93 protein-coding genes (2 of these 93 cut by a window edge) are annotated in these 115,343 nt (G+C 40.0%); 67 read left to right on the top strand and 26 right to left on the bottom strand.

The window, feature by feature from the left end; translation table 11 throughout:
• The 3 genes from BLR60_RS03845 to BLR60_RS03830 all read left to right on the top strand — a co-directional run.
• On the top strand, nt 1–3,042 hold the 3' portion of the coding sequence (locus tag BLR60_RS03845) for a TonB-dependent receptor (RefSeq protein ID WP_167354677.1). Its footprint begins 363 nt before the window's first position; only the last 3,042 of its 3,405 coding nucleotides appear in the window; its start codon lies off the left edge, out of view; the stop codon is at nt 3,040–3,042.
• 10 nt (nt 3,043–3,052) lie between these two features.
• Nucleotides 3,053–4,777, top strand: coding sequence for a RagB/SusD family nutrient uptake outer membrane protein (locus tag BLR60_RS03840; RefSeq protein WP_167354676.1), 1,725 nt, complete (start codon nt 3,053–3,055; stop codon nt 4,775–4,777).
• 232 nt (nt 4,778–5,009) lie between these two features.
• Complete coding sequence (locus tag BLR60_RS03830) at nt 5,010–6,155, top strand: SGNH/GDSL hydrolase family protein (protein ID WP_090496986.1); 1,146 nt, start codon at nt 5,010–5,012, stop codon at nt 6,153–6,155.
• A 27-nt stretch (nt 6,156–6,182) separates the two neighbouring features.
• Here the strand turns inward: BLR60_RS03830 and BLR60_RS03825 are convergent, their stop codons facing one another.
• Nucleotides 6,183–7,016: an SGNH/GDSL hydrolase family protein gene (locus BLR60_RS03825; protein WP_090496983.1), complete on the bottom strand. Its 834-nt coding sequence runs from the start codon at nt 7,014–7,016 to the stop codon at nt 6,183–6,185.
• 115 nt (nt 7,017–7,131) lie between these two features.
• Entirely contained in the window at nt 7,132–9,804 is a 2,673-nt protein-coding gene (locus tag BLR60_RS03820; RefSeq protein ID WP_090496981.1) for an alpha-L-rhamnosidase, read from the bottom strand.
• Nucleotides 9,805–10,147: 343 nt separating this feature from the next.
• Here BLR60_RS03820 and rhaT point away from each other — a divergent pair, with 343 nt between their 5' ends.
• The 13 genes from rhaT to BLR60_RS03755 all read left to right on the top strand — a co-directional run bounded on the left by rhaT (nt 10,148) and on the right by BLR60_RS03755 (nt 35,459).
• Nucleotides 10,148–11,215 carry an L-rhamnose/proton symporter RhaT gene (gene rhaT / locus BLR60_RS03815; protein ID WP_090497386.1) on the top strand — a complete coding sequence of 356 codons (1,068 nt, stop codon included), beginning with the start codon at nt 10,148–10,150 and terminating at the stop codon, nt 11,213–11,215.
• A gap of 16 nt (nt 11,216–11,231) precedes the next feature.
• Nucleotides 11,232–13,352, top strand: coding sequence for a bifunctional aldolase/short-chain dehydrogenase (locus BLR60_RS03810; RefSeq protein WP_090496979.1), 2,121 nt, complete (start codon nt 11,232–11,234; stop codon nt 13,350–13,352).
• A 136-nt stretch (nt 13,353–13,488) separates the two neighbouring features.
• Entirely contained in the window at nt 13,489–14,772 is a 1,284-nt protein-coding gene (locus tag BLR60_RS03805; protein ID WP_090496976.1) for a sugar isomerase, read from the top strand.
• Nucleotides 14,773–14,776: 4 nt separating this feature from the next.
• On the top strand, nt 14,777–16,159 hold the full coding sequence (locus BLR60_RS03800) for an FGGY-family carbohydrate kinase (RefSeq protein ID WP_090496974.1): 1,383 nt from the start codon (nt 14,777–14,779) through the stop codon (nt 16,157–16,159).
• Nucleotides 16,160–16,307: 148 nt separating this feature from the next.
• Nucleotides 16,308–16,667 carry a winged helix-turn-helix transcriptional regulator gene (locus BLR60_RS03795; RefSeq protein ID WP_090496970.1) on the top strand — a complete coding sequence of 120 codons (360 nt, stop codon included), beginning with the start codon at nt 16,308–16,310 and terminating at the stop codon, nt 16,665–16,667.
• A 258-nt stretch (nt 16,668–16,925) separates the two neighbouring features.
• The gene (locus tag BLR60_RS03790; protein ID WP_090496968.1) at nt 16,926–17,750 is read left to right on the top strand and encodes a transporter; all 825 of its coding nucleotides are present in this window, start codon (nt 16,926–16,928) and stop codon (nt 17,748–17,750) included.
• 479 nt (nt 17,751–18,229) lie between these two features.
• The gene (locus BLR60_RS03785) at nt 18,230–19,042 is read left to right on the top strand and encodes a helix-turn-helix domain-containing protein (RefSeq protein ID WP_167354675.1); all 813 of its coding nucleotides are present in this window, start codon (nt 18,230–18,232) and stop codon (nt 19,040–19,042) included.
• Nucleotides 19,043–19,047: 5 nt separating this feature from the next.
• Nucleotides 19,048–20,163, top strand: coding sequence for an AraC family transcriptional regulator (locus BLR60_RS03780; protein WP_090496964.1), 1,116 nt, complete (start codon nt 19,048–19,050; stop codon nt 20,161–20,163).
• A 119-nt stretch (nt 20,164–20,282) separates the two neighbouring features.
• Nucleotides 20,283–29,843, top strand: a complete 9,561-nt coding sequence (locus BLR60_RS03775; RefSeq protein WP_090496962.1) for a CshA/CshB family fibrillar adhesin-related protein — start codon at nt 20,283–20,285, stop codon at nt 29,841–29,843.
• Nucleotides 29,844–29,879: 36 nt separating this feature from the next.
• Complete coding sequence (locus BLR60_RS03770) at nt 29,880–30,893, top strand: PorP/SprF family type IX secretion system membrane protein (protein WP_090497384.1); 1,014 nt, start codon at nt 29,880–29,882, stop codon at nt 30,891–30,893.
• Nucleotides 30,894–31,033: 140 nt separating this feature from the next.
• The gene (locus tag BLR60_RS03765; RefSeq protein WP_090496960.1) at nt 31,034–32,992 is read left to right on the top strand and encodes an OmpA family protein; all 1,959 of its coding nucleotides are present in this window, start codon (nt 31,034–31,036) and stop codon (nt 32,990–32,992) included.
• A 48-nt stretch (nt 32,993–33,040) separates the two neighbouring features.
• The gene (locus BLR60_RS03760; RefSeq protein WP_090496957.1) at nt 33,041–33,262 is read left to right on the top strand and encodes a hypothetical protein; all 222 of its coding nucleotides are present in this window, start codon (nt 33,041–33,043) and stop codon (nt 33,260–33,262) included.
• A 217-nt stretch (nt 33,263–33,479) separates the two neighbouring features.
• Nucleotides 33,480–35,459: a PAS domain-containing sensor histidine kinase gene (locus BLR60_RS03755; protein ID WP_090496955.1), complete on the top strand. Its 1,980-nt coding sequence runs from the start codon at nt 33,480–33,482 to the stop codon at nt 35,457–35,459.
• A gap of 138 nt (nt 35,460–35,597) precedes the next feature.
• Here the strand turns inward: BLR60_RS03755 and BLR60_RS03750 are convergent, their stop codons facing one another.
• The gene (locus tag BLR60_RS03750; RefSeq protein ID WP_167354674.1) at nt 35,598–37,073 is read right to left on the bottom strand and encodes an ArnT family glycosyltransferase; all 1,476 of its coding nucleotides are present in this window, start codon (nt 37,071–37,073) and stop codon (nt 35,598–35,600) included.
• A gap of 370 nt (nt 37,074–37,443) precedes the next feature.
• On the opposite strand from BLR60_RS03750, the gene BLR60_RS03745 reads away from it, so the two are divergent.
• Nucleotides 37,444–38,055 carry a class I SAM-dependent methyltransferase gene (locus BLR60_RS03745; RefSeq protein WP_090496949.1) on the top strand — a complete coding sequence of 204 codons (612 nt, stop codon included), beginning with the start codon at nt 37,444–37,446 and terminating at the stop codon, nt 38,053–38,055.
• 149 nt (nt 38,056–38,204) lie between these two features.
• On the opposite strand, the gene BLR60_RS03740 is transcribed toward BLR60_RS03745, so the two are convergent.
• Nucleotides 38,205–39,101, bottom strand: a complete 897-nt coding sequence (locus BLR60_RS03740) for an SDR family oxidoreductase (protein WP_090496947.1) — start codon at nt 39,099–39,101, stop codon at nt 38,205–38,207.
• 420 nt (nt 39,102–39,521) lie between these two features.
• On the opposite strand from BLR60_RS03740, the gene BLR60_RS03735 reads away from it, so the two are divergent.
• Together BLR60_RS03735 and BLR60_RS03730 are read left to right on the top strand one after the other, a co-directional pair.
• Nucleotides 39,522–39,935 (top strand): PadR family transcriptional regulator, encoded by a 414-nt coding sequence (locus BLR60_RS03735; RefSeq protein WP_143009024.1) that lies wholly within the window; start codon nt 39,522–39,524, stop codon nt 39,933–39,935.
• A complete protein-coding gene (locus BLR60_RS03730; protein WP_090496942.1) occupies nt 39,887–40,951 on the top strand; it encodes a hypothetical protein in 1,065 nt (354 codons plus the stop codon). The genes BLR60_RS03735 and BLR60_RS03730 overlap by 49 nt, the downstream gene beginning before the upstream one ends.
• 218 nt (nt 40,952–41,169) lie before the next feature.
• Here the strand turns inward: BLR60_RS03730 and BLR60_RS03725 are convergent, their stop codons facing one another.
• From BLR60_RS03725 to BLR60_RS03710, 4 genes are all read right to left on the bottom strand, one after another.
• Nucleotides 41,170–42,933 (bottom strand): UvrD-helicase domain-containing protein, encoded by a 1,764-nt coding sequence (locus tag BLR60_RS03725; RefSeq protein ID WP_090496939.1) that lies wholly within the window; start codon nt 42,931–42,933, stop codon nt 41,170–41,172.
• Nucleotides 42,934–43,104: 171 nt separating this feature from the next.
• Complete coding sequence (locus BLR60_RS03720; RefSeq protein ID WP_208600564.1) at nt 43,105–43,797, bottom strand: DUF421 domain-containing protein; 693 nt, start codon at nt 43,795–43,797, stop codon at nt 43,105–43,107.
• A 184-nt stretch (nt 43,798–43,981) separates the two neighbouring features.
• Nucleotides 43,982–44,248, bottom strand: a complete 267-nt coding sequence (locus BLR60_RS03715; RefSeq protein ID WP_090496937.1) for a hypothetical protein — start codon at nt 44,246–44,248, stop codon at nt 43,982–43,984.
• A 298-nt stretch (nt 44,249–44,546) separates the two neighbouring features.
• Nucleotides 44,547–44,963 carry a hypothetical protein gene (locus BLR60_RS03710; protein ID WP_090496935.1) on the bottom strand — a complete coding sequence of 139 codons (417 nt, stop codon included), beginning with the start codon at nt 44,961–44,963 and terminating at the stop codon, nt 44,547–44,549.
• A 470-nt stretch (nt 44,964–45,433) separates the two neighbouring features.
• Here BLR60_RS03710 and BLR60_RS03705 point away from each other — a divergent pair, with 470 nt between their 5' ends.
• The 5 genes from BLR60_RS03705 to BLR60_RS03685 all read left to right on the top strand — a co-directional run bounded on the left by BLR60_RS03705 (nt 45,434) and on the right by BLR60_RS03685 (nt 50,712).
• Complete coding sequence (locus tag BLR60_RS03705) at nt 45,434–46,021, top strand: TetR/AcrR family transcriptional regulator (RefSeq protein WP_090496933.1); 588 nt, start codon at nt 45,434–45,436, stop codon at nt 46,019–46,021.
• Between the two features lie 39 nt (nt 46,022–46,060).
• A complete protein-coding gene (locus BLR60_RS03700; RefSeq protein WP_090496930.1) occupies nt 46,061–46,525 on the top strand; it encodes a hypothetical protein in 465 nt (154 codons plus the stop codon).
• A gap of 10 nt (nt 46,526–46,535) precedes the next feature.
• Entirely contained in the window at nt 46,536–46,883 is a 348-nt protein-coding gene (locus tag BLR60_RS03695; RefSeq protein ID WP_090496928.1) for a DUF3817 domain-containing protein, read from the top strand.
• Nucleotides 46,873–47,850, top strand: coding sequence for a hypothetical protein (locus tag BLR60_RS03690; RefSeq protein WP_090496926.1), 978 nt, complete (start codon nt 46,873–46,875; stop codon nt 47,848–47,850). The genes BLR60_RS03695 and BLR60_RS03690 overlap by 11 nt, the downstream gene beginning before the upstream one ends.
• Before the next feature lie 297 nt (nt 47,851–48,147).
• Nucleotides 48,148–50,712 carry an MASE3 domain-containing protein gene (locus BLR60_RS03685; protein WP_143009023.1) on the top strand — a complete coding sequence of 855 codons (2,565 nt, stop codon included), beginning with the start codon at nt 48,148–48,150 and terminating at the stop codon, nt 50,710–50,712.
• A gap of 76 nt (nt 50,713–50,788) precedes the next feature.
• Here BLR60_RS03685 and BLR60_RS03680 read toward each other — a convergent pair whose 3' ends face one another.
• The 10 genes from BLR60_RS03680 to BLR60_RS03640 all read right to left on the bottom strand — a co-directional run bounded on the left by BLR60_RS03680 (nt 50,789) and on the right by BLR60_RS03640 (nt 61,665).
• A complete protein-coding gene (locus tag BLR60_RS03680; protein ID WP_090496922.1) occupies nt 50,789–51,202 on the bottom strand; it encodes a hypothetical protein in 414 nt (137 codons plus the stop codon).
• A complete protein-coding gene (locus BLR60_RS03675; protein ID WP_090496920.1) occupies nt 51,192–51,617 on the bottom strand; it encodes a glycerophosphodiester phosphodiesterase family protein in 426 nt (141 codons plus the stop codon). The genes BLR60_RS03680 and BLR60_RS03675 overlap by 11 nt, the downstream gene beginning before the upstream one ends.
• 2 nt (nt 51,618–51,619) lie before the next feature.
• Nucleotides 51,620–52,909 carry a purple acid phosphatase family protein gene (locus tag BLR60_RS03670; protein ID WP_090496918.1) on the bottom strand — a complete coding sequence of 430 codons (1,290 nt, stop codon included), beginning with the start codon at nt 52,907–52,909 and terminating at the stop codon, nt 51,620–51,622.
• A 30-nt stretch (nt 52,910–52,939) separates the two neighbouring features.
• A complete protein-coding gene (locus tag BLR60_RS03665; protein ID WP_090496915.1) occupies nt 52,940–54,412 on the bottom strand; it encodes a SusD/RagB family nutrient-binding outer membrane lipoprotein in 1,473 nt (490 codons plus the stop codon).
• Between the two features lie 11 nt (nt 54,413–54,423).
• Nucleotides 54,424–57,876 (bottom strand): SusC/RagA family TonB-linked outer membrane protein, encoded by a 3,453-nt coding sequence (locus BLR60_RS03660; RefSeq protein ID WP_090496914.1) that lies wholly within the window; start codon nt 57,874–57,876, stop codon nt 54,424–54,426.
• 97 nt (nt 57,877–57,973) lie between these two features.
• Nucleotides 57,974–58,999 carry a FecR family protein gene (locus BLR60_RS03655; protein ID WP_090496912.1) on the bottom strand — a complete coding sequence of 342 codons (1,026 nt, stop codon included), beginning with the start codon at nt 58,997–58,999 and terminating at the stop codon, nt 57,974–57,976.
• A 94-nt stretch (nt 59,000–59,093) separates the two neighbouring features.
• On the bottom strand, nt 59,094–59,651 hold the full coding sequence (locus tag BLR60_RS03650) for an RNA polymerase sigma-70 factor (RefSeq protein ID WP_090496911.1): 558 nt from the start codon (nt 59,649–59,651) through the stop codon (nt 59,094–59,096).
• Nucleotides 59,652–59,882: 231 nt separating this feature from the next.
• Nucleotides 59,883–60,170 carry a LytR/AlgR family response regulator transcription factor gene (locus tag BLR60_RS25050; protein WP_208600563.1) on the bottom strand — a complete coding sequence of 96 codons (288 nt, stop codon included), beginning with the start codon at nt 60,168–60,170 and terminating at the stop codon, nt 59,883–59,885.
• Nucleotides 60,171–60,250: 80 nt separating this feature from the next.
• Nucleotides 60,251–60,583 (bottom strand): LytR/AlgR family response regulator transcription factor, encoded by a 333-nt coding sequence (locus tag BLR60_RS25045; protein WP_208600562.1) that lies wholly within the window; start codon nt 60,581–60,583, stop codon nt 60,251–60,253.
• Nucleotides 60,580–61,665, bottom strand: coding sequence for a sensor histidine kinase (locus BLR60_RS03640; protein ID WP_090497381.1), 1,086 nt, complete (start codon nt 61,663–61,665; stop codon nt 60,580–60,582). Before BLR60_RS03640 ends, BLR60_RS25045 begins: the two co-directional genes overlap by 4 nt.
• 118 nt (nt 61,666–61,783) lie before the next feature.
• Between BLR60_RS03640 and BLR60_RS03635 the strand changes: the two genes are divergently transcribed.
• From BLR60_RS03635 to BLR60_RS03595, 9 genes are all read left to right on the top strand, one after another.
• Nucleotides 61,784–62,926: an acyltransferase family protein gene (locus tag BLR60_RS03635; protein WP_244155583.1), complete on the top strand. Its 1,143-nt coding sequence runs from the start codon at nt 61,784–61,786 to the stop codon at nt 62,924–62,926.
• A 20-nt stretch (nt 62,927–62,946) separates the two neighbouring features.
• Nucleotides 62,947–63,447, top strand: coding sequence for a Cif family virulence factor (locus BLR60_RS03630; protein WP_143009022.1), 501 nt, complete (start codon nt 62,947–62,949; stop codon nt 63,445–63,447).
• Nucleotides 63,448–63,476: 29 nt separating this feature from the next.
• Nucleotides 63,477–64,382, top strand: a complete 906-nt coding sequence (gene bla / locus BLR60_RS03625) for a class A beta-lactamase, subclass A2 (protein WP_090496907.1) — start codon at nt 63,477–63,479, stop codon at nt 64,380–64,382.
• A gap of 182 nt (nt 64,383–64,564) precedes the next feature.
• Complete coding sequence (locus BLR60_RS03620) at nt 64,565–65,158, top strand: Crp/Fnr family transcriptional regulator (RefSeq protein ID WP_143009021.1); 594 nt, start codon at nt 64,565–64,567, stop codon at nt 65,156–65,158.
• A gap of 94 nt (nt 65,159–65,252) precedes the next feature.
• Entirely contained in the window at nt 65,253–66,047 is a 795-nt protein-coding gene (locus BLR60_RS03615; protein WP_090496903.1) for a sterol desaturase family protein, read from the top strand.
• A gap of 269 nt (nt 66,048–66,316) precedes the next feature.
• Complete coding sequence (locus BLR60_RS03610) at nt 66,317–67,261, top strand: XAC2610-related protein (RefSeq protein WP_090496902.1); 945 nt, start codon at nt 66,317–66,319, stop codon at nt 67,259–67,261.
• 65 nt (nt 67,262–67,326) lie between these two features.
• Nucleotides 67,327–67,866 (top strand): hypothetical protein, encoded by a 540-nt coding sequence (locus tag BLR60_RS03605; RefSeq protein WP_090496900.1) that lies wholly within the window; start codon nt 67,327–67,329, stop codon nt 67,864–67,866.
• 2 nt (nt 67,867–67,868) lie between these two features.
• Nucleotides 67,869–68,639 carry a hypothetical protein gene (locus BLR60_RS03600; protein WP_090496898.1) on the top strand — a complete coding sequence of 257 codons (771 nt, stop codon included), beginning with the start codon at nt 67,869–67,871 and terminating at the stop codon, nt 68,637–68,639.
• 216 nt (nt 68,640–68,855) lie between these two features.
• Nucleotides 68,856–71,204: a S9 family peptidase gene (locus BLR60_RS03595; RefSeq protein ID WP_090496896.1), complete on the top strand. Its 2,349-nt coding sequence runs from the start codon at nt 68,856–68,858 to the stop codon at nt 71,202–71,204.
• 198 nt (nt 71,205–71,402) lie between these two features.
• Here the strand turns inward: BLR60_RS03595 and BLR60_RS03590 are convergent, their stop codons facing one another.
• Nucleotides 71,403–72,482 carry an AI-2E family transporter gene (locus BLR60_RS03590; protein ID WP_090496894.1) on the bottom strand — a complete coding sequence of 360 codons (1,080 nt, stop codon included), beginning with the start codon at nt 72,480–72,482 and terminating at the stop codon, nt 71,403–71,405.
• A gap of 299 nt (nt 72,483–72,781) precedes the next feature.
• On the opposite strand from BLR60_RS03590, the gene BLR60_RS03585 reads away from it, so the two are divergent.
• Together BLR60_RS03585 and BLR60_RS03580 are read left to right on the top strand one after the other, a co-directional pair.
• Nucleotides 72,782–74,815, top strand: a complete 2,034-nt coding sequence (locus BLR60_RS03585; protein WP_090496891.1) for an NPCBM/NEW2 domain-containing protein — start codon at nt 72,782–72,784, stop codon at nt 74,813–74,815.
• Nucleotides 74,816–74,940: 125 nt separating this feature from the next.
• Nucleotides 74,941–75,372 carry a hypothetical protein gene (locus tag BLR60_RS03580; RefSeq protein WP_143009020.1) on the top strand — a complete coding sequence of 144 codons (432 nt, stop codon included), beginning with the start codon at nt 74,941–74,943 and terminating at the stop codon, nt 75,370–75,372.
• Between the two features lie 113 nt (nt 75,373–75,485).
• Here the strand turns inward: BLR60_RS03580 and BLR60_RS03575 are convergent, their stop codons facing one another.
• Nucleotides 75,486–75,917 (bottom strand): RidA family protein, encoded by a 432-nt coding sequence (locus tag BLR60_RS03575; RefSeq protein WP_090497375.1) that lies wholly within the window; start codon nt 75,915–75,917, stop codon nt 75,486–75,488.
• Nucleotides 75,918–76,351: 434 nt separating this feature from the next.
• Between BLR60_RS03575 and BLR60_RS03570 the strand changes: the two genes are divergently transcribed.
• The 25 genes from BLR60_RS03570 (at nt 76,352) to BLR60_RS03450 (ending at nt 105,104) form a co-directional block, all read left to right on the top strand.
• A complete protein-coding gene (locus tag BLR60_RS03570) occupies nt 76,352–77,986 on the top strand; it encodes an alpha-L-fucosidase (RefSeq protein ID WP_090496886.1) in 1,635 nt (544 codons plus the stop codon).
• A gap of 251 nt (nt 77,987–78,237) precedes the next feature.
• Entirely contained in the window at nt 78,238–78,663 is a 426-nt protein-coding gene (locus tag BLR60_RS03565) for a glycoside hydrolase family protein (RefSeq protein ID WP_090496884.1), read from the top strand.
• A 119-nt stretch (nt 78,664–78,782) separates the two neighbouring features.
• Complete coding sequence (locus tag BLR60_RS03560) at nt 78,783–79,847, top strand: hypothetical protein (RefSeq protein ID WP_143009019.1); 1,065 nt, start codon at nt 78,783–78,785, stop codon at nt 79,845–79,847.
• A gap of 360 nt (nt 79,848–80,207) precedes the next feature.
• Complete coding sequence (locus BLR60_RS03555; protein WP_090496879.1) at nt 80,208–81,419, top strand: Pycsar system effector family protein; 1,212 nt, start codon at nt 80,208–80,210, stop codon at nt 81,417–81,419.
• Entirely contained in the window at nt 81,419–83,458 is a 2,040-nt protein-coding gene (gene ppk1, locus BLR60_RS03550) for a polyphosphate kinase 1 (protein ID WP_090496876.1), read from the top strand. Before BLR60_RS03555 ends, ppk1 begins: the two co-directional genes overlap by 1 nt.
• Before the next feature lie 141 nt (nt 83,459–83,599).
• Nucleotides 83,600–84,514 carry an SdiA-regulated domain-containing protein gene (locus BLR60_RS03545; RefSeq protein WP_090496874.1) on the top strand — a complete coding sequence of 305 codons (915 nt, stop codon included), beginning with the start codon at nt 83,600–83,602 and terminating at the stop codon, nt 84,512–84,514.
• Between the two features lie 175 nt (nt 84,515–84,689).
• Entirely contained in the window at nt 84,690–88,304 is a 3,615-nt protein-coding gene (locus BLR60_RS03540; protein WP_090496872.1) for a BamA/TamA family outer membrane protein, read from the top strand.
• 141 nt (nt 88,305–88,445) lie between these two features.
• Entirely contained in the window at nt 88,446–90,872 is a 2,427-nt protein-coding gene (locus BLR60_RS03535) for a GAF domain-containing protein (RefSeq protein ID WP_143009018.1), read from the top strand.
• Nucleotides 90,873–91,219: 347 nt separating this feature from the next.
• On the top strand, nt 91,220–91,615 hold the full coding sequence (gene tssD / locus BLR60_RS03530; RefSeq protein WP_090496868.1) for a type VI secretion system tube protein TssD: 396 nt from the start codon (nt 91,220–91,222) through the stop codon (nt 91,613–91,615).
• A 143-nt stretch (nt 91,616–91,758) separates the two neighbouring features.
• Nucleotides 91,759–92,154 (top strand): type VI secretion system tube protein TssD, encoded by a 396-nt coding sequence (gene tssD / locus BLR60_RS03525; RefSeq protein ID WP_090496864.1) that lies wholly within the window; start codon nt 91,759–91,761, stop codon nt 92,152–92,154.
• A gap of 86 nt (nt 92,155–92,240) precedes the next feature.
• Nucleotides 92,241–92,960: a hypothetical protein gene (locus tag BLR60_RS03520; RefSeq protein ID WP_090496862.1), complete on the top strand. Its 720-nt coding sequence runs from the start codon at nt 92,241–92,243 to the stop codon at nt 92,958–92,960.
• Nucleotide 92,961: 1 nt separating this feature from the next.
• Entirely contained in the window at nt 92,962–93,807 is an 846-nt protein-coding gene (locus BLR60_RS03515; RefSeq protein WP_090496860.1) for a hypothetical protein, read from the top strand.
• A gap of 22 nt (nt 93,808–93,829) precedes the next feature.
• Nucleotides 93,830–95,608 (top strand): type VI secretion system Vgr family protein, encoded by a 1,779-nt coding sequence (locus BLR60_RS03510; RefSeq protein WP_090496858.1) that lies wholly within the window; start codon nt 93,830–93,832, stop codon nt 95,606–95,608.
• Nucleotides 95,609–95,715: 107 nt separating this feature from the next.
• On the top strand, nt 95,716–96,576 hold the full coding sequence (locus BLR60_RS03505) for a hypothetical protein (protein ID WP_143009017.1): 861 nt from the start codon (nt 95,716–95,718) through the stop codon (nt 96,574–96,576).
• 6 nt (nt 96,577–96,582) lie between these two features.
• Entirely contained in the window at nt 96,583–98,028 is a 1,446-nt protein-coding gene (locus tag BLR60_RS03500; protein ID WP_090496854.1) for a Tox-REase-5 domain-containing protein, read from the top strand.
• 14 nt (nt 98,029–98,042) lie between these two features.
• Entirely contained in the window at nt 98,043–98,780 is a 738-nt protein-coding gene (locus tag BLR60_RS03495; RefSeq protein WP_090496852.1) for a hypothetical protein, read from the top strand.
• 137 nt (nt 98,781–98,917) lie between these two features.
• Nucleotides 98,918–99,265: a hypothetical protein gene (locus BLR60_RS24775; protein ID WP_090496850.1), complete on the top strand. Its 348-nt coding sequence runs from the start codon at nt 98,918–98,920 to the stop codon at nt 99,263–99,265.
• Nucleotides 99,193–100,989, top strand: coding sequence for an RHS repeat domain-containing protein (locus tag BLR60_RS03485; RefSeq protein WP_090496848.1), 1,797 nt, complete (start codon nt 99,193–99,195; stop codon nt 100,987–100,989). The genes BLR60_RS24775 and BLR60_RS03485 overlap by 73 nt, the downstream gene beginning before the upstream one ends.
• A complete protein-coding gene (locus BLR60_RS03480) occupies nt 100,990–101,508 on the top strand; it encodes a hypothetical protein (RefSeq protein WP_090496846.1) in 519 nt (172 codons plus the stop codon).
• A gap of 221 nt (nt 101,509–101,729) precedes the next feature.
• Entirely contained in the window at nt 101,730–102,008 is a 279-nt protein-coding gene (locus BLR60_RS03475) for a hypothetical protein (RefSeq protein WP_090496844.1), read from the top strand.
• A gap of 218 nt (nt 102,009–102,226) precedes the next feature.
• Nucleotides 102,227–102,553: a hypothetical protein gene (locus BLR60_RS03470; protein ID WP_244155582.1), complete on the top strand. Its 327-nt coding sequence runs from the start codon at nt 102,227–102,229 to the stop codon at nt 102,551–102,553.
• Nucleotides 102,554–102,655: 102 nt separating this feature from the next.
• Complete coding sequence (locus BLR60_RS03465; RefSeq protein ID WP_090496842.1) at nt 102,656–102,886, top strand: hypothetical protein; 231 nt, start codon at nt 102,656–102,658, stop codon at nt 102,884–102,886.
• 256 nt (nt 102,887–103,142) lie between these two features.
• The gene (locus BLR60_RS03460) at nt 103,143–103,352 is read left to right on the top strand and encodes a hypothetical protein (protein ID WP_090496840.1); all 210 of its coding nucleotides are present in this window, start codon (nt 103,143–103,145) and stop codon (nt 103,350–103,352) included.
• 109 nt (nt 103,353–103,461) lie between these two features.
• Nucleotides 103,462–104,004 (top strand): hypothetical protein, encoded by a 543-nt coding sequence (locus tag BLR60_RS03455; protein WP_090496839.1) that lies wholly within the window; start codon nt 103,462–103,464, stop codon nt 104,002–104,004.
• Nucleotides 104,005–104,159: 155 nt separating this feature from the next.
• Entirely contained in the window at nt 104,160–105,104 is a 945-nt protein-coding gene (locus BLR60_RS03450) for a hypothetical protein (RefSeq protein WP_208600561.1), read from the top strand.
• A 124-nt stretch (nt 105,105–105,228) separates the two neighbouring features.
• On the opposite strand, the gene BLR60_RS03445 is transcribed toward BLR60_RS03450, so the two are convergent.
• The gene (locus BLR60_RS03445; RefSeq protein ID WP_090496835.1) at nt 105,229–105,831 is read right to left on the bottom strand and encodes a GIN domain-containing protein; all 603 of its coding nucleotides are present in this window, start codon (nt 105,829–105,831) and stop codon (nt 105,229–105,231) included.
• A gap of 255 nt (nt 105,832–106,086) precedes the next feature.
• Here BLR60_RS03445 and BLR60_RS03440 point away from each other — a divergent pair, with 255 nt between their 5' ends.
• Nucleotides 106,087–106,443: a response regulator gene (locus tag BLR60_RS03440; protein WP_090496834.1), complete on the top strand. Its 357-nt coding sequence runs from the start codon at nt 106,087–106,089 to the stop codon at nt 106,441–106,443.
• 102 nt (nt 106,444–106,545) lie between these two features.
• Here the strand turns inward: BLR60_RS03440 and BLR60_RS03435 are convergent, their stop codons facing one another.
• A complete protein-coding gene (locus BLR60_RS03435) occupies nt 106,546–107,037 on the bottom strand; it encodes a hypothetical protein (RefSeq protein ID WP_090496832.1) in 492 nt (163 codons plus the stop codon).
• Nucleotides 107,038–107,275: 238 nt separating this feature from the next.
• Between BLR60_RS03435 and BLR60_RS03430 the strand changes: the two genes are divergently transcribed.
• Nucleotides 107,276–107,824, top strand: a complete 549-nt coding sequence (locus tag BLR60_RS03430; RefSeq protein ID WP_090496830.1) for a hypothetical protein — start codon at nt 107,276–107,278, stop codon at nt 107,822–107,824.
• A 49-nt stretch (nt 107,825–107,873) separates the two neighbouring features.
• On the opposite strand, the gene BLR60_RS03425 is transcribed toward BLR60_RS03430, so the two are convergent.
• Nucleotides 107,874–109,178, bottom strand: a complete 1,305-nt coding sequence (locus BLR60_RS03425; RefSeq protein WP_090496828.1) for an ABC1 kinase family protein — start codon at nt 109,176–109,178, stop codon at nt 107,874–107,876.
• A gap of 7 nt (nt 109,179–109,185) precedes the next feature.
• Nucleotides 109,186–109,839 (bottom strand): TetR family transcriptional regulator C-terminal domain-containing protein, encoded by a 654-nt coding sequence (locus BLR60_RS03420; RefSeq protein WP_090496826.1) that lies wholly within the window; start codon nt 109,837–109,839, stop codon nt 109,186–109,188.
• A gap of 231 nt (nt 109,840–110,070) precedes the next feature.
• Here BLR60_RS03420 and BLR60_RS03415 point away from each other — a divergent pair, with 231 nt between their 5' ends.
• From BLR60_RS03415 to BLR60_RS03405, 3 genes are all read left to right on the top strand, one after another.
• Nucleotides 110,071–110,916 (top strand): HD domain-containing protein, encoded by an 846-nt coding sequence (locus tag BLR60_RS03415; protein WP_244155581.1) that lies wholly within the window; start codon nt 110,071–110,073, stop codon nt 110,914–110,916.
• 139 nt (nt 110,917–111,055) lie between these two features.
• Nucleotides 111,056–111,196 carry a Sec-independent protein translocase subunit TatA/TatB gene (locus BLR60_RS03410; protein WP_090496822.1) on the top strand — a complete coding sequence of 47 codons (141 nt, stop codon included), beginning with the start codon at nt 111,056–111,058 and terminating at the stop codon, nt 111,194–111,196.
• Between the two features lie 55 nt (nt 111,197–111,251).
• Nucleotides 111,252–111,458 (top strand): hypothetical protein, encoded by a 207-nt coding sequence (locus tag BLR60_RS03405; RefSeq protein WP_090496820.1) that lies wholly within the window; start codon nt 111,252–111,254, stop codon nt 111,456–111,458.
• A gap of 627 nt (nt 111,459–112,085) precedes the next feature.
• On the opposite strand, the gene rpoN is transcribed toward BLR60_RS03405, so the two are convergent.
• Nucleotides 112,086–113,558 (bottom strand): RNA polymerase factor sigma-54, encoded by a 1,473-nt coding sequence (gene rpoN, locus BLR60_RS03400; RefSeq protein ID WP_090496818.1) that lies wholly within the window; start codon nt 113,556–113,558, stop codon nt 112,086–112,088.
• Nucleotides 113,559–113,723: 165 nt separating this feature from the next.
• On the opposite strand from rpoN, the gene mscL reads away from it, so the two are divergent.
• Nucleotides 113,724–114,173: a large conductance mechanosensitive channel protein MscL gene (gene mscL / locus BLR60_RS03395; protein WP_090496815.1), complete on the top strand. Its 450-nt coding sequence runs from the start codon at nt 113,724–113,726 to the stop codon at nt 114,171–114,173.
• Nucleotides 114,174–114,218: 45 nt separating this feature from the next.
• On the opposite strand, the gene BLR60_RS03390 is transcribed toward mscL, so the two are convergent.
• Entirely contained in the window at nt 114,219–115,091 is an 873-nt protein-coding gene (locus tag BLR60_RS03390) for a ChaN family lipoprotein (RefSeq protein ID WP_090496813.1), read from the bottom strand.
• Between the two features lie 132 nt (nt 115,092–115,223).
• On the opposite strand from BLR60_RS03390, the gene BLR60_RS03385 reads away from it, so the two are divergent.
• A protein-coding gene (locus BLR60_RS03385) for a LiaF transmembrane domain-containing protein (RefSeq protein ID WP_090496811.1) crosses the window boundary here: on the top strand, nt 115,224–115,343 show its beginning. Its footprint extends 639 nt past the window's final position; only the first 120 of its 759 coding nucleotides appear in the window; the start codon lies at nt 115,224–115,226; its stop codon lies beyond the right edge, outside the window.

The following is a 115,343-nucleotide window of genomic DNA, read 5'->3' as shown; positions in this document are numbered from 1 at the left end:
GATGGTGGACCCATTGTTGGCGCAAGCGTGCTGTTAGAGGGTACAAAAACCGGTGCCACAACAGATGTAAATGGAAATTTTTCGTTAGACGTACCGGGAAACACCGCCGTTCTGGTGATCTCTTTTATAGGTTACGAAACTCAGAAAATCAACTATAACGGGCAAGCCACTGTTAACGTCAAATTAAAAAAGGCAGATACTAAACTACAGGACGTTGTAGTTGTTGGTTATGGAACAAGAACTAAAGGCGCTGTAACGGGAGCCATTTCGACAGTAAAATCAGAAGTTTTCGAAAACCGGGCACTTAATAATAGTCTTGACGCTTTACAGGGGACTATCCCCGGCTTTACCATCACTAAAGGATCAGGCCAGCCGGGTGCCGGCGAATATGGCTTTAATGTAAGAGGGTCGTCTTCCATTAATGGAAATTCTCCACTGGTGTTAGTTGATGGTGTGCCAACAAGTTTTGTAACTTTTAATGCATTGAATCCGGCGGATATAGCTGAAGTAACTGTTTTGAAAGATGCCTCTGCTGCCATCTATGGGGCGCGTGCCGGAGATGGGGTGATTATTGTAACCACCAAAAAAGGCAAAAGTGGCCCGCCTGAAGTCAGTTATAGCGCTACCGTCGGTATTAAAGAACCGAGCTATTTAAGAAAAATGCAAAATACCCTTGAGTTTGCAGAATTTATGGATGAAGGTTTGCGCAACGTAGGTATTGCGGGATTTCCACAATCTGTTTTCGATAAAATCCGTGCAAATGCACCTATGGAAGCGGTGGGCTGGAACTATAATATCACCAATTATCCTGGATTCTTCGGTTATACAGACTGGAATAAGGAAATATATAAAAGTGCCATACAGCAACTTCACAACATTTCAATATCGGGTGGTGGAGAGAACAATAATTATCTTTTTTCAGCAGGATACAATAAAGACGAGGGCATTGTGCGCTATGGGATAAATAATTCACAACGCTATAACCTGCGTCTAAATTACGATTTTCGCCTGACGCCAAAATTGAATCTGGAAACCCGAACCAGTTATACCAATTTAGGCAATACCAATCCAACTAATTTGGGTAATGCCCTCACAAATGTAACTAGGCAATTCCCATACCAGCCGGTATTTAACCCTTTTGGTCAATTTTATGGCTATCAGGGATATGAAAATCCCGCCCAAAGCTTAACTGAGGCCGGTATATCCATAGATAATACCTCAAATTTTGCCACAAATTTCAAGGCAGATTACAGTATCATACCTGGATTAAAGCTGACTGCGCAGGCCGCTCTGAGACTGAATTACAATAACAATAATTATACGCTGCCAACCTTTACCCGTTACAATTACGCAGGAGGTGTACAGGATATTCGCCAAACACCTAACTCTGCTCAGTATAGTAATAGCCGAAGCATAAATGAGCTTTATCAGCTTTATGCAGATTATAATACGCAATTTGGGGAAAGCCACAAAATTAACATAACTGCTGGCGCTTCGATAGAGAAAACCAAAAATGACGGGCAGAATACCTGGGGCTATAACTTTGTCAGCAACGATATCTTTACATTAAACTTAGCTGACCGGACAAACATAGCCTTCGCTAATTTTGGAGGATTTTTAAACAGGCAGTCGCTTGGTTCTTATTTTGGAAGGGTAAGTTATTCCTTTAAAGATAAACTGATTCTGGATGTAACTGCCCGCGCGGATGGAAGTTCAAAGTTTGCGGAAGATAAAAGGTGGAGTGCGGTATTTCCCTCAGCCTCGTTGGCTTATAATCTTTCAGAAGAGCGTTTCATCAAGTCAATAAAAGCCATCAACCAGTTAAAACTTCGTGCGTCATGGGGTAAAATGGGTAACCAGGAAATAGGTGCACTGGGTCTTTATGATTATATCCCATTGGTTACACGGGTTATTCCGCCTGGAGAGCCGGGTGTTTACCCAATCGGTTCTCCTAATGCAGGATTACCTGGTGTAAGATCAAACCCGGCATCTGCAGACCGGACATGGGAAACGATTGAAAACAGAAACATTGGAGTGGACTTAGCGACACTTAATTCGAGGTTGAGTTTTTCATTCGATTATTTTAATAAAATCAACAATGACATGCTCGTAGCCATTGCAGTTCCTGCAACCTTTGGTGGCTCTGCCCCCTCATCAAATCAGGGTAAACTAAAGACGAAAGGTTTCGACGCTGTTGCAACCTGGAAGGATCATGTAGGCGCTTTCAGGTATAGCGTTTCCATTCAGTTAAGTGATGCACAGAATAAACTACTGGAACTGAAAAACACCGATAATCCACAAGTTGGCCTCAACCAATATAGACAAGGTTATGCAATGAATTCCTACTTCGGATATGTATTTGATGGCATCATTCAAAATCAGGCGCAACTGGACAACTATAAAAAACTCCAGGGAATTCCGGCAAGAATTGGTATTGGAGATGCTATGTTCAAGGATTTAGACGGAGATGGGGTATTAACGCCATTTGGAGATAAAAGCAAAGGTTTAGCTGGTGATATGCAATACCTGGGTGATCTGACCCCAAGATATACTTTTTCTTCAAACATCAATCTCGGCTGGAAACAATTTGACTTGCAGATATTTGTACAGGGTGTAGGAAAGCGTAATGTGCAGTATGGTGGAAATATTGCGACACCAAACACTTTTTTCTGGCCTTCGCTGGCCTATTACAACGGCCGTACCTGGAGCCCGAACAGACCTGAAGCTCAGTATCCCCGATTCATTCCAGGTAATGTGGGGTTTGATGACCTGCGCTCGAATAACTACCGTTCTTCAACGCTCATTACTCAAAATGTGGCCTACCTGCGCTTTAAAGTAATTACAGTAGGGTATAACCTCCCGGAGCATATTGCTAAAGCTGTTAAACTTAAATCTGCAAGACTGTTCTTAAGTGGGACGGATTTATTCACGATTTCAAAGGGCACACTTGGAGGGAATTTTGATCCCGAGGACGCTTTCCGAAATGAGGGTACTTATCCTTTCAGCAAAATTTATTCAATTGGTTTGAATGTTAAATTTTAAAATGATTCTTATGAAAATCCATAATATTAATCAACATGGCTTGTTCACTGACGCTGTCAGCCGGCGTTCTGCAGGCAAAGTATTTTCGGGGATATGCATGTTGCTCTTCTTAACAGTTTTAGGAGGATGTAAAAAAGATTTAAATCTTGTGCCGGAAGATAATATATCCGATGCAACCTTTTATAAAACAACAGCTGATTATAAACTTGCTGCAAACTTACTTTATCAGGGACTGGAACAATGGGGTACTGAAGATACCGAATCCGATATTGCCTTCAACAACCCCAATTCGGTTAGCAATGGACAGCTCCTGCCTACCGAAACCACTTCCTGGTCTGGATTATACACCAATATCCGCTATGCGAACAACATTATTGATAAAGGTGCTACCAGCACCGATGCGGGCATAAAGCGATATGTTGCCGAAGCCAGATTTTTCCGGGCCTATTATTATTATAAACTCTTCAGACTTTATGGAGGCGTTCCCCTGATCTCAAAGGTACTTCAAACCGGCGACGAGGCCCTGTTCGCACCAAGGTCAAGCATGACCCAGGCCGCTGATTTTATTTTAGCAGATCTACAAGCCGCCAAAGCTGACTTGCCTCTTAACCTTAGTGGAGGAGACGTTGGCAGGATTAATAAGGGCATTGCTTCGGGCCTTGCTTCAAGGGTTGCATTATTTGAGGGCACCTGGCTTAAATTCAGGGGAGAGGCCAATGCCAACATTTACCTTGATGCTGCAATTGCGGCCGCACAGGAAGTGATAAACAGTGGTGTATATTCATTATATGTGGGCAGCGGTGCACAGAGTTACCGTTACCTTTTTCTGGAAGCTGGGGATGATTCGAAGGAAACCATGCTTGACAGAAGGTATCAAAGAAATATTTTTGGCCATGATGTACCCTACGCCTATGATCAGGATGGCTATAACCCGACCCGAAAAATGGCAGACCTTTACCTGGACAAGAATGGTCTCCCGATTACCTCACCTGGAACCGTTTTCCAGGGCTATCAAACTTTCATATCTGAGTTTCAGGATCGGGATCCGAGAATGACCATGACCATGATTATTCCTGGAACGTTAACCAACCGCGTGTTTAATCCTGTAACCAAGGTAGCCAACTGGCCAGACAATCCGCAGCGAAATTTTAATACTGGTTACATTCTTTATAAATATATGTCTGAAGATGCTGTCGCCAATAACTCTGGCCGACAAGGCGCAGCGAGTTTGTTTGACTTTGATAAGCACATTATGCGCTATGCTGAAATACTTTTAAACTATGCCGAAGCTGTATATGAAAAAAATGGTTCTATTTCGGATGCTGATCTGGATCTAAGCATCAATAAAATCAGGGATCGGGTAGGCATGCCTAAACTTACAAATGTTTTCGTCACGGCGAACGGACTGAATATGAGAAACGAGCTAAGAAGGGAGCGTACAGTAGAGCTTTGCCTGGAAGGTTTTCGTTACGATGACCTTAGAAGATGGAAGACTGCAGAAACGGAACTTCCGCAGGACATTAAGGGCATAAAAATAACGGGCACCCAATGGGCAACGCGTGCACCTTATAGCAACGCAGCTTACCTAACCCGCGTCGATGCAAATGGCTTTTTGATTGCGGAAACCGGACGTAAGTTTAATCCGAACAGGGATTATCTACAGCCCCTGCCGCTTCGGGAAATTGCCTTTTATGCAAACAGCGGAAAAAAATTGGGCCAAAATCCAGGATGGTAAAGGTTAGTTAGATTGGAATCGGTCGGCATTGCCGGCCGGTTTTCTTTTAGGATAACGGCAGATCAACAGAAACCCCTACTAGAATTCCCCAGGGCCGTGTTTATTCCCGCGCATGCGGGAGCCGCGATGTGCTCAGCGAAGCTAATCTTAAACGCTTACGGCAATTTTATACTTATGATATATCCAACACTTGTATTATTTAAGGCTTTCGATACTTTATTTCTTGACTAAAATGGGCAATAGAATTTTGTTTTGGCTGTTTCTGGCCACCTTACTTTATCCTTCACTTGAAGTTTTTGGGCAGACTAAGTCTTTATATGAGGCTAAATATACACCGTATATCGATCTTGATGAGTATATGAATCCTTTTTGGAAAACACCTATTCTTATAGATGAATCAGTAATGGTTATTCAATCAGGGAAAGAATTTAGTGCCAGCCTTCTATTTCCGGCAAAAAAAATATTATCCGTTACCTCGGCAGATCATTCTATCAGCTATAAACAGGAAGTAGACTGGACTTTAAAAGATGGCAAGCTAAAAATTTTAACAGATTTAGCTATTCCAACACTTAAAATCACTGATTTACAGTTTAATACGCTCAAGACCGGTCTATCAATGGCCGCAAAAAAAGAAGGAGAATACATCTTATTTAAGGAAGGTTTGTTTTTCCAATCCAGGCAGATTTTGGTCACCTACAAGAAAACCAGACCATCCAACTGGGTGGGGCCCAGGCCGTTTATTAACAAAATGAAGCTCGCCAGAAGTAAAAAACGGTTAAAGGATCGGCAGTCAGTAAAACTTTGTTTTTACGGAAATAGCATTGAAACCGGTTACAATGCAAGCGGCTTTATTGGTGGCCCTCCTTATATGCCAGGCTGGCCAGAGCTCGTTAGCTGGAAACTCCAGCAACATTTTAAAAGCCAGATCACATATTATAATCCATCGGTGGCCGGTAAAATGGCGAGATGGGGGGCAGAACAGGCTTCAGCGCTGGTTTCGCCAGGAAAACCAGATGTGGTGATTATTGGATTCGGAATGAATGATGGTGCTTCGCATGTTAGTGCTGAAGATTTCAAGAATCAAATTTCATCTATAATTAAAACAGTAAAGTCTGATCATCCTTTAGCAGAATTTATACTGATTGCACCTATGTTGGCTAATCCCCTGGCAGTTCAGGATGGTTTACAAGGACAATATCTACAGGTTTTAAATCAACTTGCTTCAACGGACGTGGAAGTTGTAGATATGACTGGTGTACACAGGGAATTACTCAGGCATAAAGCCTACCAGGATATGACCGGAAACAATGTCAACCATCCCAATGACTATCTTTCCAGGTGGTATGCACAAATGATTTGCGGACTTTTTATCAAATGATCGTTTCAATAAAATAAATGGTAAGTATTAGTGCTCCAATGAACTTAGTACTTTAATTAGTTTATTTGCGATTACCTGATTGCCGCTGTCAGATGGATGCAAACCGTCGTATGTCATTTGAATGGCTTCTGGAGGATATGGATAATCATCCTTCTGCGGATTAAAGGGTATATTAAATGAAGATTTCAATGAATAATTTTTATAATTCCCTGTTCCCGGAATTTTCAGTCGTTTAAATTTTACAAGCTTCTTCAGACCAAGGGATTTATCATGATACAGGTCGATTACCTTTAAATCACTTTCGGCCCCGATTTTGAGAATAGCATCAGCAAAATCTTCCAGGGTTTGCCCTGCTTTTTCTTTGTATGAACCATAGGCATTATTATTTTTATCTGCTATATATACAAAGTCGGCCCGCTGCATTGGGGTGATGAGTATGATCCTGGCCTTTGGACTTAACTTCTTAATGGCATTAACGATAACGGCTATTGAACCATAGAAGGTGCTGTAACCCTTGTTTGATTTATAATCTTCTATCTGTCCCACTGGTCTTCCTGCCCACCAATCGTTAGTTCCTAAAAAAACCGTATAAACATCAGCCTTTGGGACTTCTAAGCTTTCAATCCTTTCTGCAACTGCAGCAGCGGTCCAGCCATTATAACCTTTGTTAATGTAATTCAAAAACTTTAACTCATCTGACACCCTGGTGAGGTATCCCTTGCTCACACGGTTACCGGTTTCTGCAAGGTGATCATTGAGATAGGTGATGGAATCTCCAATGGCCACCCAGGTTATCTTGTTGGTTTCCAGGCGAAAAGACATCAAAGTAAGCGTTAGCAAAAACAGCAGGTTTTTCATCATATTATAGGTTTTTAATGTATCATTTCAGGATTGGATTAATTGCCAATTGCCAACCTGATTTGTTTGGCTAAACATCACCAAAATGGTATAAGGAGATGATAAGGGAAATGATCTGTTATCTCATCTCGAAAGAATAGCTTCCGGCAGATAATTCTTGTTTATTAGCAACCACTTTTCCATTTAAATATATCTTTTTACCTGAAATAACCTGAATTTCTAAACTGGCAGTGGAGTTTGCAGGGATTTTAACATCATACTTTATACCGTTTTTATTCTTCTTCCATGAAGATAAAATGGTACCGTACGGACTTTCATGGCTTGCTGTAAAGTGTTCCAATCCATCCACAAAATGCGGATGCAACAAAATATTTTTAAATCCGGGCTGCTTTTCGTCTATTTTAATGCCACCTATCCCTTTAAAAAACCAGCCACCAATTTCGCCAAACATCATGTGGTTATCGGAAATATCCCTGGTGGCCTGCATATCCCAATTTTCGTGCAGGGTTGTTGCACCATTCACAATCCACCAGCCCCAGCCCGGATAGGTATGCTGTGCAGCAAGTTTGTAAGCTGTTTCTGCCTGGCCATTATCACTTAAAGCATTTAAAACCGCCTTGGCTCCCAGTACGCCAACATCAATATGCATACCATCTGCGGCAACACGTTTAGCCAAATTCGCCGCTAATTTTGCGCGGTACTGATCTTCAACAATATTCCACTGGAGCGCCATACTTAATTCAGTTTGCACACCAGAGCCGTAGGTAACATTCGTTGCATCAAAGTATTTATCGTTAATCGCTTTTTTTATTTTCTTAGCCAATGCGCTATAAACCAAATAATCATTTTGATAATTGAATAATTTTGCGGTTTTAGCCAAAATATCGGCATCAACATAAAAATAAACAGAAGAGGTATATTCTAAGTTCGAAGTAGATTTAACAGGGACCCAATCGCCTCTGCCAAAAGTGGTTAAGCCATCTTTACTGATGTTGTTCACGTAATTAACATATTGTTTAATGTTTTTGTAATTATCGGCCAGGGCTTTTGTATCACCATAAAACATGTAAATATTCCAGGGAATAATGGCAATTGTACTGGTCCAGTCGGTACCGTTTGCCGTTCCGTAACCCCAACCACTGGTCGGTATAATATCTGGCAAAACGCCGTTCGGTTGCTGCTCATCACGATGATCACCCAACCATTTCTCGTAAATGGTTAATGCATCAAAATTGTACAATCCGGTTTCTATGGCGAAGTGTCCATCGCCTGTCCATCCGTTTTTTTCTCTTTGCGGACAATCTGTTGGGAAACCGAACAAGTTTGATAAATAAGAATTATTGGTGGCCCACCAGATTTTATCAATCAAAGGGTTTGAAGAAGCTATTTTACCGGTTGAAGGAACATCGCTGTGCATAAAATAAGCGACTAAATTTTTCTCTTCCAGTTTAACAGGTTCGCTTGATGAAACTTCAACATACTGAAAACCTTTGTAGTTGAATAGGGGCATAAATTCTTCCTCACCTTCACCGTTTAAGATAAAAATATCGGTTTGGAATGGGTCGGTATGATCTGTCGGGCGATAATAAACATCAATATTGGATAAATCAGCACGGCCATTAGCATCCAGTCGCTCTGCGTGTTTTAATTTGACTATTGTTCCTTTTTTGCCTGAGACTTTTATTTTGCTCACACCAGCTATATTTCTGCCTAAGTTGTATAAGTAAGTGGTATCATTAAATTTGCGGAGGCTTTTCGCTTTTATTTCCTCCACATTGCGGATAGGGTACATGGTTTGAGAAACAATATTTTTTGAAGGGCTTGCCCTTAAACTTATTCCGTGCCATTTAGTATCATCAAAATCGGCTTTGTTCCATCCTTTTTGTTCCAATCTTGCATCATAATGTTCGGCGGTGTAAATATTGTTCGATATAATTGGCCCAAAACTTGTTTTCCAGTCGCTTCCGGAAGTTATGGCCTCGGTTGTGCCATCAGTGTAAGTAATCCTCAAATCCAAACAAAATGCTGGTCTTGCCCTCCATGGGGCTTTATCGAAGTTCCAAACCGCCATAGCCTGGTGATTGTACCAGCCGTTTCCTAAAATAACGCCAACAGCATTTTTACCTTGTTTAAGGTTAGCGGTTACATCATAAGTAACGTATAAATTCCTTCTATCGAAGCGCGTATACATTGGATCGAGGCGATGATTGCCAACCTTTGTCCCGTTCAAATAAAGTTCGTATAATCCTGAAGCTACAATATAAGCTCTGGCAGATTTTATTTGTTTTACAGGTTCAAAAACTTTTCTAAAGTATGGTGCCTGACGGGTATTGATATCTTTTCCATCACTGATCCAGGTTCCCTTCCAGTTTTCAGCACCCATCATTCCGGTTTCAAAACTCGAAATCCGCGACGAAACTAATTTGCTGTCTTTATCCAAAACTTCTACCCGCCAAAAATATTTAGTAAACGGCAGTAAAGCCCTGCCTTTGTAGGTAATCAAACTATTCCCGGAATGAACCTGATCCGTATCCCATTGCACATTCATTTTGTTTTTGAGTTGCAAAGAATCTGTACTAACAATAATTCGGTAAGCACGCTGTAGGGCGCCTTTCCTTTCATCATCCATCATCCACGATAAGCGTGGATTTGGATTGTCAATTCCTATCGGATTTACCAGATGTTCGCATTTCAACTTTACAATCTCCGTTGCATTTACTGATGGTATGCTGATAAAAATCAGGCTGAAGACGAATAGGTATTTTAAGGAATTTACTTTTAATATTTTCATTATGCTTTATGTTGTGAAAGGGATATGAATGCCAAAAAATTAAGGACTGGTAATTTAAAATTATTGCAGTAATAATTTGGGCTGAAAATAACGAAAAATAAAAATGCAACTATCCCCAACTGTTTGCTAAAATTTAGTCCTTAAAATGATTAAATGTCCTATCAGGTGAGGGGCCGGAATGCATAACCCTTTTATTCGAGCATCAGCGATAACTGGTTTTAGTCAAAATTACGGTATATAACATTAATGGATTATATCTAATCGTCGGTACAAGACAGGACAGTTAATAACGGTTGGCTTAATCAGGATGTTTAATTTTATGGAAACCAAATATTCAATAGTTATGCAAGCATTATTCGGGGTGATTTTCCATTTTATAGGCGGCTTTGCCTCAGGGAGCTTTTACATACCTTACAAAAAAGTTAAGGGATGGGCCTGGGAAAGTTACTGGATTGTAGGTGGTGTGTTCTCCTGGCTAATCGTGCCTCCACTTGCTGCCTGGCTTACCATTCCAGATTTTGTTGAGATTATTCATAAAACTGATGGTGGTATCTTATTACTCACCTTTTTTTTCGGTTTGCTTTGGGGGATAGGTGGATTGACCTATGGATTAGGGGTTAGATACCTGGGCGTATCTTTAGGGAGTTCTATTATTTTGGGGCTTTGTTCTGTATTCGGTGCACTCGTTCCCTCAATATATTACGATTTCTTTCCCTCACCAGGAAAAGATACATTCACTTTGCTTCGCAGTTCATCATGGGGGATAATGGTCTTAGCTGGGCTTCTGGTCTGTATTTTTGGAATTATTGTTTGTGGGCGAGCAGGAATGCTTAAAGATAAGGAACTTAAAAATATGGAGCATAAACCTGAATTTAGGATTGGTCTGGGCCTTATCGTATCAATAGTTTCAGGTCTGCTCAGTGCCTGTTTTGCTTTTGGTATCGATGCAGGTAAAGACATGGCTCATCAGGCTAACCTGATTTGGAAAACTGCAAATCCAAGCCAGGGAGCGTTTCTCTTCCAGAACAATGTAACCTACGTGGTTATTCTTTGGGGCGGACTCGCCACCAATCTTTTTTGGTGTGTACTGCTTAATATTAGGAATAAAACAATTGGTGATTACACTAACCGTAAAACGCCATTAATCAGAAACTATATCTTTTCTGCACTTGCTGGTACCACATGGTTCCTTCAGTTCTTTTTTTACGGGATGGGCGAGAGTAGATTGGGTAATGGACCTAGCTCCTGGATATTGCACATGGCTTTTATCATTTTAATTGCCAACGTTTGGGGAGTTGTTTTGAAAGAGTGGAAAGGGGTAAGCAGAAAAACCTATGCAACAATTTACGGTGGTATTTTCCTGATTATTTTATCCATACTCATCGTAGGTTATGGAAACTATTTAAGATAAATTATAAAAAAATCATATGTCGGTTAACGAAACTAATTACAATTATGTAAGTTATTTGTGGGATGAACAAGAGGCGGCTAAAATGGCCGGAGACGAGGTTGCGCTTCTGATTTATCGTTCAAATTTATTGGGCGCAGATTTACGTCTGACAAATTATGGTGGCGGAAATACCTCCTGCAAGCTGATTCAGGTAGATCCCTTAACAAAAAACGGAATTGAAGTGATGTGGGTAAAGGGCTCTGGTGGAGATTTGGGTACTCTTAAAAAAAGTGGTCTTGCAGCCCTATATGTGGATAGACTGCGTAGTTTACAGAATATATACCGAGGCGTTGAGTTTGAAGATGAGATGGTGGGCTTATTTAACCACTGTATCTATGATCTTGACTCGAAGGCACCTTCCATTGATACTCCTTTGCATGGCTTTCTACCTTTTAAGCATATCGACCACCTGCACCCAGATGCGGCCATCGCGATAGCCGCGGCAAAAGATGGCAAGAAGATTACTGAAGAACTATTTGGGGGTACCATAGGTTGGGTAGATTGGAAAAAACCAGGTTTTGAACTGGGGCTGCAACTAAAACAGTGCCTGGATGAAAACCCCGGCATTCGCGGTATTATGCTGGGTTCGCATGGTTTATTCACCTGGGGCGACACGGCATATGAAAGTTATGTAAATACTTTAGCTGTTATCGAAAAATGCTCGTCTTACCTCCATGATCGTTATGGCAGGAAGGGGCCTGTTTTTGGTGGTCAAAAGATGAATAGTCTTCCTGCCGAAAAGCGGAGTTCACAAGCTGCAGCCATTGCATCCGTGCTTAGAGGTTTATGTTCTTCAAAACAATCGATGGTTGGCCATTTCACTGACGATACGAGGGTATTGGAATTCATCAACTCAAATGATTTGTCTCGTTTGGCACCCATGGGAACGAGTTGTCCGGATCATTTTTTGAGAACAAAAATCAGTCCCTTGGTTTTGAACCTTGATTCGGAAGCTGATCTTTCTGATGCTCAGGCCATCAAAGAAAAATTGGTGCCAGCTTTTGAGGATTATAGAAAGATGTATGGTGATTATTATCAGAAATGCAAACATCCCAATAGTCCTGCTATTCGTGATGCGAATCCGGTTGTAATTCTCTTCCCCGGCATCGGGATGTTTACGTTTGCCAAGGATAAACAGACCGCACGTGTTGCTGCAGAATTTTATATTAACGCCATTAATGTAATGAAGGGTGCAGAAGCAATTTCTGAATACACTTCGCTACCACACCAGGAAGCATTTAATATCGAATATTGGTTGTTGGAAGAAGCGAAGCTTCAACGCATGCCAAAACCCAAACCCTTGACCGGTAAAATTGCATTGGTAACTGGCAGTGCAGGCGGTATTGGTAAGGCAATCGCAAAAAAGTTTGCTGCTGAAGGAGCTGTCATTGTACTCAATGATGTGAATATTGAACGTTTGAACGTTGCGGAAGCTGAGTTTGTTTCGCAATTCGGTAGGGACACTGTTACTACTGCCTTATTGGATGTAACCAGTAAGGAGCAGATTAACCAGGCCTTTGAAAAAGCGACATTAGCGTTTGGTGGCGTAGATATCGTGGTGAATAATGCCGGACTTTCCATATCAAAATCAATAGCGGATCACACCGAAAAAGACTGGGATCTTTTATATGATGTTTTGGTAAAAGGACAGTTTTTGGTAACTCAGGTGGCTACCTCAATCTTTAAAAAACAGGCTACAGGTGGAGATATTATCAATATCGTAAGCAAGAATGCATTAGTGAGCGGGCCTAATAATGCTGGTTACGGTAGTGCAAAGGCCGCACAGTTGCATTTGAGTAGGTTGAATGCTGCGGAACTAGGTTCAGATGGAATCAGGGTGAATGTTGTTAATCCAGATGCGGTAATTAGCGACAGTAATATCTGGGCCGGAGGCTGGGCAGAAGGCCGGGCAAAAGCTTATGGTATAAGTGTAGAAGAACTGCCTGCATATTATGCCAGGCGTACGCTCCTTAACCAGATTATTTTACCTGAAGATATTGCCAATGCCTGCTTTGCCTTTGTAGGAGGACTGCTTAGCAAATCAACAGGTAACGTATTAAATGTAGATGGCGGAGTAGCCATCGCATTCGTAAGATAATTTGTAAATTAACCAGCCATACCAGCATTGTTAAGAAGGAGTAATGCCTTACATGAGGTTCACTACTCTGGTATGGCCTTAATTATGGTTTTTCTGCCAGGGAGGTAATCCCAGGCACTAGATAAATAAATACCACATGAACGTCGATAATATTCAAATACAGTCGCACAACGACAAACTATCTTCTTCTCATCATAGAAAATTCAGTGCACTTAAAGAAGACTGGTCGTCAACATTGATTGACCAAACACTTCAAAAACTGATTGATTTTCAAATTGCCATCCCGAGTTGGGCACTTGGTACTGGTGGAACCCGTTTTGGCAGGTTCGCCATTACCGGGGGAGAACCACGAACATTAGCCGAAAAAATCGCAGATGTAGGATTGCTCCATCGACTCAATGCGGCATCAGACGCCATTTCGCTGCATATTCCATGGGATGTTCCTGAAGATATAAATGAAATCAAAAAGTCTGCGGAAGGTTATGGACTCGCCTTTGATGCCGTAAATTCCAATACTTTTCAAGATCAGCCAGATGCCTTACTGAGCTACAAGTTTGGTTCTTTGCAGCACGTAGATAAGGCGGTTAGGAACCAGGCCATTGCACATAATATTGAAGTGATTAAACAGGGGCAGGCATTGGGTTCCAAAGCTTTGACGGTTTGGTTGGCAGACGGGTCATGTTTTCCTGGACAGCTGAATTTTAGGAATGCATTTCAAAATACGCTGGATAGTTTACAACAGATTTATGCAGCATTACCGTCAGACTGGAAGCTCTATGTAGAATATAAAGCATTTGAGCCTAACTTTTACTCCACAACCATCGGCGATTGGGGACAATCACTATTGTTGGCGAATAAGCTAGGTGATCAAGCGAAAACCCTGGTTGATCTGGGCCACCATTTGCCAAACGCTAATATCGAACAGATCGTTTCCCTATTGCTGATGGAGGGTAAACTTGCTGGTTTCCACTTTAACGACTCTAAATATGGCGACGATGACTTGACTGCTGGTAGTATTAAACCCTATCAACTTTTTTTGATTTTCAACGAGCTGGTAGAGGGTATGGATGCCGCTGGGATGAACCATGCGAAAAACCTGGGTTGGATGATAGATGCATCTCATAATGTGAAAGATCCGTTGGAAGATTTGTTGCAATCTGTAGAAGGTATTATGATTGCCTATGCGCAAGCCCTGATGATAGATCGGGCTGCTTTAACTCAAGCGCAGCAAAATAACGACGTGGCACTGGCTCAGGAAGTTCTGCAACATACCTTTAGAACGGATTTCAGGCCTTTGGTAGCCGAGGCCAGGCAACGTGCGGGTGCTGCACTTTCTCCAATACACTTATACCGGGAATTGAAATGCCGCGAACAGCTGATCATGGAAAGAGGTAAAACGACTACGGCAACAGGATTATAGTAAAATGAGAAATGAGAAGATACCTGTAGTCGCCGTTTTTGATGTGGGTAAGACCAATAAGAAACTTTTTCTTTTTGATATGGATTACCGCGTCGTATTTGAACGTTCGGCCAGGTTTACGGAAACAATTGATGAAGATGGCGATCCCTGCGAAAACATCGATAGCTTGAGACTTTCTGTTTTTGATTCGCTTAGTGAAGTTTTTAACAATCCAAAGTTTGAACTGAGGGCGATTAATTTTGCTTCGTATGGCGCAAGTTTGGTGTACATTGATGAAAATGGCAAGCCACTTACCCCACTATACAATTATCTTAAAGTATATCCTGAGCACTTAAAGCGGGAATTCTATATGAAGTATGGGGGAGAAGAGGCGTTTGCAGTAAAAACAGCGTCACCGGTGTTGGGTAGTTTAAATTCGGGTATGCAGCTCTACAGGCTTAAAAAGGAACGCCCTTCGCTATTCGAAGATGTGCATAGCATACTTCATCTGCCACAATACCTGAGTTTTTTGCTTACCGGCAAAGCTTATACCGAGAAAACCAGTTTGGGATGCCATACGAACCTTTGGGATTTTCAAAAGCAAGATTACCATGATTGGGTGTCTGTAGAAGGTATCTCCGAAAAGCTGGCCCCGGTTGTACCCGCTAACCATGTATCTCCTGCAATATTTCCGGGAAAACAATATGAGGTGGGTGTAGGTCTTCACGATAGCTCATCAGCATTGATTCCTTACCTGATCAGCTTCAGGGAACCTTTTGTACTGTTGTCTACCGGAACCTGGTGTATATCATTAAATCCGTTCAATCAGGCTGCCCTAACCGTTAATGAATTAACGAACGATGTGCTTTGTTACATGCAGTATGAGGGTAAACAGGTCAAAGCATCAAGGCTATTTTCAGGTTATGCTTATGAACAGCAAACAAAACGGCTTGCCAAACATTTCGGAGTTGATATACTCATGTTTAGGGAGGTGGTTTATTCACCTCATGTTATAGCCAAACTAACCCAAAAAGGGGAGGAGTTTTCGATTGATGCCCCTGCAGCACTAAAATTTGAAGATAAACCACTGCAACAGTATAACGATGTGAATGAGGCGTACCACGACCTGATGCTGGATTTAGTGAGACAGCAATTTATTGCTACCGGATTAGTGCTCAAAGGTTCAAACGTTAACAGGATTTTTGTTGATGGAGGTTTTAGTAAGAATTCGGTGTTTATGCACTTACTTGCTGAAGCATTTCCGGATCAGGAGGTTTATGCTGCTCACATGCCACAGGCAACCGCCATTGGTGCTGCTTTGGCAATTCATAATTCATGGAATGAAAAACCAATGCCCAATGATATCATTTCCCTAAAACTTTACACGCCAGCAAAAACAAAATTTTGATGAAGAATCTGGAATTTAACCAACCCTTATCGCTTAAATTCTTATTTTTCATATGAGGATTCTTTAAATACACATACAAAAGTAGCGCGTCAACATTCGATTTTGTATATTAGCAGCTAATTGTAGGGTACTATAAAAAAGGTAAGTAATGGGAAAAATAAAGGAAACATCAACAAATTTCGAAAATAAAAAAGTTTTAGCTGATGAGTGTGCTGAAGTATATGCCGCAAACATTATCGGCGGACAATGGTCGCTTGTTATCTGTTCCTGGTTAACAAATGGTAAAATGCGGTTTGGGGAATTAAAGAAATCAATTCCCAATATTACGGAACGGATGCTGACCTTACAGCTGCGTAAACTTGAGGAAAATCATATTATCACAAGAACGGTTTATGCGGAAGTTCCTCCTAAAGTTACATATGAATTAACAGAAATTGGCTATGAACTTAAACCCATCATCCTTCAAATGGAACAATGGGGAACGCGGCATAAAAAATTAAATTTATGATACGGGTATCATAAATTTTAAAGCATGATAAGGAAATAAATTTACCAAAGTATTTGCTTAAAATCAGGTCGCAACATCTTGTCCTGAGCCTTCAGGGGCGTTCAGCATTTCCAGTGTAACTATCATAAGATTTTCGCATAATGTTTTAAAGAACAGTGCCTCAGCACAGGGGGTTAAACTCCTCCGGAAGATAGAATTTCAGCTTGTCGGTTAAACAATGCAGCAACAAATAATGTTCTGCTTTTAAACAACAGCTATATGAAGAAATTTTTATTACTATCTGCAATTTTTCTGGTTTCGGTTTCCACTTTACAGGCACAGAATAAAGAGGTTTACAATCTTTTCCATCCGGTGCCCAAAGAAAACCTTCGGGAAATGGAGACTGACCGGCCTGATATAACCGAATCTCCGATCACGACCGATGCAGGTCATCTTCAAGTAGAGACTGATCTTTTTCGTTTGGAAAAAACGCATGAAGAGGGCTCGCTTAAAACAACAAGGCTTTTTAATCAAGCCAACCTCAAGCTGGGAATAAGTGGGTCTACTGCCATACAAATGGTGGTGCAAAACTATATTTCGCAAAAAGAATCCAAGGATGGACTATCAGAGCGAAGTAATGGAATTGGTGATTTGACCCTGCGTATCAAGCAAAACCTTTTAGGGAACGATAAGGGTGATTTTGCCGTTGCGCTATTGCCCTACCTAAAATTTCCCACCGCATCTGCCCTCCGGGATGACAGGTATGAAGGTGGTGTAATTGTTCCAATGTCTTTGAAATTGGGAGGAGAATGGAAGCTGGGCATGCAGGTAGAACTAGACAGGTTACAGAATGAGGATGGGGAAGGGCATCATACCCAGCTGCTTGAATCATTGACGGCCAGCCATCCGTTGCTTAAAAAACTCGATGCGGTAGCTGAAACTTATTATACCTATGATATCCAGGCACATCAGTGGAACAATTTTTTAAATGCCGCCCTTCAGCTGGAAGTGGCTAAAGATATTAAAATAGATGGAGGGCTGAATTATGGCATTCAGCATGAAGCGATGAGAAGTTATTTTCTGGGACTTTCTTTTAGATTATAGTTATGAAAACAATTTAATGTTTTAAAGGTTAGAAAAGCAGGGACACGTTCAAGCACATCGCTTTTCAATGTCCCGCTCTGCTGGCGTATCAAATACGCCAGCATTTTTTGTGTTGTTACGCGGAATCTGCAGCCATTTTAGTTGGCGAAAATCAAGTCTTTCCCCGTACAATCGTTCAAATGCGCAGACTGGGCGCATTAACAAAACTGAACAATCAAAATCACTAAAAATATTTAGAAAAAGGTAACTTTGCCGATCGTTCGAATATCCTTGATGATTAATAAATAATGCTCTTGAAGCTAACCAGTATCTTCAACAAGTTAATTTTGCTCTCAGCCTGCCTGGGGATTTATGTGGTCTTTTACAAATTTCAATGGACCATAAATGAAATAAGCCTTACTGAGCGTCTGTGGAATCCCGCTTGGATGTTATTTGGCCCACTGCTCCATCTTGCTTTACGGTCTCTGCCCGGAGCCCGAATGACGGGTAAAGATGGTTTACATTTAATACCGGCAGCAATTACCTCAGTTATCTATGCATATGTATGGTTTGGCGAAATCTTTCATTATACATGGGCCGGTAGTGCATTTGCATTTTACCAAAGTTCCTATTTGGTGATCTCCATATCATTAATAACATACAGCTGCCTGACACTCAATAGACTGTATTCGGCACAGCATACACCAGCTAACGATCTGCTGGTGATGTGGGCTGCTATATACATCATCATTGCCACACTAATGATCCTGATGTATTTATGCTGGAACGTATTTAAAATTGACATGGGGATTGACTACCGTTTCTTTAGTTATTTTCTTCTGTTGAGCAAGTGTTTCCTGGGTTTTCGATACCTGGTAAATGCACCAACAGCGCTTCCAGCGAAGCTAGAAGATGCCGTAACACCTATGTATGCTAATTCGCAACTGAGTACTGAAATGGCAGAGCGCTACAGCAAAATGATTACCGACTGCTTTGACAACACAAATATTTATCTCAAATCCGACTTGTCATTAGAACTCCTTTCTAAAACATTGGACATCCCCAAACACCTCCTGTCTCAAATATTTACGGTGCATATGAAACTCACATTTTATAAGTTCGTAGCTCAGTACAGGATCAATTATGCTATTGAACAAATGAAATCCAGCAACGGCATGCTCACCATTGAATCTTTAGCTTACGAATGCGGTTTCAACTCAAAAACGTCTTTCAATAAATATTTCAAGCAAATTACCAATTTAACACCACAAGAATATCAACGAACTCACTTAGATCCTCAGCGTACCCCTTAACACCTATGAATGAACCTACAATATTCCCTCTGATTCCCTATCTTCTGTTATTGACCGGAACCATTAGTGCGATAAACATCTATATCGGATTTGATTACAACAGAAAAGAGCTTTTTGGTAAAGTGCTCCATGCTTTTTCCATATTTGTATGCTTTCATGCCTTCTATGTCTTTTTCCTGGAGAACTTCTATAGCAATCTGCGCTGGCTGGATAGGATGATGCCATTCGTATTTATGTATGGTCCATTTCTGTATTTTACCCTCCGGGCGATGAAGGGGAAGACTATTTCTACTAAAAGGGTATTGATACATATTATCCCGTTCATCATTTTCTTTGGGGTCTTTATCCATGCTGCAGTCTATGGCTGGCATAAGGATCCGCTGATTTTCAAACCAATCATGCGGATAAACGGACTACTTTCGGTATGCTCTCTTTTAGGCTATACCCTTACCGGCATCTTTAGTCGCGGAAGCAGTGCCATTCTTCACATTAAGCGTAAGCGAATCTTTGTATTGATAGGGGGGATTATGTTGATGTTTATCAGTATATTCTTTTTCGCCGTAAATATTTCTATAGCTAAGGAGGGTGTAGCTGCGCAGAAAAGCTACGTATTCAGGGTAACCGTCTACACTTTCATGCTAATCATAGCCCTCCTGATTCTTGGTTATTTAAGAAACAGCTTTCTTAAAGTGCCTCTTGCTGATGGTGAGCCTCTTATTGATAAAGATGCTGAAGCTACGCCTTTATATGCTAAATCGAAATTATCAGATTTTCAGCTGCAGGAGTATACTTCCAAACTTAATGATCTGATGGATGCACAAAAACCTTATCTTGATCCGGCTCTTTCTCTCGAAAATCTTGCACTCCAACTTAAAATTCCAGCCCACCACCTTACGCAAACACTCAATTTGCAGCTGCAAACCAATTTTACCAGTTTCGTTAACAAGCATCGTATAGCATATGCTTGCCATATGCTGGATAATAAACCTGAGCGCAAGCTAACCATAGAGCAACTTGCGCTCGCAAGTGGCTTTAATTCAAAGATTTCGTTTAATAGGAACTTCAAATCGCTGGTTGGCATCACGCCATCAGAATACCTGCAACAGGTCACCTCAACATAGATCATCCATGTGGGAAGTACGCCTGCCCATATGGATGATCCATTACTAATACCTGCATAAGTCATCTTTGCGCCCACAAAACGCTCCCCTACGTTTATGGGGAAAGATAAACTTATCGCATGGAAAAATTTTTACTGTATTTAAAACGAAACTTACGATTTCGGTACGCAATTGGATTGCTCATTGCTCTAACTTTTTTCGTAAACCACGCCAGGGCGCAATATGCCGTTGGTGGAACAGCTGGCGATCTTGCCAAATCTGTTTACTGGCTTACCTGGGATGATGCTACCCTGACTGAAAAGCCAGCAACCTTTACCAGTACTAATGTGGTAAACGGTACATACCGCTGGATGTTCTCCCCAACCGTCCGCATCACAGCCATCATTTCTAACCGCACTACTAATGTTGGCGGAAATATGGTAGCCTATACGCCTGGTCAATATACTGGCGATGGTCTTGACTTGATCTATTCTGGAAATGGACTTGCTAAGCCAAATTCCAGGGGTGTGGTAAATTCAGGTCTTGCCACCACAGCGGGCGCAACAATCAAGTTTGATATTGATGTAAAAGTTGATATTCTGATAAATGGGGTTTGGACAAACATTACTTACCCGGGTATGGTGATTGCCGATGCTGAATCTATTGATGCCAGTGGTGAATATATCCAGGGAACATCACCTTCTTCTATTGCTTGGCAGTTGTTAAACAAGCGTACCAATGGTAACGCTAATGATGACCACTATAGAATGTTGCTTTCTAATGCAGGTAAGAAATTTAAACTTTCTGCAAACCTTCAACCCGGCAATTTTGGTATCCAGGCGGTTATGTTTGCCCATAATGCAAGCAACCTGCTGGATGTAGAGATGAAAGGTTCTGGTATTACCGCCATGGCCATCGGTTTTGTATTGCCTTTTGATCTTGGCGATGCCCCGATCTCTTATGGTGATAAAGTTGGCCATTATATTGATAAATTTTTAATTACTGATTATTTTCCTGGTGATGGCGATTATGCTACTGTTAACTATCCTACTACACCATTAACGCCTGAGGCTACGGTGTATATCGGTTCGCTTAATGTAGACGCAGATGGTCTGGGTGCTCATGGACCCCTGGCTAATGCGGATAACAATACACAGAATAATGATGAAAACACAATTGATGCTTCGGCATTAGCCGACGTTAAGGTGAATCAGGCTGGAGATTATGTCATTAACTTTCCGGTTACTAATACTAAAAACGTGCCTGCTGTGGTACGTGGATGGATCGACTTTAATGGGGATGGTATTTTTTCTCCTAATGAAATGATCAGTGTTACTGTTCCGGCCAATGCTTCCAATTATACAGTAACGCTTACTTATCCTAATGCGTCTTTTATTAATGACATTAAAACCGGGCCGCTCTATGCCCGGATCAGAATAACAACAAGTAATCTAGTTGATGACCCTGCTACGCCGGTAGATGAACGAAGTACATCGTTCGCTGCCGATGGTGAAACAGAAGATTACAAGTTGAAGGATATTACTGGCCCGTCAATTTCTGGAAATGTGATTAACGACGGAAACGGACTGAGTGACAATCAAATTTCCGGAACCGGAATCAACACGCTCGGCGGATCTCCGCTATACGCTTACTTATTAGATAACACGAATAAAATTATTGCTAAAACACCTGTTTCCGCTAATGGCAGCTATCAATTTGCCAACCTGAATAAGGGGGCGTATAGTGTGGCTATTTCTACTGTTAACGTGCCGGTAAACGGAACTAATACACTGGCTAATATCCCGCCAACGATTCCCGCTGGCTGGAGTGCGGTAGGTGATGCGTTTGGCGTTAACAATAGTCAGACGGGATTTGAAACTGGTGTGCCTGATATGCGGGTAACGGTAGTAATACCTGGTCAAAGTATGGATGTAACAGCGGTAAACTTTGCCGTTGATCAAGTTCCGGTTGCTGTAAACGATGGCGTATCTACTACTATAGACACTAACTTGATTATTGATGTTCTTGCAAACGATACGGATCCAAACGGTAACTCAACAATAAATAAAACAACAGTTTTACTGTTTAACCCAACAACAAATACCTATGGTACCAGTCTCACAGTAACCAACCAGGGTGTTTATACCGTTGATCAGGCAACCGGAAAAGTTACCTTTAATCCCGAGCCTGCCTTTATCGGTATTGCAACGCCGGTTAAATACACAGTAAAAGACAACGCAGGTGTTGTAAGTAATCAGGCTGAAATTACCGTCCGCATTAAACCGGTTGGTGTTAACGATGCCAGTTTAACTGCATTAAATACGCCGGTTACAACAGTTGTAAAATCCAATGATGGTGTCAGTGCTTCAGGTACTACTGTTAGTAAAGTGGCCAATCCAACACACGGTTCTGTTGTGGTTAATGGTGATGGAACAATTACCTATACGCCAACAAATGGTTATATCGGTACGGATACCTATACCTACAAACTTACTACGGCCGATCTGGTAGATTCTGACCCAATTACAGTAACGATTACCATTGGTACCAATCCGAAAATATCATTAGTTAAATCAATAACGAATACGGGTAGCGGTGCTGGTGGCACTTTCAAACTTGGTGATGTGATTAATTACAGCTTTAAAGTCAAAAACGAAGGGGATGTAATATTGAACACAGTCGCTTTAGCGGAAAGTCTGCCTTTTGTTACCTTAACTGGCCCTACTGGCGATACCGGTAACGATCAGCTGCTTAGTGTTAATGAAGTATGGACTTATTCAGGTGCATATACAGTTATCCAGGCTAATGTTGATGCTGGTAAGGTAACAAACCAGGCTACGGTTACGGCTAAAGATCCAATCAATACTCCTGTAAGTGATATTTCGGGATCTAATGCTTTAAATGATACACCTACTGAAACGATCATCACTCAAACCCCGGTGATCAGATTAACCAAAACCGGAACTTACGCAGATAGCAATGGCGATGGCAAGGTGAACCTTGGCGACAAGATCAGCTATACTTTCAAAGTTGAAAACACAGGTAACGTAACGGTGAGCGGCATCGTGATTACTGACCCTAAAGTAACCGTAAACGGTGGCCCGGTAACTTTACTCCCTGGCGCTGTCGACCTATCGAGCTTTACTGCTTCTTATACGGTGACCCAAGCCGATATTGATAAAGGTGCTGTTTACAACATTGCAACAGCAACGGGTAAAGATCCTAAAGGAAACAATGTTACCGATGAATCTGAGAGCGGCAACCCTTCAGGTCCGGGTACGCCACCTGTTGATCCAGCCTGCCCGGATTGTACCATTACGCCACTTCCGCAAAACCCGGTGATCAGATTGACCAAAACCGGAACGTATGCAGATACCAATGGTGATGGTAAGGTGAACCTTGGCGACAAGATCAGCTATACTTTCAAAGTTGAAAACACGGGTAACGTAACGGTGAGCGGCATCGTGATTACTGACCCTAAAGTAACCGTAACCGGTGGCCCGGTAACTTTACTTCCTGGCGCTGTCGACCTATCGAGCTTTACTGCTTCTTATACGGTAACCCAGGCCGATATTGATAAAGGTGCTGTTTACAACATTGCAACGGCAACGGGTAAAGACCCTAAAGGAAACAACGTTACAGATGAATCTGAGAGCGGCAACCCTTCAGGTCCGGGTACGCCACCTGTTGATCCAGCCTGCCCGGATTGTACCATTACGCCACTTCCGCAAAACCCGGTGATCAGATTGACCAAAACCGGAACGTATGCAGATAGCAACGGCGATGGTAAGGTGAACCTTGGCGACAAGATCAGCTATACTTTCAAAGTTGAAAACACGGGTAACGTAACGGTGAGCGGCATCGTGATTACTGACCCTAAAGTAACGGTAACCGGTGGCCCGGTAACTTTACTTCCTGGCGCTGTCGACCTATCGAGCTTTACTGCTTCTTATACGGTAACCCAGGCCGATATTGATAAAGGTGCTGTTTACAACATTGCAACGGCAACGGGTAAAGACCCTAAAGGAAATAACGTTACAGATGAATCTGAGAGCGGCAGCCCTTCAGGTCCGGGTACGCCACCTGTTGATCCTGCCTGTCCGGATTGTACGGTTACGCCACTTCCACAGACCCCGGTTATTAAATTAACCAAAACCGGAACGTATGCAGATAGCAACGGCGACGGCAAGGTGAACCTTGGCGACAAGATCAGCTATACTTTCAAAGTTGAAAACACGGGTAACGTAACGGTAAGTGATATCGTGATTACCGACCCTAAAGTAACGGTAACCGGCGGACCGGTAACCTTGCTTCCGGGCGCTGCGGACTTAAATACATTTACTGCTTCTTATACGGTAACCCAGGCCGATATTGATAAAGGTGCTGTTTACAACATTGCAACAGCAACGGGTAAAGATCCTAAAGGAAACAACGTTACAGATGAATCTGAGAGCGGCAACCCTTCAGGTCCTGGTACACCTCCTGTTGAGCCAGCCTGTCCGGATTGTACAATCACACCACTTCCGCAAACCCCAGTAATCAGATTAACCAAAACCGGAACGTATGCAGATAGCAACGGCGACGGTAAGGTAAACCTTGGCGACAAGATCAGCTATACCTTCAAAGTTGAAAATACAGGTAACGTAACGGTGAGTGGCATCGTGATTACCGACCCTAAAGTAACCGTAACCGGTGGCCCGGTAACTTTACTTCCTGGTGCAACAGACTTAAATACATTTACGGCTTCTTATATTGTAACCCAGGCCGATATTGATAAAGGCGCTGTTTACAACATTGCAACGGCAACGGGTAAAGATCCTAAAGGGAACAACGTTACCGATCAGTCTGAGAGCGGCAACCCTTCAGGTCCGGGTACGCCACCTGTTGATCCTGCCTGTCCGGATTGCACCATTACGCCACTTCCACAGACCCCGGTGATCAGATTAACCAAAACCGGAACGTATGCAGATAGCAATGGCGATGGCAAGGTAAACCTTGGCGACAAGATCAGCTATACTTTCAAAGTTGAAAATACAGGTAACGTAACGGTGAGTGATATCGTGATTACCGACCCTAAAGTAACCGTAACCGGTGGACCGGTAACTTTACTTCCTGGCGCTGCCGACTTAACTACATTTACTGCTTCTTATACGGTAACCCAGGCCGATATTGATAAAGGTGCTGTTTACAACATTGCAACAGCAACGGGTAAAGACCCTAAAGGGAACAACGTTACAGATGAATCTGAGAGCGGCAACCCTTCAGGTCCGGGTACACCACCTGTTGATCCTGCCTGTCCGGATTGTACGGTTACGCCACTTCCACAAAGCCCGGTGATTAAATTAATCAAAACCGGAACGTACGCAGATAGCAATGGTGACGGTAAGGTGAACCTTGGCGACAAGATCAGCTATACTTTCAAAGTTGAAAATACGGGTAACGTAACAGTGAGTGGCATCGTGATTACCGACCCTAAAGTAACCGTAACCGGCGGCCCGGTAACTTTACTTCCTGGCGCTGCCGACTTAAATACATTTACGGCTTCTTATATTGTAACCCAGGCCGATATTGATAAAGGTGCTGTTTACAACATTGCAACAGCAACGGGTAAAGATCCTAAAGGAAACAACGTTACAGATGAATCTGAGAGCGGCAGCCCTTCAGGTCCGGGTACACCACCTATTGATCCAGCCTGTCCGGATTGTACCATTACGCCACTTCCACAGACCCCGGTTATTAAATTAACTAAAACCGGAACTTACGCAGATACCAACGGCGATGGCAAGGTAAACCTTGGCGACAAGATCAGCTATACTTTCAAAGTTGAAAATACAGGTAACGTAACGGTGAGTGGCATCGTGATTACCGACCCTAAAGTAACGGTAACCGGCGGACCGGTAACTTTACTTCCTGGTGCAGCAGACTTAAATACATTCACTGCTTCTTATACGGTAACACAGGCCGATATTGATAAAGGTGCTGTTTACAACATTGCAACGGCAACGGGTAAAGACCCTAAAGGAAACAACGTTACCGATGAATCTAAAAGTGGTAACCCTTCAGGTCCGGGTACAACACCTGTTGATCCTGCCTGTCCGGATTGCACCATTACGCCACTTCCACAGACCCCGGTGATCAGATTGACCAAAACCGGAACGTATGCAGATACCAACGGCGATGGTAAGGTAAACCTTGGCGACAAGATCAGCTATACTTTCAAAGTTGAAAATACAGGTAACGTAACGGTGAGTGATATCGTGATTACCGACCCTAAAGTAACCGTAACCGGCGGACCGGTAACTTTACTTCCTGGCGATGCCGACCTATCGAGCTTTACTGCTTCTTATACGGTAACCCAGGCCGATATTGATAAAGGTGCTGTTTACAACATTGCAACGGCAACGGGTAAAGATCCTAAAGGAAACAACGTTACCGATGAATCTAAAAGTGGTAACCCTTCAGGTCCGGGTACAACACCTGTTGATCCTGCCTGTCCGGATTGCACCATTACGCCACTTCCACAGACCCCGGTGATCAGATTGACCAAAACCGGAACGTATGCAGATACCAACGGCGATGGTAAGGTAAACCTTGGCGACAAGATCAGCTATACTTTCAAAGTTGAAAATACAGGTAACGTAACGGTGAGTGATATCGTGATTACCGACCCTAAAGTAACCGTAACCGGCGGACCGGTAACTTTACTTCCTGGCGATGCCGACCTATCGAGCTTTACTGCTTCTTATACGGTAACCCAGGCCGATATTGATAAAGGCGCTGTTTACAACATTGCAACGGCAACGGGTAAAGATCCTAAAGGAAACAACGTTACAGATGAATCTGAGAGCGGCAACCCTTCAGGTCCGGGTACACCACCTGTTGATCCAGCCTGTCCGGATTGTACGGTTACGCCACTTCCACAGACCCCGGTTATTAAATTAACCAAAACCGGAACTTACGCAGATACGAACGGCGACGGTAAAGTAAACCTTGGCGACAAGATCAGCTATACTTTCAAAGTTGAAAACACTGGAAACGTAACGGTAAGTGACATCGTGATTACTGACCCTAAAGTAACCGTAACCGGTGGACCGGTGACTTTGCTTCCTGGTGCTGCCGATTTAACTACATTTACTGCTTCTTACACGGTAACACAGGCCGATATTGATAAAGGTGCTGTTTACAATATTGCAACCGCAACGGGTAAAGATCCTAAAGGAAACAACGTTACCGATGAATCTGAAAGTGGCAACCCTTCAGGTCCTGGTACACCTCCTGTTGATCCTGCCTGTCCGGATTGTACGGTTACGCCACTTCCACAGAGCCCGGTTATTAAATTAACTAAAACCGGAACTTACGCAGATAGCAACGGCGACGGTAAAGTAAACCTTGGCGACAAGATCAGCTATACTTTCAAAGTTGAAAACACTGGAAACGTAACGGTAAGTGACATCGTTATTACTGACCCTAAAGTAACCGTAACCGGTGGACCGGTAACTTTACTTCCTGGCGCTGTCGACCTATCGAGCTTTACTGCTTCTTATACGGTGACCCAGGCCGATATTGATAAAGGTGCTGTTTACAACATTGCAACAGCAACGGGTAAAGATCCTAAAGGAAACAACGTTACAGATGAGTCTGAGAGCGGCAACCCTTCAGGTCCTGGTACGCCACCAGTTGATCCTGCCTGTCCGGATTGCACCATTACGCCACTTCCACAGAGCCCGGTGATCAGATTGACCAAAACCGGAACGTACGTAGATACGAACGGCGATGACAAGGTAAACCTTGGCGACAAGATCAGCTATACTTTCAAAATTGAAAACACAGGTAACGTAACGGTGAGCGGCATCGTGATTACCGACCCTAAAGTAACCGTAACCGGTGGACCGGTAACTTTACTTCCAGGTGCAGCCGACTTAAGTACATTTACTGCTTCTTATATTGTAACCCAGGCCGATATTGATAAAGGCGCTGTTTACAACATTGCAACAGCAACGGGTAAAGATCCTAAAGGGAACAACGTTACCGATGAGTCTGAAAGCGGTAACCCTTCAGGTCCGGGTACGCCGCCTGTTGATCCTGCCTGTCCGGATTGTACGGTTACGCCACTTCCACAAACCCCGGTGATCAGATTGACCAAAACCGGAACGTATGCAGATACCAACGGTGATGGCAAGGTGAACCTTGGCGACAAGATCAGCTATACTTTCAAAGTTGAAAACATGGGTAACGTAACGGTGAGCGGCATCGTGATTACTGACCCTAAAGTAACCGTAACCGGTGGCCCGGTAACTTTACTTCCGGGCGCAGCAGACTTAAATACATTTACTGCTTCTTATACGGTGACCCAGGCGGATATCGATAAAGGTGCTGTTTACAACATTGCAACAGCAACGGGTAAAGATCCTAAAGGAAACAACGTTACCGATGAATCTGAAAGCGGCAACCCTTCAGGTCCGGGTATGCCACCTGTTGATCCAGCCTGTCCGGATTGTACGGTTACGCCACTTCCGCAGACCGGAGCTTTAGTGCTGGTTAAAAAGGTAACTAACGTTGGGACAGGTGTACAAGGTGCCTTCGTGTTAAACAACGACATCGAATATACCTTCACGATCACTAATACAGGCAATACAACATTGAGCAATATTGTTCTTAATGATCCTTTGATCTTTGCCGGCACAAAAGTAATCTCTGGAATACTTGCGCCAGGCGCCTCGGTAACTCATAAGGAAACTTATAAAATTACTGCTGCAGACATTGATAACGGAAAGGTAACAAACACTGCAGTGGCAACGGCCAAAGATCCCAAAGGCAACGATGTGAAAGACACATCGGGTACAGATACCGACAATGATCAGGCTACGGAAACAACTTTAGCTAAACCGCCTGTAGCGAAAGATGACACTGGTAAAACGCAGCAAAATAAACCGGTAACCATTAATCTACAAACTAATGATCTTCCCGGCAGCAAGCCTTTATTGCCTGCAAGTACAACTGTGGTTACCAAGCCTGCTCACGGTACGGTAAAGGTAAATACAGATGGTACGGTAAATTACACACCTGATAACGGATATACCGGAACAGACACATTTACCTATACCGTTATTGATGAAAACGGTCAGGTATCTAACCCTGCAACGGTAACAATTACTGTTATTCCTTCTAAACCGGTCGCAGTTGACGATCATGGGGAAACGGAATACAATAAGCCGGTATCAATCCCAGTACTTACTAACGACAGGATCGACGGATCTCCATTCGACAAATCGACGGTTGAGATTATTTCGTCTCCGGCACATGGAAAACTGGTAGTTAACTCTGACGGAACGGTAATCTATACGCCATATAGCGGCTATACCGGTAAAGACCAGTTTACTTACCGCGTAAAAGACGAGAATGGGAACTGGACCAATGTGGCTACCGCGAATATCAATGTAACAGGTTTCTTTATACCTAACGTGTTTACACCAAACGGTGATGGAAAGAACGATCTGTTCGTAATCGTAGGTATCGAAAACTACCAACAAGTAGAAATTGCAATTTTTAACAGATGGGGTAATGAAGTATATCGTAATAGCAACTACAAAAACACATGGGACGGTCAGGGCTTAAACGAAGGTACCTATTACTACATGATCACGTTGAGAAACGGTAGCGATAAGCAGGTTAAAAAAGGTTGGGTTTTAATTAAAAAATAAGTGTACGGCCGGGCAACCGGCCATATCAAAAAAGCAATGAAGATAAAAGGCATAAATAAATTAATACTGGTAGTCGCTTTGCTATGTTGCGAAGCTACTCCGGTTCTTGCACAGCAGAACATTCAGTTTACACAATATATATTCAATTCTTTGAGCGTAAACCCGGCATATGCCGGCTATAAGGAGGAATGGTTTGCCCAGATGGCGCTCAGAAGCCAATGGACGGGGATTCAGGGTGCTCCAAAGACCGGGCAGATTTCTATTGATGGGGTTCTGGATCCGTATACGAAAAGAATGGGCCTGGGCGTACAGATTACAGCTGATAAACTCGGTCCGCAATCGGCAAACTCGGCTTACGTCAATTATGCGTACCGAATCCGGTTAGATGATGAGGACACCAAAAGATTGAGCTTTGGTATTGGTGTTGGCCTCACACAATATGGTTTGGATGGAAGCATGCTTAACCCGGTAGATAATGGTGATCAATCGTTACCGATTGGTAAAATCAGTAATCTCGTTCCTGATGCCAGGTTTGGTGTGTACTACTCAAGTCCTAAATTTTACATTGGTGCGTCTGTAATGGATCTGTTTTCTAGATCCTATGACAATGCAATCTTCCGTTGGAGTGATGGTACTAATGAAAATATCAGGCGCCAGCGTCATTTTTATCTGATTACGGGTATGTTAGTCGATCTGAATGACGATACCAAACTGCGTCCGAGTATTATGGTTAAGGAAGATTTTAAAGGCCCAACAAGTTTAGATGTAGGCGCAATGGTCATCTTCGGCGGCAAAGTATGGTTGGGTGGGGCATACCGCACCGGTGTAAAAACATGGAACAAAAAATATGCTGATGGGCAGGATCTTAGTCAATTGAACTCAATTTCAGGCATCGCCCAATTTTATGTAGACAAACGTCTTCGCATCGGCTACTCTTACGATTATGCGCTAAGTAAGTTCGGAAGCATCTCCAACGGTACACACGAGATCACCCTCGGTCTCACCTTCCCGCGGAAAGATATTCGTTTACTGAGTCCAAGATTTTTTTAATATGATACTTTGTTACATCCTAAAAGCAACTGCAGGCGTAGTCTGGCTGATGTTATTATCCATACTAGTGGTGTCGGCTTTCGTTATTGGCCTGTTAGAATCAACAGAACAGATTAGGATCACTTTAACCAAAATTTAATATGAACAACCATTATAGGAAATTTAGTTTAGTCATTGTTGCCCTCTCCATTCTGCTCGGCATGGCAAATGCTCAGGAACAACCCGGGATCCGTGAAAGGGCTCAGGAACTTTTAAATCAATATAGCTATGCAAAAGCCGCTACCTTAATTCAAAAACTGGTGGACAAGGATAATCCGCGACTTAAAGACCTTGAAAATCTCGCGCTGTGTTACCGCAACATGAATGATTTTGAAGCTGCGGAAACCTGGTACTCGCGCATTATCGCCAGGCCCGAAAGTTCGCCCATTAATCAACTCTATTATGGCGAAATGCTGAAAGCAAATCTTAAATACGCAGAGGCAAAAAAAGTGTTTGCTGACTATGCGACCAAGAACGGCCTAAAGCCTCAGGTGGCCTTACAAATCGCAGGCTGCGACTCTGCCATTACCTGGATGGCCAATCCGACCGCTTACCAGATTAGAAATGAAACGGGAGTAAATACGCCACTTTCGGAGTTTTCAGCTTATCCTGTTGGAAAACTGGTGTATTTTACCGGAGAGCCGGAAAACAAGGGATTGAACAAAACTTATGGCTGGACGGGAAATAGCTTTCTTAAAATCTATGCCTCGACATCCGATATGCAGCAGCACCTCGCTAATCCTGTGGTGATAAAATCTGGCCTTAATGATGCGCCATTTCATCAGGGACCACTCGTGTCAGATAAGTCTGAAACCGTTTCCTACGTTACCCGGACTTACACGGGTAGCCGGGGTGAAGTGGGTAAAGCTGGTAAGCGAAAATACAAAACAAGTAACCTTGAACTTTATATTTACACAAAGAATAAGCAGACCGGCACTTACCAGGTAGTACCCTTTGCTTATAACAAACCTGAGGAATACTCTGTGGGGCATGCAAGTTTGAGCGCCGATGAAAAAACGCTGTATTTTGTATCTGATATGCCCGGAACATTAGGTGGAACAGATATCTGGTATAGCGAACTGCAGTCTGACGGTACCTGGGGAAAACCTATTAATGTAGGGCCATCGGTAAATACTGCTGGCAACGAAATGTTTCCTTCGGTAAGTGAAACCGGTACACTGTACTTTTCTACAGACGGATTGCCGGGAATGGGCGGTTTGGATATTTTTAGCAGCAAGGGGAATAAATCCAACTGGACAAAAGCCGTAAATTTAAGGTATCCTATTAACTCTGCTGCAGACGACTTTGCTTTCTTTACCACCGGACCAACCGCTGATGGAATTACCGGATATCTGGCGTCTAACCGTAAAGGTGGACAGGGTGCTGACGACATCTATACGTTCAACTACTCCCGTCCGAAAATCATTCTCGCGCTACGTGGAATAGCGTTTAACAAAAAAACGCAGGAACGCCTTTCTGATGTGACAGTTACCCTGTCGAAGGACGGATCAGGTATCGTAGCAAAAAAAATCAATGAACAGGATGGTACTTTCTTCTTTCAGCTTGATAAAGGAAGTGATTATAAAGTTTTTGGGTCTAAACTAAAGTTCTACGCAGACTCAGCAACGTTAACCACAAAAGGACTGACAAAATCAGACACTTTATATGCCGAATTGCGCTTAGAGCCGTTGTTTGAGCAGGGTAAAACACTGAGGCTTGCAAATATTCATTACGACTTTGATAAAGACAATATCCGGGCTGATGCGGCAAAAATATTGAATGAGTTGGTTCGCACTATGCGGGATAACCCTACCCTGGAAATTGAACTTGCTTCTCATACAGATAGTCGTGGCGTAGATCTCTATAACCTTGACCTTTCTCAACGGAGAGCAAGATCCGTAGTCAATTACCTGGTCAGCCGGGGTATCGCGAGAAGCAGGATGACTGCCAAAGGTTATGGTGAAACACGTTTGCTTAACCGCTGCTCAAATGGCGTGAACTGTTCTGCAGCAGAACATCAGCAAAATAGAAGAACAGAATTTACCATTTTAAAATATTAATCATAACGCTTTCCTACCTGCTAGCCAAGGTAGGAAAGCTTGTAAATTATGGACGATCAAGCATTAAAAGAACTGAGAGCCCGCGTGTGTTTAAAAGCCGGGCTAAGTGCTGTTACTTCCTGGGATTGCAAATTTTTGTCGGAAGAGATTTCGAAGAGCACTAAAAAAATGATCAGCGAAACTACCTTGAAAAGATTCTTCGGCCTGGTAGCTGTAAATTACAAACTATCCAGATACACGCTAAGTATATTGGAGGAATATGCGGATTAAGATTATTTTTTATCAGTAAACCGTCCTTTTTTTCATTTTGTCTTTTTCTGAGTAATGAGACCGAGGTTATTCATAGTAAAATCAAGCTACTCAACGCAGACTTAAATACACAACTGGACCTGATAGCGCTACGGTTTTAATGTATTTTATGTCGTGACTATAGCAATCTATAACCCAGTTTAGATTAGATATTATGTATTTGCCTTATATTTGATTGATGAATACTGAGGAAAAATCGCACGATCCCTTTTTTGGCGAAGATCTTATATTACAAGCATTAAGCTGCTCTACCGAACCTACCGCTATATACGCTGGTGAAAATATGACTATCCGGTTTGCTAATGCAGGGATGCTTTCGCTATGGGGCAAGGATGCTTCTGTTATCGGTAAACCGCTTATTAGTGCACTGCCTGAACTGGAAGATCAGCCATTCTTATCTCTTCTGCAAGAGGTATGGCGTTCGGCCAAATCCTATTCAGTTACCGATGCACCGGCCAGGCTTATTAAAAACGGCGTTCAGGTCACGGATTATTTCGACTACGAATATAAGGCATTGCTTGACCAGAACAATAAAACCTGGTGTATTTTGAACACGGCCCGTAATGTTACCTCAAGATTAGAACATCAGAAAAAAATTCGCGAAAAAGAAGAGAATGAACAAAGTCTGCTGGAGGAAATGGCCGCGACATTAGCGGAATTGACGACCACAAATGATGAACTCAATCATTCTTTAAAACTTCTTGCAGAAAGCCGGGAGCAGGTGAGGACAATCATCGAGCAGGCGCCGGTAGGCATCGCTATGCTACAGGGCCCGGACTTGATTATTGAGATCGCGAATCCTGTGATATTGAAGATCTGGGGGCATGAGTTATCAGCTGTACAAGGCATTTCACATAAAACTGCGCGGCCTGAACTGGAAGGCCAGCCCGTGAATCAATGGCTGAGCGAGGTCTTTGAAAGCGGGATAAGGAAAACAAACAACGAATTTTCAGTATTTTTACGCCATAATGAGGGATTAAGGGAGGCTATTGTGAACTCCATTTACCAACCTGTTTTTTCATCTGATTACCAAGTCACGGGCGTGCTGATCATTCTGGAAGAAATCACAGCTGATATACTGGAACGGCGCAGAAGTGAGAAAGACCAGCATATGCTAACGATGGCCATCGAGGCGGGAGCGCTTGCCACGTTTTACTATGAGCCCGATACCAATCTCTTCTCGGGAAACAAATTATTGAAATTATGGTTCGGTTTAGCTGATGAGGAGCAACTGGACCTCTCGATCGCTATTGCTGCTATTGTAGAAGAAGACCGGGAACGTGTTGTTGCAGCAATAAGTGATGTGCTGGAGGAAGGATCTGATGGAAATTACTTTATTGAATACCGTATCTTCCATCCTCATGACCCAAATGGGAGACTGGTGCAGGCAAGGGGAAAAGTGTTTTATGATGTTAAGGGAAAAGCGATAAGTCTGAATGGTACTTTAAGGGATATTACCGAGCAGAAGAAAGAAGAACAGCGGAAAAACGATTTTATAAGTGTAGTCAGTCATGAACTTAAAACACCGCTAACCGCCATCAATGGCTACCTTCAGTTGATGCAGCGTCAGGCTATTATGACAGAAAACACTGCTCAACAAAACATTCTGGAGAAGTCTGTTAAACAGGTCGGCAATATGAGCAACATGATTAATAGTTTCTTAAATATCTCCCGGCTTGACTCTGGAAGAATGCTGATTGAAAGGTCAGATTTCGATTTGAAAGCGTTGTTTACAGAACTGGAAGAGGAATTTCAATCCAGGATTCATACGCATGAAATCTTTGTTGATCAGCTACATTCTTTTCAATTAAACGCTGATCGGAATAAAATCGCTCAGGTCATTCAAAACCTGGTTGAAAATGCAGTTAAATACTCAGCAATGGGAAGCCAGATCACCCTTGGCTATTCAGAGGCCGAAGATAATACCGTGGAAATTGCTGTCCGTGATAAAGGGATGGGCATTGCGGCGGAAGACCGGGAACGGATATTCGAGCGGTATTACAGGGCAGAAAAAGGGCAGAAAGGAATAATCTCCGGTTTTGGGATTGGGCTGTATTTTTGTCGTGAAATTATAGAACTCCATGATGGCCGTATTAGTGTTGAAAGCAATATGGAAACAGGAAGTATTTTTAAAGTACGGCTCCCTGCCGGGCTTTAAAATTTTACCATCCGGAAGATAAAACGTAACCCGATGTAAACTACGGATATGGTCATTCATTTCCGAATTGATCAAGTATTTCGCTTTCACTTATATGCTTAACAGCCGATAAGGAGCTGTCGCTGGCAACGTCATTTGTTATTTTTCTACGAATATCAGCCGGTCCCTGGCGTACTGTTGTTTAAAGGCCTTGGTAAGGAAGGATAACCTATAAATACATAATCCGTTAATGTGTGAGTTGTTTGAATGAATGGTATCAATGAGTGTTACTTTACCGGCAACACCTTTAACGGCCAGTCCGGTTGATTTAGTGAGGTAAATGATCGTGTGCTGATCCAGACTTTTTGGTGATTGATTTAGAAAGCTGTTTTTTGCAGATATTACAAATGGCAGTTCGTTACTGCCGTAGTGTTTTAAGGCTCCGGCGATAGCATAATCGTCTGTTAAAATCACTTCCGCTTTACCCAATGTGCTTGGTTGTATGCTGGCGTTTTCTACCTTCGTAGTGAGGTATTCCCAATCAGTCATATCGGCGAAAAACTGTGGCATTTTACCATAAGTGCCATCCTCATAGCGAAGCGGTCGAGAAAAACCCGTTAGCTCTACCATCTCAGACATATAAAATTTATTATTGGTAATGGAAAATATAGGAATTACTACCGGAAGACTGAAGAGTGCAAAAACATAGAGCATACCAATGAACATCACCTTAAAAGCCGTTTTAAAGTGATTTAACATCAGCGCCCAACAATATCCACCGTTGGCAAATAGCAGGGGGAAGAGGCCTAATCCATAATAAAGCTTGCCCTTTAATACGGATAGTATTGCAATCACCATTAAAGATGCTAAGCCCAGAAAAAAGTATTCTTTGCTTTGCCGGTTAGTCATCAGGAAAATCAGTCCTGCAGACCAAACCGCTACCGCTGCTCCGTGAAAGAAAAATAGCTGCAGGAAGTAATCGCCGAGATCAATGTCGAAGTTTGTTTTCGCCACTTGGGTTGTGAATTTATAAATAGGAAAGTTTTGTTCGAATTGCCACGCAATATGTGGGGCTAAAATCAGTAGGAAAACTATTGCAGGAAGTATCAGCTTCTTCCAGTGGGGCGCAGTTGCCCTCCGCCCACAGATTAACCAGGCGACGAGTACTGTAAAGACCAATAACAGGATGCTGTATTTGTTGAGTATGCCAAATGCCAACGCTATTGCCATAAGCCATAAGAAAGATGTTTTCCGGGTTTGGAGGTAGGCGATGAGGGCGAAGGAAAGGAGGGTCCAAAAGAACTCATCGAACACGGCTGGTTGCAAAAGATACGAAGTGGCTAAAAATGCAGGCGAACAAATAATTGCTGAGCAGGCAATTGTAATGGCTAAACGTCTTCCGCCCAGAAAATAAGTGATGTAGCCAGTGATTACGACTGTCGCAGCAGAGAAAAAGCAAGGCAGGATTCGGTAACCGGTTAAAGAAGAGCCAAAAAGTAGCTTTGAAATATGCGCCACCCAGGTTACAAATGGTGATATATCGGGGAAACCCCATTGCCATTCTTTTCCGAGTTCAACGTAATAAATTTCATCAGCATGGTAACCATATCCTTTTAAGGCAATTACATGGATCAAGAATTTTAAGATTCCGAAAAATACAATGAAGAGATGTAGTCCCCGAATGCTGTGTGATGAATTTTGGTTACAGGAAATATTAACCATTAATAAAGGGAAATTGGGTGGAGTGCTGATTTCGATGCTGCGGATTCATATCTATTATAACAGCAAAGGGTTAAATTAGTTTAAAAAGGGTGTGATTCTGGCATCAAACGTTCAGATCTATTACACCAAAAAGGACTACGTCCTGTTCTTTTCTCACACCTTTTGTATAAACCGGAAACTAAAGGATCGCCGATATGGTGAGACTAACCGATTAGATATTAGTTCCAACATCGGGTACAACGATTTTTATGACGGATAATTTGTACTTATCTTTGCTTCAGAAATGAAAAGCGAGCAGATACAGGAAACCTTCGGAAATATTGATATTTATTTATTTGACCAGTTGTTAAAAGGTACTTATGATGAGTGCAAAACCGTTTTGGATGCCGGATGTGGAACCGGAAGAAACCTGCTTTACTTCCTGAAAAGTGGCGTACAGGCTTATGGAGTAGATTTAAATCCTGAAGCTATAGCTGAACTTAAAAATCTGGCAGGTGCCTTCCCTCATATTAACCCCGACGAAAATTTCAGCATAGCGGCTGTAGACCAGTTACCTTTTGAAGATGAAAGTTTCGATCTGGTTGTTAGTTCTGCCGTGCTCCACTTTGCAGAAAACCAGGAGCAGTTTGAAGCGATGTTAACCTCTATGTGGCGTGTGCTTAAACCTGGTGGATATTTCTTCTGTCGCCTGGCTTCAGAAATCGGTATTGAATCACTGGTCCGTTTTATCGGAAACGGGCGGTATATTCTTCCAGACGGATCAGAGCGATTCTTGGTTAACCAGGAAATGCTGGTTCGGCTTACCAAAAAACTTGGCGGACAGCTTCACGAGCCGATCAAGACGACTAACGTGCAGAACATGAGGGCGATGACCACCTGGTGCGTGCGAAAATAAAATCCGATTAATTCACTGAAAGTCAATAGGACTGCCGCTAATAAAAAAACGATAAATTATTAACACGAAATTACGTTTGGGGATTACGAAAAATTAGAATGAGCTGGTGCAAGAGAATGACTGATCCTCCCAGCACCAGCTTAAGCTCCTTACGGATGACCATTCCCGCCAGCGGCGCCGTATATCTGTCCGGTTGCATAGCTGGCATTACTATCTGCCAATTGCACAAAAATTGATGCAAGTTCTGCAGGCTGACCCGGGCGCCCAAGTGGGGTGACTTCGCCAAATTTTACAATGGCATCTTGCGGTTGGCCTCCACTGGTTTGCAAAGGTGTCCATACCGGGCCTGGTGCTACGCCGTTTACCCTGATCCCTTTTGGTCCCAGCTGCTTGGCAAGTGATTTCACATAAGCAACGTTTGCGGCTTTGGTTTGTGCATAGTCAAAAAGATTTTCTGATGGATCGTATGCCTGTACCGAACTCGTTGCGATGATGACCGATCCCTCTTCAAGCAGCGGAAGTGCTGCTTTCGTGATCCAGAAAGGTGCATATACGTTGGTTTTCATGGTGGTATCAAAATCTTCAGTCGTGATGTCAAGTAAAGATTCAATAGCCTGTTGGTGTCCGGCATTATTAACCAGGATGTCGATCCCGCCAATTTTTTCCGCAGCTTCCTCAACAAGTTGACGGCAGAAATCTTCTGAAGTGATGTCTCCCGCAATACCAAATCCCTTTCTTCCGGCTGCGGCGATCAAGGCTAATACTTCATCCGCATCAGATTGTTCCTGCGGAAGATAGTTGATCACCACGTCAGCGCCCTCGCGTGCATAGGCTATCGCTACCGCTCTGCCTATTCCGGAGTCACCACCAGTAATCAGCGCTTTGCGCCCGGTCAATCTTCCAGAGCCTTTGTAACTCTGCTCTCCATGATCTGGAACCGGATTCATTTTTGATGCCAGCCCGGGTACCTCCTGCGGTTGTTTTACAAAAGGTGGTCTTGGATATTTCGTTAATGGACTTTCCATTTTTTTTTCGTTTTCAGACATTTTTGTTTTGTTAATGGGTCAATGTATTTGCTGATCATGGTAAACGCATGCGTTTTTGATCATACTATCGTTTGTGCAACACTGCTTCTTTAACTTTTGTTTAATAAAAGCACAACTATCGCGAATCAAGCATTTCCCTTCAAAGCACTAAACGGAGTTGTTAAATGCCATTATTGAAAAACTGATGCTGCCCTAGGCTTAGCGCTCATCATCGTTAATCTCCATATATATTGCTGCTTAATTTCTCTGTTGGAGAATAAAAACAGAGGCTGCTGTTCAGAATAGCGGTTACAAAATGTTCCTGGCATTTCGTAAAGATGTCTGTGTAAAAAAAAATAGGCGATGATCGATACGATTTTATAAAGATAAAGTGACTTAAAGGTAAATACGTGTCCAGCTTATTAATTATCCGAATACTTCGTGGAAAATAAATTTTTAATACTTAGAACTTCTATGTATGTTTGTGATATGGTAGAGCTGAATAAGGATTTTATGGCCAGTGCGCTTGCTCCGCTGATTCTAATTATATTAAGGCGGCAGGAAAGTTATGGTTATCAGATTATCCAGGAATTGAAAGATAAGACTGGGGGAGAACTCCATGTTGCTGAAGGAACGCTCTACCCTGTGCTAAAGAAGATGGAATCAAAAAACTGGATAGAAGGGGAGTGGAAGAAATCAGATTCAGGGAGAGCACGACGGTACTATGTTTTAACGGGTAAAGGCAAACAGGAACTCGAAGAGCAATATTCGCAAATGAACTTTATTAACGACTTAATCAAAAAATTATGGAATCTTCCAATTTCAACCTCGACAACGCCATTCTCGGTTACATAGGTCTGATTAAAAACCAGGGCAGTCTTACGGGCTCTGATGCTGATGAACTAACGGGTCATCTTTATGATTCGACAGAAGTATTGGTTAAAATAGGGCTATCTGAACAAGAAGCTTTTATGGTCGCCTGCAAACGTATCGGTAATGTTGAACTGCTTACAGAAGAGTATGGTAAAGTGAATATGTCTTTGAAGCACAATAAAATATGGGCCTATCTCCTGATTGGATTTAATATGTTTTATGGAATTCCGTCGGTGGTATTTGCGCTTATCTCTATATTTTATTGGGGAATTTTCCGGTATTTTCAAACCTCCACTGTGGCAGTATTCATTATGGTTGCCTTTCATGTTTTGTTTATAGCAGGTATTTTTAGTTTGCTCAGGTTTAAGCGCCAGATATCCTGCTTTATTGAGAATAAGGTTGCGCAAAAGCCACTAAAATGGGTTGCATTATCTTTCCTCCCCACAATGTGTAGTGTACTGGGCAGATCTTTGATGTTTAAAAGAATCCCAAGCTTAGAAAGGTATACCATAAGGGTGTTCGAAAGTGGTCTCGTAGAATTCAGTTTCAATCTGGCGGCACTTAGTATACCTTTTGTTGTGCTGAGCATGATATTCAGCATTAACCGCACTGGTGGATTTAAATTGAAAAATTTGTTTGATAAGCCGTCGGCCCTGTTATTAATACTTTTCGGTTTTGTTATAGAACTTTTTGCAGCATCTACCAGGGTATTACAAGCCCCTAATATCGTTGTGCAGGCGGTACTTTTTGGTATCTTCTACTTTACAGCTTCATTTTTGCTGACTTATTACAACAGGACTTCAAGTGCTATGCGTGCAGTGTTAATTTTTACCTCCATTGGTTTTTTATTAGAACTTACTGTCGGCATTATGGCTGATATGGAGCGGGTAAATAGATTCTATACTCCTTTTTTTGTTACAGCTTTGGTAGCTAGTGTAGGTGTTGGACATGTTTTAGGATTATGGATTTTTAATAAGCGTAAACCTACTGAGTGCTAAGCAAATTTTATGTAAAATCTACTCGGTTATGAATTAAGTATTTATCAACACAGTTGGTATTTCACTAATCATATTTAGCGTATAAAATTGATAGGACACAAAAGAATTCTCCATGCTGGGTTTGAATTTGTTTCCGTTCACTGGAGTTGGAATTACATAAGCTCTTGAGTTGAGTATATTGCTGCTTTTACCATCTGATTTGCAAAGAAACCTTGCCATCAAAAATATAGATCTTCGAGTCCTAATTTTTTAATTCTCATGCTGATGGCTGTTCTCGATCGGCCAAAATGCAGGGAGAGATCGCTTGGGCTGTAACCGTCAGCATACATAATGGTGAGTTCATTGTCCAGTTCCACTGTCCAGGATTGATTTGCTGCGTGCTTGTTTTGCTCAGGGTTGATCGGTTTGCTATCCGTACGCTTTTTCTGATGGCCCCTTTGTAGATTGGTAGTCTTTTGCGGCTGCTTAGGGGCGGCGATGAGGTATATCTTGGGCGAAACCGGAAAGTGCTTCGGGACCAGGGACTCGGGGATATAAATACCGTTTTTAGCTCTTGTAATGGCGACGTATAACAGGTTGATTTCTTCGTTCATCCGGTTAAATTGAGCGGGCTGGGCATTTTTGTCTTCCCTAAACCGTCGGATTTTTTCCTCTGTTACGAAATCGTCTGCTAAGAGCACTGCGTCATATTCCATTCCCTTGCAGCGGTGAACGGTGGAAAAAACAATTTCTGCCTTTGCTTTTTCGTCCTGCTGCACATGTTTTTCTTTGATGGCTTTGATCATGCCGGGAATGCTGTTGCCGTACAGACGCACCAGTTCGCTCATCATCGATAAGCCGGTGTCTGCGGTCTGTTCAATATATGCTTCCAAATCCTCCAAATCCCTCATCGATCTGATGATCGGATCCCTGATCTGATCATGATTGGCGTTATATAGGCTCAAAATATCATACAGCGAAGCGCCCTCATCTGCATAGGTGTAAGAGTTGATGTTTCCCTCGAAATAAATATGTTTAATGTTTTTTCGCTCGGTTACATATTCAATGGCTTTAACGAGCAGCCCAAGGTTCGTCCTCGCGATCACTGCATTGGTTTTGATCTTTGCATCCCTGCCTTTGCCCAGGATAGTCATGGGAGGATGAGGCGCTAACAGGTTTTTAAGCCTTAGTGTTTCCATGGCCAGGTTGGCGATGTCCTGTCCAAAGCGGAAACTCGTAGATAGGTGGTAGGTTTTGAAGTTTGCTTTTTCCAGGGAATTTACGGCGTAACGCCAGCCATAAATCTGTTGATGGGTATCGCCTACAATGACTTTGGTCGCTTTTTGCTTTAAAAAGATGTCGAGCATGGCGGGAGAGGCATCCTGCGCTTCGTCAAAAAGGATGTAATCAAAGCCCAGCTGTGGTTGCTGTAACTGGTATTTCTTTAAATAAAAATCATGGGTGATCTCGATTTCTCCCTTATCCATTTTTCCCAGCAAAACCCTGGTCTGATTAATGATGTAATCATAAGCTTTGCCAACAAAAGTTTTAGCCTCGTCATCTTCTAAAAGATTGAGATAGTCTAAATTTTGAACCTTTGACTGATCACTGTTACAGAAATATGAACTGAGTTTAATAATGTGGTTGGCAATAAGAAGTTGGCTGTGTTTTTCACCTGTGCCCTGTAGTTTGAGAATGCTAACTACTTCATCTGTTGTATAGTCTCGGTTTTTGACCTGGTATTTGCTCCGCATAACCACATGGCGAAACGCAAGGGAATGGGCGGTTTCTACAGTCACGTTTTGTAGTCCTTTGTTTCTGAATTTATCTGCGGCCTCGGTTTTTACCGCTTTGTTAAAAGCCAGGTACAAAATCCGGCTGCCCGGTGGTCTGGTTGCGGCGTAGGCAATGATGGTAGTTGTTTTGCCTGAACCTGCTACAGCATTAATTTTGATGTTACCGGTAGAGTTTATAATATCTTTTTGCTGCTTGGTCAATTCCATCTCTCAAAGGATAATTCTACTTCACGCTGTTTGTAGTGCAAGGATACGCATTTTTAGGAAAATTATCATTCCTTGTACATTTGGTAACCTAAACTAGGTTGCTGCCTGTAAGAGTTTGCGGCCCAAAAAGACAAAAAGTCGGTGGTACAGGTTAGAGGTTCCTTCTTAAAGTTACTTTATCCGCGGTCTGTCGTCTGCTTTTACCCATTCGTCGCGTTTGCAACTGGTGCATTCAGTTTTTTGTTCTTTACTGATGTGGTGAACTTTTCCGCAGAAGCTACAGGCATAAAGCCCGTCGTGATCCACCATCTTGGATGCCCGGGCAAATTCTTTGGGCATGATTGGCAGGCCTGGCTGTACCTCTTCATCTGAAAAAAAGAAAATACTTACACAGCCTGATGTTTCCAGTATGGCCGTTTCAACCTGGCCAAGATGGGAGACACCCTGTTGCCGTAGTTCGGAAAAGAACTCGTCCTGGGCAAGGGCCTCTTTCCGGAATTCATTTACCGAGAACATGCCCTTCTCAATAATATAGGTAGCTTTGCCTTCAACCAGGTCATCAAATCGCTTGCTTTTAGCCATTAGATAGGTGGTAAGCCGGTAGGCACCCACAATGATTGCGAAAATGGCTAACGGTACCATAAGCCCGATTTCCTTATAGAACATCGGATCACCCGCTGCGGAGCCCAGGCTGATAATAACTACCATTTCAAATACCGATAGCTGTCCTACACCCCGCTTGCCCAGAAGCCTTAGCCCGATCAGTATGATAAAGTACATCAGTATGGTGCGTATGGCGATCTCGATAAGAAATCCCCACTTTTCTTCACCTACCATAATCTTGGTCCAGTCGATGTCCTGCATATTGAAATTGATGTTTGGTATGAATCGGTTTAAATAAACTCCAGGTCTAATGTAGCTATTTTCAATGGTTGATCTGCCTGGAAATTTTCCTCAACAATATATAGATATCAAAGGGTTTGATCACCTGTTTTTCTCCGGATATATGTTGTGTCTTTGCGATCAGGTTAATAGTGAAATACCTGTATTATGCCTGTTCCTCTGTAGAACTTTCAGTGCTACCTTCTTCATACTTTTTTTCGCCATTTTCATCCTCGTGTACAATGAGCGAATGTGGTGCGGCAGATGACGGATTGCTTCCGGTTCCCGAGATCTCAGGGATGCTAAGGATATCGTTGTTGTTATCTGTAGCAGGTTGTATTGCTTCGGTGTTCCCTAATGCGGCTTGGGCAAGTTGTTCCTGGTTGGTTAGGCTTTCTTCTTGCTGCTCTTTTTTGTTTTTGTGGTCTTCCATAATCGCTGTTTTTTTATCTCAACACCGAAGATACCTCAATAGTTTGCTATAAATGGGAATTCTGATAATTGCCATACATACTTACAGAAAAACCCGGGCCAGACAAATCCTAAATGAATCATGGCACCCAAGGCGATAGCGCTTGATTTCAAACTATTAAAACCGTTTAGCTACTATATAATTTAACGATTAGATAGTTTTTTTGATCTGGCCAATAGGATATGGCTGAGGATAAAATAATTATGGTATTGAGCTGGATGAGTAAAGGCTCAATACCTTTTGCGTTTTGCTTGTTAATCTATTTCCTGTTTAAGATAGATCTCATTAAGAGGGTATATACTGTTGCAACGGCAAGCGTACACAGTAATATTCCAATATCACCTAATAAATTGCCACAATCGGTAAAAAAAGTACCCAGATCGTAATAGCGATCATCACTACTTAGTATCCAATTTGCAATGATCATCGCCAGATATTGAAGAACGACAGTCGATAAAAAAGTGATTAATAATTTGATAAAACCCTCTTTCTTTTCGGTTACCGGAACCAATATCAATGTCCATATAACGAACATGAAAAAAGCGATTGGGCTAATTGTGATAAAGAATAGCCCTGCGTAACCTGAGTTTTGTGGCAAGTATATAAAAGAAGATACCAGAGCCGCTAACGTGGTTAGGAGCGATAGAAACATCACATTCCATGGTTTCAATTTCATTTAACGGTCTTTATGTTTGTATTAGTTAACACTTTATCGGCATTTGTGTTTTGATGTACGGGCTAAATAAGAATTATATTTACTCCGGAATTTCCTCACCGTAAAATCCATTATTGCTGAATAAGCTAATGGTCAGTTCTGTAAGGGGGGTATTTGCAATCAACGCGGAAAATTCTGTCACAATCTTCCGGATCGGAGTTGCATCTCTTTCAGGTGCTGATCCAGGTGTAGTTCGAGTATCTTCCTTTCAGATACATACTAAATGGTATTTAATTAAGTAATGGAAATATCATATTTATTGTGTTTTAGCACAATAGCAGGAGTTCGTAATTATCATCTTAATATTCTGGTGAATTGGCCTCTGGTACATTTAATGACCATCCAAGCTCATCTTTAAGTAAATTCGTATTTTTAAGAATGACATTAATTTGATAGATATAAAACATTTCAATTAGTATGTTTGCAGTGTTATGATGTCAAAAGCAGCCGGTACAAAGTTTCTTATTTTAAACAATTCACTCGAACTGATCTACAAAAAGGGATATCAGTCAACCAGCATTGATGATATTATCGCAACCACCAACCTCACCAAGGGGGCATTTTTTTACCATTTCAAATCAAAGGAGGAAATGGGACTTGCCATCATCAATGAGATTTTTTATCCGAAAGTACAGGAGGAAATCGTTCAGCGACTGGCCAAAATTGCTAACATTACCGATCAGATTTATCGTGCTTTTCATTTCGTGCTTCTAGAAAGCCCGTTATTAATTGCATACGGGTGTCCGGTAGTTAATCTGATTGAAGAAATGTCGCCGGTCAATAATTCCTTTAAAAAGGCGTTAAGCCGACTCATTAAAAAGATGCATGGAGCGGTGGAACAGACATTATTAACTGCACAAGCAGAACATCAGATCCGAAAAGACGTTGATTGTAAACGCGTTGCAACATTCCTGCTCACCGGCTATTCTGGTGTAAGGAATATGGGCAAAGTGCTCGGAAAAGAGTCTTATACCCATTTTCTGAGAGAACTAAAAATCTATCTCGACAACCTTAAGTAAAAAAATTTAACCAAAAACATACCAGTTAGTACTTTTTATATGTATGATATTCTGCTTCCCATTCATTCTCTTTTCAGGTGGCTTGTTCTTTTAAGCCTGCTTTATTCGATCTATTTGTCAGCACGTGGTTATTGCCAGGGCTGGCAGTTTAGCGTAGACCATGACCGCATTCGTCACTGGACGGCAACTATCGCTCATATCCAGTTGGTTCTTGGTATATTGCTCTACACCAAAAGCATAACAGTTAAGGCTTATTTTTCCGGATTAGTGGATAGTGCGGCCCGCATGGAATCGCTTTTCTTTGGTATCATCCATATTTCTTCCATGCTTATTGCCATTGTTTTGATCACTATAGGCTCAGCCAAAGCAAAGCGAAAAAAAGAAAGCAATGAAAAATTTAAAACCATGCTGATCTGGTTTTCGATAGCACTACTGATCATTATACTTGCGATTCCCTGGCCGTTTTCGCCACTTGCTAACCGCCCTTTGATTAGAAATTATTAATACAAAAATTATGACACACTTTTTTAACACACCGATTGGCAGATTGCGCCTGGTTGGATTTCTGGAAGGCATATCTCTTCTGCTGCTTATTTTTGTCGCCGTACCGCGAAAATATTACTTTAATGATCCTGCGCTGGTCAAAAACCTGGGGCCAATACACGGCGCTCTTTTTCTGCTGTTTATTTTTATGACGATTAGCATAGGTGTAGCCGAAAAATGGAAATTTAAAGATACGACCTGGAAGTTGCTGCTAGCCTGCATAATCCCATTCGGAACCTTTTATATCGATCGGCACATCCTTAAACAAGCGGAATATGCCGCTCAGACCGGAGAAATTGCTAAAAGTAATGAAGAGTAAGTTAATGCTGTTGCTTTTCTTTGGGGGCGTTATCATCTATATATTGCTGATGCACGACAGTGGAAACAAAAAAATCAGTAACGCCATAACATTTAAAGAAAAACTATCGGTTTATGGCCTTTTTTCTGGTCCAATGGAAAGACTGGAACCTGCTCCAGACGTAGAAATCCTTGAATTAGGATCAACGCTTTTTACCGATTATGCTGAGAAACAAAGGCTGGTAAAATTGCCAAAAGGCAAAATAATGCGAGCGACAGGCAATGGGCTCCCCAGATTTCCTGATGGTACCATCATCGCAAAAACATTTTATTATCCATTTGCAGGGAAAAAACATCGCCAGCTGATCGAAACCCGCCTGCTGATCTTTCAGGATGGTTTGTGGAATGCAGCAACTTATCAATGGGACGCGGCGCAGAAAGAAGCAATACTTCAGGAAAACGGTGCCACTGTTCCTGTGCGTTTCGCAGATAAGGAAGGGAAAATCAGAAGGGTTAATTATAAAATTCCTGCCCAACAGGATTGTAGCAGCTGCCACCGCTCTGGTAACGAACTGGTGCCTATTGGCCCAACGATCAGGAACCTGAACATCGAGGTAATCAGTAACGCGAAAAGCCAAAATCAACTGCTTTACCTGCGCGAAAAAGGTTTGCTTAATTATAAACAAACGGATCATTTTGATACTACCCCTGATTATCATAACATATTATTGCCGGTAGAAAAAAGAGCAAGGGCGTACCTGGCGATGAACTGCGCCCATTGTCATCAGCCTACTGGCATGGCTGGACGCAAGTCTTTAAACCTGGACTTCGCAACAGCTTATCTTAATACGGGCATCCGGTACAATAAACAGCATATTTTAGAAAGGACTGCCATTATGGGAGCGTATCATATGCCAAAACTCGGCACTACGGTTATTGATACTGCTGGCGTTGCACTGATCAAGCGATATATTTTAAGTCTGAAATAAAATTAGCATTTCAATTAAACATTCTGCCTCTATACTATTATGCTAAAACACTTCGCTATCTTTAATGAATAGTTACCCAAAGTTCCTTTTAGAGGAGTCAATCACTCCACAAACTTTATGCTGATCAACAACCCAAAGCAAAGTATTTTAATAAGATTAGCCATCCACATGATCGACTTTTTAAATGCCTGTTGTTTGCAGATCAGCCACTGAAATTGGTGATTTACAATTGCCATATGATTTATCGTTTATAACCATTCTGAAAATCATATATTTGTTGTTAGATTAAGTATATCCTTGCGCAACATCATTTCTCTTTTTAACCGTTACTATCGTACCGCATTTAGTATTATCTGCCTGATGCTGGTTTTTATTTACAGCAAAAGGTATGGTTACATACTTTTCCATACTTTGGTTGAGCTCTTTTCCATTGTAATCGCTTTCGCGGTTTTTATTGTGGCCTGGAACTCCAGGAAAATGCAGGATAACAAATACCTGCATGTGGTTGGTATTTCCTATCTGTTCATTGGCGCGCTGGATTTGTTACATACTTTGAGCTATAATGGAATGAATATCATTCCGTTACCCGGATATCCTGCCAACCAGTTCTGGGTGGCGACCCGTGGCATGGAGGCATTGATTTTTCTAGGCGGTTTTTTAATGATTGGTCGCAAACAAAAAATTAATACCGAACTGCTTTTTCTTTTATATTTTGTAGTGTTTTCACTTATTGCTGCAAGTATTTTGGTATGGAAAGTATTCCCGGTTTGTTTTGTACCCGGAGTTGGGCAAACCCTTTTTAAGGTTGTATCTGAGTACATCATCATTTTATTGTTGTTGGTAAGCTTATGCTTGCTTTACAGGAGAAGGGCTAATTTCGATCGGAAGACTTACCAGCTTCTTTCTGGTTCTATTATAGTTGCTATCCTAAGTGAATGTTGCTTTGCTACTTATACATCAAACTATGGCCAGTTAAATGAATGGGGACATTATGGGAAACTGATTTCTTTCTTTCTTATTTATAAGGCCAATGTTAAAATGGCTTTTGAGAAACCCATGACAAGTATTTTTCGTGAGCTTAAGGCTAGCGAGACAGAGTATAAGACTTTGGCTGAAAATCTTCCAGATCTGATCATGCGTTTTGATGAAAACCTGGATTGTATCTATATCAATCAGGATATCAGTAAACTTCCGCATTTCGCTGATTCTGATGTTCAGGCATTGAGCAAGCGAATCTGGAATGAATTGAAACAGGCACTCCTGATCAGAAAAAATATAGCAGGAGAATTGGAAGTGGGCATGCAGGGTAGCCGCCATTATTATTCATTTCAGATCATTCCGGAAATCTTCGATAATGCTTCTGAGGTGAGGCTTTTGGTTATTTTTAGGGATATCACTATCATTAGGAAAGAAAAACTTCATTTATCAGGGCTTCTGGATACCCTTCCACAGCAAGTATGGACAGCCAGGGCTGATGGTACGATTGATTATATTAACGGCGTAATCATTCGTGATTTTGCACTCGATCCTGATTCCCCGTTTGGTATTGGCTGGCAACACTACGTTCATCCTGATGACCTACAGGAATGTACGAGGGTATGGATGCTTTCGCTCAGCAACGGTTCGGAATATCAGGTTCAGTTTAGATTGAAAATGGCAGACGGTCAGTATCTCTGGCATTTAGGACGGGCAGTGCCTATTCTCGAAAATGGGAAGGTTATATTGTGGATTGGTTCGAATACCAATATAGACCTGCAAAAGAAAGGGCAGGAGCAGCGGGATGAATTTATTTCTATCGCATCACACGAATTAAAAACACCGTTAACCAGTATTAAGGCATTTAACCAACTGCTTGCCAGAACCCATGATCTGGAGAGAGCAAAATCTTACCTGCAAAAAGTAGATATCGCTACGACTAAACTCGAAAGCCTGATTAACGATTTGCTGGACGTGAGCAAAATCAATGCTGGTAAACTCCAGTTTAATAAATCCATTTTTAACCTTAACGAGCTGTTGAAGGAGTGTTGCGAAAACCTTCAGCTAAGCGTTACTACCCATCGCATCATCTTCAATGAAAACGAACATATAAATATATATGCTGACCGTTTCAGAATGGAGCAGGTAATTGATAATTTACTCAGTAACGCGGTTAAATACTCTCCCAATGCAGATTTGGTGAATGTTACGTTCAAAGTTGAACAAGAATCGATCATTATCGCTGTCGAAGATCATGGTATAGGGATCGATAGCCGGGAGCTTGAAAAACTTTTCGACCGTTATTACCGATCGGATAACGCTGCGGAGCGCTTTGGTGGACTTGGCCTGGGGCTTTTTATTTCCTCCGAAATCATTAAAGCTCACCAGGGTACATTCTGGATTGAAAGTGAGCTCGGGGTAGGGACTATCGTTTACATCCGCATTCCATTAAACGAAACAGTGGTTATAAAGAATTCAATGGCTAAAGGGTTGAATTACAGCAATGAATACCTTACTATTAGTTGTAATGATCAGCAAGAATGGATGGAAGTAAACTGGACCGGGCATCAGCATTTTAAAAGTGTGCAAAACGGGGGGCTTCATATGATAGAACTGCTGAAATCATCCGGACTTAAAAAGGTACTTAATGATAATAGAGAAGTGCTTGGTAATTGGTCCGAAGCATCAGACTGGGCAGGGAAGGTTTGGTTTCCGATGATGATCGAAGCCGGCCTTCAGGATTTTGCCTGGATTTTTTCGCCAAGTATTTTTGCACAACTTGCCGCTCAGAAAAGTTTTGATGTATCGGACGGTAAAGCCAACGTTCGCTTTTTTTACGACATAGAAGAGGCCAAACGTTGGTTAAAGGAAACCAACAAAGGTTAAGCCTTCGCGATCTTTAATAAGGTCTGAATAGGAGATAAATCCGGTAGTAGGATTTATCTCCAAAATATAAATTTATTTACATCCTATCTCTTATTTTACGCACTCGAAGATAGTCAATTAGTGACTTTGGATGATCGGTCTGTAATCCCTGAATGCCAAATTTTATTGCTGTCATCCAATCATCGGGTGTCTCGTTTGCTTTTTGTACATCCATAAAGATACTGATGCCCATGGTTTTTAGAACTGGTCGTAATGTTTCATTGAGCACATTGTTAATCGCCTCCAAAGGGACTTTAGCCATTGCCTCCTTTAAGGCTTCTTCGGTTGTAATGGTATGATCTAAATGCGACATTATGGGCATTTCAGGTGCTGTTTTCCGCCAGGAAAAGTAATCGCTGTGGTCGCCGACATAAACCAATACCTGATGCGCCATTCCCGCTTTTTTAATCGCTTGATATGCTTCTTTTACTTCGGCTGCTTTAAAATTCAAAATAGATATTTATTTTTCCTTTGCAAGCCCTTAATGCCTCCTCAAAACTGGCAATCTGGTGTAAACTCCCGTCTTTTCCTTTAAGGATAAGTTGTCTTGCTGCTTCAAAATCGAGGTCTTTTATCAGTCCTTTTCCATTACTTAATCCGTCTACACGGTCGTTATGCAAAAGTACCAGGTGCCCGTCTTTTGTGGTACGCAGATCAAGCTCCACATAATCTGCACCCAAATCAATAGCCTCCGTAATGGAAGCTATTGTATTTTCGGGTTTAATTAAATGACTGCCACGATGGGCAATCACGATAAAAGCATTTTTTGATTTCGGCAGAGGCTTCATCACCTGTTGTGAGAATGCAGGTGTACAGAGGCTGATGAATAAGATGCCCAGTGAAACCTGTTTTATATTTATGCTCATGGCTAAGGATTTTCTGCAGCGTTCCTCTCTGTGAATGCTGCTGCACTGTTTCTGTCGGTTTTTTTTAAGGAGAAAGCATCGAAAAGTTCGCCAGAGGTTTTATAGGCCTCAAATTTAAGGTTTGCCCCATCAATATGAATAACCTGGAAAAGCTGGGTGTTTTCTATCGATACATCCATCCATTTTGCTCCATCTACTTTGTACATTTTAGGGCCTGCAACCGAAACCAAATAAACCGGACCGCTTATTTCCCTTCCTGATAATCCTCTTGGCAGGTTTTGTCCACGGCTGTACGTGTGGTCATGGCCCTGCAGTACAAGATCAATATGGTATTTATCAAATAAGGGTTTAAACCGATCTCTGAATTCCTTATTATCCCTGCTCTTTGCTGTCGAAAAAATGGGATGGTGAAAGGTAATTACCGTCCATAGCTTGGTATTTTCCTTTAATACTTTTTCGAGCCACTCATATTCAGCTTTGGCTGATGCTTCGTCCAATATGATCATTTGCGAATCCAGGGAAATGATCCGCATATCCTGATAATCGATATAATAAACGGATTCTTCCAGACCTTTTGGTCCGTTGCCGGCAAAAGTGTACTGTACGCCCCAATGAGGATCGAGTATCAATTTTCTTTTATCATCGCGTACATATTCATGGTTTCCGGGGGAGGGGATACTGGGAATCATACCATTGATGAAACCACCGCCATAATGCCATTCGCCCCATTCCTGGTCGTTATTGGAACGGTTGATCAGGTCGCCGGCATGGATGATAAATCTGGCATCGGGCTGATGCGAAAATGCCTTACGGATAACACGCGACCACTTAGAGCGGATGTCGTTCTGTGCGTCGCCAAGGTAAATAAAAGAAAATGGCTTATTTTTAACTGATGCAGTGGTAAACTGGAACCACTCACTCCAATGTTCGCCAGAGCCAACCCGGTAGGCATAAACCGTTGCAGGTTTAAGGTTGGTAAAAGTAACGTGGTGGTAGCTTGCAATTTCGTAATTATTTCCGCTTCCAAGTAAAGTAGAAATAGCATCGTAACTCGTAATCGATTGTTCAAGCGCCGGATTAGAATCTTCGGCTTTGACCTGGGCTTTTGAGGCCTTAATAGTGGTATCGGTACGCCAGTTAACAGTTTGGCTGGTGGCAGGATCTCCGGCCCAGGTTAAAATTACACGATCGGGAAAATGCCCAGGTTTAAAATCCTGGGCATATGTTTTAACGCCAATGGCTAAAACAGAGAGTGTAAATAAAAAAGAGAAAGCTTTCATATATAATTTCATATTATTTTATTGAATAGTAAAGGAATTCATTTATTTCAGGTACCACATTAAGGTATACTGATTGTCGGCACCAAAAACGGAAACGGCTTTTTGATAGTTAACACGGTTTTTTGCACTTTCCGAATCAGGGTAGGTATAACGTTTTGGAATGCTTCTCCCTGCTGCTAACGGACCGGTAACAAAAGCAGGGTAGCCGGTACGGCGCTGATCAAACCATCCTTCAGCACCTTTAAACAGCATAGCGAGCCATTTCTGGGTAATCAATTGTTCAAGTGTACCATCGTATTTTACCAAAGGTTGATCATAATAGGCCTGTGTAGCACTTACAGCGTAGCTGCTCATCGATTCTTTGATGCCTTTATAGTACAGCGATTCTGCAGTTTCGCCGCTTACGGTTAGTTTTCCTTTTTGTATAGCCTCTGCCAAAATAAAGCATTGCTCCGTATAAGTGATTAAACTGGCTTTTAATAATGTGTTGGAAGCGCCTCCGTTTTTTCTGAAAAATGTAGAAGAGAAAACCGAAACATGATCTTCGCCACCGTTATAGGCAGCTGGTGCATCGATGGCATTAGGCACTCCTACGTATCGGTTCAGATCAACAGTTGATCCGGTGGTACTTTTTACCGGTTCTACCCACACAGTCAACCTTGGATCATTCCTTTGTATCAATCTGTCTACCAGTTCTTTGCTTGCTTTTGTTTTTAGGTAATCAAAATCGATCATTGCCAAAGGGCCGCCCGGCCAGCTATAGGCCGCAATATTGCCCAAATAGGCTGCTTCTGCATTGTCTGCACTGCTTTCAAAGACAGGATAAGCTGTTTTATCGTTCAAGATTTCCTGCATTTCGGTAAAGGCAGGCGCATAATTTTTTGAGATCCGCAATAACATCCGGAGACGTAGCGAATTGGCAAATTTGCGCCAGGCAAGAGCCTTGCCTTTAAACATTACATCGCCTTTGGCATTTATTTCCTGAGTGTTGCCTTTTAGCATATCGTTGGCTTCTCTTAATTCCCTCAATAAATCGGGGTAAATGGCCTGCTGCTGATCGTATTCGGGATAAATAATATTAGCCTCTTTAGATTTTAAGGCCTGAGAATAGGGGATATCGCCATATAAATCGGTAAGGTAGCCAAAGTTAAAAGCCTTCATGATTTTGCCGATGGCAACGTACTGGTTTTCTGAACGTTTTTGTGCAGTTTCAATAAAGGTTTTGTTTACGGCTAAGCGGGCATAAATATCATCCCAATCAACCGGGCCCCAATCCAACAGGTCGTAGCCGGTATTTCGAACAAGGGTGAGGTAGCGCGCTGCAGAGGCGGGCCTTCGGTTTACCGCATTTTCCTGGTAGGCATAAGCGGTAGAAACCAATACGTCAGACATTAAAAATTCGGTATTGGTGGTTTCAGGAGCATTGGGGTTGGTATTTATCTTTTCAAAATCTTTGGTACAGCTTGTAATCAAAGCCAGTATAGCGAAAAGTAGCGTTGTATATTTGAATTTCATTTCTGTACAGGTTAAAAGTTACAACTTAATTTAAAACCGAATGAGCGTGTTCCCGGAAGTGTCCAGTGACCTACGCCTAGTTTAAAGCCTTCGGTAACACTCATAGTCGTTTCAGGATCATAACCCAGTCCGTTGCCGGTCCAGGTATAGAGGTTCCTCCCAATAAGCGATAGTGACAGGTTGCTGATGGGCAGTTTGCGAGTCAGCTTTTTACTGAATATATAGGTTAATGAAGCTTCCCTGATTTTCAGAAAGGAGGCCGAATAGGTTAACCTTTCATAGTATTTGTTGTAGGTGTTGTTATAAAAATCAGAAGCGGCAATAATTACCGTGTTTTGGGTTAGGTTGCCGTTCGCATCTGCAATGTAGCCCGGAATAATCATTCCGTCGTTCCGTTTTTTGCCCTGCGAATCCGTCCAAGGTAAACCGCCGGTTTCTGCATCTCTGCCCACCAATGTGTTATCGGTTAAGCCTGCGTTGATCAGTGATTTTACTACGTACGAGTAAAAATTGCCGCCCTTACGCCAGTCTAAAAGTACATTTAGGGTAAAGTTTTTGTAACTGAAAGTATTGTTGAAGCCCATGGTAAAATCGGGGTTATAGTTTCCGATTTTAAGGTATTCGCTATTGTTACGGATGTAGTGCCCGGTTTTGTCTAGTAACGCTGCTCCCGCGTTTGGTCCGCTTGTTACTTTGGTGTAACTCGGGGTGTAGAAGTCGCCGATTTTGGTACCTTCCTTAATCAGGTAACGGATATTGTCCCCATCTGCACTGCCCATTGAGTATTCTTTTAAACCTTCTGATAATGCTATAACCTTATTCTCGTTTGTGGTAAAGTTTATATTGGTTTCCCATTTAAAGCTGCCATCAAATGGAACAGCGTTTAATCCGATTTCCCATCCGCTGTTCTGGATATTTCCGGCATTGATCAACCGGTTTGATGACCCCGATGCAATGGTGGTAGGAATATTAATGATTTGATTACGCTTATTGGTTTTGTACCAGGTAACATCGATACCTACTCTGCTTTTGAAAAAGCGCAGGTCTCCGCCAAACTCATAAGACGTGGCAATTTCAGGCTTCAGGAAGTTGTTTTTGAGGTTAAATTCAATCGTAGCTCTTTTTACATCTCCCCAATCCTGGTTAAAGGGAATGGTATTGTACAATTGGTAAGGATCGGTATCACTACCCACCTGTGCCCAGTTTGCCCTCAGTTTAACGAAAGAAAGTACATCTGACTTGATCTTGAACACATCCGTTACAATAGTGCTTAATGATGCGGAAGGATAAAAGTACGAATTGTTGCCAGCCGGAAGTGTGCTCGACCAATCGTTTCTGCCTGTTACATCAAGAAAAACCATATCCTTAAACGATAACTGGCCAAGACCATAGATGCTATTGATGCGTTTGCGGGAATTATATTGCGAATTTACGATGGTACCTGCCTGCGCATTCGCAATGTTGTATACACCTGGAATACTCAGGCTCTCGGTTTTCTGCGCGGTAAACCGGTTGGTTTGATCCATTTGGTTTCCTCCGGCAGAAAGACTCAAAGACCAATCCTGATTGAATAGTTTTTTATAGCTCAGTAAAAAATCTGTGTTCTGTTCCTTAAAGAAAGAATTATCTACACCATATCCGCCAAATTTAAAACGTTTTGAACTGAAAGGGCGTTTGGTCTCGTGTTCTTCATTGAACATGTCAAGCCCGGTACGTACCATTAAACTTAAGTTTTTGGAAATGTCGTAAACCGCCTGTATATTCCCAGTTAAGCGGTTCCTGTCGTAGCCATTAGTATGTTGGTAGGCTACGAAATAGGGGTTGTCAGAATCATCTGCTGAAAACTGCTCTATATTTTCCCTTCCCGGTTTCCAGTAGTTTTTCAGGTCGTTGATGTTCATATTTGGTGGGAGTGAATACAGCATCTGTGTTACACTTTCCCGGTAAGCCGATGGCCGGTTATCGCTTTTATTGTTTACATAACCAATATTGGTGCTGATTTTCAATTTGGGGTGCAACACATAGGTGGCCGAAAGATTAAGCGTATTCCTTTTGAGGTCGGTATTGGGTACAATCCCTTTATTGCTCAGGTTGGTGTATGATAAACGGTAATTGCCATCGGCATTTTTGCCATTAATGGAAATATTGTTGGTGTAGGTAGAGCCGGTTTCATAAAAGTCCTGCGGATTGTTAGGATGCGATACCCAATCGGTAGCAATTGGTTTTCCGCTGGCATCCAGCGGACTGTTCCATTGCAGGTGTTTGGTACCCACATCAAGCCGAGGCCCCCAGGCAGATGTGGTGGAAGATGCCGGATCGTCGGTATATTCGCCTCCTCCAAAAGTGTGCTGAAAATGAGGGAACATCCATGCCTGATCGTACATGGCGTTTGAATTAAAGTTTATTCCTAAACCCTTTTTGTTTGTTGAGCCACTTTTTGTGGTAATCAAGACCACACCACTTCCGGCCCTGCTTCCGTATAATGCGGCAGCACTTGCACCTTTTAATATGGTGATACTTTCTACATCATCCGGACTGATATCCGCAATCGGGCTACCGTAATCAACCGATGAACGGCCAACCTCTGATGTTGCACGGAGTGAATGCGCTACCGGAACGCCATCTACCACAAATAAAGGCTGGTTGTCGGTCGCGATTGATGATTGCCCCCTAATGGTGATAAATGAACTTGATCCGGGATCAGCACCCGTGCTGACCACATTTACACCAGCGACCTTTCCGGCCAGTGAGTTGATCACATTTACTTCTTTTACCGTGTTAACATCACTTCCTTTTACGGTAGCGATTGAATAACCAAGGGCCTTTTCGGCGCGTTTAATACCAAGTGCGGTAACCACTACATCAGAGAGTGCTGTTTCATCAGGAGAGAGGTTGATGTTTAGTTCAGTTTCGCCCTTTAGTGCAATTTCCCTGCTCTGATAACCGATCATTTTAAAGATCAGTAAGGCCTTACTGTTTGATGCATTCAGGTTAAATTCTCCATTTAAGTTGGTGCTGGTAGAATTGTTATTTCCTTTTTCAATTACGTTTACCCCAGGCAGTGGCAGACCTTTTTCGTCAGTTACCTTACCTTTAATTCGTATTGATTTTTTGATGATGATCTGGTTTTTCTCGATCAGGTAGGTGAGCTGAAAAGGAGGTAATATCCGGTCGAGCAAAGTGCTTACGGCTTCATTTTCTGCCTTAAAACCACTTAGGTTTTGTTTCTCTATGGCATCTTTGTTGGTGTATACGAAATACAGGCCGGTTTTCTTTTCTATGGTTTTAAAAAGTTCCGTTAAAGATCCCTTTTTGATATTGATACTTACTTTAACGTTTAATTGTTGTGCATTTACCGGCGATGCCTGCCCTACAAAGAGCATAGTGGAGAGCATGATGTAAATGAGAGTAAAAAAACGCATTGCGCTAAAAATTAATTGACTAGTCACTGCGGACTTTTTCATAACTTTGTCTGTTTTAATCTTGATGGGTTAAAATAAAATTTAAAATTTCTTAGCTGCGGCATGCGCCAACATGCTGCAGCTATCTTTTACTGGTTGTTTAATTACATCTACCTCCTTTTATATAAATAATCTGTTTGTTTATGGTATAATGGATATCGAATGTAAGCTCCAGTGTGCGCAACACTTCTTTTATGCTTACATTATCAAATTTTGCCGTTAGTTCACAGTTGTCAAATGATCTGTCTGAAACTACTTTAAGGGCATATTTCCGTGATATGGTCTGGAATACATCTTCCATCGGCGTTTTATTGAAATACAATTTTCCAATCCGCCAGTCAGTTGATGTTTTCGCATCTTCTACATTTTCGCGTACCAGGAGTGCCAATTTCGTATTGTAAGTTACTTTTTGATTTGGAAGAAGGTGGACAGCTGCTGATTGTGTGCCTGCAGAATCTCTCGAAACGGCAACCTTTCCGGTGAGTACAGTTACTTCTGGCTTGTGATTTTTCCATGCCCGGATGTTAAAACTGGTGCCCAGTACCCTGGTTTGGATATTTTGGCTTTTTACTACAAAGGGATGAGCAGGGTCTCTTTTTACTTTAAAAAAAGCTTCTCCATTGAGTTTAACCTTTCTAGTGCCGGCATGTTTCAGGTTTTGTGGAAAGCTGATGCTACTCCCTGAGTTTAACCAGATCTCGGAACTATCCGGAAGTAGTACATTAATGATTTTACCTGGCGCTGCAGTTTTGGTTGTCCATGCAACCTGATTTTGCTCAGAAGTCAATAACTTTTGATCTCCGGCAATAAAAAAGATTAGTGCCCCGATAATTGCTGCAGCAGTTGCCACTGTCCACCATTTTAATATTTTAAATTTTCTGACTGGAGCCTGATCGATCTGTTTTCTGATGCCGGCAAAACTTTCTCTCCACAATCCGTCGTCCGGTAGTTGAGCCGTGTCCTGCCATAGTAATAATACCTCTTCTAATTGCTCTTCACGATCACTATCTTCACCCACCCAATCCATAAGTCTTTTTTCTAACAATGCAGTTTCAGCTTTGCTGCTGTTCAAATCTCCCTTTACAGCCAAATATTCGAGTACTAATTTCCAGGTTTCCTGATCCATTCACATGCTTTTATGCTTACAAGACAAGAAATAGTAGAAGCACTACGGGCCCAAAAAAGTTAACTTTGCGTTAACAAATTATTAAGTGGCGTTTTTATCTGAATTCGGATCTGTTTTCTAATACTTTTTGTTGAAGAAATTGAAAGCCTTTTACCAGGTGGTCTTCCACTGTACGTACCGATATATCCAGTAAAACTGCAATTTCCTTATAACTAAATCCATCAATTCGGTACATATAAAAAATAAGCCGTCGGCGTTCGGGCATCAGATCAATAAGCGTGTAGAGTATACGGTTGCGGTCTTTGTTCTGAAAAGCCTGCGACGGGGTTTCTTTTACGTCTATAATTTCAGAAAATTCTTCTTCGCTATCCATGTACCAAAGATTGGTTTTAGGTGCCTTATGGTAATTTGTAGCCGCATTTTTTACGGCTCGGAAAAGATATGCTTTTTCGTTATTAAGGATAGTGCCGTTTTTCCAGATAGATATAAATACATCATTTAAGATGAGTTGAGCATCTTCTATATCTTTAACCAGATAAATGGCGTATTTTTTTAAAGTGGGGTACATGCGGCGATAAAGGTCTTCGAAGGTTTTTTCATCAAACCTCTTATGATTATCAGCATTAAGTCCGGCAATAGTGTTTTGGGGCATAAATTATTGCCACAAAATTAAAATTCAAAAACGATACACATATTAACAGAATATTAACAATATCCAGATGATTTCCGGTTAAAAAGTAGCGTGATGTTAGTTAGCGTAATCACGCTTTAATAGCGTTCTAACCGGTCAATTATCAAGTGATAGCGCAAGCCGAATCTTTGTACAGGTGCAGGTAGCATGTGTTTCCATTTCCCTAAGAAATAGAAACTTAATTTCAAAAAGTTAAAACAAACGTTTGGCAGAAAATTGCCTGGCAAAGTGATCGAATGCCTCCCGGAAGCTTCTGCCTACCGGAATGGATATTTTACCGATCAATGCTTCATGATTGCTAATGGCAGCTACCTGATTCTGATTAATGATAAATGAACGGTGGATCCTTAAAAATCCTTTATGCTGAAGATGTGATGCCAGTTCGGAAATTGATATTTTAGGCACCATAATAAATTCGTTCTGAAGCGCCACCTTAATATCGTTTCCGATGCTTTCAAAATAAAGGATGTCTTTCAGCAAAAGCTTCCGGCTAAATCCCTCTGATTTAAAAATCACAAAATCATCCTCATTTTCCTTTTTTATATTTCTGAGGATTCTGTCTACAGATTTAAAAAGCGTTCGAAAGTGATGGGTTTCAGCAGGTAATCTACTGCTTCAAGTTCAAAACCCTCGACGGCAAATTCGCGGTGGGCGGTGGTAAAAATGGTAGGCGGCTTTTTATTCAGCGACCTCAAAAATTCTATACCGTTCAGATCCGGCATCTGAACGTCCAGAAACAGCAAATCTACATCTTGTTTCTGTAAAATTCTGTAAGCTTCGAGCGCATTTGTTGCTATAGCCAACAGCTTTAGCTCCGCTATCTTTGCGATATGGTTTTCCAGAAGCCTGATGGCCAAAGGCTCATCGTCTATCACAATACACTTAATCGTCATATTATTGGGGTCATTAATTCTATCGTAAACCAGTTATTTGCTTGCTTTATTTCCAGTGAATATTGATTCGGGTAATACAGATCAAGCTGCTTTCTGGTGTTTACCAATCCTATTCCTGTTCCCATCTCCTGGCATTTGCCAAAGAACTGATTTTCTACCCTAAAATGTACGGCGTTTGCATGAGTTTCAATTGAAATTCTGATGGTAACGATGCCGCTTGTTTTTTCGGCACCATGCTTAAAAGCATTTTCTACAAAAGACAGATACAGCAATGGTGGAATGAAGCCGGGAAATTCCACTTTTTCTTCTATCTCGATTTTCAGGCGTTCATCATACCGCAGCATTTGAAGGGCAATGTAATCTTTAACGATTTTCAGCTCTGCTGTAACGGAAACCATTTCTTTTTGTCCATGATAAAGAATATAATCCAGAATGTCTGAAAGCCGGCTGATGGATTGGGATACGGCACTCGAACCGGTGATAGATAAAGAATATATATTATTTAGGGTGTTAAACAGGAAATGTGGATTCAACTGCGCTTTCAGCGCTTTCAATTCAAGTTCAGATTTCTCTTTCTGAAGCTGCAGGGCGTTTTGTTTTTCATTTCTATACCGAAGCATGATCATCATCGACACAAAAATAAAAGACCCTGAAATAATGGGTAGGATGTAGTAAAACAGAAGATGTTTAACCTCGGTTAGGATATTGGTAATGCTATCCTGAGGGTAATTTGCGAATAAAGGTTCGGCCGCATAAACAATAAAAATACGGTTGATTACGCCTAAGATATACATGCCGGCAATAAAATAAAGGATAAGAGGAAAATACTTTTTGGCTTCGAAAAATCTGCGGATCAGAAAGAAGTAAATCCAGTTGGCACCGATAATCTGGAAGATCCAGTGACATACATCATAATAAAATATTTCCCGGAAATCTGGCTGTTCAAGCTCACCATAATTCCGGAATACCCTAAAAACAAATAGAGCAATCCAAAGTCCTGTTTGATAGCTGATTTCTCGTTTTAACTGTCCATTTGATGTTGTGCCCACAGTGCGTAAAGATATTACTAAAAAGCGTTTCATACGCTGATCGGATTCAGAAGTAGCCATTTTGATGACGAATTGCAGGAACAGGCATTTGAATAGCAAGTTTGTTGTCTGCAGTCAAAAGTGCTTCTTCTGCATCCTTCGTTTTATATCCATGGTAAATAGATATATTATTGCAGAAAAAAGAATGGAGAAAGAAAAATTCGTTGGATTAGATCATTTGCGGGCGGTTGCGATCTTGCTGGTATTCCTATATCATTACCAGATGTTCGAACATCCAGCCTGGATAGATACTGTTGGGTGGATTGGATGGACCGGAGTTGATTTGTTTTTTGTATTGAGTGGTTTTTTAATTTCCAATCAGCTCTTCCAGGAAATCCATACACACGGAACCATCAGGCTGAAAATCTTTTTCACTAAACGGTTTTTCAGGATCATTCCACCGTATGTGTTCACGCTGCTACTGTATTTTTGTTTGCCGGCATTTAGAGAACGGGAAGCTTTGCCACCCCTGTGGAAATTTCTTTCTTTTACGCAGAATTATGGTTTGGATGTGATTAACAAGGGAACCTTTTCTCATGCCTGGTCATTGTGCATCGAAGAACAATTTTACCTGGCGCTTCCGGTTTTGCTGCTATTGTTAATCAGGCTAAAGCAAATAAAATACCTTAAAATCATAATTGTTTTGCTCATAATATCTACTTTTCTGCTGCGTGTATTTTCCTGGAATGAATCCGTTCTCCCATTTCTGGAAACTCCCGATTTCTGGAAAAAATGGTATATGAATATCTATTATCCTACGCATACCAGATTAGATGGGCTGTCTATTGGGGTGCTGATTGGCGCAATGTTTCAGTCAGCAACATTCAAAGCGATGATCAACCGGAATGGAAACTTATTGGTATTTATCGGAATAATAGCTATTACATTTTCCCTGTGGTTCTGCAGAGATGCATATTCGCAGCAAGCTTCACTATTTGGATTTTCGCTGGTAGCGGTAAGTTATGGAATACTGGTGACAGGAGCCATTTCCGGCACCTCTTTTATGAGTAGAAAATCTAACATGATCACTGCTCAATTAGCGGCCCTGTCTTACTCCCTTTATTTGTCGCATAAAGGAGTCATCCATCTTGTACAGTTGTTTCTCGAAAAAATTAAAATTCCGGCATCCTATATGCCTGGACTACTGATTTGTTTTACCTGTTGTATCCTGGCAGGCCTGTTTTACCGCTACTGTATAGAAAAACCATCTGCAACCATCAAAAATAAAATCCTTAACAAATTAAATCGGAACTAATAAACAAAAACATTTAACTTATGAGAACACGTTGCTTAAGCATTTTTATGCTGATGTCTCATTTTGCTATAGCCCAGCATTTTGCTGCAGAGAAAAAGGAAATCCAATGTGTCGTCTCGCAATTCAAAGAAAGTATCATTAAAAAAGATTCGGCTACTTTTAACGGTCTCTTCCATGAAAACCCTGTGGTGTGGATTGGCGTTGTTAAAAACAGATCACAGCAAAAACGGCTGGAAGGTAATTCGGCGAACCGCAAAAATTACTTCAAAGATACATATCAAAATTTTTTCCACTACATCATGGAAAAAGGTGGCAAGGAAGAAAAATTTGAGAAGATCAGGATTATCAATGATGATGTGATTGCCAGTGTGAGTTTTAATTATTCATTCCGGGAAGAAAATACCATTACGAATTGGGGAAGCGAGTACTGGCACCTCATCAAAGCTGAGGGAAAATGGAAAATCGTAAGCATTGTTTATTCTTACGAAAGCGCAAAATTTTTCTCCATAAATTCGCGTTAGGAAATAATAATTATTAATAAGATACAGAAATGAAGAATTCCTTTAAGCTTAGCATTTTTCTGCTATTTATCACCTGCTATCAGGTTTTTGCGCAAACCCATGTTCTTAATGCTAAGATACAACAGATTGTCGCTTCAAAGCATGCCAAAGTTGGAATTGCCATTAAAGGGCCAGGTATAAAGGATACCTTATTCATAAACGGAGATCAGCATTTTCCCTTACAAAGTGTATTCAAATTTCATGTTGCGTTGGCGATACTATCTCAGGTAGATCAAGGGAAATTCAGTATGAGTCAAAAAATTAACATTACTAAGAAAGATCTATTGCCAGATTTATATAGTCCTATCCGCGATCGATATCCAAACGGTGTAAACCTACCATTATCCGAAATTTTAGCATATACCGTTTCACAAAGTGATAATATAGGCTGCGACATTTTACTGAGGATGATTGGAGGGCCGGAATTTGTTGAAAAGTATTGTAACAGCATTGGCATCCAGGATGTATCCATAAAAATAAATGAAGAGGAACAACAAAGTAACTGGAATGCGCAGTTTAAAAACTGGACCACACCGAAAGCAGCTAATGAAATTCTGGAGCTATTTTATATGAATAAAAACAACCTGCTTTCAAAAAAAAGCTATCAATTTATTTGGAAAGTGATGCGGGAAACCAAAACAGGGGAAGGCCGATTGAGAGGACAGCTCCCCACAAAAACTATTGTAGCGCATAAAACAGGCTCATCAGGTACAAATAAACAAGGTATCACCGCTGCAGTAAATGATATTGGCGTTGTATTTCTTCCCGCTGGAGCACATTATTTTATAAGTGTCTTCGTTACGGAATCAACAGAAAATGCAGCAACAAATGAAAAAATAATTGCCGACATTAATAAAGCGGCCTGGGATTATTTTAATGGTAGCAACTCCTTTTAAGGCTATGTATAACTTAAGCCGACATTACCTCGTACATCCTTTAAACATCCCCAAAATATGCATCAAATTTTTTTTAGATCTAGGCGAATGGATATCGGTGGTACCTGCTGTTGGCGATACTTTTTGCAGGCTTGCCGGATATTTTTAATTTAGTAAATGCTCAACACCATTTTCTATTTAACATGAGTACAATTGATACCTTACAAAAATTGTTGTTCGATTTAGCGGGTGTATTACCTGCCGATACGGAACCGTTATTTGCAATGACCACTCCGGTATCGCTGGAAACCAATGAAGCCTACATCCGCGAAGGCGAAAGTAGCCGTCGGCTGGCTTTTATTGAAAAAGGCGTCATCCGGGCATATACCATTAAGGAAAATGGAGATGAAGCTACACTTCTACTGCGCTGGGAAGGCCAGTTTATTGCCTCGCATGATACCATTATTAATCGCCAGCCTTCAAGGTTTATTTACCGTGCATTGGAACCTGTGAAATTGCTGCAGATTGATTATGGTGTTTTGGAAGAGATTCTGAAAACCCATCCGGAATATGAACCACTCCGTAACTTTTTTTTGATGAAAATGCTGGCAGAATCTTTAAAAATGCTGGAATCCTTTGTTACACAATCGCCGGAAGAACGTTATCGGGAACTTCTGTCAGAGCGTTTCGATCTGGTAAACCGTGTGCCCGATAAATACATCGCATCTATGCTCGGCATCACCCCGGTGTCGTTAAGCCGGATTCGCAAAAGGATGTATACAAAAGGGAAACAGTAAAATAAATTATCCTTTGTTAAGACTTGAAATTATCTTTTGTTAACGTCGCAAAATCCATGTGTCTTATACTTTTGAAGTATCAATAATAAAAGATATGGAAAAGATAATAGAAGCCACCATCAGTATTTTTAGTATTTCAGCTATCCGGTATTTTATACTCGCCGGAATTCCTTTTGCGCTGTTTTACCTGCTTATGGCTGATAAGCTGGCTAAATTTAAAATTCAGCAAAAACTGGCCACAAAAGAAGACTTTGTCCGTGAGGTATGGCACTCTATGCAGAGTACACTGGTGTTTTCAATTATCGCAGCTGCCCTGGTTTTTACACCGCTGCGCCAGTATACCCGAATTTACACCGATATTAATGATTTCCCGATATGGTATGTGGGTGTGATGCTGATATTGAGCCTGATTATACACGACACTTATTTTTATTGGATGCACCGGTTACTACACCACAAAAAATTATTTAAACTTGCCCATCTGGTTCATCATAAGAGCACCAATCCTTCACCATGGACATCCTATAGTTTTCATATACTGGAAGCCATTACCGAGGGACTTGTATTGGTAGCCGTCGTGATGCTGCTTCCCATGCATCCCTTAACGATATTACTATTTACTGTAATCGGCTTCATCATTAATGTGTATGGGCATCTGGGCTATGAGATTATGCCTAAAGGATTCCGTTCAACCTGGGCATTTGAAATCCTGAATAGTTCGGTTCATCATAACCTGCATCACAGCAAATTTAAGGGGAATTACGGCTTGTATTTCAGAATCTGGGATAGGGTGATGGGCACGGAACATCCGGATTATGTAAAAGAGTACGACCGCTTACAAGCGCAGCGCTTTAACCAAATCCCTCAAGAAGGTACAATTAGGTCCTGAAATTCGCTTTATGCTTACAGTTAATGTTTAAAAGTGCCAGCGGGGGACTATAAAGCTTCTCATGAAAATGGGAAGCTTTTTTATTGAAATATAATTCATGGCAGATTTGTAGATTCACGATGTGCCCCGGTCAATTGGTTACAATTATGCTAAATTGTCTTTCCAGAGCTGATATCTGATATCATATTATTTTTATACTTTTATTTGTGAAGCACAATAACAGCAGCGTTCTAAATAAATAGAGGTACAATAATAACAACAAGAAGATAATGGTAAAAACAATACTTTTAATATTACTTTCAGCGATTTTTGGTCAGGCCTATGCACAGAAAGCAAAGGTAACTGCCAATTTAAACTTTACGGGTAACATTGGAAAATTCCCAATAGAAATGAAACTGAGTTTAAGCAACTATAACGACAGTATTTCTGGTGAGTATTACTATATCAAAAGTGGTTACGATCGCAAACTCTATTTAGAGGGAACTTTAAGAAATGGCCAAATGCTGCTCAAAGAAACTGCATATAACGCTAAATCAAAAAAAATTGAAACCACGGGTTATTTCAGAATGGCTTATACAGCGCAAACGTCGTTATCGGGCAGTTGGGACAAAACAATACGGAATGCAAAAAATACGCTGGGCGTGAAATTGCAGTGTCGCGAACATTTGCAGGCTTTTAATCCGTTAGGCTTCGATTTTATCATGTCGAAGAATAAACCCGATGATAACATGCCCGAAAATACAGCAGATTATTTCACTTTGCTCTTCTTAAAAATTAATGTAAATAAAAGTTCCAGGTGGATCATTCATGATTTTGATGTACATGATTTAGTTAAAGATGACGTGGAATTAGAAGATGTAAATTTCGACGGTTATCTGGATATAAAAGTACCTATTTATTATCCCAACAGGGTAAAAAACGATTATGGCTATGTATATTTCGTATATGATGTAAAGCGTAAAGGCTTTATAAAAAACAAAAATTTAAATGATTTAGGCGTTGTGTTTTTTGATCCAGCAAAAAAGCTAATTTATAAATATGACGCTGATGGTAGTGGAAATGAAGCAACGATGTATTATCGTTGGCAAAACGGAAAGTTATGCTTAGAAAAGGCAGAACGTGTTTATGAAAACGACCCATATATTCATTATGAAGAATACAAGATTGTGAATGGGAAGTCGGTGAAAGTTAAGGATTATAAGAAAAAGGGATAAATATGGCGCATTAGGCAAAATATAGAGCCGGATGGATACATGGGTAAAATAATAGCTTAAAAAGAATGAAAAAAATCATAGCGGCATTAGCGGTAACCACATTTTTGGGTTGCCGGAATACGCCAAGTACGGAAATGGCGAATAAAGAAACAGATACCATAAAAACCGAAACGGATGGCGTAGCTGTGGTTAAGCCTGATAGCACTCCTGTTAAAAAAACAGTAAAAAAAGATACCATAAGAAATGACAAAGACACACAAATGAGTGAGGCATTTTTTCAAAAGGCAATGATCAGCCTTAGGGATAGCTCATTGACGGTTTATGAAAATATTAGGGCGGATTATCGAATTTTTGGTTATCAAAAACCAGATACCAACTCCAGAAAGATGATTTTATTCTCGGTTTTCACTTCAGACGTTGAAAATAACCCTTACAAATGTCCATTTGGTGCATATTATTACTCTGGTGCCATGCACGATACCAAAATTAAATATGTTAAGCAAGCTGGCGCTTTTGTAGAAGCACATTTAATTAAGGAGACTGAAATTAAACCTACATCTATCTATATTCTCAAAGATTGGGTGGAATTTGATGAAAGGAATTAAATATGAAAAATCATTTCTTTATTATCCTGTTTTTCGGTTTTCTTGTTTTTGTAAATAGCGTATCTGCAACTACCCTACAAAACTTTAACAGCAACTTTACAGGTAAATTAGGAAGTAAAACTGAGGTCGTATTTAGCTTAAGAAATAACCACGGGAAGCTTAGTGGTTTTTACTACTATGAAAACGTAGGTATAGAAATTAAGCTTGCAGGAGAAGTGATTAATGGTATGGCTACTATTTACGAGCTGGATTATCAAAACGTAAAAAAGGCAAAAATTACCGGTAAGTTCACCCAGGGCAGTTTCAAAGGTAACTGGGAAAGTTTATCCTCAAAAAAAGTATATCCTATACAATTAACACCAACAGGCAAAACGATCCCAATGTTACCCAATTACCTTATGGGTAATTACCAGGTAGACGAACAAGATAAATGTGCTTTGAGCATGACCATTTTCAAAAGCAAAGGCGTGTATTACTACCATTTTAAAAGTTCAGCAAGAAATATAAATGGCAAAGTTACCTTTAGTAGAAGTTTGGATGAAAAATTGGTTTATATCAATTTCGAGGGTATTGAATGGGATGAAGACAGCGGGGACGTGACGAAAAGTGACGATGAAGAAAGTTCTTCTGGAAATGATAGCCTGCCAACCGTTGTTCAGGGTTTGTTAAGTGATTGTGGGGTTATTATTCAAAACACCGGTAATGCAATGAACAGGTATGTGAAAATTGCTGAATGCGATTTGAAATATATCCATTTAAAAAGAGTAAACTAACAATCGCCAGGTTTGTTCCAATGGATAGTCTGCCATGCAAATAATCTGTTCAACCAGAAATTTAGGGTGCTTTACAAGCAAATTTTTTTGGGATTTTGGACAGTTTGGGAAAGCATAGCTGATGCTAAGAATACATAACTATTTTATTATACTTGCGCTTTTATCGGTAGCTATGCTAACTCATGAATTTCAGTAGCTAAAATAAATCTTATAGGTATGAAATTATTATCCGCCGGCAGAATGGGTCTGGCATCAATTTTAGCTTTGGTTTTTTCTATTGCGCAAGCTCAACAACAACCCACATCATTTTCTAAGGATAGAAAGGTTTGGACCAGCTCACAAAGAGATTCGGTACGTAGGGTAATTGCTGCGGCGCTTACATACCCTTCATGGATCTTTAACAGCAACTTTGTACTTTATCAAACTACTGCTCACTCCGGATTGAAAACGTTTTACATAGCCGATCCTGAGCATAGCAAAAGTATACGATTGTTTGACGGAAACGAATTAGTGGAACTTAGCTCTGCCTACCTTCCAAAGTCAGTAAACCCAATCCAGGTAGATTTCAGTGTTCAAGGTGTTTCGAAAACTAACCCTAACATCTTATTATGCAGTGTACAGGGCACAGTATTACAGTACGATTTAAAAAAAGGCGTTTTCACCGAGCCTATTCCAGGTAATACAACCAGTATATCTCGGCCTATCAATCCAATGCCTCGTAACGATATCTGGACATTATATACGAAGGATCGGGCATATGGTATTTATGCAGAAAACCATAATCTTTTCTTGAAAAAATCAGGTGCCTTAGGAAAGGATTCAGTAGTTCAATTGAACTACGATGGAAACCCTAATTATTCGTTCGCGCGAAAAACCGTCTCTAACCAAAAGAGAGGGCAGCGCGGGCCATGGCTAGGCGAATGGTTAGGCGATACACATATTGGCTTTGCGCTACGCTCGGATCAACGCAAAGTGAGAGACCTGAGTTTAATCAATAGCTTAGCACTCTATGCACCCGTTCGCGTAGATTATAAATATGAATTGCCTGGCGACGAAGATGTTACCCAATATGAGTTGTGGCTATTGAACGCAGATAGCGCAAAGATGCGTCAGGTAAATATTGACCGTTTTCCAGATCAGGAAGTAAAAATGAATCAAAACCAACAATCTGGAGGAATTTATTTCACAAGAGAGAGCCGTACGGTAGATACGATCCAACTGTGTCGGGTAGATCCTTATACCTTCAAAACTACCGTACTGATTGCAGAAGTTGGAAAACCGATTCTAAACGACCAACTGCAGACCTACACCGTGATTAACGAAGGTAAGGAGGTTATATGGTGGTCTGAACGCACAGGTAAAGGGGCGTACTATTTGTATGACCAGAAAGGTAAGCTGAAGAACGCCATCACCAAAGGTGATTTCGTTGCGGGCAATATTGTACATCTGGATACCAACGCGCGCTACATCATTCTCGAAGGATTTGGCTACAAATCGGCCAATAACCCCTATCATAAAAAATTTTATAAAGTTAACCTGGATGGCTCCGGATTTGTGGAGTTAACACCGGGACAGGGGGATCATGCCACTACGCTATCCCTGGATAAAAAATTTATCATCGACAGATATTCTTCGGTTGATAGTTTACCCAAATGTGAAATAAGGGATATGAAGGGGAAAGTCCGGGCATCCATTCCGATGTTGGATCATCGTACTTTAAAAGACTATGGCTTAAACGCGCCTATACTGCAAAAAGTTGAGGCGGCCGATCATGTCACAGATTTATATGGAATCATCTATACACCGGCTGATTTTGATCCTCATCAAAAATATCCGGTGATTTGTAATGTGTATCCGGGACCTCAGGTTGATGGTATACCACTGGGCTTTGATATTGCGCGGAGTAACAATGAAAAACTTGCCGATCTGGGTTTTATTGTGCTGCAATTTGGTTATCGGGGATCATCGCCGCTTCGGGGCCGAGATTTCTATACTTTTGGACACGGCAATTTACGTGATTATGCATTGGCGGATTGTAAGTATGTAGTAGAACAATTGGCTGCAAGTTATTCCTATATGGACTTAGACCGGGTGGGTATTTACGGGCATTCCGGGGGAGGATTTATGACCGCCGCGGCAATGTTAACCTATCCTGATTTTTTCAAAGTTGGGGTGTCATCATCAGGTAATCATGATAATAATATTTACGGAAAGTTCTGGACAGAAACCTATCAGGGTGTTGAGCAAACTAAACCCACTACGGTAGACTCACTAGGCAGGTTGCATGCGTCTTTTGTAAGTAGTGCACCAACTAACATAGAATTGGCGAAAAATTTAAAAGGGCGACTTTTACTGGTAACTGGCGATATGGATAATAATGTACATCCTGCAAACACCATACGCTTAGCCAACGCCCTGATTAAAAACAACAAAAGATTTGATTTAATGATCCTGCCAGGTATCGCTCATGAAGTAAGCGGCGATTATTATAGCAGTTTGATCAGTAATTATTTCGTGGATCATTTAAAAAACTGGAAAGGATTTGATGTGAATATGGTTAAATAATTTTTAGGTAAAATATCTAACTAAACAGTTTAATCAATCTACGAAAAAAATGTGCCGTTAAATCTAACCGAAGGTTTATACGGCACATTTTTTTATTAAAGGCAGATGAGCGACAGCACTATTTGGCTAAGTTCTCTTGCTTAAATGGCATTCCCTAAAATCACGGTATTTAATGTTGTATCTGCTAAACTCAAATTATCAATAAATAATTTCATTAGTCCTTTGTTCCAATTTGGGATCTTCCGGAAACTGCCGCAAATAAAATTCCTCATAATAGGCTTTGATAATTGCCGCAAGCGGTGTTGAAAGCAGCGCACCCGTCAATCCAAATGCCGTTCCCATCGCCAACAAAAGAAACAGTGATGACATCGGGTGGATATTCATGGTAGACGACCGAAGTTTTGGCATCAAAAAATCAGAAATCAGTTCATTCAGCAATAAAAAGAATACCAGGCACCAAAGTGCTGTTGCAGGGCTCACGGAAAGCGCGACCAAAGTAGGGGGGATAGCCATAATATAAAATCCTATTTTTGGAATCAGTTCGGAAAAGAAGGCCAGTGCTGCCCACACCAATGCACCAGGAACATTCATCAGGGTAAGAAAACCATATACCAGTATGGCCTCTATAGCGCCACCAATAAGATTGGATTTCATCCAGCCAACCAGCATAACCGAAGTATGTTTCATGGCATTTTCGGCCTTTTCTCTTTGTTTTAGAGGAAATACGGTCAGGTAAAGCTCGATAATGGGTTTTGGGTTTCCAACAAAAAATACAACCATACAAATAAACACAATGAACACGAAAATACCACCCAGGATTGAAAATGAAAAGTTTCCAATCCCCATAACCGTATTGCCTATAGAAGGAATTGCAGACGAAATAGACGAACCTCCTTCGCTCATTTCCTTCCTCAATTCAGGAAATTTTCGCAGCAATGAATCCAGGTAACCTGATACGCTGGAATAGTACTTTGGCAGGTTTCCGATCAGTACATCCAGCTGGTTACTCATGTGTGGAACCACCATCCAGCCAAGCATTGCCGTAATCCCAAAAATAATAAAAAATACCATCAGGCAGGCCAGCCAGCGCTTCATCCCTTTTTTTTCAAGGCGACTTACAGGCGCGTTAATGATTAGTCCTAAAACGATGGCAAAGATACCCAGAAGCACTATGCTCAGGATTTTTAATAGAAACCAGAGTAAAATAATAAGTCCGGCGGTATAAAGGATAATGGAGGTAACCGTCCTGAAAATCCCGTTATTTGATTTAATATTCATGTATTAAACTAACCCCTTTTATTCCCGAAATGTTTCAATGTAGTAATAAAGTATTATACCTGTCAATTGAAATGTTTTTTCACCAAGTAAATGCGGTACACTGTCTGTTATGCCCATCAATTCCTATATTATAGGGTAGATTTAACATTATTGTAAGGTAACCATACAAGTGTAGCCTATTGTTATTCCTTGCTCACCTAAATTTGTTGTGAGGTATTTAGTTTTTATCAGCTATATTTCAGCAATTCCTTAAACCAAATATTTATTAAACAAATCAATAAACGTATTCCAAAATCATAATGAAATCAATAAAATATTTGATGCTGAGCATAAGCTTGGTCATGTTAAGTTTTTTTGCAATCGCGCAATCTTCTACGAAAACGGTTTGGTTGGATGAGTTAGATTTAAGCAGCGCTACCCAGGGATATGGAACACCCAGGAAAAACAAGACAGTTGATGGTAAAACGATGACGATAGCCGGTAAAACCTTCGAAAGGGGTTTCGGCAGTCATGCAACGAGTTTGTTAACTGTTATTTTGGATGGAAAAGCAAAATCTTTTTCTGCAATGGTGGGTATCGATGATGAAGTGAAAGGACAACAACCAGCAGCCGAATTTGTGGTTATTGGTGACGGTAAACGACTGTGGAGCAGTGGTGTAATGCAATTGGGAGACGAAGCTAAATCCTGCCAGGTTAATCTGGATGGGATAAAGAGATTAGAACTTACCGTTACAGATGGCGGTAATGGTGATTACTATGATCATGTAAACTGGGCCAATGCTAAGTTTGAAGCATTAGGCGTAAGTACCTTTAAAACCTATAATCCAATTTCTTCTACGCCTTATATATTAACGCCAAAACCAGCTGCTTTTCCAAAATTTACAGGTGCAAAAGTTTTTGGCGTCAGACCAGGATCTCCGTTTCAGCACAGGGTTACCGCAACAGGCGAAAGACCGCTAACTTTTACTGCGCTGAATCTGCCTAAAGGATTAAAAATGAATGTTAACACGGGGATGATCACTGGCGTGATTAACCAAAAGGGAACTTATCTGGTGACTTTAAAAGCGAAAAATGCCAGAGGTAAGGCCGAGAGAAAATTCAAAGTGGTATGTGGCGATCGCATTGCGCTAACGCCTCCAATGGGTTGGAACAGTTGGAACTGCTTTGCGCATGAGGTTTCTGCAGAAAAAATAAAACGTGCTGCTAATGCCATGGTGAAGAGTGGCTTAATTAATCACGGTTGGACTTACATCAATATCGATGACTTTTGGGAAAACCACCGCGATTCAAAAGATCCAGACTTACAGGGCAAATTTCGCGATGATGCAGGAAATATCATTGCCAACAAAAGATTTCCAGACATGAAAGGTCTTGCTGATGATGTACATAAACTGGGCTTGAAAATCGGTTTATATTCTAGCCCGGGGCCATGGACTTGTGGAGGCAGTGCAGGTAGTTATGGTTATGAAAAAAATGATGCCGAAAGCTATGCCAAATGGGGATTTGATTACTTAAAGTATGATTGGTGCAGCTATGGTAACGTAATTGATGGTTTGCCGGATAATGATCCTGATAAAGTTTCATCGCTATCTTACAAAGGTGGCGAAAAATTAAATACCGCTATTAAACCATTTCAAATGATGGGCGATTATTTGCGTGCCCAGCCACGTGATATTGTTTTCAGTTTATGCCAGTACGGCATGTCTGACGTTTGGAAATGGGGTGATTCGGTACATGGAAGCGCCTGGAGAACCACCAATGATATTACCGATACCTGGGCTAGCGTTAAAAGTATTGCCCTGGCACAAGATAAGGCTGCACCTTACGCCAAACCAGGCAACTGGAACGATCCCGACATGCTGGTAGTAGGACAGGTTGGATGGGGAAATCCTCATCCTAGTAAGCTAAAACCAGATGAGCAATATTTACACATTAGCTTATGGAGTATGTTTGCCGCACCCTTATTGATAGGTTGCGACATGGAAAAAATGGATGATTTTACCTTAAACCTGCTTACTAATGATGAGGTGATTGACATTAATCAGGACCCACTCGGGAAACAGGCCGTTTGCTTGCAAACCATTGGCGATTTAAAGATCTATGTGAAAGCACTTGAAGATGGAGGAAAAGCCATCGGTTTCTGCAATTTCGGGACCGAGCCTTTAGATATGAATTATGCAGATTTTCGAAAGTTGGGATTAAAGGGACGTTTTACCGTAAGAGATCTTTGGAGACAAAAACAAGTGGCCACGGTAGATGCTAAAAATTCCAAATTAAAAGTAAAAGTGCCCGCTCACGGGGTATTATTGTATAAATTCTCAACCATAAAATAAGTAGAATATAAAGCCCAAAATATCAGATGCTGATCAGAAAAACAGTAATTTCCTCATCGCATGCCGTTATATTGAGGTTTAGCTGGCATATTTATTGTTTATGTCATAAAACTTAAATGATTGATATGAATAGATTAGTAATGGTAGCTGTTGGACTGATGTTATTTTCTGCCTGTGGACAACCAGCTGAAAAATCAAAACAGCATGCTAAGCATGAGCCGGTAACGGTTGGGGCCGATAAGGATGAACACGGATGTATCGGCTCGGCTGGATATACCTGGAGCCAGTTGAAAAAGGAATGCATTCAAATTTTCAATGAGGGATTTCGATTGAATCCGGTAGCCATTGATAAAGGCAGGGAGGTTGTTAGTGCTTTTTTGCTGATGAGTGATGACCAGGCGAAGGTAGAGTTGTTTCTGCCAAACGATGATCACCACTCCGTACTTTTAAATAAAACTGGAGATCTGAACTATGGGAATGAAACTTACCGTTATGATGCGAAAAAATCGATCCTGTATATTAAAGGTAAGGTGGCCTATAAAGGCAATGTTGAGTAAAATGTTTAATCATATTTTATTTTAAAGCGATTACCATGTGATAGTCGCTTTAAAATGAACAGTAATTCTTACTGCCTTTCTAAATATTGAAAGCAGAAAATTATTTGTGCTTACTATTTTGGTAAGTGGGCAATTAATTCTACTTCCAATTTTGCATCCGGCATATATAGCCGTTCAACCTGTATCCATGTAGCTGCCGGAAAATCACCGGCATAAAATTTTTTTTTCGCGTAATTGTACTTTTTCATGGTTTCCATATCGGTTGTAAACAAATTTTCTTTCACCACATTTTCAAATGTAGCACCATAACTAGCTAACGATGCGGCTAAGTTTTTATAAACAGCATTTATTCCTTCCGGGCTAAGTTCGGTTGTTACAGCTCCTGAAATGTAAAGGATATTATCTACTTTCAAAACCTGTGCATAACCAGCTACTGTATCCTGTTTCGAATGATTCCAGTGCCATTTTTCCTTTTTAATTTTTGAGTCTTGTGCAAAAAGTTGATTAACAGCAAATAAAAGGAAAATAAAAAGAAGGTATTTCATGATTAATTTTATTTGTAATGTTTCTGTTGATTTTTTAGTTGTACGCATGAGCTATATCAACTTTTTAAAGATAAAAAATACGACTTAAAATCATCTTTTAAAAGTTTATTGAATGCTGATTAAAGCAAATAAACGATGATTTAATATTATACACGTCGTTAAAATTGATCATGAGTTTTGAGTACGCGCTAGTTGAATAATTAGAGAATAACCCAACTGGCTTTTTTAAAGTCTGAATTGCAGAAGAAGTTAAAAGTTAAAATGTCGGATTTGTACAAAAAAAAGTCTTATTTATCTAAATTTTTTGGTAGAAACTCAACTAATTTTGGTTGACATACAGGTATCTGACGATTCCTTAGTTTTAACCAAATAGATCAAGCCAATTAACAGGATTTTATTCTTGCCGAATAGGGCTATGCAAAAACCAACACAATATGAAAAGAAGAACCTTAATTAAAAGCATGGCTTTGAGTTTATCATCGCTATACCTATCTAAAAGTTATGCTGGTCAACTCCTTAATGCACCTTATGCAGCTGGTCCGTTTAAGCCTACCTGGGATTCACTGTCTCAATATAAAACGCCTGAGTGGTTTCGCGATGCCAAATTTGGCATGTGGGCACATTGGGGGCCACAATGCCAGCCAGAATTTGGTGATTGGTACGCCCGCGAAATGTATATGGAGGGTGGTCATCAATATAAATATCATTTAGAAAAATATGGTCATCCATCTAAATTTGGTTTTAAAGACGTGATTAATGAGTGGAAGGCCGATCAATGGGATCCGGAAGAACTGGTTGGATTATATAAAAAAGCGGGTGCCAAATATTTCATGGCCATGGCCAACCACCATGATAATTTTGATATGTTTAACAGTACCCACCAGAAATGGAACTCAACCCGGATAGGCCCGAAAAAGGATATCATTGGCGGTTGGGCCAAAGCGGCTAAAAACAATGACCTCCGCTTTGGAGTTAGTGTTCATGCTGCCCATGCCTGGAGTTGGATGGAAACTGCACAACGTGCAGATAAACATGGGCCTATGGCCGGCATTCCTTATGATGGAAACGTAACTAAATCCGATGGAACAGGGAAATGGTGGGATGGAGAAGATCCGCAGGAACTTTATGCACAAAGACATCCTTTAAGTAAAAACAGCGAGGATAATGGTATGATCCATAGCCAGTGGGGCTGGGCAAACGGCGCATCTATGCCCTCAAAAGCTTATTGCGAAAAATTTTATAAACGCACCATCGAACTATTAGATAAATATGGGGCGGATGTGGTTTATTTTGATGATACCATATTGCCATTATATCCAATCAGCGATGTAGGACTACGCATTGCTGCACATATGTATAACCAGAGCATTAAAAAACATGGTAAACTGGAAGCGGTATTGTTCGGTAAAATATTAAACGAACAACAACGTAAGTGTATGGTTTGGGATATTGAAAGGGGCCAAACTAATGGAATAGAAAAAGAACCTTTTCAAACGGATACCTGCATCGGTTCCTGGCATTATGATCGCCCTGTCTACGACAATAACGGTTATAAAAATGCTAAAACAGTTATTCATATGCTGCTGGATGTGGTAAGCAAAAACGGTAACCTGATGTTAAACATTCCGGTAAGAGGCAACGGCACCATTGATGAAAAAGAACGGGCGGTAGTGGAAGGGATAACCGATTGGATGCAACAAAACAGTGAATGTATCTATAGTAGTCGCCCATGGACTTCTTTCGGCGAAGGTCCTGCCATTGCATCAGCTAAGCCGCTCAGTGCACAAGGATTTAATGAAGGCAGTACGACATTTGGTGGGAAGGATTTTCGATTCACCACTAAAGGCAAAGATTTATATGCAGCTATGCTCGGCTGGCCTTCGGATAGAATAGCACTTATACAAAGCTTAACATCAAACAAAGTCAATAAAATACAAAAGGTAAGTTTGTTAGGTTATTCCGGATCAATCGAATTTGAACAAACCGGAGCGGGATTAAAAATTAAGCTTCCTGAACAGGCACCAGGCTCCATTGCCTATGTATTTAAAATTCATGGGGCTATCGTATAAATAAGGTTACTTCCTGAGTTGATTTGGACTCCCTCCATTCTGCAATGAAGGGAGCCTGATCACATTCTTACTCATTAAATTGTTAAAATACATCATTCGTGCACCGTATTGGCGCATGAATGAATATTTAACTCGTGGTATAGTGGTTAATGAAGTGATACGAAAGCATGTGATTACACTGCTTTCTTTAACGCTATGTTTATATACTAACATTTCTGGTTTATTTTGGCGATCCGGATGAAGGTTATTTTATGAGTTTTGCAGCTAAGCCTGAAGAACCATGGGCACCTTTACACCGGGTATTAGCAGAAAAGGCTTGGGATGATTGCTGTCCTTTCTGGGATGAAGATGGCCAGGGCTATCTTATCGGAACACACTTTGCTGATGGCTATAAAATTCATCTTTTTAAAATGACGGCCGATGGCAAGTCGCTGATTAAAGATTCAGAGGTCATTTATCAATCGCATGGGAGTGAAGCCCATAAGCTATACAAAATTAATGCTATTATTATCATCTTTTTAGTGAGGTGCGTAACAACTCGGGTTTTGATGATGGCAAGCGCTAAAAAGATCTGGGGACTCCAGCCGCATGGGAGTGGAACTTCCAGTCCAAAAAAGATCAATGGTCTTTACCTGATTCACTCATTTCGGTCGGTGAGACGCCAACCCATAGGATAATTTAGCACAACCTATTAGCCACCTACAGTAAGCAGTTGAACTGAGCTTCTCTAAAAATAACATATAACACCGAAACTATATGCACCTGTTTTTGTTGAACTTCAAAACAAAACCAAAATATGATACAACAATTACGAATAACCTTATTGTTTCTAATCACGTTCAGTATAGTATTGCCGGCCTGCAAGAAGAGGCCTATAGATGAACCTACGCCGGCCGAACAAGCGCCGTTCGACATCTATGCAGCTGGGAGGGAAGGTTATGTAGCCAAATATTGGAAAAACGGGAAAGCTGTTAATCTTGGTAAAACCGGAGTATCTTCTGATGCAAATGCTATGGCGATAGCCGGAAATGATGTTCATATTGCAGGTTATGAAGTTAGTCCCTCAGGGAAATATGTGGCCAAATATTGGAAAAACGGTATCTCAACCTCCCTAACTGATGGTAGCCAGGATGCTTTTGCAAATGACATATTTGTACAGGGAAATGATGTTTACATTGCCGGACAGGAAATGGCGGCAGGTAAAACAACTTATCAGGCGAAGTATTGGAAAAACGGAATACCTGTCGTGTTAACAGATGGTACGCAGCAGGCTATTGCCACTGGAATAGCTATAATAGGGAATGATGTTTATGTAATCGGTGAGTGGAGAAGTCTGGAGTGGCTTACGCCAATTACGGTTTATTGGAAAAACGGGCAGCTTTTTAACCTTTCAGACCGTGCTACAGCTGCCGACAACCAGTCTATAGCAGTATCAGGTAACGATTTATATTTCCTCTGGTCTGAAACCTACAATAGCGCTGGGCAGTCGCAAACGAAATATAGTAAAAACCTGGGCGGTCCGGTTCTCATTAATGATGGTACTCCAGATGTGAGGGGCTATTCAATTTCCGTAAATGGGAGTGATGTGTATGTGGCCGGATCGGGCACTACCGATGGAAATAGTGCAATTATGGCCAAATATTGGAAAAACGGATCACCTGTAATTTTATCCAATGGCCCCGACAGTGCCTTTGGTTTATCTATTGCCGTTTCAGGTGCTGATGTTTTTGTAAGCGGTTACAGAGATGGGAGTAATGAAAGAAATGGTGTGGCTCAATACTGGAAAAATGCGACTGCAGTACCGCTTACCGATGGATCGGCAGCAGCATTGATCCGAAAAATTGTTGTAGTTAGAAAGTAGTTATTACTTCTACTGCTTCTGATCAGAAGCAGTAATACGCATATAATTGAATGTCTATTGTTTTGTGTACTCTGCTTAAATGGCCTTTCAAGCGAATACGTTTAAAGAAACCTACCTTCACTACACCTTGAGGACTGGGAAATACTTTTGGTTTAATTAAAACAGCGGGTTTTGATGTGGCTGCTTTAATCCTATTGTAAAAATAAACCGGGCATTATTATTGTTAGCGCAAATCTATATCGTTTTTAAAAAAATAACTTAATTTTATCTCAATAAATATTATCCAGATTTTCAGTTTAAAAATTTTTTAGAAAATGCATTTCCTACATCATATTAAATCATCACAATCCCAATATGCTCATGAATTATAAAAAACTGCTGGAAGATGTAGAAAAGCATGTTGTCGGTTACTTCCATACCCATAGCGATCCACGCCTGGTTTATCACAACCTGGAACACACAAAAGGAGTGGTAAATGCTGCGCAGCAGATAGCCAATCACTACCAGTTAAACGAACAGGATTTTTTTGCTGTAATGGTGGCCGCCTATTTTCACGATACCGGATATTTTGAAGATGCACTAAACCACGAAGCAAAAGGAGCACTATTGGCTGATGATTTTTTAGCCAGTCATAAGGTAAATCAGGAAATTCGTGATCAGGTTAAAAGTGCCATTTTGGCCACTAAAATTCCGCAGAAGCCTAAAAATGAAATTGATAAAATCCTTTGCGATGCAGATCTGTTCCATTTAGGTCAGGCCGATTTCCGTGCGAAAGGGAAGTTGATGCATAAAGAAAATGAACGGATCTATAAAAAAGACATCAGCAAATCAGATTGGCGCAAAAAAGATATCCAGTTTATGGAATCGCACCATTACCATACCGATTATGCGACCCTTTTGTTAAGTGACCAGAAACAAAAAAACATCGAAAAACTCAAAAGTAAACTAACTGCACAGGAAGAAATCAGCACCGAATTGGAAGAACCGAAAAACTTTGCACCAGTAATTGTAAAAGATAAAAAGAAGGATAAAGACAACAAACCAGATAAGGGGATTGAGACGATGTTTCGAATTACCTCAGCCAATAACCAACGGTTGAGCGATATGGCCGATAACAAAGCACACATCCTTATTACCGTAAATTCGATTATGCTTTCCCTGATCGTGAGTTTATTGTTAAGGCGACTCGAAGATCATGGCAACCTCATTATTCCCACCTTTATTTTATTGATGGTAAGTTTAACCTGCGTAGTTGTTTCCATTTTATCAACCCGTCCATCTATTCCAAAAGGAGAATTTACGCAGGAAGATATGGATAAGAAAAAGGTAAACCTGTTATTTTTTGGCAACTTTTATAAAATGAGTTTACCTAGTTATACCGATGGGATGATTAAGGTAATGAACGATAAAGATTTCTTATATGGTACATTAATTACCGACGTATACTCACAAGGTGTAGTGTTGGGTAGAAAATATAAACTCATCCGTCTGGCCTATAATATTTTCATGTTTGGTTTAATTGCAGCTGTGTTGGCATTTGTAATTGCTTACGCAGCTTACGGTAAACTTTAATGGAACAGCTAGTGGAAACCTCTTTTTTTAATCGGGATTTAAGCTGGTTAAAGTTTAACGAACGTATTTTAATGGAAGCCGAACGAAGTACCGTTCCGCTGTTAGAGCGGATTAAATTTTTATCCATATTCTCTTCCAACCTGGATGAATTTTATCGGGTAAGAATGCCCGTATTACTTGCTTTAGAGAAATTGAGTAACAAAGAAAATAACGATATCAAAATCGATGATCATTTATTGACTACGGCTAATCAAATTATTTCCGATCAGCAACAGCGATATGGCAAAGTACTTCAATCAGCCATTATTCCCACGCTTAAAGAAAATAAGATAAACTTAGTGTACGGGGAGCCGTTCCCGGCAGCCATTCAGAAAAGTATCACCCGATATTTTTTAAGTCAGGTAATGGCTTTTTTGCAGCCTGTATACCTGAATGCCGATTCTGACTTTTTCCCTTCCAACAATGAGCTGTATTTTCTGATTACACTTAAAAAGAAAGAAAATGCAGAAGTAGTTATTTTAAATATCCCTTCCAGCCAGTTGCCCCGTTTTTACAAGGTAGAATCAGGAGATGAAACCTTTGTAGTGTTTCTGGATGATATTGTGCATTTTCATTTAGACCGTGTTTTTCCGCACGACGAGATAACCGGATGTTATAGTTTCAAAATTACCAGGGATGCCGAATTAGACCTTAAAGACGAATATACCGGCAGTTTATCAGAACAGCTCGAAAAACAATTGTTAAAACGCGATTTGGGTCTGGCCACACGTTTTCTTCATCAGCCGGGCATACCAGCCAATGTATTCGAACTGCTTAAAAAACTATTCAACCTTAAAAAGACGAATAGGATAGAAGGTGGACGATACCATAACCTGAAAGATTTTATGAGCTTTCCGGTGAGTTCACCAAAATTATCTAATCAAAACTGGCCAAAACTTTGTAATACCGACATGATTGATGGATCGTTGACTGAGGCCATTTATAAAAACGACATTATTGTACATACACCTTACCAAAGTTATGATAGCGTGTTGCGCTTTTTTAATGAAGCCGCCATTGATGCCGAAGTGAGGGAAATCTATGTTACACTTTATCGTGTAGCCAGCGATTCTAAAATTGTGAATGCATTAATTAGCGCAGCAAAAAACGGTAAAAAAGTGACCGTTCTGGTTGAGCTGAAAGCCCGTTTTGATGAAGCCAATAACATCAAGTGGGCAAAAAAAATGAAAGATGTAGGCGTTGATATTATTTATAGTGTAACCGCGCTAAAAGTTCATGCCAAAGTAGCCCTGGTAAAACGCCAGATGGGTAACAGAATGCGTTACGTTGGTTTGTTTGCTACCGGAAACTTTAATGAAAGCACCGCTGCTTTTTATACCGATCATATTTTAATGACGGCCAATAAAGAAATGCTGCGGGAAGTAGAATTACTTTTTATTTTTCTGGCCAAGCGGGTTAAGCCGACTTCTTCCGATCTGGTTAAATTTAATCATTTACTGGTGGCCCAGTTTAATTTACAACAGGTTTTCCTCAACCTGATTGATAGAGAAATTGAACACGCCAAACAAGGTAAACCATCAGGCATTACCATTAAAATGAATAATCTCGAAGAGAAGGTTTTAATTAACAAACTTTACGAAGCATCATCGGTTGGCGTAAAGATCGACATGATCGTACGGAGCATTTGCCGTTTAATTCCAGGCGTAGCAGGAATGAGCGAAAATATTAAAGTTACCCGTATTATAGATCGTTATCTCGAACACGGGCGTGTTTTTATTTTTAATAACCTGGGAAAATATGATGTTTATTTAGGTTCTGCCGATTGGATGAACCGTAACATTTACCGAAGAATTGAAGTTTGCTTTCCCATTTATAATGAACAGATTAAACAAGAAATATTGGATATTATCGAAATCCAGAAACAAGATAACGTGCAGGCGGTTTGTATAGATGAAAATATGGATAATATACCAGTTGAAGTGGGCCAGAAGTTAGTTTCTTCGCAACATGCTATTTACGAATTATTGAAAAAAGGTTAAATACAACTTGGTACGATCGTCATTCCCAACTTGATCCGATAGCTATCGGATGGGAATCTTAAACATATTGCATTACGATTCCCGCCTGCGCGGGAAACGGCGATAAATAAAAACAGTTATTAACATTAAATTTCTACCCTTATGAAATACAATAAAACTCTTTTGGCCTCAGGTCTTTTAATTGCCTCAGCTTTTTTTAGCGTTTCCTGCGTTAACAGTAACCGAGAGGACAAACAAAAGGATTCAACCAGCACAGCAACATCAATAAGCGGAGCAGCAAAATCCGATTTTCCTTATGATTTGTCAAAGCCGGTAAAATATAACATGCCGCAAAATCTTTTTGAAATTTCAGGTATTGTATTCCATAATGGCGATCCTAAGGAAGTATTTGCCATCCAGGATGAAGATGGCGATTTGTTCCATTTGGGCTTGGGCGATAAAGAATCAAAATTTACCAAATTTGGAGGCAAAGGCGATTATGAAGATGTAACCATCATCAAAAATTATTTTATTGTATTAAAAAGCAATGGCGAGCTACACACTTTCCCAATGACTGAATTAGGCAAGCCAGAAGCTGCGAACGTCATCAAAACCAAAGATCTGGTACCCAAAGCCGAATACGAAGGTCTGGCAGCAGACGAAAAAAATAACATGATTTATGTGCTGACTAAAGATAGCAAACCCGATTCTAAAGCAAAAGCATCCAGTATTTATGGTTTTAAAGTGGCTGACGATGCTTCGTTAACAGCAGCCGGAGAATTTAGCCTCTCGCATAAAGCAATCCAAAAAGAATCCGGAGGCTCAAAATCAAGGTTCCGTCCATCTGCGTTGGCTAAAAATCCAAAAACTAACGAGTGGTATGTCCTTTCATCAATAAATAAATTGTTGGTCATTACAGATGCTGATTTTAAAGTAAAAACAACCTGCCCATTAGATCCAGGCTTATTTAACCAGCCAGAAGGCATCGCTTTCGACCGCGATAATAACCTTTATATTTCTAATGAGGGGGGAAGTTTATCAGCAGGAAATATTTTGATGTTCAAATTGAAGAAGTAAATTTGGTATTGGTATCCTAAGGCGATCGTCGTCCTGAATTTATTTCAGGATCTTTCCTTCCGTATAGATGCTGAAATAAATCCGATAGCCACCGGATCAGCATAACGCAAGATGGAAAATTCCCTATGAAAAAATTAAATTTTAAAATAACTACCTTTATCCAAACGCCGGATCTATGATTAAAAGATTTACCCTTTTTACCATCTTATTATTAATCAACTTCATTGCCTTTGCACAGGATGATGTAAAATACCGTGTAATTCTTTTTGGCGATGCAGGCGAAATGAATCCGGCCCAAATGCAGGATTTAAAAAACGCGGCAAAGCAGATCCTGCCCAAAAAAACCACCGTGTTATATCTGGGTGATAATATTTACCCTACCGGCATGGGGCTGCCCGGAAGTTTAGAAGAAGAGGAAACCAAAAAAATTCTGCGTTCGCAGTTCGAACCGATGCGTAAAATGGGTGCAGCGGTTTATTTTATGCCCGGCAACCATGATTGGGATAAATCCGGACCAAAAGGCCTGGCCAAAATAAAAGCACAGGGCGATTATCTAAGGGAACAAAACGATCCTTTGTTGAAATTGATTCCCGATAACGGTTGCCCCGATCCTATAGCCATTAAATTAACAGATAAACTCACCATTATTGCCTACGATAGCGAATGGTGGTTATTTCCATACAATAAAACTAACCCCAATGATGATTGTGATTGCCACAGCAAGGATGAGGTGCTGGTAAAAATGGATGAGTTATTGGCTGAAAATAAAGATAAAGTGATTCTCTTGGCTTCGCACCATCCCTTTCAGAGTTACGGCCCTCATGGTGGTTATTTTAACTTAAGAAATCACCTTTTTCCACTAACCTCTTTAAATAAAAACCTCTACATCCCTTTACCGGGTTTAGGTTCTGTTTATCCGTTATTACGTTCTACCTTATTAAGTCCTGAAGATTTAAACCATCCTGCTTATAAAGATATGATCAAATCGGTTACTGGTGTATTTGGCGATTATCCAAACGTAACCTACGTTGCCGGGCATGAACACGGTCTGCAGTTAATTAAAGGAAAGCAATTGCAGATTATCAGTGGTTCAGGATCAAAAGTATCGCCAAATAAGGAAGGTAAAAACTCACTATTTCATGAAATGCAGCAGGGTTATGTGGTGGCTGATCAACTGAAAAACAACGATATGCGTTATGAATATTATATTTATTCAGACACGAGTGTTAAAAAAGTTTACAGTTACATTAAAAAGTTCGAAACCATTCCAAAAAAATTAAGAAACAGAGATAAGCCAATTACAGCTGACAGTATTTTCGTGCGCGTAAAGCCAGAGTATGATAGTGTTGGTCGTTTTCACCGCGTAGTTTTTGGCGAAAATTACCGTAAAGAATATGCTGCAAAAACAAAAGTACCTGTACTGCACATTTCTCAGATGATGGGCGGCTTAAAAGCAACCAAACGTGGTGGAGGTAACCAATCGCGTTCTTTGCGTTTAGAAGATAAAAATGGTAAAGAATATGTACTGCGGAGCGTAGAAAAATTTCCAGAAGTATTGTTGCCGGCGGCACTGCGCGAAACATTTGCCAAAGATATTCTAAAGGATAATATGTCGGCGCAACATCCTTTTTCAGCGCTCGTAGTTCCAGAACTGGCTGAAGCTGGCGGCATTGCACACAGCAACCCGATTATAGGCTGGGTTTCTCCAGATGATAACCTGGGCGAATTTGAACCGGCTTTTGCCAATACGTTGTGTTTGTTCGAAGAAAGGGAACCAACAGGAGAATCAGACAGTTCTCCAAAAATGGATAAAAAGCTAACGGAAGATAACGACAACAGATTAGACGGGCCTGCCTGGGTAAGAGCAAGGGCATTTGATGTGTTATTGGGCGATTGGGACAGGCACGAAGACCAGTGGCGCTGGAAAGAGACGAAAACGAAAGATGGCTCGGTTTATTCGCCGGTGCCAAGAGATCGGGATCAGGTATTTTTCAGATCTGACGGCCTTTTACAACGTTACACACAATCTTCTTCCTTATTGCCAATGATGCAGGGCTATGAGCGAGGCATAAAAGATATCAATTGGTTTTTATGGGAAGGAAGAGAAATCAGCAGCCGTTGGACTGCTAATATAGATGAAGAGGAATTCGATAAAATTGTAAAGGATTTCTGCGCAAATTATAATGATGCTGTTTTTGAAAAAGCGTTGAAAAAACTTCCTCAGCCGAGTTATTCTTTACATCACGATGCCTTTATGGCACAAATGCGCAACCGGATCGCTACATTGCCAAAATTAATGAACCAGTATTATCATTTCTTCAACCGTATTGTAGATATAGAAGTAACCAATAAAAATGAACTGATTCAGATCACTGATGCCCCTAATAAGGGCCTACGCGTAAAAATCAATAAAATATCTAAAGAAGGTAATATCAAAGATGAACTTTTCGATCGGAAATTCGATCCGGAAGTAACCAAAGAGATCAGGGTGTACATGCACAATGGTAACGATAGCCTGATGCTGGATAATAAAGATTCGAATATTAAATTGCGGATTATAGGAGGTAAAGGCAATAAAGTTTACGATTTTGCCAACAGCAATGCTAGCGTTAAGCTTTACGGGCGGACAAACAAAGCAACTTACCTCGGTAACGACCAGGATAAAATCAGGAAAATAATCTCTAATGATACTTCAAATTTCAGCTATATCCCCAAAGATATGTACCGTCGAAGCTCATGGTTATTAAATGCCGGCTATAATCAGGATGATGGTGTTCTGTTGGGCTTGATCTACAAACAAACTAATCCAGGTTTCAGAAAACAACCTTATGGCAATTCGCAAACCATTTCTTTTCTGCACTCATTCTCTACAAAGGCTTTCAGGTTTAATTATAAAGGGGAGTGGTTAAAAGCTTTAGGTAAGGGCGATTTTGTGTTGAAAGCAGATGCGTTCGCCCCAAATAACACCCAGAATTTCTTTGGTTTAGGTAATGAAACCCGTTTTGATGAACATGGCGATGATGACGATAATATTAGGTATTACCGCGCACGCTTTAATCTATACCAGGTAGATGCTGCCATCCGCTGGCGCCGCCCTAAATCTACTTTCAGCGTTGGTCCTTCATATCAATATTATAAATATAATCAGGAAGATAACGACGGGCGTTTCATCGAAAATCCGTCACTATTGCATTCTTCCGATTCACTTACCGTTAGAAATGAAAAAATGTTTGCCGGTGCATTTGTAAACTTTACGAACAATACCCGCGATAATGATCTCCTACCAACCTTAGGTAGCTTTGTAGATTTTAAACTTTTGGGCTACAAAGGCGTAAATAAGTATTCTAACTCTTATGGACAGTTTACAGCGAGTATAGCATTATATAAAAATCTGGATGGCAGAAAAAACTTCATTTTGGCCGAGCGTTTCGGTGGAGGAGTAACAGTAGGTAAACCTGCCTTTTACCAGGCCTTGTTTTTAGGCGGACAAGGCAATCTTTTAGGGTATCGGCAGTTCCGGTTTGCTGGCGAACATATGTTTTACAATAACTTAGAACTAAGGGCAAAACTTGGCGATTTGGTAAGTTACATTTTGCCAGGACAAGTTGGCTTGCTCGGTTTTTACGATGTTGGCAGGGTTTGGAAACGTGACGAGAAATCAACAATATGGCACCACGGCGTAGGAGGTGGGGTTTATTTTGCGCCCGCATCACTCACAGTTGTACGATTTGTGATGGGACACTCAACAGATGGGTGGTATCCGTACGTATCAATCAATTTTAGGTATTAAATTTGTATGACACTGTTATGGATGTTTTACCGAAGTATTTACGTTCAGCAGACTAACAACATATGGGTAGTAGCTATCTTTGTAGTTGATTAGTAACACATTAGATAATTATAATTTTTACCCTATAGCAAAACTTATACAATGAATACCAATGTCATACAGATACATAAAAACGAATGTATACATTGCCAGGTAGATTCGTCTCTGTCTTTCCGCCCCCTTGTGGAGTATTTAAAAGGCAGGTTGAAAACAGAAAAATCGGTAAAGTCTGAGTTTTACAGGTTTTTACTTCAGAAAATTGAAAAAGATGATGTATTGCTTGGCAACATCAGCGCAGAGGATTTATCTCAATATAAAGATACTTTAGAATTAATTTTTACTATTCTAACACCTTTAATGGATAATGAAGATGATTTGTTTTGGGCGTTAAGTACACCAATACCAGATCAGATTTTCTTTAGCACCAATGCATTCTATAAATTTTTTAAGGATCATGATCCTAAAAATAAAGTAACTAAAGATAATGAACCTGTTGAGAAAAAACAGCTTAAGTTTATCTACAATATTATTCTGGGCCGTTTTTATAATTTTACGTCAGTACTGAAAAATGAGATCATTTATGCACACATTAATCAGGAAACTAAACTAACGCAGTATTATAATATTCAGACTGATACCAAGTTTGTAGAAATTATGCATAAGGGCGATTTGCCCGAACTTAATTTTGAAGCTTTAAGTAAACATTTTCAGGAAGAAACCGAATTAGAGTACCTGGTAGAAAACCTTCCGTTAAGTGATTTTCATTTTGAAGGTTTTAGCATCATTTCCATTACTGATGTAACGTTACAGCACTCTATTGAAGGTATTCGCGGAGCACTTGTTGATCATAATTACCAAACCGAAGCTTACAGCCATGTTATACATGCGCTGAAGACATTGAGTGGCAACAGTAAGTTGGAATTTGGCTTAATGCCTTTTTTAACGGTAAACAATAAGCTGGTATTTGATAACCGTGAATTTTCTCAGAGCATGTTAATCAATTCGGCAAAGGCTTCCAATTTAGAAGAAGAGGTTTTTTATGCCCTGGTTGATAAATATAAGGAAAATCCACGTTCCATTTTTGTAAGTGCTATAAAAGAAGAACAAATAGAAAAAGATCCTTTTTTAAGGGTTTTAAAAGCCGCAGGCGTTAGCTCTTATTCGATACTGCCTGTTTATTATAATAAAGAATTGGCGGGCGTGCTGGAAGTATATTCTAAGGAAGAAGTAGCCGTTGACGATAAGTTGTTATCAAGGTTACGTCCAGCTATGCCGTTGATTGGTCAGCTTTTCCAATACAGTATTGAAGAGTTTAATGCCAGGATGGACGAAATATTGATGGATAAGTTTACGGCTTTGCAACCTTCCGTTCAATGGAAGTTTAATGAAGCTGTTTGGCATTTCCTGCAGCAGAATAATGGTTATCATAAGTTAAAAGAAATCGAAACCATTACTTTTAAGCATTTGTATCCGCTTTTTGGCGCGATTGATATCCGCAACTCCACTACCGAGCGTAACCGTGCCTTGAAAAACGATATGGAAGTTCAATTGAATGCGCTAATTGATACTTTAAAGTTTATCAGCAAAAATGTTTCTTTAGAGCTTATCGATAAGCTGATTTTTAACTGTAAAGATTGGATTAAAAGAATAGGTGATTTTGCTTCGTCCAATGAAGAAAGTCAGTTGAACGAATTTTTGGAGGTTGAGGTTTATCCTTTCCTCTCTATCATCAAAGCAAATCATCCTAAAACAGCAGATATAATTGATCAGTATTTTGAAGTAGTCGTGCCGGACACCGGTGCCGCATTCGAAAACCGCAGACAACTTGAAGTTTCTATGCAGCTGATCAATACCGAAGTAAGCCAATACCTGGAGAAATCGCAATCTAAGTTGCAGGCGTCATATCCTTGCTATTTTGCCAAGTTCAGAACAGATGGGGTAGAGTATGATATTTACATCGGCCAGGATATTGCACCAGAAAAACCGTTTGATCTACTTTATCTGAAGAATATCCGTTTGTGGCAGCTTACCTCAATGGTTGATATCGCCCGATTATCTAAAAGTTTAATTGCTGAAATGCCATGTGCACTGGAAACTACGCAGTTAATTTTTATCCATTCGAACGCTATTGACATTAGTTTTAGAAACGATGAGCGTCGTTTTGATGTAGAGGGCGCTTACAACATCCGTTACGAAGTAGTTAAAAAGCGGATTGATAAGGTGCTGATAAAAGGTACTACAGAGCGTTTAACGCAGCCCCATAAAATTGCTATGGTTTATTTTAACCCTGAAGAGGCCAAAGAGTATATTGAATACATTAAATACATGCAGGTTCAAGGTTATTTAAATGATGATTTAGAACAGCTAGAACTAGATGAACTTCAAGGTGTATCAGGTTTAAAAGCGCTAAGAGTAGGGGTTAAGTACACAGAGAATAAAGTCGTATCCAAAACAGATGCTGCTAAAAAACTTAAACCTAAAGAGATTAAGTCTATCGAAAAGGAAATTGCTAAAGTATTACAGCATTAGCCTGTGTTTAAATACATACAAATCCTCCAAACTATTGGAGGATTTTTTTTTGCAATTATTCCAGGATGCATTGGCGATAAATGTATCATTTTGTAGAATTAATACACATTTTTGTATGCTTTTATGTAATTACTTTTGTATTATGGTAATGTATATAAAATTTTTCAACATTTTTATTTTCACTAAAATGCCCTTTCTAATTCGCAATTAAGCTTTCTGAACCATTTTTGAATGTTGTTATCCATTCATTATGAGTGTGGTATGAATTATTGGCCTGATCTTTGGTTAAGTGATATTGTAGCGGAGTCTACTGATAATCAATTTTTTAACCTTTAAATTTTAAAACTATGGCTTTCAAAGCTAGATTAAATTTTTCGGGCAAGGAGTACGATGTACTTCACTGTGCCTATGCGTTAAACCGCGATGTAGATGCAAAAGGAAGACCTTCTTCCGGAGTTTATGGCGGTACCATCGACATTGAGATCGAATCAACTGAAGACACCTCAATTATCGAGGCGATGGTAAACAACCAGTACAAACCTATTACAGGAACCCTTCTGATCAAGAAAACAGAGGAAGATGCCAAAATGAAAGAAGTTCATTTCGAAGATGGCTACATTGTTAAATATTCCGAAGGGATCAACATTGTGGGCGATCACCCAATGACGCTTAAGTTCCAGATTTCAGCTAGAAAACTAAAATTAGGAAACGCAGAGCACCTTAACGATTGGCCGAAAGCCTAGCTTAAGGTTGAGGGTAGGAAGGTAGAGGGTGGAAGGTCAAAACGCTTAACGCCATACGCCAAACCCATGCGATCCGCTCCATGCTCTCCAGGCCAACCGCTCAGCGCAATTCATTCATTTAAAAACCTTTAATTTTTACTACAATGGCATTCAAAACCCGTTTAAACTTAGGATCAAAAGAATTTGATGTACTACAGTGCAGCTTTTCATTAAATAGAGATGTTGACGCAAAAGGCCGTCCATCTTCAGGTGTGTATGGTGGTACCATCAACATCGAAATCGAATCTACAGAAGATACTTCGGTAATCGAATCGATGGTTAACAACCAGTACAAGCCACTTTCCGGAACATTGGTTTTCAAAAAAGGCGAAGAAGATGCAAAAATGAAAGAACTGTCTTTCGAAGATGGCTACATTATCCAATATAACGAAGGTATTGCCGTAAACGACAATACACCGATGACTTTAAGTTTTGTGGTATCGGCACGTAAGCTAAAACTAGGCAACGCCGAGCACGAAAACGACTGGCCTAAAGCGTAATTAGATCTAAAATCGTTATCGGTTACTGGCCAGGCTGGTGCTGATAACGATTTTTTGTTTTTGGGATGTGATCAAAAGAGCTACCTATGGCTACCAATTTGGAATACCTAAACCTGTTTAACAATTGTACAATTTCTCCGTTAAAATCTGCAGAGATCAACCGGATTATTGACAATAAAATATTAAGCAATAAATCACGATATCAGGCGATTAGAAATAAGTTGCTTAATTTAACCGAATATACTTATCGCAGTGCCTGCTTTTTTACCGAGCCACAAAATAGCTTACTTGAAAAGAATCCAAAAATTGCAAATAGTTTTTTCAGCAGATCATTTTCAGATACAGGTCTTTTTTCAGAAACCAGCGGTATACCATGGTATTTTATTGCCTGCGTGCATTACAGAGAAAGCAATTCCGATTTTACCAAACACCTGCACAATGGCGATCCATTAAGTGGTTTTACCCGGCAGCATCCCGCAAATAGGCCAAAAATTGGCCATGGCCCACCGTTTACCTTTGAAGAAAGTGCTGTTGATGCCTTAAAGTTACGTGGTTTGGATAAAGAAACTGTTTGGTCATTACCTAAAGTTTTACTGCGTTTAGAGCAATATAATGGTATAGCCAAAGCTTACCAAAATAATAAGATCAATTCGCCATACCTGTGGGGTGGTTCTAACCTGTACACTAAAGGAGGTTTCCCGAGAGATCATGTTTTCAGTCTCGATTATGTAAATAAGCAGATCGGAACCGCGGTTATTTTAAAAGCAATGGAAAATAGAGGAATCATTAACATACCCAGGCAATAGTATGAAAGCAATAGGCATTTTATTTTCTTCTTTAGCTTTCTTGCTATTTTCTTGCGGGGCAAAGCATGGTAAGCAGCAGCTTGCAAAAGTCAATGATTCGGCTAAGCTTACACATCAAAAATTAGATTCCGTTCCTGTCAAAATAGATACGCTCGAAAAACTGGCTGCCCGGATGGTGGCTTCAGCTGAAAGTTATAGAAATGATGGCAATACAGAAGCTGAGCAGATTTTTATAAATGCGTTTATTGAAGTCTTAAAAGAACCAGAGGCATTTGAAACCAACTATACCAATTTAAAGAAATACGATATCCAAGTATTAACTGCAGATGATGGTAAACTCAGGGTATTTTATTGGCTTTCTCCCTATTCGGGTTCTATGTGGCATGTGCAAAATATTGTGCAGTATAAGGACGAAAATAATGAAATAACTGCCCTTTCGTTTAACAGTCTTTATCAGGATAAAGATGATGATGGCAGCCCTACACCGTTTTTCGATCACATTTATAATTTAAATACATCACCTCAAAAAACATATCTCTTTACCGGCTACGGACAAATGAGTGGAACCGAACCTTATACCGTAAGTCATACCCTGGTGATCGATCATGCAAAATTTAGCATCAATAAAGCATTGTTCAAAATAGGCAAAGCGGTTAAAACACAGTTATTCGCCGCTGCAGAACTTGAAGAAGATCAGGATAAAGAAAAATTATTAGCAAAATTGGCCATAAACTATAATGCTAAAGATAAAACCATTAGCTATCCAGAGATAAATGAAACAAAAAACGGTTCTGTGCTCACCGGAAAGAGAAGCGTTTTAACCTTTCGTGATGGAATATTCAAGTAGGCACAAATGATTATAAGTTGATATGGAAAAGAAATTAATCACCGAAATCAATATAGAAGATAAGGCCATTACCCATTTTGCCTCTTTCAGTTTAAAGCAGGCTTTTAATGCCCATCATTATTTCGAGTTGCGGTTTAACCACGATCAGATGGGGTTGCCTGGAATGATCAGCTTAGACGATAGCCGCGATTTTGTAGGCAAAACCATCACTGCTTCTTTTGGTTATGATGCCGGGGGCTTACAGGAGTTTTCCGGTTTGGTTACTAAAGTAGAACTGGCGCAGAGTCATGGCTACCATGGTATACTGATTGTAAGCGGTTACAGTCCTACGATTTTGATCGACAGAGGACCAGACCTTGGGTCTTATCTAGATAAAGATTTAAATACTATTGTAAGTCTTGCCACTTCCGATGTTCCTTCGAATGATATTAAAATCGTAACCAACGCAGCCAGAAAGGAACCTATTGACTATCTGATTCAATATCGCGAAAGTGATTTCGATTTTCTGAACAGACTTTCTGGTGAATACCATGAATGGTTTTATTATGATGGTAAGCAATTGAATTTTGGTAAACCGGACGATCAGAAAGAAGTCGCCTTAGTTTATGGCAGGGATGTACAAAACCTGCAGTACGCGATGGAAATTGCGCCGATCAAAAACAAGCGTTTTGCTTATAATCCTAAGCAAGATGAAATGTTACAGAGCGAAAGCAGTGGGGCAAGTGATGGATCACCTGATCTGGCACATGCTATACAGGTATCAAACGCGATGTACAGCAAAACTTTTAACCAACCTGCGCTTATCCGTGTTGATAATAACAACGATATTAAAAGTCATGTGCAGAATGAAGAAAAAGCACACATTAGCAATCTGTTAAAAGTTAATGCCAGTGGCGATAATGCTGCTTTGAGTATTGGCGGTATTGCAGAAATTACAATGAGTATCAGAAAGGAACTTTCCTTTTCTATCGAGAGTCTGGGTAAATTTCTCATTACTACTATTCATCATGATATTGATGGCACTGGAAAATATTACAATACTTTCGAAGGGGTAGTAGCTAAAACAGAAAGGCTTTCCGTAAAAAACTACACGAAACCAAGTCCTGATATGCAATTGGCCGATGTTGTTGATAATGCAGATCCGCAAGGACAGGGCCGCATTAAGGTAAAATTAAAATGGGAATGTAAAACCAATGATGTTACGGAGTGGCTGCGGGTTATAACTCCAGACGCCGGAAGTAGCGATAAAGTGAGCAAAAACAGGGGGTTTGTATTTATTCCAGAGATCGGCGACCAGGTAGCTTTAACTTTTGAAGAAGGCAACATTGCACGGCCAATTGTTTTAGGCTCTGTATTTCATGGCAAAAGTGGAAGTGGCGGAAGCGCAAGCAATAATAGCAAAAGTTTAACCTCAAAAAGTGGGCATACAGTTCAGTTGAACGATGGAGGTGGCATCACCATTAAAGATAAAACAGGCGGCAACCATATTATAGTAGATGGCAATAACAAAGTAACAGTAACCTCTACCCAAACCGTAGTGCTTACCAATGGTTCTTCTTCTATCACGCTCGAGAAAGACCAAATTTTAATCCATGCTGATAAGATCGAGATTTCGCAAAAGGATGGAGCTAAATCAAGTAAGATTGATATCAATGGTAAAGAGACCAATGTAAATACACAGGATATGAAGATTACATCTACAACCAATATCATTACGGGATCTAGCAATACAATAACAGGAACCAATCATGTCACTGGTGGTGCAACTACAATCGATGGCGGGGATGTCTTCATCAACTAAACTTGGAAAATATGTTTTGGAATTCAGCTGAAAACACGCATAAAAAAATTCAAATAAACAGATGCTTTAATGAAAGATATCTGGTAACACAAACTTCGGAGATAGTGATGAGCAGCCTTGTTGTTAAAACCATTACGGAATTTAGGTGGGATATTCGTGTTTTAAAAATAACAGATGAAGGCTACCAGATTGAACTGCTGAGTTTGGATAACGTTTTGAAAGAAAGTAATAACCCTAATATGCGCGATTTAAATGCATTTAATAATGCTTTTAAAAGGATGTATAGTGAGTTAAATATGCTAGTTGGTAAAGATGGTAAACTGATTGAAGTTAAAAACATATCAGAAATACAGCGTAAATGGTCACAGGTAAAGTCTGAAATGGAAGCCATTCAAACCAAGCACGATAATATGAAAGGCATAATCGATTTAAATGATGAGCTTTTTAACAATCCGGATAACATTACAGCAGCTGTTAAAGGTAACGAGTTTTTTGAGGTTTTATTTAACGCCTGGTTAGGGTTAAACTTGCCGGGTGGCAGAAATATCAGAAAAAAAAGCCTTTTTGCACAGGAAAACATCAGTTGGAGTTATGCGGTAAGTGCCGAAAAACCATTACCGCCAATAGGAGGGAAAGCAAACATCAGTATTGTTGGCCATGCTACTGAAAATTTTGATAAGGCCTGGATCAAAAATGCCTATGGCAGCTTTCCGATAACTGAAATTGCCGGACATAAACCCCAGGTTAAAGATGAGGCGAGCTACCAGATCGATTATACAAGCGGAAGGGTTTTAAATGGCTTGGTGACGAAAGAAGAAATTATACACCCTGAGTTTTTAAAGGCAAAAATGGTTTACGAGATTATGGCCGATAACCAGGAAGTGGAACAGGAAGCAGAGCCAATCAAACATACAGAAAAATCGGCTGAACAAACGAATGAAAAAGGAAGGTTTAGCCTTTTAGATTAATTTGCTATGGGAAATAAAATTGCCACAGAAGAAGATTACTGGATGTGCACGGGCGGTATTATGCCCGCCCAGATGCAGAGCATACAACGAATTGCCGAGCAGAAAGATAGTAAGAAATATCTGATTAAAAGCGATACAGCAACGGCCTCAATGGGCGATTTTGTATGCAAATGGGTTATGCTTATTATGGCCCTTATTGCAGCTGTCATTGCAGTATTAATTGTGGCAACCGGTGGCGCAGCCTTGGGTGTTCTGGTTGCAGTAGGTGCCGCCGCCGGAGCAGCAGGTGCGGCTTTTGGGAGTATTGTTGGCGGTTTAGTTTGCGGGCAGAAAGCTGCCATTGCGCGGACCTGGCTGGGCGATAAAACTAATTTAATGATTGGTAGCCAAAAAACACTTACTACCGGAAGTACGATGGAATGCCCGGTGTTTGGCTCAAAAATTGTGCATGCACCCAATGTAAAAAACTGGTGGGATGCCTTGCGGGTAGGGATTGGCAATTTTGGCGAAACCGTAATTTTAGGCGCACTTGGTGGTGCACTAATTGGCTTGGGAGGTGCAGTATTATCGGGTTCTGCTGCACTGGCTTTACCTACCTTAGCCAGTGTAGGTACAAATCTTTTAGGTTCCATAACTGGTTGGGGTATGGCTGCCCGATTATATTTTGGCGCAAATGCCGTTTCCAATCAGCAAGCACTCGGACAAATCGATATCAACAATGTAGAAGAACGTGATGCCGCTTTTAGTAATGCCGCTTTCCCTGAATATGGAAGTATAAAAAGAATAGCCAGCGGAAGTGCCGAACCCATGGATGCCATGTTGTTACTTTATTTCTTAAATTTACGGGTGCCTGGTGCAAAACCTGGTACACCACCAAAAGAAGAACCTGTTGGTGGTAATAAAGAGGAACCTGTAGCGCCTAAAGAAGAACAGGCAAAACCAAAAGAAGAAGAGGTTAAACCAGTAGAGAATGCAAAGCCAGCAGAAGAAGCCCCTGCTAAAGGCAAAGATGGGAAAGCTTATGAAGCTAAAAAACCTTCATTTAAAAATGGGCAATCAGACGGTGGACCAGGAACATGGGAAACCCGTTCTACACCTCAAAAAGGCGCTGCATATCAAGAAAAGGTTACCGGAGCACCAAAAGACACGGAATATGTAGTGAAAACTGATAAGATGAAGAGTGGAGAGAAAAAATTTGATGGTTATGACCCTGAAACTAATACGTTAAAAGATGCAAAGGATTGGGATAAATGGCCTCCTTCAGGGAATAAACCATGGGAAAAAGCAGCAAGGCAGTCAGAAATTAATCATGCAAAGATAGATGCTGATATTGCAAGTGATGCAGGAAGTAAATTAGAATACCATGTTCCAACAGAAGAAAAAGCATCGCAGTTAAGAGAAATTTTTGCTGAAGAAGGAATAAATATAGACGTGATTGTAACACCTAAATAAAAGACTTACGCTACATGAAAGAAAAAGTTATGCTGAGATTAAGATTTGATAAGGCGGATCTAACCGCAGATCAATACATCAATTTTTGTAAAAATATCTTAAAATCTCTAATGAATTTTGATAGTTATTTTTCTGATTTTGGAAGCTGGAATTTGCAAACAAATTCCGCGGTTTATTTTTCAAATGATTTTGAAGATTTTCACAACAAAGTATTTCAGCTAATTAACGACGAGAACATAGCTTATATAAATCCAAATTCAGAAGATAAAGATTTACATGATCACTCTATTAGTCCATTTGGTTTTAGAACCTACTATACTCCGAATAGCATGGTTGAATCTAATGCTAATATTTCTATTGATGTCTCACCTACATCAAGTTCAAGATCTTCATTTTTTATATTTGAGTTTCCGTCTGAAAGAATAGAAGAATTTATAAATAGCCAATTTGCTATAGCATTGTTGAAACATTTGCAAACAATCCTACAACCTATTGACGGCACTATATTAACAAAACCCTTTTTTCACAAAGTAAATAAAAAAGATTTTGATCCTCCTATTGGATGGATCACCTATATTAAGGATAGTCTCAAAATAAAAGAGATTTCAGTAGATGTTGTAAAGGAGTTTACCTCAAACGGTGTTATATTAGTATTAAAAGAAAACTGTCCTGATTCAAATGATATTGAATATGTTAATAAAGCAATAGAAATTAGAGATTTTTTAGAAGTAAACCAGAAGAAGAACTGGTGAATCAATGTAAACGCAAATTGTTGGAAGATAAGTCAGGTTTAAATTTTGAGGTTTAATAATTCAAAGCAGAAAATAATATAGGTTTCAAATGAAAGACACAAATACGAAACTGTAATTTTATGTGTTCTTGGTGTTGCATGAATGAAGTTTCCGGGCTTTCTGAATGGATTAACGAATGTTGCAATTGCATTAAAGCGGCAAATAACCAAAATATTAAGCTGGTTTACACGGAACACCACACGCACCGTACTTTAAATAAATTAAAACAGGGAACAGAATTCAGGATCAATGTTGATGTGAACCAGTTGATGCAAAATGCTGCGGCGCATACCAACCACGAAAAGAATGATCCCGAATCCGATTACCAGCCGCAGAGAACGAACTTTCTTCGGTTAATTTCAAAAGGAACAATTTGGGTACGATTACCCAGGAAATACAGGATGGCTATCAGATCAATTACCAATATGATGTTTTTGGCAACCTAACCAGCTTAAAAAGCTCATTAGGCGCCGATATTCAGTACGATTATGATGAAAGTGGTTATCTGAATGGTATTGCCGCAAAAAGTGGCGGATTAGCAGAATGGACTGCAACCATTGGCCGTAACAAAAACGGGCAGGAAACCAGCCGCAGTTTAAGCGGTGGGGTTAGGGCTACCTTCGATTATGACCACGAAGGCCATCCAATCAGTCAAAAGGTTGAAGCCAGCCGTTCTATCACTGCGTTTAAACAATATGCCTGGGGGCCGAACGATAAACTCAATAGTTGCTTAAATAGAATTACGGGTGGCAGCATCAATTACAGGTACGATCCTTTTGGCAGTCTGTCTTCGGCAAGTTATAGTGATGATGGCAAAGTCATCTATAAAAATCCTGATGAAACCGGGAACTTATATAAAACCGCCGACCGAAGTGACAGGCGTTATGATAAAGGAGGTAAACTCCTTAAAGATGACCAATGGTACTACCGTTACAATGCCAAAGGCAACCTGGTACAGAAAAGTAAACGGAATATCATCGGCCTGGCAAAAGAAGAGGTTGTTGAACCGGAAGATAATGGCTTATTTGGCAAAAAATTAAACTGGGGAATGGCCAACCCTGATCTTCCCAAAGATGAAACGCTCGATATCCTGGCAGATGCCGAACCTGATTTACCAGAATGGAAAGAAGGTGACTGGGCTTATGCCTGGGCCGCTAATGGCATGATGAAAGCGGTTAAAAATCCACATGGCGAGATCATCAGTTTCGAATACGATGCCTTGGGCAGGAGGAGAGCCAAAATTGTTAAAAATACCGTGTATCGCTATGTGTGGGATGGTAATTTACTACTCCACGAATGGAATTACCCTTTAAGCGAACGGCCTAATCTGGTGGTTAATGAAGATGGATTGCTTAGCTACGATAAAACAGAACCGCTGGGCGACGATTTAATTACCTGGGTGTACGATCAGCATAAATTTACACCAAGTGCCAAAATTGTTAATGGCCAGTATTATTCTATTATTAGCGATTATTTGGGCACTCCGGTACAGGCTTATGATGATGCAGGAAAAAAAGTGTGGGATTGCGAACTAGATATTTATGGAAAAATTCGTAAACTTAGCGGTGATCGGGAATTTGTACCATTTAGGTATCAGGGGCAATATGAGGATGTAGAAACAGGGCTGTATTATAACGGCTTTAGATATTATGATCCAGAAAGTGGAATTTACACCAGTAAGGATCCGATTAAAGTAGATGGAGGATTAAATCCTTATGCTTATGTTATAGATACAAATGAATATATTGATGTTTTTGGGCTCACTGGTCAAAGGTGGCTTGGTAAAACAAAAAAAGACGGAACTCCATATGGTAAACCGGGCCCAAAAACAAAGGGGACAGGTGATCATAATGCCAAAATAGATGAAATCATTCAGCGTGAAAGTGCAAAACCAGGAGTGACGCATGTTGGTGGTGGATCCAAAACTGAAATTTTGATCCCAACCCCAGGGGGCCATAAAGATGTGAGAAGAATGGACGCATCTTTTGAAGATCCTAAAGGTAGGTACCACATAAATGTTGGAAGAACATTAGAAGACGGTAAAACAGGAGTCATTAGAGAGAGACTTGCGCTTGAGGACGTAAAAAATCAAGGACATAAAGTCACATTTGAAGGATATGGAAAGGATTCAGATTACAAACCTAAAAAGATTAAATCAAATTATAAATAAATGGCAACTCAAATAAATATAGTTAGTTCAATAAGTAGTCTTGTTCAAGAGATAGAAAAATTATTAAAAGATATGCAACTAAATTTCTACTTGGAAAAAAGAGACGATGATAAGAAAGAATATATAAAAATTGAAGATTTTAAAAACTTGGACAATGAAATCGATAAAAATTATTACGCCTTCTACATCACCTCATTACCATTTGATAAGGAAAAGGATAAGAGCTTTTTTGATGATTTATTTTGTGTCCATGTTATTGAGGGACTTGGCGGCAGAGAAACTAAAAACGAGCTTGAAAATATTAGTATGAGAATAGTTTCGAAAACACCTGATCGTGAAATTAAATCATTTCTTAATGCGTTATCAAAGCAACTGAAAAATGATGATGGATATGGGATGGGAATTGGTCCTGGTTCCAGCAGTTTTTATAAAAATACGTTTTATAAAAAAGACAAAGTAAAAAATAAAACGCTTTGGTTTGACTTTAAAAGAAAGGTTCAGCCTATTGTAATTGAATAATAAAACAAATTTTATATTGAAAGTATATCCAAGTGGGAAAGGGCATCTTCCTCCTGGAAATAAAACGTATCATTAAAATATTATAAATGAAATTATCAATGAATGCTGATACGTATTTAGACGTTATCGTTGTTTTTAGGAAAGAATTAGACTATATCAAAAAGTAAATGAAAAATACAAAATGTCAATGATCCAAGCAATATCGGTATCGCTTAAGGTGTTTGCCTGATGAAACTGGAAAAAAACATTTAAAGCGGTATGATAAAAAAGATAAGTACTTAACAATTGATATAACAGTTGGCTTGGAGAAATACAAAAAGCTTTATAAGATAGAACAGAGACACGAATTAGGTCATGTTATTTATGGAAATCTTAGAGATGCTTTAAATAAATATAAGTTTGTAAAATTTGATAGTGATTTTTTTAAAGACTTTAAAAATTGGTGTAATGAAATTGGCTGGCTTATGGATGAAGTGGATTATTGTATAATGGATGAATGATGTAAATTTATTGAAGGAACATGTTGCGTGGTGCGCAAGAACTGGCCAAGGTGTCATGTTTTATTAATGATGGGCGATGCAAGCCGACAAGATTAGAAATGTAATAACCTTTTGTTGAATATCTTTTGAAGGCTCTTGATGTTTTGTCAGAGTATGTGGAAGAATGATTTACATCTTTTAAACCTAATTGAAAAAGATAGAGTAATTAAACGAGTAGGATGGGTTATGGAAATGAAATTCACTCCTCCATTAACGGAAGAATATATAAACAGATGCAATATCGATTTTTTGAAAATATTGTAAAGTTTCTTCAAGACACGGGATTAACCACTAAGGTTATACTGTCAGAAAATGAAAAAGCAGATGATGACTCTGAAATTAAAGTATCTGATTTAACCAAAGAAGGTTTTACTTTTTATCCTGTAGGAATCCGGAAATGGATAGAGAAGTACGATAAGAGTAAAGAAAAAGAAAAAGCGATTAATGATTTCGCTTCATCGAAAAAAAGTTTGCGGAGTTTAAAGCTAAAAAGGGTTCATAATTAATATGACATAGCTGTTTCGAAATCAAGATGCTTAATGATTGAGATATTGTGATAAGATAGCATAACAGATATAATCAAATAATCACCAAATTAAGTGGCAATTATGTTCGAAAAAAAGAATTCAGCCTTAATTTTTGAAGAATTTCAGGGTAGAAAAAATAAAATCAAGGATCTTATTAAAGTGCCAGTATCAGATCCTATGTATTTAAAATTTTTATCGGAATACATAGGTCTGGAAATCACACCTGACATTGGAAGTAGGGGTTCGTCTGGTAAAATGTATAGATTAAAGCAATTTCAATTTATCCGAAATGGTAAATGGAGCAAAGCTTAGAAATGGACATAATTGATGTTAAAACTAATTTTGGAAATAAATATAATAAGAGATTAACTGAAATGATTGATTACCCATATAAAAAAGGATTAATAATAAAATACCAAGCAAGGGTGTTAAAAAGAAAATGTAAATAAAAGCTATGGATATTTCAAAAGTCGAATTTAATATAATCCTTATAAATCGGTAGGGCCACTAAATTTTGGGATGAAGAGAAAAGATATTTGGAAGAAAAGCAGACAGGGAATTAAAAGACATGCTAAATAGGACTGAACTTAATTACGGTAGTATTTCAGTCAAATTAGATGATAAAGGAATAATAGATGAAGTATCATTTATTGAAGATCCAGCCTTAGTGATTAAATATAATGAACAAGATTTATTTAAAACAGATAATTTAATAAAATCACTAGAGAAAATTGAAAACCATTTAATACAGTTGGATATAAAGTTTTCTTTGAAATAGGAATAGCATTAACAGGTTATAGCAAAAAGAAAGGCGATAAAGCTATTTCAGTATTTTCTAATGATTTCAGTCTATTGTTGGAATCATAAATGAAATAACACAAAAAGATGTGAATAAGCCAAACTACCTCAAGAATTTTACAGTTGATGTTGATCAATTAGAAGGATATCCTCTCAGCAATTGGTTTGAAAAATTAACTTGGAAAGGGCAATTGACGTCTGGTGTAGAGGAGTTCTTTAGAATAATATATTGCGGAGAAAAATGTGAGGATGGGTTTCTGAAAAATAAGGAAGATTATCCACTTGTTGTCTTTGCTGAAAATATAAAAACGAATGACAAAATTTTACTTTTTGATGAAAGGATACATGGATATGAAGCTTTGCTGATTGAGGAAAAAGATTTTCAAGAAAATTATTTTGAGCAGCACTATAGTTATGGTTCCGAAGAAGTTTTTGAGGTTTTTATATGGACGAATACTAGCGTTGATTTTGAAGATGAATTTGGTCTCGATGGAGCTGGAGAAATTGAGTTATTGAATGGGAAAAAAGTAGATGTTGAATATTTAAGGCTAAATGCCTTTGATGCCTTTGGCATTATTATCAGAAATAAAGATCAGGAGTATATTAAATTGGTTGAGATTGAATTGATGTAATTATGAGCTGTTAATCTTAATGAAAATTATCAAACCAAAAGTCTCAGGTATAATGTATGATCCGAAAGTAAAAGAAACTATGTTAATCTCCGACCTTAAATTTAATTAAAGTTTAGATCTAAAGAAATTTCTTTAGTTAAATATAGCTTTAATGCTTGATTTTAGGAACTAATATGACTTTATTCAAAAATATTCTAATAAACAAAGCAATAAAACGCTATAACTATAGTGAAAAAATTGAAATCGATAGAGATAAGGACAGCTTTCTACGAAGTTATAAAAATTTTGCAGATAAAGATACCTTAAAAAAGCATACCCATATTATTTATGGCGTTTTAGAAGGGCTGCCATACTCAACTCACATCATTGCTAAAAATTTATTATTCCAAGAGAATGATAGCTGTTGGAAATACTTTGAAAGAACAGCGCTTTTCTGGACAATGTCATATATCAATGACCCTTTTATCGATCATATTAAAGCAGCGCTCGAATATAGTTTATATGTAGAGCGGGAAGATCTGATTGAAATATTATTGAAAAAAGCTGATGAGTATTTAAACCGCGATGAATACAAAACGAACAAAGATTACAAAAACCAAAATGTATATCCAAGTACGCAGTTAGTTCATTTTTTGATTGAAAAATGGCTGGGTAAAAATCCTATAAAAGATAGAGTTTTAGAATATGGTTCAGGCTATGGCATATATCAGCGTTTAATTGACAATTGGGATGGTTTATCAAAAATCGATTCTACTTATTGGGATGAACTTTGTGAGTATCACTTAAAGGGACTGAGTTTGGAAAAAGAAGATGACTACAAAACTGAAGAGTTTTTGGTCAGTGGCCTGGTTCCTATGGAGCTCATAAACATCATTAAAGTTAGAAAAAAGCTAGGTCTTGATATTCCTGTGGTTACCCACGAATTATTTCAAACGCCAATGGCTAAAGAACCCCAAATTCCAACCGGCTATAATGATGACTTAGACGTAAAATATCAGTTAGTTAAAAGAACTGTTGAAACAAAAAAGAAGTGGACAATTGAGGAAATCGTTTCTGAGATTAAAAGCGAGTTTGGGGCGAATGTTGAGCTTTTCGTATAATCTCTCAAAGCAATAACACAGTTTTTGTTTCATTACAGCTCCGGAAGAATACGAAATAATAAAAATCAAAATAAAAGGCTTCCTGATCAACTCAGGAAGCCTTTTTCATTTGTGTATTTGTATGTTATTTGATTGCAGCCAATTCTTGCTCAACAGCAACAGTTTCTATCGAGCTGATATTGGTTTTTAAAGCCGCAAATTTATCTATGGTTAACTTTTGTGATTTACCCATTACTAAGGTATGCATATCAGTTGAACCACTTAATTTTAAATTAGCATGATCTGAAATCACCGTATATAAACCTTCCGAACTGGTGTTGATTTCTGCATGGGCATTTCCTGTTAAAAAGATTTGAAGATATTTAGTGCTCAGTTTTCCTTCGGTTTTAACAATAGCATTCTCTGAAGCTTCAATTCTGTAAAAATCATTTACATAAACGGTTAATTTCGCTTTTTCAGGGCTTGTTGAAGTGATTTTTAAATGATCACCGCTTTGCATCACTTTAGCCGTTCCTGTATTATCATTAGCATAAGAAATACCAGAATGGTTGCGCTGAATGATGGTTACTTCAACGTTTCCTTCAACAGAAATTTTTTTAAAGGTGGATATTTTCATTGTGGCATCCGGATCTTTTTCTATTGCAGAAACGTTTGTAATAAATACAGCTGATGATAAAGCAAAAGCCATTAGTGAAGCAGTGAGTAGGGTTTTGATGGTGGTTTTCATATATCTTTATTCAAAAATAATTTTTACTAGTTCTTATGTTTATTTTTTTTGGTGTTTAATGATAAGACGTCGTGAAATGAAAAACGTTGCAGGCCATGTCGCGCTTTTATACAATCGATAATTAATAATCGACGAACAGGCATTAATTCAAGATCAAACTTGAAACTTTTACCAAGCATTTGTAAAATATTTTAAGATCTGTTTTTCAATTGCGCTTTTTTTTTATCTTTAATGAGAATTTAGGCTTGCTTATTTATGAAGAAAAAGGTTGTACTTGTTCAGGATAATAAAGATATCCTTGATATAATGGACGAGGTATTAGAAGAGGAAGGGTTTGATGTTACCGCATCATTAACAACCGAGCCTATAGAGAAAATAAATGAGATTGAGCCTGACGTGGTGATTGTGGATGATCACATCAAAGGCAAAAAGAAAGGATCTCAGGTAATTAAAGAACTTAAATCTGATCCTGAAACGCAAGATGTACCGGCAGTACTCACTTCAACATCAAATCACTTACCCCAGCAGGCAGAAGATTGCAAAGCCGATGATTATATCGAAAAACCATTTGATATAGATCATATGGTTAATGTAGTGAAGAAAAACGCTTAACTACTTACTTTGCCGATATGATGTAGGTTTATCAGTATTCGTATTCAAGTCTCCTTTCAACGCGTAGCAAAAGTGGTACTGCTTAAATTAGTTCGCCTAAGTTCATCTTTTAGTAAAGTTATACTCCGTGTAAACACGTGAAGCAAAACCAGGTCCTGGATTATCGAACCGCTGGTCATTTACCCAAGTCATATTTTTATCATTGATAGCTGTAATATCAAATGTCTTATCGATATCATAGGATGTAGCCGCAATGTCTATCCTTGTCGTTTGATTATCTGTAATAGAAATCTTATAGGCGAGTGCTTGTCTTCCGTGTCGGTCTGAGAGATATAGTGTCTCCGGGTTCCGAAAATCGTACCATGGTGCTGGTGATTCAAAAGGGAGCTTCTCGGTGTAAGAGATCTTTCCGGTTTCATCATACATGATATAGACACCTCCTGTAAGTTCCCATTCTCCTGCAATCTGCTGCTTAACAGAAGTAATCTTATCCGGTTGAGAATCTTCATCATGCTTTTTACAACCAGAAAATATAAGTGCAAAAACAAAAAATATCGCTATTTGGTAAACAGTTTTCTTGAATTGAAATGGCATATCATGAGATGTTATAATGATGTTTGGTAATCTGATTTGTTGAACTTAACATCAAAATTAGAATATTGTTTCCTTATCTTTAAAAAATATTTATTCCTGAGTGTAACTTAACATACTGATAAAAAGCAGGTAATGAGTTTTTGGATGGGCTAATTTATGCCTTAAAAATAAAAATAAACCGAATGGCTCACAGCTTGTTTAGTTCTTATAGATTTTTACTTAAATAACAAATAGACCTATGACCTTCAAAACCGTTCTTCTATTTTTCCTATCTTTTGGTTTAACAACCGGTATGTTTGCCCAAACCAGAAAACCCGGCTCAGCTCAGCAAAATTTATCATCGAACAAACAAATGGCCGATCAGGCAATTTTAGCGATCCGAAAGGATGTACAGACAATCAATTCAAAGAAGCTAAAAAAGGAGCACTACACTTATGAATCTGCTGGTTGTGTGGAGGAGGGGGTAGTAGATTACTATTTTGACGAAAAAGCCATTGTTAAAATTGTCGAATCTGGTTCAATAGGGGATGGGAGTTGGGTTGATGAATATTATTATCAATCAGGTAAAGTTATTTTTTGCTTTCAGACAATTGTAGGCGGACCTGCCATTGGCAAGGTTACTAAAACAGAATATCGGTTTTACGTTAAGGATGGCAGCATTGTAAAAGTTTTGGAAGGAACGAAGACGATAAAAGCAGATTCAAAAGCGAGCGAGTCTTTACAGAATGCAAACAAAATATTTAAAGCTTACGCGTCAAAAGATTTTGCCGCTGCGTTATGTAATTAGTTCTCAATTCACTTCAGTATTTATCTTGCATGAGTAATCTCGAGTATCGTTACCTTTCTAAAGTTGGTTTGTAGGTATCCGTTTGTACAGTAGCTTTCAACTCGTGCAAAATCTGATACAGGCCAAAATTAGTCCGGTTAACATAAATAAAATGTTTTACTCCGCGGGCCTGCTTAAATTCTGGCATTTTAGAAATTTTCTCGCCATAGGCGTACAGCTGCTCAAAAAAATCAGGTTTGCTAAAATCAAAAGATGTACTGGTATAAGGTTTGGCGAAGAGACTGATCATCTCCCTGTACGATTTATAATAAAACTCAACTTGCTCGGGAGAATCATCTTTATGGATCATTTCCAGTTTTCTAAAGGCATCGATCGTTCTATTTTTATCATTGATCACATCAGTAGAAATTAAGGAAAAGAAAGGGTAATAAAAATCATCCGGCATTTCTTTAATACAGCCGAAATCAATTACGCCAAGATTTTCATCGGGAGTGATCATGAAATTTCCGGGATGCGGATCTGCGTGTACAGCCCTCAGTTCGTGTTGCTGAAAGTTATAGAAATCCCACAAAGCCTGACCGATTTTATTCCGAAGTTCCTGAGAAGGATTGGTTTGCAAGAATTCTTTTAAATGCTGGCCATCAATCCAATCCATAGTAATGATCCGTTTTCCGGAAAATTCTGGATAATATTTTGGAAAAACGACATGATCGAGATTTTTACAAGCTTCAGAAAATTGGATAGAACGCCTAACCTCAAGTTCATAATCTGTTTCTTCGAGCAAACGTTCCTCCACTTCTTTGATGTAGATATTCAATTCCCTTTCAGACATGCCCAATAAACGGAATGCGAAGGGTTTTACCAACTTTAAATCTGAAGAAATACTATCGCCCACGCCTGGATATTGAATTTTAATGGCTAATTTTTTGCCATTAAGCGTGGCCTGGTGCACCTGCCCGATTGATGCCGCATTACTGGAATTTAAGTTGAAACTATCGAAAATATTTTCAGGAGTTTTACCGAAATTTTTATTGAAAGTACGAACAATCAGCGGACCCGAAAGAGGGGGCGCATTGTATTGCGATTGGCTAAACTTATCTACATAAGATTTTGGCAGGATATTTTTATCCATGCTCAACATTTGTGCTATTTTTAAGGCACTTCCTTTTAGTTCGCTCAGCGATTTATAAATATCTGTTGCATTATCTTCATTAAGCTGTTCACGGTCCATGTCGGGATTAAACAGTTTTTTAGAATAATGTTTTATATAATTACCGCCGATCTGAATGCCTGTTTTAACGAATTTTGCCGAACGTTCTACTTTTGTAGTCGGGATACTTTTTTGTGTCTTCATCTGGTATTTAAAACCTCATCTTTTCTGCAAACTTTCCATTTCTGGATAAAAACTTTCCGTATTCCAATAAATTATCAATTGGCGAATGCTGGAAAAGATCGAAAGTTACATTAATGCCCTTTTCTATGGCTTCGTCGCTTTTTTCAAAACCTTCACTGTCATCGTTGATCCAAAAATTAAGAATAAAGGCGAACTGAATCCATAAAGCATCCTTGTACCTTTTGCTTAAAAAACGACGTTCAGCAAGTTCGCCGCTATCCAAACCTTCTTCTATAATTTCTTGGGCAAAGTTTTCAAAAATAGGTTTAACACCGGCCAGTACTTCAGGCGTAGAGAATTTACCCTTATGATGCTTTAAGCTATAAATTACAAAACTGCGCTCGTTCTTCAGATTTTCCAGATAACTATAAAAGAAAGAAAGCATTTTTTCCCTGGCTGTATACTGAAGCCAGACTTCCTGTTCTTTGATTGTAGTAATGGTTTCGAAGGTGAGTTCAAACCAGATTGTTTTTTCTATGCTTTCGAAAGACGAAAAAAACTGATAGAAATCAGCCTCAGTAATTTTGAGCTTTTTTGCAAAAATATAAACTGATTTAGGTTTTTCATTGTTCGTTAAAACATAATCTAAATACCCTTTTCTAATTTGTTGAGCAGTTGCCATATAGCTGTTTTTTACAAGTATAACGTTTAATTAAATGCCTTGTTTTTCTTCAAGGTTTTTTGTTGATCATGAAATTGTAATAATAGCTTTCAAAATAATTGAAAGTTGGTTTTTAACTAATTAATTTAGTTTTTTAAAATTTAAATATGGACAATTAATTAGGTTTAAGCTAAATTATTTAGTATTTTTGTTTTCATTATTCCTTAAGTAAATCACGATAATATGATCCAGATGAATGATTTTTTATATGGCAAAATGGAGCTACCAATGGTGTTTTCCGACCTGTTGAATACCGATGCCTTAAAAAGACTGGGCGGGGTTCATCAAAGTGGTGCCATATTCCTGGTTAATCCAGATATCTGCCATTCGCGGCTGGAACATGTTATCGGTGTGGCCATGTTGATCAGGATGCTGGGTGGTTCAGAGCTGGAGCAGATTGCAGGCTTGTTACACGATATTTCGCATACAGCTTTTTCCCATGTGGGTGATTATGTTTTTGGCAATACAGATGAAGATTATCATGAAAAGGTTTTTGCCGAAATTTTATGTCAATCGGAAGTGCCGGGTGTACTGTTAAAATATGGATACGATGTTAGCCAGATTTTACATGGAACATTTGATATTTTAGAACAGCCATTGCCAGCGCTCTGTGCCGATCGTTTAGATTATACTTTGCGTGATGGCATTCATGGTGGGGTGATTTCGCGTCAGCGCGCCCGCGAATTTTTAAATGCTGTTGTGTTGAAAGATGGTAAAATAGCGGTGAATACAGAGGCTGAAGTGACCTGGATTAATGAAGCATTCGAGAAGCTGAATAATGATGTATTTAAACTGCCCCTTCATTTATATGCCAATGGCAAAATGGCCGAACTGATTAAGAAATTTTTAGATAAAGGTTTATTGGTAGAAAGTGACCTGTTTAAAACAGATACCATGTTGTTGAATAAAATTAGAACAACTTATGAAGGTTACGAAGCCATCAAGTCAATTAAACAGTTAAAGGGTTTAGCCGAATTTATACGCCATGGCGCAGTACCCAAGATTAAAAAACGAACTTTAAATGCCTTGCTGGTTTAGTATTTAGCTATAGGTGTTCTGCGTGAATTATTCCTTTCATTCCGTCATCCTGAACTTGTTTCAGGATCTTTCCATAAACCAAAATGTTCTGCCAATCCAATTTTAAAGAATTGACGTATATTGTAAAAAATATAAGAATATGTCTGCAATAGAAATTATTTTAATCGGAGTAGTTATCCTGCTTATTTTTGGTGGCAAGAAACTGCCCGAATTAATGAAGGGAATAGGGAAGAGCGTAAAAGAATTTAAGGATGCTAAAAATGAGCCGCCGGTTAAATAATTTTGTAATAAAACATTCCTTTACAGCTGCTGTTTAAACTAATAAATAGTTAAAAATGGAAAATCAAAAGCAAGATCCGGCAAAAGCGACTTTCACTCAAGAAAATGCAAAACATCCTGAACAGGGATTGGATAACTGGAACGACCGTTTAGATGAAAACCTGGAGCCTGAAGCACGTAATGATGTAGAGGCAGACGAAAAAGCCAAAGATTTCTCTGAAAAGTATGGAAGCGGTGATCAGTCCGATCAAGGTGATGATTGAATATTTATCATGTAGTCAATCAGGCTGGCAACGGCAGCTGCTAGATCGTGGCTTAACGCAGAATTAATATCGATCAAGACCTTCGATATTAAGATGTGGTAATTTTGTTGGTATTAGACTGGTGTATTGTTCGGCTTATCGTTTGGAGCGAAAAAATTATATAGAACGGAAATTTACTCACATCTATCTCTTTTATGCTTCGATTCATTGTACTGCTGGCAGACCTTTGTTCTTAAACCTGACAGCAATGGCAGATCCCGATTTAAGCACTTTTTTGTCCTTTATTTAGGGTGTGCTTGCTTATTTCACAGGTTTCATTGGGACTATAACGGATGGCAGGGCAGCAGACGGCCAGGCACACAGAACCGTTCATTTTCAAACCAATCATGATAACCTGTTCTTTTTTGAGCAATCTGGTTATAGAAAATGCCAACTGTACTAAAGTTCCTTTCTGAATCAGATCATCGTCCCGTTTGTGGACGGGGATGAACGAAAAGGCGATTTATCGCCGAAATGTCGCCGTATTTAGCATTGTAAATGCTAATCTTCCTAATCATCGTTTCTAACGATAACTATATAATGTAAACTAATAATTGGAAAACGGCCGACTGAAAACTGCCAATTGTATTAAAGTTCTTTTCTAAGCCTTGCTACCGGAATATTCATTTGTTCGCGATACTTTGCAACCGTTCTTCTGGCAATGTTATAACCTCTTTCTTTTAAAATTTCGGTTAATTTTTCATCAGCCAAAGGTTTGCGTTTATCTTCGTTGCCAATGCAGTCTTCTAATATCTTCTTAACCTCTTTATTGGAAACTTCTTCACCGTTTTCGGTTTGAATAGCTTCTGAGAAGAACGATTTTAGCAGAAAAGTGCCAAATTCAGTTTGTACGTATTTAGAGTTGGCCACCCTTGATACGGTTGAGATATCCATATCAATTTTGTCTGCAATATCTTTTAAAATCATCGGGCGCATCTTACGCTCATCAGCTGTTAAAAAATATTCATATTGATAGTGCATAATGGCATTCATCGTTTTTAACAAAGTCTGTTGTCTCTGTTTAATTGCATCTATAAACCATCGTGCAGAATCTAATTTTTGTTTCACAAACTGAACAGCCTCTTTCAATTTTTTATCTTTAGATGCGGCTTTGTCATAATGCTCAAACATCTCCTGGTAAGATCTGCTTACCTTTAATTCAGGGGCATTTTTCGAATTTAAAGTCAAAATTAATACGCCATCATTATTGCTGATATGGAAATCAGGAATAATCTGCATTTGTTTTGTTGTTACCTGGTTGGCATCACCTGGTTTAGGATTTAAACGCAAAATTTCGTTTACCACCTCTTTAAGTTCTTCGCTATCTAAGCCTAAACTTTTTTCTAATTTATCGTAATGTTTACGGGTAAATTCATCCAGATAGTTTTCTACAACATTCATTGCTTTAACTATAATCGGATTATTGGTATCTTTTCTTTTTAACTGGATCAGTAAACATTCTTTCAGGTCTCTTGCGCCAATGCCTGGAGGATCAAATCCCTGGATCAGTTTTAACATTTCCAAAACATCCTCTTCCTCAACCATCACATTTTGAGAAAAAGCAAGATCATCGATCATAGAGCCCAACGGACGGCGTATATAACCATCATCATCTAAACTGCCAATAATCTGTTTGCCGATAATAAAATCCTGATCGGATAGTGGAATAAGGTCTAATTGCTCTTGTAAACTTTCAAAAAATGTACTTTCAATAGCAATTGGTGTTTCTTTTTTCTCCTCATCGTCGTCGCCATTATTATAATTGGTGCTATAATCGTTGGTCGAATCATCTTGCAGATAATCATCTACATTAAATTCGTCCATGCTGGTATCTTCTGATGATTGTTCGTAATCCTCAGGGCCATCATTTAAATCATCATATTCACTTTTTGGCTCATCCTGAGTCATTAAGCTTGGATCTTCCAGTGCCGGATTTTCTTCGAGCTCCTCTTTTACACGTGTATCTAAAGCAACGGTTGGCACCTGCAACAATTTAATAAACTGTATTTGTTGTGGTGATAACTTTTGTAATAATTTTTGTTGTAAATGTTGTTTTAGCATAGTAAATAAAAAAGAATAGCGCAAAAATAAACAATAGATTTCAGATATTATGCTGATTTGACCTAAATGCTATCGATATGTCGGTTTTTAAAATTATTTCCTAAACGTTTGTATTGAGTTTAATGTTTGCTACTTTAGTAAATAAATAAACTAAACGAAGAAAGTATGGGCTTTGTAAAAGAATTTAAAGAGTTTGCCATTAAGGGCAATGCTTTCGATTTGGCCGTCGGCGTAATTATCGGTGGTGCTTTCGGTAAGATTGTAACCAGTATAATTGAAGATTTGATCATGCCTATGGTAGCCGCTATGGTAGGCAAACCAGATTTTAGCAGCATTTACTTTGCAATGGGTAAAGGATCTGAACTTATTCCCAAAGGAGCATCATTGGCTGAAGCTAAAAAAGCTGCTCCGGATGCCGCCATATTTGCTTACGGTAATTTTATTACGGTGGCCATAAACTTCTTACTATTGGCATTAATTGTTTTTATTATGGTTAAAACAATTAATAAAATGAAAAAGAAAGAAGAAGCCGTAGCAGTTGCTGCACCACCTGTACCTACAAAAGAAGAAGTGCTTTTAACCGAAATCAGAGATTTGCTAAAAGCAAAAGCATAAAAACACTAAAGCTCCGCAACCATCTTAGCTGCGGAGCTTTTGGTTTTAATAACTTCTTTTTACTTTTGGATCGGTGATGATAATGTAATCGCCAAGTTGACTAAATTTTTCCCATTTAGGGTTGGTGAAGCTTTCATCAGAAAACGATGAAATATTCAGGATTTTTAATTTTGGATTTAATTGTTTGAGTTTTGCCAGTGTTCCCAGTTGTTCATCGCTATGGAAACGGCCGTTGAGCTGCAAAACCTTGATGCCTTTATTCGCTTTAATGAATTTATTTATAGACCAGGCCATGGTCGCATCCCATAAATTTTGGGTCTGGTAAATTTTCATCGTGCCCATGCTGTGTCCACCCAAAGTTTCTGTAAACTTTTCATAATACCTGCCCTGAGCAGTATCAATAGGAATGGGAGGTAAAAAATTGAATGATGTTTTAGGAAAATTTTCTAAAACCCTCAGTCCGCCCATTGTAACCGCATTGCTATAACGCGTTGCCGCATTAGCAGCAATAACTTTTAATCCATTCTGTTTGGCATATTCAATTAGAGGTCTGTAATCTTTATAATTTCCCCAGGCCCTGCTTTCTTTAACAAAGTTTTTTTCTGAAATTAACCCTGCCAGGTATTCATCTACTTCAGGTTGTACATCGGTAGGAAACATTTCTAAAGATAACACCATTTTTAATGGATATTTTGAATGGAGTTTTTTGAACAGTTCTACTTCCAGGTAGTGGCCAATAGAATCGTTATGGTCTTCGCCAAAAAATAAAACATCAGCCTGCTCCATATCAGCAGCAATGTCGTCTATTGATATTGATTTTTGTTTTTTTACATCATAGATCTTATAATGGCTGCTGATTTCCTGTGCATACAAGCCAGTGGAGATCGCAAAAACAATTACGAAAAGGATAAATTTCATGCCCTCAAAATAACAAAATAATTTTCACCGATAAAATAAGGTCGCTTACCGCCCTTTATCCTGTTCCTGCATGTGGCGTATATGATGGTCGGTTACTGATCAATACTTTTGGCTTATTAAATACGAGCATAAATGGAAAACATCAATCATCATAATAACAACCAGGTTAAAAACTCAGGAAGGGTTTGGAGCGGTTTCATCATCATCATCATAGGCTTTGCATTTTTGCTGAACAATATTGGATTAAACATT

The sequence above is a fragment of the Pedobacter terrae genome, from assembly GCF_900100705.1.
Classification (GTDB): Bacteria; Bacteroidota; Bacteroidia; order Sphingobacteriales; family Sphingobacteriaceae; genus Pedobacter; species Pedobacter terrae.
This window is presented reverse-complemented; position numbering and strand designations above follow the sequence as displayed.

Coding starts and splice junctions, on each gene's coding strand:
- BLR60_RS03415 (WP_244155581.1), top strand. CDS start 110,071: ATGAATGATTTTTTATATGGCAAAATGGAGCTACCAATGGTGTTTTCC.
- BLR60_RS03405 (WP_090496820.1), top strand. CDS start 111,252: ATGGAAAATCAAAAGCAAGATCCGGCAAAAGCGACTTTCACTCAAGAA.
- BLR60_RS24775 (WP_090496850.1), top strand. CDS start 98,918: ATGAATGAAGTTTCCGGGCTTTCTGAATGGATTAACGAATGTTGCAAT.
- BLR60_RS03445 (WP_090496835.1), bottom strand. CDS start 105,831: ATGAAAACCACCATCAAAACCCTACTCACTGCTTCACTAATGGCTTTT.
- BLR60_RS03655 (WP_090496912.1), bottom strand. CDS start 58,999: ATGGATCAGGAAACCTGGAAATTAGTACTCGAATATTTGGCTGTAAAG.
- BLR60_RS03420 (WP_090496826.1), bottom strand. CDS start 109,839: ATGGCAACTGCTCAACAAATTAGAAAAGGGTATTTAGATTATGTTTTA.
- BLR60_RS03640 (WP_090497381.1), bottom strand. CDS start 61,665: ATGAAACGCTTTTTAGTAATATCTTTACGCACTGTGGGCACAACATCA.
- BLR60_RS03675 (WP_090496920.1), bottom strand. CDS start 51,617: ATGAGCATAAATATAAAACAGGTTTCACTGGGCATCTTATTCATCAGC.
- BLR60_RS03660 (WP_090496914.1), bottom strand. CDS start 57,876: ATGAAAAAGTCCGCAGTGACTAGTCAATTAATTTTTAGCGCAATGCGT.
- BLR60_RS03615 (WP_090496903.1), top strand. CDS start 65,253: ATGGAAAAGATAATAGAAGCCACCATCAGTATTTTTAGTATTTCAGCT.
- BLR60_RS03760 (WP_090496957.1), top strand. CDS start 33,041: ATGGACGATCAAGCATTAAAAGAACTGAGAGCCCGCGTGTGTTTAAAA.
- BLR60_RS03745 (WP_090496949.1), top strand. CDS start 37,444: ATGAAAAGCGAGCAGATACAGGAAACCTTCGGAAATATTGATATTTAT.
- BLR60_RS03710 (WP_090496935.1), bottom strand. CDS start 44,963: ATGAAATTGAAACCATGGAATGTGATGTTTCTATCGCTCCTAACCACG.
- BLR60_RS03540 (WP_090496872.1), top strand. CDS start 84,690: ATGATTAAAAGATTTACCCTTTTTACCATCTTATTATTAATCAACTTC.
- BLR60_RS03585 (WP_090496891.1), top strand. CDS start 72,782: ATGAAATCAATAAAATATTTGATGCTGAGCATAAGCTTGGTCATGTTA.
- BLR60_RS03700 (WP_090496930.1), top strand. CDS start 46,061: ATGTATGATATTCTGCTTCCCATTCATTCTCTTTTCAGGTGGCTTGTT.
- BLR60_RS03590 (WP_090496894.1), bottom strand. CDS start 72,482: ATGAATATTAAATCAAATAACGGGATTTTCAGGACGGTTACCTCCATT.
- BLR60_RS03500 (WP_090496854.1), top strand. CDS start 96,583: ATGGGAAATAAAATTGCCACAGAAGAAGATTACTGGATGTGCACGGGC.
- mscL (WP_090496815.1), top strand. CDS start 113,724: ATGGGCTTTGTAAAAGAATTTAAAGAGTTTGCCATTAAGGGCAATGCT.
- BLR60_RS03775 (WP_090496962.1), top strand. CDS start 20,283: ATGGAAAAATTTTTACTGTATTTAAAACGAAACTTACGATTTCGGTAC.
- BLR60_RS03810 (WP_090496979.1), top strand. CDS start 11,232: ATGTCGGTTAACGAAACTAATTACAATTATGTAAGTTATTTGTGGGAT.
- BLR60_RS03430 (WP_090496830.1), top strand. CDS start 107,276: ATGACCTTCAAAACCGTTCTTCTATTTTTCCTATCTTTTGGTTTAACA.
- BLR60_RS03610 (WP_090496902.1), top strand. CDS start 66,317: ATGGTAAAAACAATACTTTTAATATTACTTTCAGCGATTTTTGGTCAG.
- BLR60_RS03575 (WP_090497375.1), bottom strand. CDS start 75,917: ATGAAATACCTTCTTTTTATTTTCCTTTTATTTGCTGTTAATCAACTT.
- BLR60_RS03800 (WP_090496974.1), top strand. CDS start 14,777: ATGAGAAATGAGAAGATACCTGTAGTCGCCGTTTTTGATGTGGGTAAG.
- BLR60_RS03510 (WP_090496858.1), top strand. CDS start 93,830: ATGGAAAAGAAATTAATCACCGAAATCAATATAGAAGATAAGGCCATT.
- BLR60_RS03480 (WP_090496846.1), top strand. CDS start 100,990: ATGGCAACTCAAATAAATATAGTTAGTTCAATAAGTAGTCTTGTTCAA.
- BLR60_RS03765 (WP_090496960.1), top strand. CDS start 31,034: ATGAACAACCATTATAGGAAATTTAGTTTAGTCATTGTTGCCCTCTCC.
- BLR60_RS03755 (WP_090496955.1), top strand. CDS start 33,480: ATGAATACTGAGGAAAAATCGCACGATCCCTTTTTTGGCGAAGATCTT.
- BLR60_RS03730 (WP_090496942.1), top strand. CDS start 39,887: ATGGAATCTTCCAATTTCAACCTCGACAACGCCATTCTCGGTTACATA.
- BLR60_RS03795 (WP_090496970.1), top strand. CDS start 16,308: ATGGGAAAAATAAAGGAAACATCAACAAATTTCGAAAATAAAAAAGTT.
- BLR60_RS03805 (WP_090496976.1), top strand. CDS start 13,489: ATGAACGTCGATAATATTCAAATACAGTCGCACAACGACAAACTATCT.
- BLR60_RS03520 (WP_090496862.1), top strand. CDS start 92,241: ATGGCTACCAATTTGGAATACCTAAACCTGTTTAACAATTGTACAATT.
- BLR60_RS03635 (WP_244155583.1), top strand. CDS start 61,784: ATGGTAAATAGATATATTATTGCAGAAAAAAGAATGGAGAAAGAAAAA.
- BLR60_RS03620 (WP_143009021.1), top strand. CDS start 64,565: ATGAGTACAATTGATACCTTACAAAAATTGTTGTTCGATTTAGCGGGT.
- BLR60_RS03565 (WP_090496884.1), top strand. CDS start 78,238: ATGAGTTTTGCAGCTAAGCCTGAAGAACCATGGGCACCTTTACACCGG.
- BLR60_RS03650 (WP_090496911.1), bottom strand. CDS start 59,651: ATGCCCCAAAACACTATTGCCGGACTTAATGCTGATAATCATAAGAGG.
- BLR60_RS03665 (WP_090496915.1), bottom strand. CDS start 54,412: ATGAAATTCAAATATACAACGCTACTTTTCGCTATACTGGCTTTGATT.
- BLR60_RS03505 (WP_143009017.1), top strand. CDS start 95,716: ATGAGCAGCCTTGTTGTTAAAACCATTACGGAATTTAGGTGGGATATT.
- BLR60_RS03705 (WP_090496933.1), top strand. CDS start 45,434: ATGATGTCAAAAGCAGCCGGTACAAAGTTTCTTATTTTAAACAATTCA.
- tssD (WP_090496864.1), top strand. CDS start 91,759: ATGGCATTCAAAACCCGTTTAAACTTAGGATCAAAAGAATTTGATGTA.
- BLR60_RS03535 (WP_143009018.1), top strand. CDS start 88,446: ATGAATACCAATGTCATACAGATACATAAAAACGAATGTATACATTGC.
- BLR60_RS03580 (WP_143009020.1), top strand. CDS start 74,941: ATGAATAGATTAGTAATGGTAGCTGTTGGACTGATGTTATTTTCTGCC.
- BLR60_RS03600 (WP_090496898.1), top strand. CDS start 67,869: ATGAAAAATCATTTCTTTATTATCCTGTTTTTCGGTTTTCTTGTTTTT.
- rpoN (WP_090496818.1), bottom strand. CDS start 113,558: ATGCTAAAACAACATTTACAACAAAAATTATTACAAAAGTTATCACCA.
- BLR60_RS25045 (WP_208600562.1), bottom strand. CDS start 60,583: ATGACGATTAAGTGTATTGTGATAGACGATGAGCCTTTGGCCATCAGG.
- BLR60_RS03440 (WP_090496834.1), top strand. CDS start 106,087: ATGAAGAAAAAGGTTGTACTTGTTCAGGATAATAAAGATATCCTTGAT.
- BLR60_RS03560 (WP_143009019.1), top strand. CDS start 78,783: ATGATACAACAATTACGAATAACCTTATTGTTTCTAATCACGTTCAGT.
- BLR60_RS03605 (WP_090496900.1), top strand. CDS start 67,327: ATGAAAAAAATCATAGCGGCATTAGCGGTAACCACATTTTTGGGTTGC.
- BLR60_RS03545 (WP_090496874.1), top strand. CDS start 83,600: ATGAAATACAATAAAACTCTTTTGGCCTCAGGTCTTTTAATTGCCTCA.
- BLR60_RS03630 (WP_143009022.1), top strand. CDS start 62,947: ATGAGAACACGTTGCTTAAGCATTTTTATGCTGATGTCTCATTTTGCT.
- BLR60_RS03690 (WP_090496926.1), top strand. CDS start 46,873: ATGAAGAGTAAGTTAATGCTGTTGCTTTTCTTTGGGGGCGTTATCATC.
- BLR60_RS03820 (WP_090496981.1), bottom strand. CDS start 9,804: ATGAAAATATTAAAAGTAAATTCCTTAAAATACCTATTCGTCTTCAGC.
- BLR60_RS03830 (WP_090496986.1), top strand. CDS start 5,010: ATGGGCAATAGAATTTTGTTTTGGCTGTTTCTGGCCACCTTACTTTAT.
- BLR60_RS03595 (WP_090496896.1), top strand. CDS start 68,856: ATGAAATTATTATCCGCCGGCAGAATGGGTCTGGCATCAATTTTAGCT.
- BLR60_RS03770 (WP_090497384.1), top strand. CDS start 29,880: ATGAAGATAAAAGGCATAAATAAATTAATACTGGTAGTCGCTTTGCTA.
- BLR60_RS03725 (WP_090496939.1), bottom strand. CDS start 42,933: ATGGAATTGACCAAGCAGCAAAAAGATATTATAAACTCTACCGGTAAC.
- BLR60_RS03390 (WP_090496813.1), bottom strand. CDS start 115,091: ATGAAATTTATCCTTTTCGTAATTGTTTTTGCGATCTCCACTGGCTTG.
- BLR60_RS03715 (WP_090496937.1), bottom strand. CDS start 44,248: ATGGAAGACCACAAAAACAAAAAAGAGCAGCAAGAAGAAAGCCTAACC.
- BLR60_RS03470 (WP_244155582.1), top strand. CDS start 102,227: ATGGGTTATGGAAATGAAATTCACTCCTCCATTAACGGAAGAATATAT.
- BLR60_RS03825 (WP_090496983.1), bottom strand. CDS start 7,016: ATGATGAAAAACCTGCTGTTTTTGCTAACGCTTACTTTGATGTCTTTT.
- BLR60_RS03425 (WP_090496828.1), bottom strand. CDS start 109,178: ATGAAGACACAAAAAAGTATCCCGACTACAAAAGTAGAACGTTCGGCA.
- BLR60_RS03435 (WP_090496832.1), bottom strand. CDS start 107,037: ATGCCATTTCAATTCAAGAAAACTGTTTACCAAATAGCGATATTTTTT.
- bla (WP_090496907.1), top strand. CDS start 63,477: ATGAAGAATTCCTTTAAGCTTAGCATTTTTCTGCTATTTATCACCTGC.
- BLR60_RS03515 (WP_090496860.1), top strand. CDS start 92,962: ATGAAAGCAATAGGCATTTTATTTTCTTCTTTAGCTTTCTTGCTATTT.
- BLR60_RS03460 (WP_090496840.1), top strand. CDS start 103,143: ATGCTAAATAGGACTGAACTTAATTACGGTAGTATTTCAGTCAAATTA.
- BLR60_RS03780 (WP_090496964.1), top strand. CDS start 19,048: ATGAATGAACCTACAATATTCCCTCTGATTCCCTATCTTCTGTTATTG.
- BLR60_RS03495 (WP_090496852.1), top strand. CDS start 98,043: ATGAAAGAAAAAGTTATGCTGAGATTAAGATTTGATAAGGCGGATCTA.
- BLR60_RS03790 (WP_090496968.1), top strand. CDS start 16,926: ATGAAGAAATTTTTATTACTATCTGCAATTTTTCTGGTTTCGGTTTCC.
- tssD (WP_090496868.1), top strand. CDS start 91,220: ATGGCTTTCAAAGCTAGATTAAATTTTTCGGGCAAGGAGTACGATGTA.
- BLR60_RS03465 (WP_090496842.1), top strand. CDS start 102,656: ATGTTCGAAAAAAAGAATTCAGCCTTAATTTTTGAAGAATTTCAGGGT.
- BLR60_RS03570 (WP_090496886.1), top strand. CDS start 76,352: ATGAAAAGAAGAACCTTAATTAAAAGCATGGCTTTGAGTTTATCATCG.
- BLR60_RS03840 (WP_167354676.1), top strand. CDS start 3,053: ATGAAAATCCATAATATTAATCAACATGGCTTGTTCACTGACGCTGTC.
- BLR60_RS03410 (WP_090496822.1), top strand. CDS start 111,056: ATGTCTGCAATAGAAATTATTTTAATCGGAGTAGTTATCCTGCTTATT.
- ppk1 (WP_090496876.1), top strand. CDS start 81,419: ATGGAACAGCTAGTGGAAACCTCTTTTTTTAATCGGGATTTAAGCTGG.
- BLR60_RS03785 (WP_167354675.1), top strand. CDS start 18,230: ATGACGGGTAAAGATGGTTTACATTTAATACCGGCAGCAATTACCTCA.
- BLR60_RS03695 (WP_090496928.1), top strand. CDS start 46,536: ATGACACACTTTTTTAACACACCGATTGGCAGATTGCGCCTGGTTGGA.
- BLR60_RS03670 (WP_090496918.1), bottom strand. CDS start 52,909: ATGAAATTATATATGAAAGCTTTCTCTTTTTTATTTACACTCTCTGTT.
- BLR60_RS03720 (WP_208600564.1), bottom strand. CDS start 43,797: ATGCAGGACATCGACTGGACCAAGATTATGGTAGGTGAAGAAAAGTGG.
- BLR60_RS03740 (WP_090496947.1), bottom strand. CDS start 39,101: ATGTCTGAAAACGAAAAAAAAATGGAAAGTCCATTAACGAAATATCCA.
- BLR60_RS03555 (WP_090496879.1), top strand. CDS start 80,208: ATGAATTATAAAAAACTGCTGGAAGATGTAGAAAAGCATGTTGTCGGT.
- rhaT (WP_090497386.1), top strand. CDS start 10,148: ATGCAAGCATTATTCGGGGTGATTTTCCATTTTATAGGCGGCTTTGCC.